99 protein-coding genes (1 of these 99 running past the window's edge) are annotated in these 115,343 nt (G+C 51.0%); 38 read left to right on the forward strand and 61 right to left on the reverse strand.

The window, feature by feature from the left end:
* Window positions 1-588: 588 nt before the first annotated feature.
* Window positions 589-2,007: a carbon starvation CstA family protein gene (locus T502_RS00020; protein WP_052358898.1), complete on the forward strand. Its 1,419-nt coding sequence runs from the start codon at window positions 589-591 to the stop codon at window positions 2,005-2,007.
* Window positions 2,008-2,124: 117 nt separating this feature from the next.
* Here T502_RS00020 and T502_RS00025 read toward each other — a convergent pair whose 3' ends face one another.
* The 3 genes from T502_RS00025 to T502_RS00035 all read right to left on the reverse strand — a co-directional run bounded on the left by T502_RS00025 (window position 2,125) and on the right by T502_RS00035 (window position 7,256).
* Window positions 2,125-3,087: a segregation/condensation protein A gene (locus tag T502_RS00025; protein WP_084172892.1), complete on the reverse strand. Its 963-nt coding sequence runs from the start codon at window positions 3,085-3,087 to the stop codon at window positions 2,125-2,127.
* Window positions 3,080-6,520 (reverse strand): chromosome segregation protein SMC, encoded by a 3,441-nt coding sequence (gene smc / locus T502_RS00030; RefSeq protein ID WP_042705076.1) that lies wholly within the window; start codon window positions 6,518-6,520, stop codon window positions 3,080-3,082. Before smc ends, T502_RS00025 begins: the two co-directional genes overlap by 8 nt.
* Window positions 6,521-6,653: 133 nt before the next feature.
* Window positions 6,654-7,256, reverse strand: coding sequence for a hypothetical protein (locus tag T502_RS00035; protein ID WP_042705077.1), 603 nt, complete (start codon window positions 7,254-7,256; stop codon window positions 6,654-6,656).
* 389 nt (window positions 7,257-7,645) lie between these two features.
* Here T502_RS00035 and glyA point away from each other — a divergent pair, with 389 nt between their 5' ends.
* The 4 genes from glyA to cofE all read left to right on the forward strand — a co-directional run bounded on the left by glyA (window position 7,646) and on the right by cofE (window position 11,709).
* Window positions 7,646-8,923: a serine hydroxymethyltransferase gene (glyA, locus tag T502_RS00040; protein ID WP_042705078.1), complete on the forward strand. Its 1,278-nt coding sequence runs from the start codon at window positions 7,646-7,648 to the stop codon at window positions 8,921-8,923.
* A 16-nt stretch (window positions 8,924-8,939) separates the two neighbouring features.
* Window positions 8,940-9,776 (forward strand): bifunctional methylenetetrahydrofolate dehydrogenase/methenyltetrahydrofolate cyclohydrolase FolD, encoded by an 837-nt coding sequence (gene folD, locus T502_RS00045; protein ID WP_042705079.1) that lies wholly within the window; start codon window positions 8,940-8,942, stop codon window positions 9,774-9,776.
* A gap of 181 nt (window positions 9,777-9,957) precedes the next feature.
* Window positions 9,958-10,770: a dihydropteroate synthase gene (folP, locus tag T502_RS00050; protein ID WP_042705080.1), complete on the forward strand. Its 813-nt coding sequence runs from the start codon at window positions 9,958-9,960 to the stop codon at window positions 10,768-10,770.
* A gap of 141 nt (window positions 10,771-10,911) precedes the next feature.
* Complete coding sequence (gene cofE, locus T502_RS00055) at window positions 10,912-11,709, forward strand: coenzyme F420-0:L-glutamate ligase (protein WP_042705081.1); 798 nt, start codon at window positions 10,912-10,914, stop codon at window positions 11,707-11,709.
* On the opposite strand, the gene cofC is transcribed toward cofE, so the two are convergent.
* A complete protein-coding gene (gene cofC / locus T502_RS00060) occupies window positions 11,656-12,306 on the reverse strand; it encodes a 2-phospho-L-lactate guanylyltransferase (RefSeq protein WP_042705082.1) in 651 nt (216 codons plus the stop codon). The genes cofE and cofC overlap by 54 nt on opposite strands.
* Window positions 12,307-12,402: 96 nt before the next feature.
* Here cofC and T502_RS09170 point away from each other — a divergent pair, with 96 nt between their 5' ends.
* Together T502_RS09170 and mntA are read left to right on the forward strand one after the other, a co-directional pair.
* The gene (locus T502_RS09170) at window positions 12,403-13,050 is read left to right on the forward strand and encodes a hypothetical protein (RefSeq protein WP_042705083.1); all 648 of its coding nucleotides are present in this window, start codon (window positions 12,403-12,405) and stop codon (window positions 13,048-13,050) included.
* A gap of 75 nt (window positions 13,051-13,125) precedes the next feature.
* Complete coding sequence (gene mntA, locus T502_RS08400) at window positions 13,126-13,968, forward strand: type VII toxin-antitoxin system MntA family adenylyltransferase antitoxin (protein ID WP_052358900.1); 843 nt, start codon at window positions 13,126-13,128, stop codon at window positions 13,966-13,968.
* Between the two features lie 189 nt (window positions 13,969-14,157).
* Here the strand turns inward: mntA and T502_RS00075 are convergent, their stop codons facing one another.
* From T502_RS00075 to T502_RS00105, 7 genes are all read right to left on the reverse strand, one after another.
* The gene (locus T502_RS00075; protein ID WP_052358901.1) at window positions 14,158-14,454 is read right to left on the reverse strand and encodes a ferredoxin-thioredoxin reductase catalytic domain-containing protein; all 297 of its coding nucleotides are present in this window, start codon (window positions 14,452-14,454) and stop codon (window positions 14,158-14,160) included.
* Window positions 14,455-14,515: 61 nt separating this feature from the next.
* A complete protein-coding gene (purQ, locus tag T502_RS00080; RefSeq protein WP_042705084.1) occupies window positions 14,516-15,220 on the reverse strand; it encodes a phosphoribosylformylglycinamidine synthase I in 705 nt (234 codons plus the stop codon).
* Window positions 15,217-15,465 carry a phosphoribosylformylglycinamidine synthase subunit PurS gene (gene purS / locus T502_RS00085; RefSeq protein WP_042705085.1) on the reverse strand — a complete coding sequence of 83 codons (249 nt, stop codon included), beginning with the start codon at window positions 15,463-15,465 and terminating at the stop codon, window positions 15,217-15,219. The genes purQ and purS overlap by 4 nt, the downstream gene beginning before the upstream one ends.
* On the reverse strand, window positions 15,465-16,190 hold the full coding sequence (gene purC, locus T502_RS00090) for a phosphoribosylaminoimidazolesuccinocarboxamide synthase (protein WP_042705086.1): 726 nt from the start codon (window positions 16,188-16,190) through the stop codon (window positions 15,465-15,467). Before purC ends, purS begins: the two co-directional genes overlap by 1 nt.
* A gap of 238 nt (window positions 16,191-16,428) precedes the next feature.
* The gene (cofG, locus tag T502_RS00095) at window positions 16,429-17,421 is read right to left on the reverse strand and encodes a 7,8-didemethyl-8-hydroxy-5-deazariboflavin synthase subunit CofG (protein WP_394296301.1); all 993 of its coding nucleotides are present in this window, start codon (window positions 17,419-17,421) and stop codon (window positions 16,429-16,431) included.
* Window positions 17,422-17,427: 6 nt separating this feature from the next.
* A complete protein-coding gene (gene fen, locus T502_RS00100; RefSeq protein ID WP_042705088.1) occupies window positions 17,428-18,432 on the reverse strand; it encodes a flap endonuclease-1 in 1,005 nt (334 codons plus the stop codon).
* A gap of 248 nt (window positions 18,433-18,680) precedes the next feature.
* A complete protein-coding gene (locus T502_RS00105; protein ID WP_042705089.1) occupies window positions 18,681-18,995 on the reverse strand; it encodes a hypothetical protein in 315 nt (104 codons plus the stop codon).
* A 279-nt stretch (window positions 18,996-19,274) separates the two neighbouring features.
* On the opposite strand from T502_RS00105, the gene T502_RS00110 reads away from it, so the two are divergent.
* Window positions 19,275-20,288: a presenilin family intramembrane aspartyl protease PSH gene (locus tag T502_RS00110; RefSeq protein ID WP_084172894.1), complete on the forward strand. Its 1,014-nt coding sequence runs from the start codon at window positions 19,275-19,277 to the stop codon at window positions 20,286-20,288.
* Here the strand turns inward: T502_RS00110 and T502_RS00115 are convergent.
* A complete protein-coding gene (locus T502_RS00115) occupies window positions 20,221-21,198 on the reverse strand; it encodes an NOG1 family protein (RefSeq protein ID WP_042705090.1) in 978 nt (325 codons plus the stop codon). The two genes, T502_RS00110 and T502_RS00115, sit on opposite strands and share 68 nt — an antisense overlap.
* Window positions 21,199-21,243: 45 nt before the next feature.
* Between T502_RS00115 and T502_RS00120 the strand changes: the two genes are divergently transcribed.
* Both T502_RS00120 and T502_RS00125 read left to right on the forward strand, forming a co-directional pair.
* Window positions 21,244-22,128, forward strand: a complete 885-nt coding sequence (locus T502_RS00120; protein ID WP_042705091.1) for a CBS domain-containing protein — start codon at window positions 21,244-21,246, stop codon at window positions 22,126-22,128.
* A 152-nt stretch (window positions 22,129-22,280) separates the two neighbouring features.
* On the forward strand, window positions 22,281-22,532 hold the full coding sequence (locus tag T502_RS00125; protein WP_042705092.1) for a PRC-barrel domain-containing protein: 252 nt from the start codon (window positions 22,281-22,283) through the stop codon (window positions 22,530-22,532).
* A 152-nt stretch (window positions 22,533-22,684) separates the two neighbouring features.
* On the opposite strand, the gene T502_RS00130 is transcribed toward T502_RS00125, so the two are convergent.
* The 5 genes from T502_RS00130 to T502_RS00150 all read right to left on the reverse strand — a co-directional run bounded on the left by T502_RS00130 (window position 22,685) and on the right by T502_RS00150 (window position 28,942).
* Window positions 22,685-23,410, reverse strand: coding sequence for a phosphoglycolate phosphatase (locus tag T502_RS00130; protein WP_052358903.1), 726 nt, complete (start codon window positions 23,408-23,410; stop codon window positions 22,685-22,687).
* Between the two features lie 18 nt (window positions 23,411-23,428).
* A complete protein-coding gene (gene radA / locus T502_RS00135) occupies window positions 23,429-24,403 on the reverse strand; it encodes a DNA repair and recombination protein RadA (RefSeq protein ID WP_042705093.1) in 975 nt (324 codons plus the stop codon).
* A gap of 168 nt (window positions 24,404-24,571) precedes the next feature.
* The gene (locus tag T502_RS00140; RefSeq protein ID WP_042705094.1) at window positions 24,572-26,251 is read right to left on the reverse strand and encodes a hypothetical protein; all 1,680 of its coding nucleotides are present in this window, start codon (window positions 26,249-26,251) and stop codon (window positions 24,572-24,574) included.
* A 247-nt stretch (window positions 26,252-26,498) separates the two neighbouring features.
* Window positions 26,499-27,794 carry a diaminopimelate decarboxylase gene (gene lysA / locus T502_RS00145; RefSeq protein ID WP_042705095.1) on the reverse strand — a complete coding sequence of 432 codons (1,296 nt, stop codon included), beginning with the start codon at window positions 27,792-27,794 and terminating at the stop codon, window positions 26,499-26,501.
* Entirely contained in the window at window positions 27,791-28,942 is a 1,152-nt protein-coding gene (locus tag T502_RS00150; protein ID WP_042705096.1) for an LL-diaminopimelate aminotransferase, read from the reverse strand. The genes lysA and T502_RS00150 overlap by 4 nt, the downstream gene beginning before the upstream one ends.
* Before the next feature lie 237 nt (window positions 28,943-29,179).
* Here T502_RS00150 and T502_RS00155 point away from each other — a divergent pair, with 237 nt between their 5' ends.
* Complete coding sequence (locus tag T502_RS00155; protein WP_157197424.1) at window positions 29,180-29,542, forward strand: DUF1894 domain-containing protein; 363 nt, start codon at window positions 29,180-29,182, stop codon at window positions 29,540-29,542.
* A 26-nt stretch (window positions 29,543-29,568) separates the two neighbouring features.
* On the forward strand, window positions 29,569-30,402 hold the full coding sequence (gene fdhD, locus T502_RS00160) for a formate dehydrogenase accessory sulfurtransferase FdhD (protein ID WP_052358905.1): 834 nt from the start codon (window positions 29,569-29,571) through the stop codon (window positions 30,400-30,402).
* An 86-nt stretch (window positions 30,403-30,488) separates the two neighbouring features.
* On the opposite strand, the gene T502_RS00165 is transcribed toward fdhD, so the two are convergent.
* Window positions 30,489-33,350, reverse strand: coding sequence for a DUF3656 domain-containing U32 family peptidase (locus T502_RS00165; protein ID WP_052358907.1), 2,862 nt, complete (start codon window positions 33,348-33,350; stop codon window positions 30,489-30,491).
* Between the two features lie 536 nt (window positions 33,351-33,886).
* On the opposite strand from T502_RS00165, the gene T502_RS00170 reads away from it, so the two are divergent.
* Window positions 33,887-37,138 carry a HEAT repeat domain-containing protein gene (locus tag T502_RS00170; protein WP_042705097.1) on the forward strand — a complete coding sequence of 1,084 codons (3,252 nt, stop codon included), beginning with the start codon at window positions 33,887-33,889 and terminating at the stop codon, window positions 37,136-37,138.
* A gap of 21 nt (window positions 37,139-37,159) precedes the next feature.
* Here the strand turns inward: T502_RS00170 and T502_RS00175 are convergent, their stop codons facing one another.
* The 3 genes from T502_RS00175 to T502_RS00185 all read right to left on the reverse strand — a co-directional run bounded on the left by T502_RS00175 (window position 37,160) and on the right by T502_RS00185 (window position 41,092).
* Complete coding sequence (locus tag T502_RS00175) at window positions 37,160-37,846, reverse strand: type 1 glutamine amidotransferase (protein ID WP_169736963.1); 687 nt, start codon at window positions 37,844-37,846, stop codon at window positions 37,160-37,162.
* Window positions 37,847-37,924: 78 nt separating this feature from the next.
* Window positions 37,925-39,658, reverse strand: coding sequence for a hypothetical protein (locus tag T502_RS09010; RefSeq protein ID WP_211248132.1), 1,734 nt, complete (start codon window positions 39,656-39,658; stop codon window positions 37,925-37,927).
* 480 nt (window positions 39,659-40,138) lie between these two features.
* The gene (locus T502_RS00185) at window positions 40,139-41,092 is read right to left on the reverse strand and encodes a methyltransferase domain-containing protein (RefSeq protein WP_042705099.1); all 954 of its coding nucleotides are present in this window, start codon (window positions 41,090-41,092) and stop codon (window positions 40,139-40,141) included.
* 132 nt (window positions 41,093-41,224) lie between these two features.
* Between T502_RS00185 and T502_RS00190 the strand changes: the two genes are divergently transcribed.
* The 3 genes from T502_RS00190 to T502_RS00200 all read left to right on the forward strand — a co-directional run bounded on the left by T502_RS00190 (window position 41,225) and on the right by T502_RS00200 (window position 44,812).
* Entirely contained in the window at window positions 41,225-42,265 is a 1,041-nt protein-coding gene (locus tag T502_RS00190; protein WP_042705100.1) for an EamA family transporter, read from the forward strand.
* A gap of 61 nt (window positions 42,266-42,326) precedes the next feature.
* Window positions 42,327-43,313: an EamA family transporter gene (locus T502_RS00195; RefSeq protein ID WP_052358909.1), complete on the forward strand. Its 987-nt coding sequence runs from the start codon at window positions 42,327-42,329 to the stop codon at window positions 43,311-43,313.
* 131 nt (window positions 43,314-43,444) lie between these two features.
* Entirely contained in the window at window positions 43,445-44,812 is a 1,368-nt protein-coding gene (locus tag T502_RS00200; protein ID WP_042705101.1) for a GntP family permease, read from the forward strand.
* Window positions 44,813-45,030: 218 nt separating this feature from the next.
* Here T502_RS00200 and dnaJ read toward each other — a convergent pair whose 3' ends face one another.
* The 3 genes from dnaJ to T502_RS00215 all read right to left on the reverse strand — a co-directional run bounded on the left by dnaJ (window position 45,031) and on the right by T502_RS00215 (window position 48,851).
* Entirely contained in the window at window positions 45,031-46,185 is a 1,155-nt protein-coding gene (gene dnaJ / locus T502_RS00205; RefSeq protein WP_042705102.1) for a molecular chaperone DnaJ, read from the reverse strand.
* Between the two features lie 134 nt (window positions 46,186-46,319).
* A complete protein-coding gene (dnaK, locus tag T502_RS00210; protein ID WP_042705103.1) occupies window positions 46,320-48,170 on the reverse strand; it encodes a molecular chaperone DnaK in 1,851 nt (616 codons plus the stop codon).
* Between the two features lie 3 nt (window positions 48,171-48,173).
* Complete coding sequence (locus tag T502_RS00215) at window positions 48,174-48,851, reverse strand: nucleotide exchange factor GrpE (RefSeq protein ID WP_084172896.1); 678 nt, start codon at window positions 48,849-48,851, stop codon at window positions 48,174-48,176.
* Window positions 48,852-49,211: 360 nt separating this feature from the next.
* Here T502_RS00215 and purH point away from each other — a divergent pair, with 360 nt between their 5' ends.
* The 3 genes from purH to dinB all read left to right on the forward strand — a co-directional run bounded on the left by purH (window position 49,212) and on the right by dinB (window position 54,336).
* Entirely contained in the window at window positions 49,212-50,708 is a 1,497-nt protein-coding gene (gene purH, locus T502_RS00220; RefSeq protein ID WP_042705104.1) for a bifunctional phosphoribosylaminoimidazolecarboxamide formyltransferase/IMP cyclohydrolase, read from the forward strand.
* Window positions 50,709-51,045: 337 nt separating this feature from the next.
* On the forward strand, window positions 51,046-52,617 hold the full coding sequence (locus T502_RS00225) for a sodium:solute symporter family protein (protein ID WP_042705105.1): 1,572 nt from the start codon (window positions 51,046-51,048) through the stop codon (window positions 52,615-52,617).
* A 285-nt stretch (window positions 52,618-52,902) separates the two neighbouring features.
* Entirely contained in the window at window positions 52,903-54,336 is a 1,434-nt protein-coding gene (gene dinB / locus T502_RS00230; RefSeq protein ID WP_245597706.1) for a DNA polymerase IV, read from the forward strand.
* A 61-nt stretch (window positions 54,337-54,397) separates the two neighbouring features.
* Here dinB and T502_RS00235 read toward each other — a convergent pair whose 3' ends face one another.
* The 7 genes from T502_RS00235 to T502_RS00265 all read right to left on the reverse strand — a co-directional run bounded on the left by T502_RS00235 (window position 54,398) and on the right by T502_RS00265 (window position 60,779).
* A complete protein-coding gene (locus T502_RS00235) occupies window positions 54,398-54,826 on the reverse strand; it encodes a dCTP deaminase (protein WP_042705106.1) in 429 nt (142 codons plus the stop codon).
* Between the two features lie 90 nt (window positions 54,827-54,916).
* On the reverse strand, window positions 54,917-56,257 hold the full coding sequence (locus T502_RS00240) for an orotidine 5'-phosphate decarboxylase / HUMPS family protein (RefSeq protein ID WP_042705107.1): 1,341 nt from the start codon (window positions 56,255-56,257) through the stop codon (window positions 54,917-54,919).
* 234 nt (window positions 56,258-56,491) lie between these two features.
* On the reverse strand, window positions 56,492-57,019 hold the full coding sequence (locus T502_RS00245; RefSeq protein WP_245597708.1) for a nitroreductase family protein: 528 nt from the start codon (window positions 57,017-57,019) through the stop codon (window positions 56,492-56,494).
* Window positions 57,020-57,175: 156 nt separating this feature from the next.
* A complete protein-coding gene (locus T502_RS00250) occupies window positions 57,176-58,390 on the reverse strand; it encodes a TraB/GumN family protein (protein WP_042705108.1) in 1,215 nt (404 codons plus the stop codon).
* Window positions 58,383-58,997, reverse strand: coding sequence for a YkgJ family cysteine cluster protein (locus tag T502_RS00255; RefSeq protein ID WP_084172898.1), 615 nt, complete (start codon window positions 58,995-58,997; stop codon window positions 58,383-58,385). The genes T502_RS00250 and T502_RS00255 overlap by 8 nt, the downstream gene beginning before the upstream one ends.
* 13 nt (window positions 58,998-59,010) lie before the next feature.
* Window positions 59,011-59,571, reverse strand: coding sequence for a GMP synthase subunit A (locus T502_RS00260; protein ID WP_042705109.1), 561 nt, complete (start codon window positions 59,569-59,571; stop codon window positions 59,011-59,013).
* 107 nt (window positions 59,572-59,678) lie between these two features.
* Window positions 59,679-60,779, reverse strand: a complete 1,101-nt coding sequence (locus T502_RS00265) for a nicotinate-nucleotide--dimethylbenzimidazole phosphoribosyltransferase (RefSeq protein ID WP_245597709.1) — start codon at window positions 60,777-60,779, stop codon at window positions 59,679-59,681.
* A 258-nt stretch (window positions 60,780-61,037) separates the two neighbouring features.
* Between T502_RS00265 and cobS the strand changes: the two genes are divergently transcribed.
* Window positions 61,038-61,943, forward strand: coding sequence for an adenosylcobinamide-GDP ribazoletransferase (gene cobS / locus T502_RS00270; protein WP_052358911.1), 906 nt, complete (start codon window positions 61,038-61,040; stop codon window positions 61,941-61,943).
* Window positions 61,944-62,086: 143 nt separating this feature from the next.
* Window positions 62,087-62,920 (forward strand): 4Fe-4S dicluster domain-containing protein, encoded by an 834-nt coding sequence (locus tag T502_RS00275; protein ID WP_245597711.1) that lies wholly within the window; start codon window positions 62,087-62,089, stop codon window positions 62,918-62,920.
* Window positions 62,921-63,100: 180 nt separating this feature from the next.
* On the opposite strand, the gene T502_RS00280 is transcribed toward T502_RS00275, so the two are convergent.
* Window positions 63,101-63,403 carry a hypothetical protein gene (locus tag T502_RS00280; RefSeq protein WP_042705111.1) on the reverse strand — a complete coding sequence of 101 codons (303 nt, stop codon included), beginning with the start codon at window positions 63,401-63,403 and terminating at the stop codon, window positions 63,101-63,103.
* Window positions 63,404-63,587: 184 nt separating this feature from the next.
* Here T502_RS00280 and tuf point away from each other — a divergent pair, with 184 nt between their 5' ends.
* The 3 genes from tuf to T502_RS00295 are packed head-to-tail and all read left to right on the forward strand — an operon-like array spanning window position 63,588 to window position 67,049.
* Complete coding sequence (gene tuf, locus T502_RS00285; RefSeq protein WP_042705112.1) at window positions 63,588-64,865, forward strand: translation elongation factor EF-1 subunit alpha; 1,278 nt, start codon at window positions 63,588-63,590, stop codon at window positions 64,863-64,865.
* 31 nt (window positions 64,866-64,896) lie between these two features.
* Window positions 64,897-65,205: a 30S ribosomal protein S10 gene (gene rpsJ, locus T502_RS00290; RefSeq protein ID WP_042705411.1), complete on the forward strand. Its 309-nt coding sequence runs from the start codon at window positions 64,897-64,899 to the stop codon at window positions 65,203-65,205.
* A gap of 14 nt (window positions 65,206-65,219) precedes the next feature.
* Window positions 65,220-67,049, forward strand: coding sequence for a flippase activity-associated protein Agl23 (locus T502_RS00295; protein ID WP_042705113.1), 1,830 nt, complete (start codon window positions 65,220-65,222; stop codon window positions 67,047-67,049).
* A 104-nt stretch (window positions 67,050-67,153) separates the two neighbouring features.
* On the opposite strand, the gene T502_RS00300 is transcribed toward T502_RS00295, so the two are convergent.
* The 8 genes from T502_RS00300 to T502_RS00335 all read right to left on the reverse strand — a co-directional run bounded on the left by T502_RS00300 (window position 67,154) and on the right by T502_RS00335 (window position 74,038).
* Complete coding sequence (locus tag T502_RS00300) at window positions 67,154-67,822, reverse strand: NDR1/HIN1-like protein (RefSeq protein ID WP_042705114.1); 669 nt, start codon at window positions 67,820-67,822, stop codon at window positions 67,154-67,156.
* A 41-nt stretch (window positions 67,823-67,863) separates the two neighbouring features.
* The gene (locus T502_RS00305) at window positions 67,864-68,613 is read right to left on the reverse strand and encodes an N-acetyltransferase (RefSeq protein ID WP_042705115.1); all 750 of its coding nucleotides are present in this window, start codon (window positions 68,611-68,613) and stop codon (window positions 67,864-67,866) included.
* Window positions 68,614-68,637: 24 nt separating this feature from the next.
* Complete coding sequence (locus T502_RS00310) at window positions 68,638-69,318, reverse strand: GyrI-like domain-containing protein (RefSeq protein ID WP_042705116.1); 681 nt, start codon at window positions 69,316-69,318, stop codon at window positions 68,638-68,640.
* A 24-nt stretch (window positions 69,319-69,342) separates the two neighbouring features.
* Window positions 69,343-69,735 (reverse strand): VOC family protein, encoded by a 393-nt coding sequence (locus T502_RS00315; protein ID WP_042705117.1) that lies wholly within the window; start codon window positions 69,733-69,735, stop codon window positions 69,343-69,345.
* 37 nt (window positions 69,736-69,772) lie between these two features.
* On the reverse strand, window positions 69,773-71,008 hold the full coding sequence (locus T502_RS00320; RefSeq protein WP_084172900.1) for an aldo/keto reductase: 1,236 nt from the start codon (window positions 71,006-71,008) through the stop codon (window positions 69,773-69,775).
* Window positions 70,963-72,159, reverse strand: coding sequence for an aldo/keto reductase (locus T502_RS00325; RefSeq protein ID WP_245597712.1), 1,197 nt, complete (start codon window positions 72,157-72,159; stop codon window positions 70,963-70,965). Before T502_RS00325 ends, T502_RS00320 begins: the two co-directional genes overlap by 46 nt.
* Window positions 72,160-72,196: 37 nt before the next feature.
* The gene (locus T502_RS00330; protein ID WP_042705118.1) at window positions 72,197-72,712 is read right to left on the reverse strand and encodes a flavodoxin family protein; all 516 of its coding nucleotides are present in this window, start codon (window positions 72,710-72,712) and stop codon (window positions 72,197-72,199) included.
* 159 nt (window positions 72,713-72,871) lie between these two features.
* Window positions 72,872-74,038: an aldo/keto reductase gene (locus tag T502_RS00335; protein ID WP_157197425.1), complete on the reverse strand. Its 1,167-nt coding sequence runs from the start codon at window positions 74,036-74,038 to the stop codon at window positions 72,872-72,874.
* 306 nt (window positions 74,039-74,344) lie between these two features.
* Between T502_RS00335 and T502_RS00340 the strand changes: the two genes are divergently transcribed.
* The gene (locus T502_RS00340; protein WP_042705119.1) at window positions 74,345-75,202 is read left to right on the forward strand and encodes a polymer-forming cytoskeletal protein; all 858 of its coding nucleotides are present in this window, start codon (window positions 74,345-74,347) and stop codon (window positions 75,200-75,202) included.
* Between the two features lie 25 nt (window positions 75,203-75,227).
* On the forward strand, window positions 75,228-76,124 hold the full coding sequence (locus T502_RS00345; protein WP_042705120.1) for a hypothetical protein: 897 nt from the start codon (window positions 75,228-75,230) through the stop codon (window positions 76,122-76,124).
* 123 nt (window positions 76,125-76,247) lie between these two features.
* Here T502_RS00345 and T502_RS00350 read toward each other — a convergent pair whose 3' ends face one another.
* Complete coding sequence (locus tag T502_RS00350; RefSeq protein ID WP_042705121.1) at window positions 76,248-78,047, reverse strand: DEAD/DEAH box helicase; 1,800 nt, start codon at window positions 78,045-78,047, stop codon at window positions 76,248-76,250.
* Between the two features lie 534 nt (window positions 78,048-78,581).
* Here T502_RS00350 and thrS point away from each other — a divergent pair.
* Complete coding sequence (thrS, locus tag T502_RS00355; protein WP_042705122.1) at window positions 78,582-80,342, forward strand: threonine--tRNA ligase; 1,761 nt, start codon at window positions 78,582-78,584, stop codon at window positions 80,340-80,342.
* Window positions 80,343-80,465: 123 nt separating this feature from the next.
* Here thrS and eno read toward each other — a convergent pair whose 3' ends face one another.
* A complete protein-coding gene (gene eno, locus T502_RS00360; RefSeq protein WP_042705123.1) occupies window positions 80,466-81,755 on the reverse strand; it encodes a phosphopyruvate hydratase in 1,290 nt (429 codons plus the stop codon).
* A gap of 134 nt (window positions 81,756-81,889) precedes the next feature.
* Here eno and T502_RS00365 point away from each other — a divergent pair, with 134 nt between their 5' ends.
* On the forward strand, window positions 81,890-84,076 hold the full coding sequence (locus tag T502_RS00365; RefSeq protein WP_042705124.1) for a clostripain-related cysteine peptidase: 2,187 nt from the start codon (window positions 81,890-81,892) through the stop codon (window positions 84,074-84,076).
* Between the two features lie 105 nt (window positions 84,077-84,181).
* On the opposite strand, the gene T502_RS00370 is transcribed toward T502_RS00365, so the two are convergent.
* Window positions 84,182-84,808, reverse strand: coding sequence for a transglutaminase-like domain-containing protein (locus T502_RS00370; protein ID WP_042705125.1), 627 nt, complete (start codon window positions 84,806-84,808; stop codon window positions 84,182-84,184).
* A gap of 188 nt (window positions 84,809-84,996) precedes the next feature.
* Here T502_RS00370 and T502_RS00375 point away from each other — a divergent pair, with 188 nt between their 5' ends.
* Both T502_RS00375 and T502_RS00380 read left to right on the forward strand, forming a co-directional pair.
* The gene (locus tag T502_RS00375) at window positions 84,997-86,370 is read left to right on the forward strand and encodes a protoporphyrinogen/coproporphyrinogen oxidase (protein ID WP_042705126.1); all 1,374 of its coding nucleotides are present in this window, start codon (window positions 84,997-84,999) and stop codon (window positions 86,368-86,370) included.
* A 53-nt stretch (window positions 86,371-86,423) separates the two neighbouring features.
* Window positions 86,424-87,392 (forward strand): DUF475 domain-containing protein, encoded by a 969-nt coding sequence (locus T502_RS00380; RefSeq protein ID WP_042705127.1) that lies wholly within the window; start codon window positions 86,424-86,426, stop codon window positions 87,390-87,392.
* An 824-nt stretch (window positions 87,393-88,216) separates the two neighbouring features.
* Here the strand turns inward: T502_RS00380 and T502_RS08405 are convergent.
* Both T502_RS08405 and T502_RS08410 read right to left on the reverse strand, forming a co-directional pair.
* On the reverse strand, window positions 88,217-88,807 hold the full coding sequence (locus T502_RS08405) for a type IV pilin N-terminal domain-containing protein (RefSeq protein ID WP_084172954.1): 591 nt from the start codon (window positions 88,805-88,807) through the stop codon (window positions 88,217-88,219).
* Between the two features lie 4 nt (window positions 88,808-88,811).
* Window positions 88,812-89,576 carry a type IV pilin N-terminal domain-containing protein gene (locus T502_RS08410; RefSeq protein WP_342665727.1) on the reverse strand — a complete coding sequence of 255 codons (765 nt, stop codon included), beginning with the start codon at window positions 89,574-89,576 and terminating at the stop codon, window positions 88,812-88,814.
* 343 nt (window positions 89,577-89,919) lie between these two features.
* Here T502_RS08410 and T502_RS00395 point away from each other — a divergent pair, with 343 nt between their 5' ends.
* Complete coding sequence (locus T502_RS00395; protein WP_042705128.1) at window positions 89,920-90,210, forward strand: type II toxin-antitoxin system mRNA interferase toxin, RelE/StbE family; 291 nt, start codon at window positions 89,920-89,922, stop codon at window positions 90,208-90,210.
* Window positions 90,211-90,214: 4 nt separating this feature from the next.
* Here the strand turns inward: T502_RS00395 and T502_RS09080 are convergent, their stop codons facing one another.
* The 12 genes from T502_RS09080 to cobN all read right to left on the reverse strand — a co-directional run bounded on the left by T502_RS09080 (window position 90,215) and on the right by cobN (window position 103,208).
* The gene (locus T502_RS09080; protein ID WP_042705129.1) at window positions 90,215-90,634 is read right to left on the reverse strand and encodes a hypothetical protein; all 420 of its coding nucleotides are present in this window, start codon (window positions 90,632-90,634) and stop codon (window positions 90,215-90,217) included.
* A gap of 46 nt (window positions 90,635-90,680) precedes the next feature.
* Window positions 90,681-91,277, reverse strand: coding sequence for a type IV pilin N-terminal domain-containing protein (locus T502_RS08415; protein WP_157197426.1), 597 nt, complete (start codon window positions 91,275-91,277; stop codon window positions 90,681-90,683).
* 2 nt (window positions 91,278-91,279) lie between these two features.
* A complete protein-coding gene (locus tag T502_RS00410; RefSeq protein ID WP_084172904.1) occupies window positions 91,280-91,972 on the reverse strand; it encodes a type IV pilin N-terminal domain-containing protein in 693 nt (230 codons plus the stop codon).
* A gap of 440 nt (window positions 91,973-92,412) precedes the next feature.
* Window positions 92,413-93,015: a type IV pilin gene (locus T502_RS08420; protein ID WP_052358923.1), complete on the reverse strand. Its 603-nt coding sequence runs from the start codon at window positions 93,013-93,015 to the stop codon at window positions 92,413-92,415.
* Window positions 93,012-93,680, reverse strand: a complete 669-nt coding sequence (locus T502_RS09015; RefSeq protein WP_042705131.1) for a type IV pilin N-terminal domain-containing protein — start codon at window positions 93,678-93,680, stop codon at window positions 93,012-93,014. Before T502_RS09015 ends, T502_RS08420 begins: the two co-directional genes overlap by 4 nt.
* Before the next feature lie 351 nt (window positions 93,681-94,031).
* Window positions 94,032-94,571 carry a type IV pilin N-terminal domain-containing protein gene (locus T502_RS08425; RefSeq protein WP_169736964.1) on the reverse strand — a complete coding sequence of 180 codons (540 nt, stop codon included), beginning with the start codon at window positions 94,569-94,571 and terminating at the stop codon, window positions 94,032-94,034.
* Between the two features lie 60 nt (window positions 94,572-94,631).
* Window positions 94,632-95,384, reverse strand: a complete 753-nt coding sequence (locus T502_RS00430; RefSeq protein WP_084172908.1) for a type IV pilin — start codon at window positions 95,382-95,384, stop codon at window positions 94,632-94,634.
* Between the two features lie 317 nt (window positions 95,385-95,701).
* On the reverse strand, window positions 95,702-96,730 hold the full coding sequence (locus tag T502_RS00435; RefSeq protein ID WP_157197427.1) for an ABC transporter substrate-binding protein: 1,029 nt from the start codon (window positions 96,728-96,730) through the stop codon (window positions 95,702-95,704).
* Between the two features lie 229 nt (window positions 96,731-96,959).
* The gene (locus T502_RS00440) at window positions 96,960-97,688 is read right to left on the reverse strand and encodes an ABC transporter permease (RefSeq protein WP_042705134.1); all 729 of its coding nucleotides are present in this window, start codon (window positions 97,686-97,688) and stop codon (window positions 96,960-96,962) included.
* A gap of 2 nt (window positions 97,689-97,690) precedes the next feature.
* Window positions 97,691-98,656: an ABC transporter ATP-binding protein gene (locus tag T502_RS00445; RefSeq protein WP_042705135.1), complete on the reverse strand. Its 966-nt coding sequence runs from the start codon at window positions 98,654-98,656 to the stop codon at window positions 97,691-97,693.
* Window positions 98,657-98,672: 16 nt separating this feature from the next.
* Window positions 98,673-99,188 (reverse strand): cysteine hydrolase family protein, encoded by a 516-nt coding sequence (locus T502_RS00450; protein WP_042705136.1) that lies wholly within the window; start codon window positions 99,186-99,188, stop codon window positions 98,673-98,675.
* Between the two features lie 93 nt (window positions 99,189-99,281).
* A complete protein-coding gene (gene cobN / locus T502_RS00455; protein WP_042705137.1) occupies window positions 99,282-103,208 on the reverse strand; it encodes a cobaltochelatase subunit CobN in 3,927 nt (1,308 codons plus the stop codon).
* Window positions 103,209-103,618: 410 nt separating this feature from the next.
* Here cobN and T502_RS08695 point away from each other — a divergent pair, with 410 nt between their 5' ends.
* The 5 genes from T502_RS08695 to T502_RS00480 all read left to right on the forward strand — a co-directional run bounded on the left by T502_RS08695 (window position 103,619) and on the right by T502_RS00480 (window position 108,388).
* Entirely contained in the window at window positions 103,619-104,809 is a 1,191-nt protein-coding gene (locus T502_RS08695) for an ATP-binding protein (protein WP_042705138.1), read from the forward strand.
* Between the two features lie 23 nt (window positions 104,810-104,832).
* Window positions 104,833-105,618, forward strand: coding sequence for a vWA domain-containing protein (locus tag T502_RS08700; RefSeq protein WP_042705139.1), 786 nt, complete (start codon window positions 104,833-104,835; stop codon window positions 105,616-105,618).
* Window positions 105,619-105,700: 82 nt separating this feature from the next.
* Window positions 105,701-106,816, forward strand: coding sequence for a FecCD family ABC transporter permease (locus tag T502_RS00470; RefSeq protein ID WP_052358928.1), 1,116 nt, complete (start codon window positions 105,701-105,703; stop codon window positions 106,814-106,816).
* On the forward strand, window positions 106,813-107,574 hold the full coding sequence (locus tag T502_RS00475) for an ABC transporter ATP-binding protein (protein ID WP_042705141.1): 762 nt from the start codon (window positions 106,813-106,815) through the stop codon (window positions 107,572-107,574). The genes T502_RS00470 and T502_RS00475 overlap by 4 nt, the downstream gene beginning before the upstream one ends.
* Window positions 107,575-107,677: 103 nt before the next feature.
* Window positions 107,678-108,388 (forward strand): glycosyltransferase, encoded by a 711-nt coding sequence (locus T502_RS00480; protein WP_042705142.1) that lies wholly within the window; start codon window positions 107,678-107,680, stop codon window positions 108,386-108,388.
* Window positions 108,389-108,572: 184 nt separating this feature from the next.
* On the opposite strand, the gene T502_RS00485 is transcribed toward T502_RS00480, so the two are convergent.
* Window positions 108,573-109,475, reverse strand: a complete 903-nt coding sequence (locus T502_RS00485; protein ID WP_042705143.1) for a pyridoxamine kinase — start codon at window positions 109,473-109,475, stop codon at window positions 108,573-108,575.
* Between the two features lie 168 nt (window positions 109,476-109,643).
* Between T502_RS00485 and T502_RS00490 the strand changes: the two genes are divergently transcribed.
* The gene (locus T502_RS00490; protein WP_042705144.1) at window positions 109,644-110,228 is read left to right on the forward strand and encodes a ferredoxin domain-containing protein; all 585 of its coding nucleotides are present in this window, start codon (window positions 109,644-109,646) and stop codon (window positions 110,226-110,228) included.
* Between the two features lie 156 nt (window positions 110,229-110,384).
* Window positions 110,385-111,455: a GHMP family kinase ATP-binding protein gene (locus tag T502_RS00495; protein WP_042705145.1), complete on the forward strand. Its 1,071-nt coding sequence runs from the start codon at window positions 110,385-110,387 to the stop codon at window positions 111,453-111,455.
* A gap of 160 nt (window positions 111,456-111,615) precedes the next feature.
* On the opposite strand, the gene glmS is transcribed toward T502_RS00495, so the two are convergent.
* The 3 genes from glmS to glmU all read right to left on the reverse strand — a co-directional run.
* Window positions 111,616-113,412 carry a glutamine--fructose-6-phosphate transaminase (isomerizing) gene (gene glmS, locus T502_RS00500; RefSeq protein ID WP_042705146.1) on the reverse strand — a complete coding sequence of 599 codons (1,797 nt, stop codon included), beginning with the start codon at window positions 113,410-113,412 and terminating at the stop codon, window positions 111,616-111,618.
* Window positions 113,413-113,448: 36 nt separating this feature from the next.
* Entirely contained in the window at window positions 113,449-114,600 is a 1,152-nt protein-coding gene (locus tag T502_RS00505) for a sugar phosphate nucleotidyltransferase (RefSeq protein ID WP_042705147.1), read from the reverse strand.
* A gap of 71 nt (window positions 114,601-114,671) precedes the next feature.
* Window positions 114,672-115,343, reverse strand: partial view of a bifunctional sugar-1-phosphate nucleotidylyltransferase/acetyltransferase gene (glmU, locus tag T502_RS00510; RefSeq protein WP_042705148.1) — the 3' portion only. The gene runs 576 nt beyond the window's last position; 672 of the gene's 1,248 nt are visible here — the last part of the coding sequence; the start codon falls outside the window, past its right edge; it ends in the stop codon at window positions 114,672-114,674.

Genomic DNA, 115,343 nt, shown 5'->3' on the forward strand with positions numbered 1-115,343 from the left:
GCAGGATCAACCAGAATTGAGTTGTTTTATCTTTTTTAGATCCGATGTGTCTCACCGGTTTTGAAGATACGTTTCACTTCGGCACACTGATTCTATCGACTTTGTTTAAATCTAAAGGAATTAGCGGTTAATAAATAAATTTCCGCATTATCAGTACCAACGTCGGAACCAACACTCCCATCCGAGCGGTTTTGGCTCCCCATCAGAAGAAATTCGAGGAAACAATATTGGACTTTATTACTAATAAAGTACGTTGTTTCCTTCTCATACAGCGGACTTTTTCTGCTCGCGGTTTTTCACCGTTTCTTTGAGCAATCCACGATATTTTTGAATTTCTGCTCTATTACGCCGCATTTCTCACGGGCGTTTCCCGCGGTTAGGGCGTAATACTTTCAGCCTTATTATGTTGGAGCGTGGCATATATAATGGTTGTCAATTGCGGATACGATACCCGATACACCCGGGACAATATGCACCGGCGCCGGATTGCAGAATCATCTGCGCGCGATACCGACGCAAGATTGAGCATGATTACAATCTGCACTTATCATCAAATATATCAGATAAGGACTCTTGATAGATACATAGATGATTCTGCTGATAGTCTGTCTGGTATGCCTTCTGCTCGGCTATCTTATATACAGTAGATTTGCCGAGAGTATGATCCTCCCGTTCAAAGATACGACTCCTGCCATCACCCACCCCGACGGCATGGACTTCGTCCCTATGTCGAAGATGAAGAATCATCTCATCGAACTGCTCAATATCGCGGGAACGGGCCCTATATTCGGCGCACTTATGGGTGCCAAATGGGGACCCATAGTCTTCATCTGGATAGTGGCAGGCACCATCCTCGGCGGCGCCGTCCATGACTATATGAGCGGCATGATGTCCACCCGCAACAACGGCAAATCCACATCCTACCTGATACGACATTACATAGGCGAGAGAGCGAGATACCCCATTCTCATACTGATCATCTTCGTCATGATCATGGTAACCGCGACCTTCGCAAGAAGCGCAAGCGACCTTCTCTCCGGCATAACGGGAATACCTACGATGATCTGGGTAGTCCTCATACTGATCTATTTCCTCATATCGACCGTCCTCCCCATCGACAAGGTAATCGGAAGAATCTATCCGGTTTTCGGCGTGCTCCTCATCCTTATGGCGGTTACCGTCATAGGCGGTCTTGTGATGGGAGGTTACACGTTCCCGACATTCGCATTTGAAAATCTCCACCCCGCAGGACTGGAATTCTTCCCCGACATGCTCATCACGGTCGCCTGCGGAGCCATCTCCGGATTCCACGCAACCCAGGCGCCTATGACCGCCAGATGCCTTAAGGACGAGAGGGACGGAAGAACGGTCTTCTACGGCGCAATGATCGTCGAAGCTGTCATAGCACTCTTCTGGGCAACCGCGGTACTGGCATTCTACGGAGGCACGGCCGCTCTGACGGATGCCCTTGGTGCCGGAGGTGCCTCGGGCGTGGTATACGACATCGCCGTCGGTGTCGCAGGTCCCGTGGGAGGTATTCTTGCTGTAATCGGAGTCATCATCTGCCCGATAACCTCGGGAGATACCGCACTCAGGTGCTCAAGGCTCATGATACAGGATGACAGGAACTATGATTCGTCGAAGATAAGGAACGGTCTCATGATCACCGTTATTCTGATGATGCCCATTATCTTCCTGTGTTCCATAGACTTCTCCGTCCTCTGGAATTACTTCTCATGGCTCAACCAGACACTGGCATGCCTCGTCCTCTGGACAGCCACGGTATTCATCATCTCCTACAGGAAGAAGGCCAAATATGCGCTCATAACGGCACTGCCTGCCGTATTCATGACTATGGTAGTATCGTCCTTCATCCTCCACTCCAATCTCGGACTGAGGCTTGATTACACAACGTCGATTGTAACGGGGCTCATCATCACGATAGCGATAACGCTCCTCTTCGTAAAATACTTCATAGTGGACAAAAGAGCATATGCGATAGATTGAACGATAGATGATAGATTAAACAACAGATTAACCGATTTTCATAAAACGCGGACAAAAAATACGATTGATGACGGGCGGGCACGGGGATACGGCAGGCGCATTGCAGACGTCTGATGTCTAATAGACGTTGCCGAGAAACTCCCCCATGCCTTCGTCGGCATCATCATCGGCATCCTCTTTTGAATCATTCTCAGAATCCCCTTCCCCCTCTTCCGCAGGCACGGTCTGCTCCGCATTCTCATCCGGCATCTCATCCGCTTTCTCACCCGACTCATCACCGGACTCATCACCCGACTTTGCTTTGGACTTTGAACGCTTGCGCGGCTTACCCGCCGCAGACTTCTTTACCGGCTCTTCGGGCACCTCATCTTTAAACATATCCTCGGTCGGCAGAGTAACGAAGATATCGCCGTAGAACTCCTCCTGATAGAGAACAAGCCTGCCGTCGAGCATGAGGAAGAGAAGCGGCAGATAGACCGAGCGCAGATCCGTATTCATATCCTCGCAGATCGCCCGCAGCGCGACCTTCTCGCCGTTTGGCGCAAGTTTGCCGTAGGAAGAGAAGACGCGGGCGGCATCATCCGCGAAATCCTCCTCATGCGCAACCGAGACCACATCCTCGGCCTCAAGGAAGAATCCCGCATCGGGACTCGACCTCCTCTGGCGGCGGCGAAACATCTTCTCCGCGGTCTTCAGCTGCTTGATAAGCTCGTAAAGAGTAACCGGGCGCTTCCTGTGATCCTTCCTCTTAATGCGCCTCTGAATCTCGCGCTCGAAACGATCAATCGGATTTGCCGAGGCCTCGTCATCCGAAAAATCGTCAAAACCCTCGCCGAACCCGCCGAAATCATCCTCTTCGGACTCGGGTGGCTCCTCGGGCTCCTCCATGAAATCGGACTTCATCCTCAGAAGGCTCGACGCAAAAAAGAGAGTTCTGCCCGAGATCTTCAGATCCAGCTTCTTCATCCTGTCGAGTTCGGACAAAAAGCGGTCGGTAACCTCGATAATATCAATATTCCAGGGATCGATAGCGCCCGACTCCGCCATCTTCAACAGGATCTCAACCGGTTCCTCATCCATTGCTCTTTACACCGGTAACATAAGTGGACTTGTCGGGTCTGATGGTAACGCCTATCATCCTGTCGGAACGATCGATGGTCGGACGCCTCAGAGAGACGCAGATGGTCTGCGCATTCGCGGACAGCTCCGCAATCATCGTCGAAACGCGCTCGACATTGGAGCCGTCCAGCATCATATCGATCTCATCGAGAGCGTAGAAAGGCGCGGGAATATACTGCTGAATCGAGAAGATAAACGCAAGCGTGGTCAGCGACTTTTCTCCGCCCGAGAGAGCCGAGAGAAGATGAACCTTCTTGTCGCGGGGCTGAACAGCAAAGGTCATGCCGCCGCTGAACGGATCGGACGGATTCTCAAGGACGAGACTGCCCTGACCCTCGGTAAGTCTGGCGAAGATCTTCCTGAAATTCTTGTCGATGGCATTGAAAGCCTCGGTAAACGTATCGAACTTCATCTTCTCGTAATGCTCGATACGCTCGAGAATATTGGCGCGCTCCTTCGAGAGAACCTCCTTCTTCTCCTTCTTCTCGGCAACGCGCTCGCTCGTCTTCTCGTATTCCTCGATGGCGAGCATATTGACGGCGCCTATTTTCTTAATCTCCTTCTCTGACTTCTCTATGCCCGCGGTTATCTCCGCAAGCGTCATATCGGTCTCGATATCGCCCGCCTGCCCGCGAAGTTCCTCAATCATGCCGGTAAGGGTCGTCTTCCTCTCGGCAAGCGAATTTGTCGCAAGTCTGAGCCTGTCGATCTCGCCGTCGATCTCGATAACGCGCTTCTCCTCGGCATACAGCCTGTCGCGTGCCTCCGACTGCTTCTTCTGAAGCGCCTTCAGCTCCTCCGAAGAACTGTCGATCTCGCTCTGAAGCTTCTTTACCTCGGCCTCGTTCGACTTAATCTCGTCGCGGGACACGACAATCTCATCGTTCGCCGACTTGATCTCGGCATCGATGCCGGCTCTCTCCCCCTTCAGTTCTTCAAGGCGGCTTACGAAGTGCTTCTTCTCCCTCTGAGCATCCTGAATCGTGAAATCCTTCTTGTTGAGCCTGCCCTGCGTGTCGTCAACCTGACCCTTAATGCGCTCGTACTGCTCGGTCAGCTCGGGAATTCCCGTATTCGCAAGCTCGCGCTTGAGTTTATCGGTCTCGGCGGTCACTTCCGCTATCTCTTTCCCGATCTTCGCGAGCTCCTCCTCGATCTCGGCAAGCCGCGTGCTTCCGGACTTAACCTCCTCGGCCATCTCTTCGCGCCTCGCGGAGATCTTCGCTTTTTCTTCGTTCAGCTCATCAATGCGGCGCGTATTCTCGTTTATCAGGAAATCGGTCTGATAAAGGGTATCGGCTATCTCTTTGCGCCTGTTCCTCTTCTTATCGCCCTCATCGGTAAGTCTTGCGACCGCACTCTCAAGCGTGCTCTGCTCCTGCGAGAGTTTTGCCATCTCGGCGCGGATATTCTCAATCTCGTTATCGGCGGAAACGCCGAACATTGCGAGATTGCGGTTCTGTGAACCGCCGGTCATCGCACCCGCCTTCTCGACGATATCGCCTGCCAGCGTGACCATTCTGTACTGACCGATCATCTTTCTGGCGGTATTCAGGTCTTTTACGACGACGGTTGTTCCGAAGATATACCTGAAGACCACATCGTAGAGCGGGTCGTAATCGAGCAGATTCACGGCATAATCTATAATGTCGCGGTTCTTAAGCGGCGGCAGCTCGGGTGCGCGCAGCTTGTTGAGCGGCAGGAAGGTCGCCCTTCCGAGAGAATTGTCCTTAAGGTATCGGATACCGTCGGCGGCGACCTGATCGCTCTCGCAGACCACGTTCTGCATCCTTCCGCCCGCCGCCGTCGAGAGAGCGACGGCATACTCCTGCGGCGCTTTTCCGAGCTGTCTTACCGTGCCGTAAACGCCGTCCATTCCGAGAATCGCCTCAAGTCCGCGCCCTCCCGGACCTCCCGACGCTCTCTGCATGGCTTCGAGATTCATGAGTTCACGCTCATACTTCCTGTACTCGGAGATTACCTTCTCAAGCGCGTTCTTGTTCTCGAAGAGCTTTGATTCGGTCTTTGACAGCTCGCCGTCCAGAAGACTCTTCTCCGCATTCAGAGACTCGACAAGTTTGCGGCTCTCGAGAAGCGAGCCCGATTTCTCATTAATCTCCTCATCAATCTTTTGAATATCCGAATCCAGTCTGCTCTTCTCTTCCGTGCGCAGACGGCTCTTCTCAATCAGAAGACCCTGTTCGTTGAGAATGCCGGACTTGACCTCTTTCTTCTCATCGAGCGCGGACATGAGATTGGTGAGTTTCTCGCGTGCGCCCTCGACACTGCTGCTCTTCTCGTCCAGCGTCTTCCTGACGTTCGTCAGATCCGCGTTAAGCGAGGCAAGTTCCATATTGAGATTGGAACGGTCTATCGAAAGATTTCTGATTTCGTCCGTCAGTTCGCCGATCTTCGTCTCCGTCCTCTTCAGATCGCCGAATAACTTGTCAATCTGGGTCTTCTTTGTCTCCTTGAGCTGTTCGAGCCTTGCGATATTCTGCTTTGCAAGGTTTATCTTACCCTTGGATTCCTCGATTGCGGCAAGAAGTGCGCGGTATTCGTCGCCGCTCTTGGCATTTATCTCGGCATCGAGGGACGAGATTTCGTTGTGCAAATTCCCGATGTTCTCTTCCGCGGCTGCTTTATCATCGTTGAGTTTGAAGAGTTTTGCCTCCTGATCCGCCTCGAGAGTGGCAATTCCGAGCAGCTCCGCCTCGCAGTCGCGGAGTTTTGCGGCGGAGAGACAGCTGTTGTAGTATTCGAGTTTGGCAGAGAGCTCCCTGTATTTTACAGCCTGCGCCTTCTCGGTCTCGAGCTCGGAGAGACGTTTCTCAAGTTCAGCGAGGAGAAGTTCCTCCCTCTCGATTCTGTCGCGGACTATGTCGAGTTCGGACAAAGACTGCTCTTTTTTCTTGTCGAACTCGGATACGCCCGCAATCTCGTCGATAATCTTGCGGCGTTCGCCGTCGCTCATCTCGATGATTCGGGTAATGTCGCCCTGCATCACGACATTGTAACCCTCGGATTTTATTCCGAATTTGGCGAGATACTCGACGACATCGCTCTGCTTGCACGGGCGGTCATTGATGTAATTGTAACTGTAATAGCCGTTTGCCGTTCTCTTTATTCTGCGGCGTATTTTGGTATTGTCCGAGAACGTGATGGATACTTCCGCGGAATTGCGGTTTGTGTTGAGATTAATGAGGTCGGTGAGTTTCTCGGCTCTCAGACCGCGTGCGCCCGAGAGCGTCAGGCAAAAAAGGATACTGTCGATTATATTGCTCTTTCCGGAACCGTTGGGCCCCGAAACTACGGTAAATCCTTCACAGAAAGGAATTTTGGTTTTTTTACCAAAAGACTTGAAATTATCGATTTCCAGTTCGGTAATATACACTTGACCGTCTTCCCCGTATCAGTTGTGCACCGGCATGGATACCGACGATGCACTGCGGCATTTTACGATTTGCGCCAAAATTAAGATATTATGGGCGAAGATCAAAACTCTCGCTCTTTTCTCGTTCCCGAGTTCAGTTGCGCCTTCTCTTGACCTCGACGGCGTCATCGTCGTCGGCGTAGATGAGCGGTCTTCTGTCAGCCTCGCGACCTCCGCTTACACGCGGCTGTCTGGCGGCGGCGCGGTGATCCGCAACAATCATGTCTTCGCCGAACTTTGCCTCGCGCTTCATGGTGCCGTCGGGCTGGATGATAAGGACCTCTTCATCCTCATCTTCGGCAGGCTTCTCCTCGACTTCCTGAACAACGGGCGCACTGCGTGCCTTCTCAGCCGACCTGCGCTCCGCCGCAACCTTAGGCGACTCGACAACAGGATATTCGCGTCCCTTCTCCGCTTTCTCGGATGATGCGGCTCTCTTCTCGGCGGGATCCTCCTCAACGGCTTTGGCAAGTTTCTGAACCCATGCCTTCAGATCGAGCATCTCGGCGGTAAGTCCGCGGACAAGCCCTTCAATCTCTTTAACCTCGCGTTCCAGCTTAACCATCCTCTCTTCGCTGACAGGATTGCTGACATTGTAGTTGTGTATATTTTCTCTTAGCATCTGAATTTCCCTTTCCTTCTCCTGAACTATATGTTCAAGATCTCTGATTTTTGCATCGGTGTTTACGGTATCCATCTATACTCCCCTTTTTAAAGATAAGCAATTACGATCTTTAATAATATTCATATGGTTAAACGTGTTTTTAATTGTTTTCAGTCTTTTTCTGCCGACCCGCTTTTTTTCACGCAAAAATACGCGGTCGGCGGACACTCCGGATACCGCACGGGGACTTCATGAGGACTGACGGGGCTGCATGAGGGGGGCATGAAGGATACATGAAGGATACATGATGAATACATGGGGGATGCCTGCGAAACCCGCTGCGAACTCTGCCGCGAACCCCGATGCGGACTGCATAAGGGAATGCATTATGGCTGTCGCAGCGGGTTGCGGGTGCAATAACACGGCACAATAACGCAGTACAATAAAATAGTATAACTTCTTAAAAGTCCAAGTTATTTGATATGTCAGATCTTGCAAAACATGATCCCGAAATCTTTGCACTTATCGAGAAAGAATACGGACGTCAGGTAAACGGTCTGGAGCTTATCGCATCCGAGAACGTAGTCAGCAAATCCGTCCTTGAAGCGGTCGGATCCATCCTCACGAACAAATACGCCGAAGGATACCCCGGAAAGCGTTACTACGGCGGCTGTGAGTTCCACGACGTCATCGAGAACCTTGCACGCGACCGTCTCTGCAAACTCTTCGGCGCCACGCACGCCAACGTCCAGGCAGTCTCGGGAAGTCAGGCAAATCAGGAAGTATATTTTGCGGTAATGCAGCCGAAAGACAGGATGATGAGCCAGGATCTGTCACAGGGAGGACACCTCTCGCACGGATCACCCGTAAACATCACGGGTAAACTCTACGAGGTCACCCACTACGGCGTCGACAAAGAGACGGAAACTCTGGACTACGCTCAGATTGCCGAACAGGCGCGTCAGATTAAACCGCAGATGATTGTCTGCGGCGCCAGCGCATACCCGAGAATCATCGACTTCAAGGCATTCAAGGAGATCGCCGAGGATGTCGGCGCATACTGCACGGCGGATATCGCACATATCGCGGGACTTGTTGCCGCAGGCGAACACCCCTCACCCGTAGGCGTCGTTGATTTCACCACGACAACGACCCACAAGACACTCCGCGGTCCACGCGGCGGTGCCATCATGACCACGGACGACGAACTCGGAGTCAAGATCGACAGGTCGGTCTTCCCCGGAACCCAGGGCGGTCCGCTCATGCATGTAATCGCAGGAAAAGCGGTCTGCTTCAAGGAGGCACTCTCGCCGGACTTCAAGGCATACGCAAAGCAGATTGTCAAAAACTCAAAGAAGATGGCGAAAGTCCTCATGGACGAAGGTTTCACCCTTGTCTCCGGCGGCACCGACAACCACCTCCTGCTCATGAACCTCTCGACCCTGAAGGATGCGACCGGCAAGCACATCACGGGTCTTGAAGCCGAGACCGTCCTCGGACAGGCGGGAATCACCGTCAACAAGAACACGATTCCGTCCGAGAAACTCAGCCCCTTCGTAACCTCGGGTCTCAGAATCGGAACACCCGCAGTAACCTCCCGCGGAATGAAAGAGGACGACATGGAAAAGATTGCGCTCTGGATCTCTCGCGTCCTCAAGGACGTCGCTAAGGACAGAAGTTCAAAGACCGAGATCAACGCGGTTAAGAAGGAAGTCACGGAATTCGCGGCTAAGTTCCCGTTATACCCCGAAGTCAACTAAGAGATATCAGGATATCATGATAATCGACGGAAAAGCAGTCTCCGAAAAGATTCTGGCGGCAGTATCAAAAGAGGTTGCGGACTCGGGTCTGACCCCCTGTCTGGCAACCGTCATCGTGGGCGACGACCCCGCATCCCAGATGTATGTGAGAATGAAGCATAAGGCATGCGACAGAGTCGGAATCAAGTCCGTGGGCGTTGTCCTTCCCGGCACTTCGACGACCGGAGAGGTCGTGAACGCGGTTGCAAAACTCAACGCCGATGACTCGGTTCACGGAATCCTCGTCCAGCTGCCGCTTCCAAACGGTATAGACACCGAGGCGGTAATCGAATCCGTCTCACCCGAGAAGGATGTCGACGGTTTCCACCCCTACAATATCGGTCAGCTCTTCAGCGGCAGACCTGAGTTTGTCCCCTGCACGCCGGGGGGCATAATGACGCTCCTTGCGGAATACAAAATCGATACCAAAGGAAAGAAGGCCGTTGTCGTCGGGCGTTCCGTGGATGTCGGAAGACCGATGGCGGCTCTGATGATAAACGCGGACGCGACCGTGACGGTCTGCCACTCCAAGACCGACAATCTTGCCGATGAGATGAGAAAGGCGGATATCCTCATAAGCGCAATCGGCAGGGCGAAGTTCGTCAAACCCGACATGGTTAAGGAAGGCGCTGTTCTCATCGATGTGGGAATAAATCAGGACGAGAACGGCAAGCTCTGCGGCGATGCCGATTTCGAAGCCGTAAAGGACAAAATAAGTGCAATCACCCCCGTGCCGGGCGGCGTCGGACCGATGACCATTGCCACCCTCATGCAGAATACCCTGAAAGCGGCACGCATTCTCTCCAAAAACTGAAATATCAGCCAAATAAAACAATACTGACAAAAAACAACAACCCATAAAATACCGACATTCTTTTTTTTCCGCCGTTCTTCGCAATCCCTCAACCCTTGCATTCAGAGGCATTCCAAAGCAATCGGGGCAATACGCGGCATTCCGATAATTTATAAAATGCGGGGCAACATAACACTAAGCCATGCGGATATGCAGAATCGGTAATTTCGAAGTCGGCGGAGACGCGCCGGTAAGGCTCATGGGAATCATAAATTGCAGCCCCGAATCTTTCTTCTCGGGGTCTTATGTGCCTGCCGGCAATATCTACGAAGAAGCATGCGGATTCATGGATGCCGGCGCGGACATGATAGATCTGGGTGCGAGGAGCACGGCGCCCAACTCGAGAGTCATTACCGAAGCCGAAGAAATTGAACGTCTGAATGCCGCATTAAACGAGCTCTCCGGAAGCGGCATCCCCGTATCCGTGGATACCATGTATCCGCGGGTTCTTGCCGAATGCATAAAGCACGATATCGACTGCATCAACGACATACACGGACTCTGCAATACCGATTACGCAAAGATTGCTGCCGACAGCGGACTGCCCGCAATACTGATGGCGACTTACAGCATCCCGGGCGACCCCGTAGGCTTTGACTCGGTTATGGGCGCACTCGAGATTGTCCTCGAGAGAGCGGAGCTCTTCGGCATCGACAACCTTATCCTCGACCCCGCCGTCGGAAAATGGACGCCGGAGCGCACCGTCGAGGACGACTGGGAACTGTGCAGACGCTTTGACGAATTTGCCGAATTCGAGAGACCGCTTCTTGCCGCAGTCTCGAGAAAGACCTTCATCGGAAGACTGCTCGACAAAAACCCCGAAGACAGACTCTTCGGAACGCTTGCGGTCACATACGACATTCTCAAGAAAGGGGCATCCATTGTCCGTGCACACGATGTCGCGGCTACACGCGACCTCATCGACGTATTCGAGAAGGTCGAGCACCGCGGATAAAAAACCTGCAAAAACTGCAAAAAAACGCAAAACCAGGAACGAAGGAAAGACAATAATCAAATTATTTTACGGTGTCTCCGAATTTCTGTTAAATTTACTCCCATCAGAATCTTTTTTCATGAGTAAATCAGATTGAATATTATGGGCAGTTCGTTTAAGGTTTTTGGAATAAAGACAAAGATTCTCGTCCCCGGCGACGACATCTCGCGGATTATCGTCGATAATGCAAAGGTGACCGAAGGTCTGGAAGGGGGCATCGCCGACGGCGACATCGTGGTCCTTGCCGAGAGCGCTCTTGCAACCGCGGAAGGCGGCATCGTGACCCTCTCGGAGATTACACCCTCGGAGAAAGCTCTTGAATACGGCGAAAAATACCGTATCGACGCCCGCCTTGCCGAGGTTGTCATCTCGGAGAGCGACAGGGTCGTGGGCGGCATCCCGGGTTTCCTTCTCTGCCTCAAGAACGGCACTCTTCTTCCCAATGCCGGCATAGACGCCTCGAATGCGCCCGCCGGAAAGGTCGTCAAACTTCCGAAAGACCCCGATGCCAGCGCGGAAAGGGTCAGAAAAGAGATTCGGCAGCTTACGGGCAGAAATATCGGCGTGCTTGTCATCGACTCCCGCACCCATGCCATGAGACTGGGGTGCAGCGGCATTGCGATAGGATGCAGCGGAATGGACGCAATAACCGACGAACGCGGCAAACGTGACTTATACGGTCACGAACTTGAGGTCACGCGCCGTGCAATCGGCGACGATATCGCCTCCGCCGCCGAACTCGTATTGGGTGAGTCAAACGAATGCACTCCCGTTGCGGTGGTCCGCGGTCTCTCGCAGTTCCTCTCCGATAACCGCGGCATAGAATCGATTGAGCCGTCGGAGTGCTTATTTATGGGAACGGCGATGAACGCCGACTCTTCCCTTTTCAATAGAGAGTAAGTAACCCAACTCCTCAAGATATTTTTTCGAGCGGCTTTTTGCGCCGCCGTGGATCAAGACTTCGGTAAGGTCTTCCTCCTCGTCGATATCGGTCGAAAGCCTGAAAGAATCGATTACCTCGACGCTCTTACCGAAACTTTCGGCGACAGCCAGATGGTCGAGGAAGCTAGCGCCGTAGAAATCGGCACGGAACTTCTGCGGGTCTTTTATGAATATCGAATTTGTTCCCCCGCCGCGTCCGGGCGCAATTGCGATATCGGCGTCTGTCGAGAGCATTTTTCTGACGGCGTCGGCGTTGAGCAGTGCGATATCGGTCATCATGAGCAGAACGGGCTCGTGAAGGGTTGAAAAATATTCGTTCAGCGCTTCGTTAAGACCAAGATCCATAACAACCGTCTCCGCGCCCGAAACCGTATACGGACGCGTCGAGAGAAGAACGGGGCTGCATCCGCCCTCGATGAGCGCACTGACAACGTCGTTGAGCATTGCGGCGGTAAACTCCTCTCTTTCGGATTCGGAGAGAAGATTGGAGAGACGTGTCTTCGGATTTACGGGTCGGAACGGTATGACTGCCTTTACTGTCGCCTTTACTGTCATTTGTATGAGATTGGTAACCGACCGATAAAAAGAATTGGAAAAAAGACTGCCCCGACCTGCGCATAATATTATCATCTCTCACTCATACCTAATGGTATGAAATCAGTCTCTCTGATAACGGCACTGGCGATTCTGGTGATCTTTACGGCCGCCGTATCCGCAGGGTGCACGCAGAATGCGCCTGCGCCGCAGGCAACCGCAACGGCGACAGCGGCAGTGCCGACAGAGAATCCGACCGCGGCACCAACAATATCAACACCTGTCCCAACCCCGACACCGACACCCGCACCGACAGTGCAGAGTACGGTCGCACCGACGCCGACGCCTGCCGCGACTTCGGCAAACGCCGGCAAAGTCATCTATGACGAGAGAAAAGGTGTTCCCATAGGAAATGTCCTTGTAATCAAATTCGACGAGAATCTGGATATACCGTTCCTGCAGAAAGGCGAGAAATACCTCTTCGAAGTTCAGTGCACAAAACCCGTGAACATTCTCTTCATGCAGATGACGGAATACGACTCGAATGTCTATACGCCGCCGAAGTGGGACTCGCTCAAGGGCGAATGGAAATATAACGGCAAGATGACGAAGCAGTTTGACAATACCCTTCAGAAGAACTTTGAGGTGACCATCCCGCGTATAGGCAAATACTGTCTCTTCATCGACGCCAGAAACACGGACAATGACGTGCTCATTGAAAAGGAATCGGTAGCGGCGGACATAAAGATCACAAGACTTGAGTAAGAACAACGGAACGAAAACCGAACGAAAACTGAACAAAATGCGGTCAATGACCGGAAATGACCGGACGGTAAAATCATGAGCGGCAGTTATGAACATCTCTCGGAATCGGCACTCTCCGAGAGGCAGAAAGAGATAGTCCGTTCCGTAACGGATTCTCTGAAGGAACTGAGCTATGTCGCGGCGGTATACCTCTTCGGTTCGTATGCGAAGAATACCCATACGCCGTATTCCGATATCGATATAGGTGTCATTCTCCACGAGCCCGCAAGCCGGTGGCAATACGAGAAGGCGGGTCAGTTTGCGTCGGATCTCATAGATGTCGAGATATTCAACCGCATGCCCGTCGAGATAAGGAATGCCATAGTCTCCGAAGGTATCCTCCTCTACTGCCGCGACGAAGAATACCTCTCCGAAATAATCAAAGAGACCGTGAGGGAATACTCGGTGGGCAGACCCTATGTCGCCGAGCAGAAAAAGGTCGCAGGCGGTCATGTCATATATGTCCCCGATAAGAAAGAGAGACTCTTATCGGCGATTGCCAAGATTAAGCAGTATTATACGGAGTATTCGGCAATAACCGCGACGGGAATACCGAAACGCGAGGATTTCATGCGGTATCACTCGGTGTCCATGATAATGTTTGCAATCATAAACATGTCCTTCAGCATCGGCGAAGAGGTGATAATGCTGCGCAAACTCCAGCATCCGAAGTCGCACCGCGATATCTTCAAGATTCTGCACCACGCGGGCATAATCTCGGAAGAATTGCGCGACGAGATGACCTCGCTCGTCTTCTACCGCAACCATTTCGCACATCAGTATTCGGCAATCGAGGAGGCTGACCTCTACTCAATCGCGGATAAGATGGACTCCGTTCTCGAATACGTGGACATAATGACCAAAGCCGGTCTAAAGTAGCCCGATAAAATGTAAAAAAACTAATCAAAACAAAAATAAAAAAAAACTCAAAAAAACTCAAAACCCAAAAAACAAAAAACTCAAAAAACTCAAAAAACTCAAAAAACAAAAAAACAATAAAAAACAAAAAAACAATAAAAAACAAAAAAAACAAAAAAACAAAAATATTTGAATTGCGCAAAGCGCCTGTTATTTCCTGAAGAATAACTGACAGTGACAGCATCCGTCTTCTTCAATCTCTTTCTCGTGGAATGCGCACGGGCAGATATTTGCCTTATCCTTCTCTTTGTCGCCGCTTCTGACTCTGCACGGGCAGTATTCCTCGCCGTATTTCGTCTTTAAGCGTGCAAGCCCCTTAAGGATTGTCTCAAGGTGTTTGGCATCGGGGTTTAAGACATAGCCCTTCTTTTCGGCATATTCGACGCAGCGTGCTCTGATATCTTCCACAAGTGCATTTAATTCGTTATTTTCCGCATTTTCCGTCATCCGCATCAACTCCTTTAGTAACTACCGGTAACAACTCCCGAAGCAGCAACTCCGGTCGTCCTTACTCCCCCTTCGATTCGAGATAATGAATCATCGAATCGAAGACCTTCATTCCGTCCGTGGAGATTAAATGCTCCTCGGATGCCCTCTCTGGATGCGGCATCATCAGAAGGACATTGTCCTTACATCCGCCGAGGACGCCGGTGATATTATCCGTGCAGCCGTTGGGGTTTGAAGCCGCATCGACATTGCCCTTTTCGTCGCAGAACTTGAAGGCAATCTTGTTCTCAGCCTCAAGCCTTGAGAGATCCTCCGGGCTTGCGATATAGCGTCCCTCTTTGTGCGCAATCGGGATCTTTATGACTTCGCCGAGTCTGAAGCGGTTTGTAAACGGCGACGTATTGTTGAGAACCTTGAGATATACCCCTTTGCAGATGAACTTGGGATACTCGTTCATGGTGAAAACGCCAGGAACAAGTTTTGCCTCGGCACCGATCTGAGCGCCGTTGCAGATACCCAGAACGAGACCGCCGGCATCGGCGTGCTTCACGACATCCGCCATAATCGGCGCTCGTGCCGCAATCGCACCCGCACGCAGATAATCGCCGTATGAGAAACCGCCGGGGAGAATTACGGCATCGTAATTCTTCTTAAGACCGTCTTTATACCAGACCAGATCGGTATCGACGCCGCAGACGTCCGATGCGACATGTAACGCATCGCGGTCGCAGTTGCTTCCTCCAAACTGAAGAACAGCAAATCTCATGCTTTTTTGACCTCAATCGTATAACTGTGGATAACAGGGTTTGCCAGAAGCCTCTCGCACATCTCGGCAGCCTTTGCCTTCGCCGCATCCGCATTCTCGGCATCGATACCGATCTCAAAGAATTTGGCGGTGTTTAAGTATTCGCTCTTCATACCGAGACTCGAAAGCGCATGCGAGATTGCCTTTGCTTCGGGGCTGAGCATCCCGCCTTTCAGCTTTATTACAACATTAACATCGAATAACATTATTTCACGTTCTCCTTCTGCCAGTTCATTATCTTCTCGACGACCTTGGCGTATGCCGTCATCACATCGCCCTTGTCAAAGCGGTAGACATCCTTATCGAAGGACTCCTTTGTGACCTTGTCCCACAGGCGCATCGAGTCCATGCTGATCTCGTCGCCGAGGATGATCTCGCCGCCGCACTTGCCGAACTCAATCTTGAAGTCCACGAAGATGAGTCCCAGTTCGTCAAAGAAGTCGTAGAGAAGTTTGTTTATCTTATGGGTAATCTCTTTAATCTCGGCAAGCTCATCGCGGGTTACAAGCCCGAGAGCGACTATGAGATCATCGTTGACCGACGGGTCACCTCTCTCGTCATCCTTGTAGTCCGTTACGATTACGGGCGGATTTAAGATCTGTCCCTCTTTGAACGGGAGTTTCTTTACGATAGAACCGGCGGCGACATTGCGCGCAATGACTTCGAGCGGGATCATATCCAGCTTCTTTACGAGCATGGTGTGATCGTCCAGCATCTTTATGAAGTGGGTCTTTACCCCGTTCTTCTCGAGATAATCGAAGAAGAATGCCGATACAGCCGCATTGTATGCACCTTTTCCGGCGAAACTGTCTTTCTTCACACCGTTGAATGCGGTCATGTCGTTTCTGAATAAAGAGATTAATTCGTCCTCTTTATCCGTTTTGTAGATTGATTTTGCCTTTCCGACGTAGATTGGTTCTCCGAGTTCCATATGTGTTCATCCCGTGTCTTTGATGATTTGCGTTTACTTTGGCGTTTGCTATTATCTATTTCTCGCGCCTGATTGATAGTAATTTTGTGTTTAAATTTTGGTTACCATTGTTAATACAGATAACCATTACCGCATGACGGACAGGGTAGGGCAGGGAGGGGGGATAGGATGGGGAAGGAAGGGGGGAAGGATACGGGCAGGCAGGGATGCAGCCGCATAACCCGAACGGGCAAATGCGTCACAGCCCGGCGTTTCTGTCCGAGATATCGCGGCTGAGCTTATCTATGAGACCCGCAAGTTTGGGATCATACCAGCCCTTGTCTATGTATTTCCTATATATGCAGAGCCGCTCGCAGAGCCTGCGGTCTTTTCCGACAATGGCGGAAAGCTCCTCTATCTCCGGCCACGGATGCTCGGGATTGACATAGTCTATTGTCACCGGCGACACCCCGCCGAGATCCGTGACGCCGCAGTCTATCAGTTCGCTTGCGTTTATCAGATTCGGCGGTATCTGAATGCTTATATCCGCGGGGAGAATCTCCCTTGCAAGCAGGATCAGATCGCGCACCTCGTCGGGACCGGGGACGGCCCACTTCTCCATCGGCGTCGAGGGTTTGGGACAGAAGTTCTGGATGATTACCTCCTGAATATGGTCGTATCGCCTGTGAACATCCCGTATCACCTCAAGGGATTCTTCCCTGTCGGCGGGCGTCTCTCCGATTCCCAGAAGAAGCCCCGTGGTAAAGGGAATGCGCAGTTTGCCGGCATTCTCCAGCATCTCTATGCGGACCTCGGGTTTTTTGCCGGCGCAGTTTCTGTGCGCGGGAATATCCGCGGTCGTCTCGAGCATAAGCCCCATGCTCGGATTAACCTCGCGGAAACGCTTCAGTTCGTCGCAGTCCAGAATGCCCGCGTTCGTATGCGGCAGAATCCCCATCTCCAATGCAGTTTTGCACATATCGTAGCAGTAATCGAGGACGGTTTCATACCCGATCTTTCGGATATGCTCCGCAAAACCCTTCTCCTCCTCGGGTCTTTCGCCGAATGTAAAGAGCGCTTCCGTGCACCCCGATGCGACGCCGAGTTTGAGCGTGTCAATGACCGCGGACTTCTCCATCACGCAGCCTTCGTGCACGGGCTCGCGGAATATGCAGTATCCGCAGTGGTTGCGGCATACATGCGTAAGCGGCAGAAAAACATTGCGCGAATAGGTTATCGTATCCATAGATATCGCAGGCTATCCGAACCACTGATCAAGGGTCTTCTGACCTTTTCCTTTATTCAGTTTCTCGAGTATTGCCTCAATCCTCGTGCGCGAGAACTCGTAGTCCTCGCAGAGATACGAGAGAATACCCTCGGTATCGGGATCTTTCCAGTTCAGTCTGTAGTCACTGCTGTACGGCGGATTTAAGAAGAATTTCATTATCTCTTCACAGTCGAGATTCGGGCAGTTCTCCTTTATTGTCTTATCGAAAGCGCCGTCGCGGACGATCTTGAGCGCCTTCTTGGGACCTATTCCCTTTATGCCGTCGTTGAAATCCGTGCCAATCAGGATACCCATCTCGATTAAGTTCTCACGCGTTATCTTAAGCCCGCTTAAGAGCTCGGAGAGCGTGATTATCTCGGGATTCACCGAGATTGTGCGCCCGTGAACCTTTCTCTTACGGCTTACCGTCATATTGCGCACGAGCCTCGGAGTGCCGAAGAGCAGAGAGTCGTAGTCCTGCGATATCGAGAAGGCGACATCGCCCTTCTGCGCCATCACCGCCGCCTGTGCCTCGCCTTCGCTGGGCGCAACAAACCACGGAATGCCCATAAGGGTCAGAAGTTTCTGCGAACTCGAAAAGGTCTCGGCGTCAAGCCGCGATGCCGAACGTGCGTATTTCGACGCCGCCTCAAGATCCCCCGCCGCGATAGCCTCTTTGTAGGATGCCGCCGCCTCATCCCTCAGCTCGCGGCGTGCCTCTATCGTGACCTGCTTCATCTCCGGCGGTTTGCCGTCGAAGATAAATATCGGGCGCATCCCGGACTCAAGGAAATTGGTGACGCGGAAGAAGAGACCCGAGAGATGCGAGGTGATTCTGCCCTGATTGTCCATAAGCGGCGTCCCGTCGGGCTGGCGTATGGTGGTCACAAACTGATACAGCGCATTGTTGCCGTCAACCGCACATGTCTTTGCAAGGTCGGCGGGTGATGCCGGTTTTTTGTAGTCCGTCAGTATTTCACGTAAAGAAACGCCCATTTTATCCCCAAAATAAGATATTTGTCAATATGTATTTGCAATAGATCTGCCAATCCGATAGTCAACCCGAACTGTCAATCCGAAATGTCAATACCATGTCGCACGCAATATTTCCGCGACTTTCGTTGCATTCTGTGCATTCTATGCATTCGGTGCATTCGGTGAATTCAGTGCTTTCAGTTCTTACGGCATTTTCGCTATTTTCGGTGCTTTCGGCACTTTCGGCTGTATCGGCGATATCGATGATATCAGCGATAGACGCGGCGCGAGAGCGTGTCTATAACTACCTCGACATCGTTTGCCATATCGTCGCATCTCTTGTTCACGCTCTGAGTTACGGCATCGAGATTTATCCTCATGGTTCTCTCGCGTGCGGCGATTGTCTTCTCCAGACTCTCGATCTTTTTGCATAACGAAAGAATGAGGCAGGCTAACGAGAGCATCATAAATCCGGTGGAAACCGCAACTATCCAGTCCTGCCAGAGCCTTACGACCATGGCAAGAGTAGAGATGACGAGGATAATTGCGAATACTATGTCCTTGCGGTTGTCATAATCATCCATGATTAAAAATACAGAGATACGCATATTAATCTAACTATTATTTTTCGCGGGGAGCCGCCCGCGGCAACACGGGCAACGGCGGGATAAAAAAATACGTAACCATAATCCGTAACCTGAAATTATCGGGGCTGACCGGAAATTATCGGAGATAAGAGGAACGTACGGAGTTGTATCCAATATTTATATAAGCCGAAATAAACAATTATTGCGCAATCAACACAGTAATAGCAGAGTAATCGGAAATAACGGGAAAATTATACAGCAGCAATCGGGGAATTAATGTCGAGTGAATCAACGCCGGATACAAAAAACTGCGCCGCGGAAGGTGCAACGGGGGGAGAAGTCGTGACCGCGGATACGCCGGCGTATGCATCAAAGAAGACCTTTAAGGATTACATCCCCTTCATTGCAATGGGGGTGATGATGATCGCGGTTCAGGCAATTGCCTTAACCATGGCACCGATAATGAACAGCGCGGGGTACACCGCATTCGAGGATCCCGATGCCTTCGAGAACACGATCTTTTTCATCGCGATTCTGCTGCTCTTTACCGCCGCAATGCTCCTGCTCATTAAATACAGGGGCAAAAAGATACTCTCGTGGATTATTGCCGGATCCATCCTTCTGGTGCTTGTATACATATTTGCGGCAATCTTCGCCCTCTTCTGCGACGCGAAACTTCTGACCGACATAGCGGCGATAGTCGTCGCTGTGCTTGCCGTAGTCTTACTCTACAAATATCCCGAATGGTATGTCATAGACATACTCGGAACGATCATATGCGCGGGAACCGCGGCAATATTTGGCATCTCCTTTGAGATAATGCCGGTTATCCTGCTCCTCGTTCTCCTTGCGGTCTACGACGCAATCTCGGTCTACAAGACAAAACACATGCTTACGCTCGCGGAGAGCATTATCAGCACAAAAGCGCCGATTCTCGTAGTTGTGCCGAAAAAAATGAATTATTCCTATATCAGAGAAGGTCTTGAGATAAAGAAGGACAAGACGGAGCGCGGCGCTTTCATGATGGGTATGGGCGACCTGATTATGCCGTCGATTCTCGTGGTCTCGGCATTTATCTTCGTTGACGCACCCGCGATTGCCTTCGGAGTCAGCCTGCCGGTGTTGACCGCAATCATAGGCTCGCTCTGCGGACTTGCGGTTCTCTTATACTTCGTTGCAAAAGGGAACGCCCAGGCGGGTCTCCCCACCCTTAACGGCGGCGTTATAATTGGTTTTCTGGTTGGTTGCGCGCTGTCAGGTTCTTGGGACTGGATGCAAGGTATTCTCTGAGAAGGGCAACGATATCGTTTACGCCCTCTCTTGTCGCCGTTGACATATTGCGGTATCCCTCAAGCCCTTTCATATCCGATTTATTGATTACAACCTCGAGAGGCACGCCTTCGGTTATCTCTTTTATGCCTTCCATGAGCTTTAACTGGTCTTCGAGCGAGTATCCGCAGCATTCGCTGGCGTCCACTATGAAAAGTATCATATCCGCGACATTCGTGATTGCCGAGAGTGCCTGCTGCTCGATATCGTTTCTCTCCTCGACGGGACGGTCAAGTATTCCCGGGGTATCGACGATCTGAATCCTGTCGCGTCCGACCTCGTGATGACCGACAATTATGCGCTTTGTCGTGAATGCGTAGCCCGCAACCTCCGATGTCGCCGAGGAAACGAGATTGATGAATGAGGATTTACCGACGTTCGGATAACCGGCAACCACGACCGTAAACTCGTCGGGTCTTATATCGGGGAGTTTTCTAAGGACATTTCTGGCTTCGTTGAGATATTTCAGGTCGTTATCGACCTGCTGGACTATCGAGGCGATTCTTGCGGTTGCCTGCTTTCTGAGCGCGTTCGTATCCGGCGCTCCCCTCATCTGCCTCGCATACATGCCGCCGACCTCCCTTACCTTCTCGCCTGCCCACTGAATTGCTCCGAGGGAGTGCTTTATCTTATCGATGCTGAAGAGCAGGTTTACGATATCGGTATAAAACGGGGAGAGTTCATCGAAATTCGGGAATTTCTGGACGCTGTCCATGAGTTTGTCATAGACCGAACTGTAGACGGAGCGGATGAAATCTTCATTGGCGAGGTCCCGGTTAGTTTTTAATTTCTTGTTTTTTGCCGCGCGCCTCAGCGACCTGTCGAGGATCTCATCGGCGGTAGGTATTGTCGGTATCTTTTCAAATTCCATGGAAAACCCATATATTATTTAGGTTTTACATACTCAAATATCCATATGGAATTATCCCTGATTCAGAAAGATATCCTGATAACCCTAATCACCCTTTATCATCAGAAATCCGCGGCAATAAAAGGGGAGGGGATTGCCGAGGTCCTTAAACGCAATCCGGGAACGGTCAGAAATCAGATGCAGGCACTCAAGGTGCTCGGACTCGTTGACGGCGTTCCGGGACCCAAAGGCGGTTATACTCCGACATCCGCGGCTTACAAGGAACTGAACCTTACCGACTACGAGAGAGAATACAGCGTTCCGATTCAGAGGAACTGCGAGCGCTGCGAGGGCGTCAATGTCGCGGAGATCGATTTTACGACCCTTTGTCACCCCGACCTCTGCCATGCGGTGATAAAGCTCATCGGCAGTGTGAAGTCCTTCGAGATAGGCGATGAGGTAACGGTGGGTCCCTCGCCCGTCAACCGTCTCCTGGTCAAAGGCGAGATCTACGGCAAAGACGAGGTTTCCCAGCAGCTTCTGATAACGATTGCCGAGATAATTTCGCTTCCGAAGAAGCAGATACGCTACTACATGAGTTCACCGGTGATAACACTGAAGCGCAACGATACCCTGCGTACCGCGATAAAACTCTTCAATGAGAAGAAGATTCACGGCGCTCCGGTCATGGATGTCGATAACGAGAAGATGGTGGGAATTATCACCTTAAGCGATCTGATACGGGGGATCGATCGCGAGCAGGCGATAGATGCGAAGGTGGAGCGCTATATGACGAACAATGTCATCATTGTATCGCCCGAGATTCACCTATATGAAGTGATCAAGCAGTTCAAAGAGCAGCAGATCGGTCGCGTCATAATTATGGAAAACGGCAAGCCCGCAGGCATTCTGACACAATCGGACATAATCAAGGTGTTTCCGGCGCTTTAAGTCCTAAACCCGTATACATATTTTTACATCTGCGCATATGCCGGAAATACGCGATATGACGCCCCGAATCGTCCATGAAATGTCTGACGCGTGAGAAAATGCGGAGATTTTTTACAAGTCCTTATATACTATAATTTACACAATCATAAAATATGAAAAGTACATTCTCCCGAAGTCTCTCAAAGAAAAAGGTCATGAGCACAGACGGAATGGTTATCGGCACAATAAGAAACATCATGGTTGATCTTGATTCCGGTCAGGTCGACAGTCTTGTTGTAAGACCCGATGCCGGATTCGACGCAACCGGTTACACGGTTGACGGCGACAGACTCATGATTCCTTTCGAGGCAGTCAGAGATATAAGAGATTATATTGTGGTTGACCGCTATCTTTCCAAGCAGTAAAAAACTGTTTAAATCCAATCAAAACCCGCATTTTTTAAACGCTGTTTTATTTGATACTATTTTGGCGTATTTTGGTGTATTTTGGCGTATTTTTGAGTGTTTTGGCGTATTTTGTTCATTTCACCCATTTCGTCCATTTAACTTTCAAAATATCATTCAAACAGCGTCGGGAAAAACTTCTTCACGCTCTCGCAAAAACCGCGCCCGTATTTCTCTTTGCTTACATATCCCGCATATCGGGCAAGCGGAGCATTGTCGGGACCTACCGATACGCCCAGACCTGCGCACTTTATCATCTCGATGTCGTTTGAGGAATCGCCGATTGCCAGAAACTCGCTTACCGGAATCGAGATCTCACGGGCGACCTCCATGAATGCCGTTCCTTTATTCAGATCGCCGGACTGGATATGGAGGGCGTAATCGGAATCGAGGATGTGAACCGGCAGGTCCTTTACCAGATCTCGGACTGTCGAAGCATCGATTGTTTTCTCAAACGCTATGTCCGCAAAACGATACTCGGGACTGTAAAGATTAAGACGGATATCGTTCGCCTCAAAGTAGTCCTTTACCCTTGAGAGTGCCGCTTTACAGGCTTCGTGATTGCCGCAGACCTGAAGTTCGCCAAGATATCCCACACGGTATACGCCGCCGTTCTCCGAGATTATGGTACCGTCCGTGCCTATCATCTTGCACAGAAAAGTCATCGCACAGACCGTGTTGCCGCTTGCAAGAACCACGGGAATGCCGCTATCGACAAGAGTTCTTATTGCGGCGACGGCTTCCAGATCGATTCTGCGCGAGATATCGGTAAGAGTGCCGTCAATGTCGCAGATAAGTGCACGCGGTGAAAAAGAGGAGGGGGGTTTTGAGATTATCATCTGTATTTATGGTTCAACTCAGACAGACTTAAGACCTGCCATTTCAACGGAGAATGCCGCCTCGCCTTCCGGCTGATCGGGACTGTCGACAAGTTTCGCCACTCTCTTTCCGCCTTTGCTCTTCCGCAGGTAAACTCTGAACTTGGATGCGTGTCCTACGATATTACCTCCGGTAGGCTTTGTCGGATCGCCGAAGAATACAGCGGGGTTTGACTGTACCTGGTTGGTGACGATGATGACCGAATTGAACTCCTTGGCGACCTTTGCCAGGTCGTACATGTATTTGTTGAGTTTCTGCTGGCGTGCGGAGAGTGTTCCGCGTCCCGCATACTCGGCACGGAAATGAGCCATCAGAGAATCGACGATTATCAGTTTCACGGGTCTGTCCGTGTCTTTGAGTTCGGCGGCAAGCTCCCTTATATTGTCGATAAGAAGCATCTGGTGATCGGATGTGAATGCTTCGGCGACATGGATGTGCTCAAGGAAGTCCTCCACCGGCGGCACCTCGCAGTCTACTTCAAGACCTTCGACCATCTGTCTGATTCTCTCGGGTCTGAATGTGTTTTCGGTATCGACGTAAATGACCGAGCCCTGAAGTCCGCCGACCTCGTAGGGCAACTGTGCGTTTACAGCCATCTGATGAGATATCTGACTTTTTCCCGAACCGAATTCGCCGTAGAACTCAATGATACTCATTGTCTCAAGTCCGCCGCCCATCAACTCGTCTAACTCGGGAACGAGCGTACTTAACTTTCGGACTTCTTTTCTCTCTTCCAAAACGGCAATGCCGGTACGGAAACCGCCGATATCAGCCATCTTTCTGGCTTCCTTGATCATCTTCTTTGCGGTAGCCTCGCCTATCTCGGCATCTTCCGCAAGATCAACATACGATGCGGTTGCAATGCTCTCAATCGTGCAGTAACCGCTGTCTCTGAGTTTATCGGCAGTTGTCGGACCGACTCCGGGTAAATCTTCTATCTCATGTTCTGACATTTCTTTAACCTCTAACGAACATTCTTACATCTTAGTTGCATCCCGTGGTATAAAGGAGTACACCGTGCGGTGCGAAAGTGATTTTTTGCGATCGGACACGGTTGCAATTCCGCGGAATAGACTCCCGAATTACGAAATAACCTACCATACTCAACAGATTAGATTTCATCACTCTGAGATGTCATCATCGAATCCGAGCTTATTCTCAAGGTTTTCAAGCCGCTTTATTACATCCGACACACCTCGTGAGACGGGATTTACCAAGACGGCGCGGATGACATGCCCCGCGATTCTTCCCGATATCCTCACCTCGCCGCATCCGGCAAATTGCGGGAGGACAGCCTCCTGTGCCTTCTCCTGCGCCACGACAGTATACCTATCCCCGCTGCCCGATTCAATAATGCATAGCCCTTCCGGAAATTCCATGATGACGCCGGAGATCTCCCCGTATCCGCCGTCGCCGTGCATGATCTTCACGCAGGAATTGCCGCCGGCATGAATCTCAAATCCCGAATCAACCGCCGCGTTTTTCAAATCGCCGCGGGTATCCGTCAGGTCCGCATTCCTGATACTGCAGTTGTAAACACGCACAATATCGCCGTTTGAAACAGGGATCTCCGCCTGCCTGCCCCAGAGAACCAGACGCGCGGAAATCCCCGATCTTTCGGAAGCATCGGAGACAATGCATCTGCGGACTCTGAAGATATTCTCCTGCCTGTAAATGTCATCGACCGCGCCGCCCGCAGATTCGGATTCCACATTCGCCGCATCCGAACCGTAACCCGCGTCACCAAAGCCCCTTCTTCTCTGCTTACGCGGCGGGCGCAGATACGAAGCGACATGCCCCGCACCCTCCACTCTCACGCTTACAGAGATCTCACCCGAATCATCGGGTAAATCCGCAAGCCTCTCAAACGGGACCTCCGCCGGTACGAAATCTTTTGAAAAGAGAATATCGTCATCGGCGGGACGGCATACGGTCACCGAGGATTCATCGCCGGCATTGAAATGCACAAACCGCGACGGTCTCCGCGTTATGCCGCAAAGTTCAACAACCGCACCCTCGCCCGCTTCCCTCAGGGTCGCCGCAACGGCGTCACCGAAGACGCGAATCCTTGCAAAACAATTCACATTGCCCGTGACCCCGGGCTCCGCTTCGGAACCGGCACCTTTCGCCGATGGGGAAACATGTCCGTCAATCACCCACACATACGCATCCGAAAAACGACGCCGCGGCGCATTCCCGATATTATCGGCACCGGGATAATCCCCATCCTCAAGCGAGAGAATCTTTACCCTAAGATTCTGCGGCCTAAGCGTCTTCATCCCCGACTTTCGGAGGCATACGTCAATTCCCTTATCCGCCTCCTGAAGATCGACGGCGATGACATTTGAAAGACCTCGGAAACGTGCCGCAACCTCAAGCACGTCGCCGACGCGGATATCCTGCGTCCCGTGAACCTTCATGTCCCGAAATACCAGAACAGCCTCCCCCGTCTCGTCGCCGACAAGCACACGCCTTAAAAGCCCGGGCGGCTCGGCATCCGGCGATTCCGTGACGAAGAGATCGTCATCCGGGTCAAGATACGAATGCGCACCCGCCTCGGAATCTCTGTCAAAACGTATGATATCGCCTTTCTCGATAACCTTACAGAAAAAAGAGCAGAGCGTGGGTCCCCTCTTCAGATCCGCGATCTTCACATGAAGGCGCCCGAGGCTTTCGGCAACCGACCTTGCCGCCTCGGTCTCGGCATCCTCATCGTTCTCCTTTTGACATACGGCACCTACTTTCGCCTCAAACTCCTCCCAGGTCAGAAGATCGTCGACAAGTGCATGGTATGCCCGCATATAAATCTGTAAGACCTGATTTGATATATCTTTGATTAATTGATAATTGATTGAGAATTAATCGAGATTGATTAAGAACCGCAGACGGCAGGAGCCTTCATAAAAAAGTGACGATACAGTGAATGATAAAGAAAACGATAAAGTGAACAACAAAGTGAACGACAAATTGACGATAAAGAAACGATGTGCTAAAAAATAAAATTGAATTTCAAGGCATATTTCAGCCTTATTTCAGCCTGTTTGAGCCTTATTTCTCATGCCACGGGAGTCTCTTCATCGTATTGACGATATCGACGACGCTCTCCCCTCTTCTCATAATGCCGTGGCGATCCTCGAAGATCATAACCTCGGGACAGCGCGGGCGGCAGTTATACTGCGAAGCCATGGAATAACCGTATGCACCCGTATCAAGAATGGCAAGGACATCTCCGCTCTCAAGCTCCGGAAGCTTCCTGTTCTCGGCGAGGATATCGCCCGTCTCACAGATCGGACCGGTAACCGTATACTCCTCGGTCTTCTCCTCATCCGCCTTGCCGACCGCAATCACATCGTGGTGCGAGCCGTACATCGCCGGTCTTATGAGCAGGTTGAAACCCGCATCCACATTGACGAACTTCTTGTGCGAGGTCTTGACCGAGTTCACTCTTGTCAGAAGAATCGTCGTGTCGCCGACGAGGTTTCTGCCGGGCTCAACCCATAACTGCGGCTTTATTCCGAGTTTCTGTATACCCGCGATAAAGACGGGCATAACCGCATCCGCATACTCCTTCGGTGTCGGAGCAACCTCTTTCTCGTGGTCGTAGGCAATACCGAGACCGCCGCCGATGTCTATGAACTTTAAGTGAACGCCCATCTTTGTGATCTCGCCCGCGACCTTCAAGAGAACCTCCATCTCCTTGACAAACGGAGTCACGTCAAGTATCTGCGAACCGATATGGCAGTGCATGCCCACGGGGTCGACGTTCTCGCACTCCAGCGCCGCTCTGTAAGCATCGACTATCTGGTCCGCGGGAATACCGAACTTGCTTGTGGCAAGACCAGTCGCAATCTTGGGGTGTGTCGGCACATCGATTGCAGGGTTGACTCTGAACGAGACCTCGACAATCCTTCCGAGTTCGCCCGCAATCTTATCCAGCTGCTTTAACTCATCGAAGGAATCCAGAGATATGCGCACGCCCTTCTCGACGGCAACCCTGAGATCGTCGTGCGTCTTCGAACTGCCGTTGAAGAGAAGCTTCTCGGGCGGGATTCCCGCAAGAAGCGCCAGATGCAGTTCTCCGGACGAGAATACGTCCGCACCCGCACCGAGTGAGGCGAATATTTTCAGGATCGAGAGATTTCCGTTCGCCTTTGCGGCGTAGAGAAGCTGAACGTCGCTATAATGGGCTTTAAGCGCATCATTGTAGCGGATAAAGTTCTGCCTGAGTTTTTCTTCGTCTGTCACATATACGGGTGTCCCGTACTCCTTTGCAAGATCGTTGCAGTCATGCATTCCGATATACAGGTGCCCTTCATGAATTGTAAGGTGTTCCGGAAGTGTCATTCGAAATTAAGCCTCCCCATGCGGTCGATTGCCTCTTTGATCCTCGACACGTCGCGGGTGATTGCGAATCTCACGTAGCCGTCTCCGTTCTTTCCGAAACCGACGCCGGGTGTCACGACAATGCCTGCTTCGTTGAGCATCTTTTCGGCAAACTTCATGCTGTCATTTACTCTCATCCATACATAAAATGTTGCTTTCGGAGTCGGCACATCGAAACCGAGGCTCTTAAGACCGCTTACTAGCACGTCGCGCCTTTCCTGATAGATCTTGCAGGAATCGGCGACACACTGCTGCGAGGATGTAAGAGCGGTTATTCCCGCCCTCTGAATTGCATTGAAAGCGCCCGAATCGATATTTGTCTTGATTCTGCCCAGTCCCGCGATGACTTCCTCACCGCCGACCGCCATTCCGAGTCTCCAGCCTGTCATATTGTAGGTCTTTGAGAGGGAGTGCATCTCCATGCCGACCTCTTTTGCGCCGTCGACCTGAAGGAAGGACGGGGCTTTGTAGCCGTCGAATGCAATCTCCGAGTAGGCATTGTCGTGGACGACGACTATATTGTTCTCTTTTGCGAACTCGACAACCTCTTCGAAGAAGGACATCGGTGCCGTTGCGGCAGTCGGGTTGTTCGGATATCCGAAGAAGAGAAGTTTTGCTTTCTTCAGGACATCCTTCGGAATTGCGTCAAGGTCCGGAAGGAAGTTGTTCTCTTCGGTGAGCGGAAGTTCGTGAAGTTTTCCCTCGGCAAAGAGCGTCGATGTCTTATATACGGGATATCCGGGGTCGGTTGCCAGAACGACGTCGCCCGGGTTGACAAATGCCTCGGGGACATGGGCAATGCCCTCTTTAGAGCCGATAAGTGCGAGGACTTCGGTCTTTGCATCGAGAGAGACATTGAATCTCCTCTTGTACCATGTCGCGACTGCCTCGCGGTATTCGAGCATACCCGTGTAGTCCGGATAGTGGTGGGTTGACGGGTCACGTGCGGCTTCACAGAGTGAGTCCACAATGTGCGACGGTGTCGGCAGATCGGGATCTCCGACGCCCAGATCAATTATATCAATGCCCTGTGCTCTCTTCTCGGATTTCAGTTTGTCAATCTGAGCAAAGAGATATGGCGGAAGATTGTCAAGACGCTTTGCATACATGTTACCTACATGTTGTATCTGCTATCAGATAATCTTAAGGATTATATTCAGGTAGAAATAATCTTCCGCCATAACCGAAGACCGTTTCAGTAGTCCCCGTTGCAATAGTCGCCGTCGCCGCACGTTCTGCGGATATATCCGATAATCCCTATTCATCACAAAAATCCCCATTCATCCGGAAAATCGTGATGTAAGCATACAAAAATACATAAACGTAAGTGTCAATCTCTAAGTATTATGAAAAAAGAGATTCCGAATAAAGACAGCCCCCTGTTAAAAGACAAGAACGGCGATTTTATCCAGAACCGTTGCGTTAATAAACTGCGTGCCGAGGTTTTAAAGGAGAAGACCACGCAGGAGGATGCACTGGAATATCTCAAGAAGAATACTGCCGAGATATACGAGCTCCACGAAGGATTCCAGCTGAAAGGCATTGCGATTTTGGGAGTGCCGCCCGTATATCTTGGACTTAAAATAAAGAAGAAGGAGATTGTCTTCTACTTCCACAAGCCGTGTTTCGGCATATATCTCATGAAAATAAAGGCTACCGACGATGATTTCGCATACATCAGAGCGAACAGCAAATTAGTTAAGTTCTGAAGTTTCCCAATACTATTGGGAACTTCATGACAGACGAAAATTATGCCGGTGCCGCGGAATTCATCGACGCGGTCAAAGTCACCGGCGGCAAATCGGAAAATATCGAAGACCTGACCGCTTTGGAGGATCAGGTCACTGTTCTTTTAAACGGCGTTACGGTCACCTCTCAGGTGGCAACAAGCAGCAATCTGGACGAACTGGGCGCGGGTTACGTCATCACCGAAGGTCTGTGTAAGGATGTCAAATCCGTGCACACCGACGGAAATACAAACACGGTTTACGTCACCTCCGATTCCGTGACAGAAAATTTCAGAAAGATTCAGAACAAGACGGCGGCGACTCAGACGGGCACATCGGGGGGTGTCGAATACGCAGACGCGGCGACCGCTTCAAAGAGAAAGGCAATTGCGACCGTCAAAGCGCCGCATGTAATCGAATCCGATATTGCGATAGGTATCGATGACATATACCGTGCGACCAAGGAGATTATCTCGGATCTCTGGGTGAAGACCGGCGGCGTTCACTGCTCGGTTCTGTTCCGCGAAGGCGGAGAGATTGTCGCGGTCATGACCGATGTCGGCAGGCACAACACGGTCGACAAGGTCGTCGGAAGTGCAATCTTAAACGGCATTGACCTGAATAAGTGCTTCCTCGGATGCACGGGACGCCAGCCCTACGGCATGGTCAAAAAATGCATGAATGCGGGAATTCCTATTATCATATCAAAAGCCGCATCCACTGCCGACGGCATAAGACTTGCAAGGGAGTCGGGCATTACCCTCATCTGTTTTGCCAGAGGAGAGCGCTTTACCGTATATTCCAATCCGCAGAGAGTTCGCGGAGTGAAGACGGATCAATAAATCAGTGTCAATATAATCAGTGAACAATTACCGTAACTTTTTTTCTTTTTTGGATTTTTTGAATTTTTTTGGCTTTTTTGCATTATTTACACGCCGCGTCTGAAATGTCCTTCGGTAATGCCGCCCTGAGATATCTTTGCGACCCTCTTCTTCAGGTCATCGAGTTCGTTCTCCAAAGCCATGCCCGACCCCCTTCCAGACCAATCGCCGTCAGATACGGCACGAAGACCTTCCTTATAGGCTTTTACGACCGCAGACGCGTAATCGTATGTCTTGTGCCTGCCGTCAACCGATAAGGTGTCAAGACCCATATCGCAGAGTTCTGGCAGGGAATCGATTAGGCAGGTCTCGACAGCATTGAAGATATGAGTTCTGCCGCAGGCGTCAACATATATCGGGAAGTCGCGGTCGCGCTCATCGAGCAGAGAATAGGTCTTCTTCGGATCGTAAGTCCCGTAGTCCGAAAGCCCCGATAAGGGCAGATTGTTCTCGGTGACCATGAGTTCGACGGCGCCGTTAACGAGATACTCGGTCTCGACCTTCCCGCGAAGTTCGGGGGGGATTCTGCCGATAAGATCGCGGATATTTTCGGCGGACGCCTCCGGCGATATGACGGCGCCGCAGAAGAGGTCGGATATCTGCGCAAGGCTCAGCGAATTGTAGATGTTCATGCCGCTTCCGCCGTAGATACGGGCATACGGCGCAACCCTGCGTATCGCGGCAGCACTGCCGTAACTCTCGACAATTATCCCGCAGACGCCGAGACCGAGAACTTTCTCCACAAGCGGCAACGCGGCGGAGATATACGCGTCATCCGCAATCCGCGGCCATTTCCAGATTAGTTCGCAGCCGCGTTCCTTACATGTCTCCGCCGCCGACGAAAGTGTCTCAAGTATTCCTTCCTCAAACGCCGGATTTACAGAGCCGTCTTTGAGAACGGGCGCAACGTCACATTCGCAGTATATCCTGTCGCATCCCGAATCGGCGGCGGCTCTGACGCATTCGGGACTGTCGGCATAGAATGCGAGTTTCGGTCTCCGCACCGGCACATCATATCTTACGAAATTGCTCAGGAACCGCGAATAATTTTCGCGGGCGGCATCCAGAGAGGCTTCGTCGGGCAGATACGACCCGATTACCGCCCTGTCTGCGGACTTGAGGAAATTGCGCCTGAGTTCGTTGAGCAGGCTCATGGGGAGAAATAGATTGCCGGAATATTCCGCCTTGAAAGAGCGCATCTCATACTGCGTGCCGCCGCATTTTGCAAAGACTTTCTTCAGATCATCGGTCAGCACGGGCTTATTCTGCGCATCCGCCATCTCGGTGTCCGAGGTATAAACGGTCTCGTATTTTACGCCCTTTATCGCGAAACTGCCGCTGACGACAGGCGTTCTGCCGTTTTTGCCCCCGAGTTTAAAGGAGATATCCATGGGAATCTTCCGGTACACGCCGCCGTCGCGGGCTTTTATCTCTCCGGCAAGGTCATCGAGACTGCCGCGATTCGTGATGAAGACCCGATCGCCGCGTCCGAGCCGGCACTTGGTCCTGAAACGGAGTTCGCCGTTTCGTATCTCATACGGCTTTCTTAGGAAGAAACCGTCATCCGAGCCGTGCTTCCTGCGTATTGTAAGACCGTCGCCGTTGCGCGGCTTTGTATCGCCCGTCAGCCTTACAACCCCGCTCTCATACCGCGGGTCGTAATCCGTGACCGTGCCTATGAATATTCCGCGGTTTGCGGGTCGGTCATAGGACATGAGAGCCGCATTTTTGTCGCCGCCGACATAACCCGAGGTAAAACGCCGGTTGAAGGCTATCAGAAGGTTCTCTCTGTCCTCTTTCGAGACGCCGTCGACCGTATCACCCGAGTTGCCCGCGGGAGAGTTTTCCGCGACCGCATCAAGCGCCCTTCTGTATATTGAAGTGACAATCGCGACATACTCCGGCGATTTCATGCGTCCCTCAATCTTAAGGGATGCGATATCAAGCCGTGCCATGCTCCCGAGGTTGTCGCAGGAGCAGAGATCGCGCGGAGAAAGAAGATATGCGCCTTTCGTCCGGCATCTCACCGAAGATGCGGAGTCAATCTTTCCGTATCCGTCGACCGTGCTCTCCCGCAACTCATAGGCTTTCCTGCACGGCTGTGCGCACATTCCGCGGTTTCCGCTCCTGCCGCCGAGAAGCGACGAGAAGAGGCACTGACCCGAGTAGCAGTAGCAGAGAGCGCCGTGGACGAAGACCTCGAGTTCGGGCGGATTCTTAAGCGGCGTCTCCGAATAGGGATCGGCTGCATCTTTGAGAGCGGCGTTAATCGCGCCAATCTCATCATACGAGAGTTCGCGGGCAAGCACGATTCTACGGATATTCATACTGCCGGCTTTGAGCGCACCCGCCGTGCTGTTTATCGTCATCTGCGTGGATGCATGCAAAACAAGGTCGGGGAAGCACTCGTTTGCCGCTTTCAGAAGCCCCAGGTCCTGAACAAGCACGGCATCGGCGCCGATTGAGTAGTAATACATCATCTCGGAGAGGGCGCGGGGCATCTCTTCATCGGAGATAAGGGTGTTTAAGGTGATATAAACGCGAACGCCGCGGGTGTGGCAGTATTCCACGGCGTCTTTGAGCTCGTCCTCGTTGAAATTTGCGGCAAAACGTCTTGCGCCGAAGTTGCGACCGGAGAGATATACGGCATCGGCACCTGCGCAGACTGCCGCGTGAAGAGCCTCGGGGCTTCCCGCCGGCGCAAGAAGTTCGGGGATGCGTATCTTTGCGCCTTTACCTTCGGCTCCGCTCTTCGCCCCTACCGCTGTCGACGATGCCGAACCCGAAGATCGCGAAGATATCGAAGATCCCGAAGACGCAGATTTAACGGATTTAACGGATTTATTAACTTTTTTCCCACGAGAGTTTTTCCCGCCGTGACTGCCGCCCATGCCGATCATACCGCTCATATTACACCTGCCAACCGTATTACCAAATTATTATCAGATTATTATCAAATTACTATCAAAGTATTATCAGATTATTATCAAATAACTATCAAAGTATTATCAGATTATTCCCAAATTATTATCGTATTATTGTCAATTATTATCCGATTGTATTCCGATTATTATCAAAATTCATTACGGATCATATTACGGATCATATAAATGCTCACTGATCAATGTCACGGACTGCCGCAGGCTTGAGCGGACACGCGGATCATAAACAGGCAATAAGCCCGTTGCAGCCTTAACGTCCGAATCCGACGACTAAACAGAGACTTACAAAAAGAGTGAATCCGTGCTTAAATAAAGCGCTTTATTTGTTATAATGCATAATAATTATACGAACGCGGTTAAAATATTCAAAAACCGCAAAACCGAAAAATAACAGGAACATGCCGTAATCGGCATATAATATCGGCAAAATAGCCAATACAGATATAGGGCGTGCGGCGCCGCAGGAATTTACGTAAAAACACCCCGGGGAACTTGACTGCCATATGGCACTATTTGAGAGAAAAAAAGCACCAAAAGAGTCCGACTCAGACGACGGCGGCGAGATAGGCTCACTTATCAAACTGCTTTCGTCCAAGAACTGGGAGGAACGCGGTAATGCCGCAATACGCCTCTCGGAGATAGGTCAACCGGCAGTAGTGCACCTCTTAAAAGCGCTGGATTCCGAAAATTCTCTCATACAGACCGGCGCCGCCGAGGTCCTCGGAACATTCGGAGAGGCGGCACTCCCCACTCTTTTAAAAGTAGTCTTCTTCGGAAAAGAACGTGCACGCGACGGTGCGGCAAGAGCGGTCGGTCAGAACGGCGCGGCTGCGATACCGCAGCTCAAGGAAGCCCTGGGCAATAAAGAGAGTGCCTCGGTGAGAAGCGGCGCCGTACTATGTCTTGGCTATATGGGTTACATGAGTCAGGATGTCGAAGGAATGCTCGTCGAAGCCCTCCGCGACAGCAACTCGAACGTGCGCATTCAGGCGGCAAAATCCCTTGAGAACATAAACTGGATACCAAAGACCAAGACGCAGAGGGCGCAGTTCTTCCTCGCAAAAGGCGACTACAACTCGCTTGCGAAACTCGGAAAGGATGCCCTGCCCGCGATACAGTCCGAAGTCCTCTCCGGCTCGACCGAGACAAAGAAGAAGATTGCCGAAATTCTCCCCAAAATCGCGGCAGAAGAATCCCTCTATGTCCTCTTAAAACTCATCGAGGACTCGGATGCGCAGGTCAGGCAGAAGACCGTTGCCGCAATGAGCGAGGCAAGCGACAGAAGACTCATCCCTTATATCATAAAATCGCTCGACGACGAGGACTCATACGTCAGGATGGAGGCTGCATGGTCTCTCGACAGAAAAGGCTGGAAACCGTCTAACAACGATGAAAAAGCCAAATACCTGATGATCAAGGAGAAGTGGACCGAACTTCTCCAGATGCGCGATGCTGCAGTCCCCATCCTCATCGCCTCACTCAAGGACAAGAATCCGGGTATCAGGCTCAAATCGACCGAAGTTCTTCGTGCAATGGGCAATGTCGGCTACGCTGCCATCAACGAAGCACTCAAGAGCGAGGATCCCGCGCTGAAAGCCGGCGCCATGGAAGCGGTTGCGGTCATCAAGAAGAAGAATGCCGCCGCAGCCAAGGCACAATCCGAGAAGAAGAAAGCCCAGACCCCCGACGAAGAGGTCGAAGAGCAGTTAAAGCGCCACAAAGAGGAGATGAAAGCCCGCAACGGCAATTCCAAGACCGAGGAACAGTGGGCCAAGATAATGCGCAAGAACGGTCTCGACGAGGACAGAATCGCAAGATTCTCCAAAGCCCTCTCGGACGAGAACGAGATCATGCGTGCCGCCGCCGTCGAGAACCTGAAGGCAACCGGCAACTGCGGTATCGAGTGTATGATCATTCTCCTTGCCGACCCGAAGAATAATGTGAGAATCGCGGCTATCGAGTCTCTCGGCGATCTGAGGGCGAAGCGTGCCGCAAAATACCTTGTCAAACTCATAAAGGACAAGAACGAGAATGTCAGAATGGCATGCGTCCATTCTCTCGGTCAGATGCACGATCCCGAGACTCTCGGAAGCATAGTCGGAAGGCTCTTCGATCCGAATGCCGCCGTGAGGAACAAAGCCATCGAGACCGTCGCCAAGTTCGGATCGGAGGCGCTGCCGCATCTCAAGGAGCATCTCTCGATTCAGGATATGGCAGTCCGCATCATTGCCATCAGGACAATCTCGAAGATCAGTCACCCCGATTCGATTGCCCTCTGTATCAGGATGCTCAACGATACGGAATACGATGTAAGGCAGTGTGCCGAGGCGGCTCTTCTGGCACTTGCAGATACGCAGTTCAACCCGCTCGTTGATTATGCGTTCAAGATATCCAAGCGCGGCAAGACTCTCGAGAAGACGGGTATTATCGCCGTGCTTGCGCAGATAAAGGACAGCAGGGCACAGCAGGCGATAGCGTTCTTCCTGCAGGACTCCGAGGAGAAGGTCGTCGATTACGCCAAGAAATGCCTGCAGGGTCAGCAGCAGGAAGAGTTTACCCCCGAACTTCTGAAGAATCTCGAGGAGCAGGCACATGCGGCAATGCGCACGCGCAGCGAGGCAAAGCCGACCGCGACCGCGAAGACGGGAACGGCAAAGCCTGCGGATCAGGCGGAGCATACAGGAAAGGCGGATACGCCGGTCGCGACAGGCGAGGTGCCCGCGGCATCTGCGGAAACGGCGACAACAGCGGCAGCCGCGGACGCGGATGTTACGGCCCGGGTGTCTGCGCCCGTATCCGCGCCTGTATCGGCTCCAAAGCCCGAAGAAGAAGGGTTAACGCCGGAGGAGGAAGCCGCCGCCGTGGCAAGAGATCTAAAGAGCACGGACAGCGCCGTTCAGATGAAAGCCGCAGAGAAGGTCTTTATGATGGGCGACATCATTATTCCGCCGCTCATAGAGGCTCTCAACGACGAGAATCCCGAGACCAGGACTTTCATCGCCGAGATACTTATCGGTCTGGGCGATACCGCGATTCAGGGGCTTGTAAAGGCGCTCGAGAACCCCGAGCCCGCAATCCGCATGACCGCGGCGCAGAGCCTCGGAAAGATTCCCGACGAGGTCACGATAACGGCTCTCTGCGGCGTTCTCGAGAATGACCACAACTCGCTCGTAAGGACGGTTGCCGCTGAATCTCTGGGATTCATGGGCGACAAGCGTGCCCTCAATCCCCTTATCGCGGCTTCCAAAGAGAACGACAAGGCTCTGAAATCGGCGGCTCTGAGGTCGCTCGGATACATCAACGACGAGCAGGCGATTCCGACACTCATAGAGACCCTCAAGAATGCCGATCCCGAGATTGTCAAGATTGCCACCGCCGCTCTCACGCAGTACGGTTACGAGGCGACAAAAGCCCTTGAACAGGCTCTCAAGACCGAAACGGGACTTGCAAGAGAGAAGATCACCTATGCTCTCGACGAACTCGGCTGGGTTCCCGAGACCGAGGACGCGATCTCGTATTACTTCATCGCAAGAAAGCAGTGGACGGAGCTTGAGGAGATCGGCGAGGCGGCTATTCCCGCACTGCAGTCGGCAATCGCGGATTCAAGCATAGAGGTAAAGATCTCTGCCATGAACACGATAGCAAACATAGGCGGCGATCAGGCAGCCGCGGCTCTGGAGAGCATTATAGAGAGTTCCTCGGACGAAACCGAGAAGACTCTCGCAAAAACCATGCTCAAAAAGATCAAAAAATAATCGCAGGAAAGAGGAAAGCGGTCAGGCACGGGTCAGGACTTCCTCAAAGTAGTCCATGATATCGGATACGAGTTTTGTCGACGCCGCCATGTATTTTGTATCGGTTACTTCCTTAAGAGTCTGAATATACCTGCCCGTTTTCGTAATCGGCTCATCCTCAATGAGACTCTCGAGTGTCGGCGTTATCATCTCGGGGTGATTCTGAAGGGCAAGGACTCTGTCGCCGTATGAGAATCCCTGATTTTTGCAGGCTTCGTTTGTCAGCAGATGGACGGCGCCGCGGGGTATCTCAAACGTATCGCCGTGCCACTCGAAAGTAACGAATTCCTTCTTAAAGAGGCGGTCAAACGGGCTGTCCGCGGCGGACTGCGTCTTATACACCCTGTGCCAGCCGATCTCCTCATCGGCATTTCTCGTGACCTTTCCCCCCAAGACTACCGATATGAGCTGACCGCCGAGGCAGATACCGAGCACCCCTTTGCCTGCGGCGACGGCTTCGCCGATGAACTTCTTCTCCGGCGTCAGGAACGGGTATTTATCGTCTTCATAGACGTTCATGGACCCGCCGAGGACGGCAAGAAGATCATATGAGTCATGACCAGGGAGAGCGTTTACCCGCGGATCGTCGAGGTAGAGATGACTCTCGGCGTATTTCCAGCCTTTTTCCTCCGCAAGCCCTCTTATGCATCCCGTATCTTCGCTTGCCATATGCAAAAGCGCATGAATCCTCATTATTGTCCTCCAATCACATTTTGAACGGCTTATTCATTAATTCCGCCGATATCCTCAGCTTCGGGCGGCATACGCCTTCATTCTGCCTGCGGATCGCGGTCTTGAACGATGTCCGCGATGTCCCGGCATGCCTTCGGAGTTATCGGAACTCACGGGTTTCCCCGAATGCCCGTTATTTACGGCGTTGCCGTTGCCTTCGGCGTGCTTTTTAGCCTTGCCCCACACCTTCGGAGAAGTGCCCGCGCCCTCACCCGCTCCGACCGAGGCAACACCCGACTGTGCACTCACGGGAGCGCCGCTCCGACCGCTCTGATTTTCATGATCTCCGCGATTTTCCCGCTTCGATTTACCGGTTCTCCTGCGGGGTTTAGACTGCGGCATTTTTCCGGGCTTGCCGTTTTTGCCGTTTTTACCGATATTGCCGTTTCTGACGGCTTTGCTTCTGCCGGATTTGCCCCCGCGTTCGGGATAATCCCCACCGTTATTACAACCCCTGCCGCCAGTATTCTGATTATTACGGGAATTCTCCGCCGCATTATCCGTCACTTCGGAGATACCCGACTGCCTCTCTTTACTCTCGGCACTGTCTTTACCGCCTTTAAGGTCTTTCGAGGCTTCGTTTCTGCCCTTCTTAGGTGTCTCGGCGGCGCAGTCGAGGAAGACCTCGGCGTATCTGCCGGCAACGTCGCTTCCCAGAGTGGGTCTGAGACTCTCGAGCCAGAGGTAAAATCCCGTCATCTGCGGCGTTCTCTTGCTCTCGACCTTGAGTTCGCCGGACTTCTTGCGGACGATCTTTAAGTATTCGTTCTTCTTCTTAGACCGCAGGTAGATTACAGGCTCATACTCGGGGATATCGACCGCGAGAACCATCTTCGAGAACTCGTTTTTCATATCGTCATAGACATACTTCTTCGAGTTCATGGTATAGGTGCGGTTATGCATGAGCGACCTGATTGCGGCTGGGTAGAGTGCGCCGAAGAGCACTTTCTTCGAGACCGGCGGTATCTCGTCGGGTCTTGCCATCTCCTCTTTTCCGCCGTCGTTCATCATTATCTCCAGAGTGCGGTCGCGCTTCATGTCATGGAGCTTTTTGTAATCGAACGGGCGTTTTATCGGAATCTTCTCTATTCCGATTAGGCGGCTGTTATCCACGGGCTTTCGCGGAACGCCGTGAATGCTGTCCCTGTGCAGAACGTTCTTGAGCTCCTCGCAGGTCGGCGTTACGATAAGGGTGCTCTCGGTCTCCCTCATAAGCCTCTTCATTATCGACGACCGCGATATGTCGACGGAGGAGAAAAGAACGAACGGGACGACCGCCTGCGCGTAGAGGTAACTGAGGAGCTTTTTCTTGTAGTGGACCTCGGCTTCCATGTCCTTTAAGTCGGAGGCGGAGGTGACAATCTCGCAGAAGCAGATTCTGTCCATGTAGTCGACGAAGACGATATCGAATTCGGCGATGTCCTGACCGTTGCCGCGGATATTGATGTCGCCGCGGTTTGAATAGAATATGCCGTTCTGACCGAGTTTTATCTCAATCGGCGGGAACGGGGCATCCGCACCTTTTCTGACGACATACTTGACCTTGCCCGTGGTCTCGGTGAGTTCGAGGAGCATCTCGTATATGAGCGACTCGTACCATCTGCCTTCCGCGGCTCTCATCTGAGAGAGTTCGGGCGAGAACAGCTGTGTCTTCTCGAGCTTCTTCAGATGGCGGATTGCACGCCTTGCAATGGTCTTGTCGGGCTTCTTCCTGTAAAAGTTGGCATTAAGCCAGTTCAGCATTTCCATGTAATTGTCCTTTTTGCGTTATTTTTGCGTTATTTACGCCGCTTTCGCTCTTTGCATCGCTGTCGGCTTTGAGCGGATTTCAGTGCGTATTTCCGAGCGAATTTCCAAGCGTATCCGAATTTTCGGCAGACCTTCCATTCCGGAGATTTTAACCCGAATTATTCGGATTATTCAGACCGGAATGAATTCGGGGTTATGAATTCGTTTGAAATGATTTGAGTTGAAATGATTTCGGTTTAAAAAGTGAGACTGCGGCGATGGGGACTGCGGGAACGGTGAATACGATGATAGCGGTCGATTATCTCAGACAATCTAGGACAAACGCCTTCAATCGCCAATCATCGCATATCCCGACAGTTATTGCAGATATTGCAGATATTGCAGACATTACAGGTTGCCGGTATCGCAGGTTGCATGTATTGCAGACATTGCAGAAATTACAGACATCACATTTGCGGGATTCCGCAGGAATTCGCCGGATTATTCCAGGACCATTATCCTGCGGGTCAGACTCTTATGCACTCTCTGTTCATGATACTGAACTATCGTAAAGTGCCGTTTTGCAATCTCGCGTATATCGATATGGGTAACAACAACGGCACGCCTGCCTTTTTTGAGCACCCGTCGCATCTCACTCAATGAATCATTATAAAGCGCGTTCATTGATTCCGCTTTTATACAGACCGACTGACCGTACGGAAGATCCGTGGCTATAGTGTCTACAGAACAGTCTGTTATAGGAAGTTTGGTTGAATCAACCTTTAATACCTCGGTCTGCGGGAGGTTGGAAAGACAGCCTTTCAGCATCGCAATGTCCATATCCGTGCCCACCGTGCGCATGTTGAGCATAAGCCCTTCGAGCAGTATGCCGCCCGTTCCGCAAAACGGGTCCAATAAGAGGTCGTTTTCCTTTCCCTGCGCAATGTTTACAAGGGTGCGTGCAAGTATGGGCATCATGACGCCCGGGTGGAAAAACGCTCTGCGCATCGGATTTCGATATTCGTAGCTTCCTCGGTCGATTTTATAGAGGACAACACCGAAATAGCAGGTCGTTCCCGAGAAGATCGCGCGGTACTCCCGCTGCGGATTCTTAAGCGAGACCGTTCCTTTGATATGCGCCCCCATGCACCTCTCAAGATCGAGCTGAGATTCGGGTATGGTTGTATCCTGTATTTTTTTGACCCGGCATGCGAACGGAAGGTCGGATGTTATGGCAAGCGAATCGAGCATCTCCTTGAATCTGCCCGCATCCGCGGGGCACTGCCCCAGATAAGAGATTACGCAGTGCGTCATTGCAAGGCGCCCCGCCGCGTTCTCATCATCGCATTCGACGACGGCGACCTGCATCCCTTTCTCGATAATTCTGCCGATACACTCCGCTTCGGCGAAGGGGAGGGTCGGGTGTTCTCCCGAGAGTTCCAGAATCAGTTTCATGTCTGCCCTAATTAGTTGGTTCTTCGAGTGCTAAAAGTGATAGCATGCGCATGCCTCCGGCAGCGCCGCCGACCATGAATGATTGGATTTTTTATCGCCCGCGACCTATACCTATAGAGAGCAATTACCAAGATGAAACCCAACCGTGCTTTATTTCCAATCCTCGTTTTTCTCGGCGGCTGCAGCTACGGACCGTCGTCATCGGTAATCAAACTGGGATACGCGGACGGTTTCACACCACTGACATTTCTCTTTGCAGAGTATTTCACCGGTCTTTTTCTGCTCTTGCTTATTGCCGCCGTCCTGATTGCATATACATACTTCAGGCACGGCAGAACGGATATCTGGAACATGTATATGCCTGCGGAGCGTGAATCGTCCGCACGGAGCGGGCAGGCACACGAAGCCGCAGCGACCGAACAGGCACCGGAAAAGACGTCGACGAAACCACGCGGGGACGGTATTCTGCGCATGTTCGCATGCGGTCTCTCGCTTGCCCTTGTCAGCACATGCTACATAGTCTCCCTGAATATGATCTCGGCGTCGCTTGCCGTTCTTCTGCTCTTCCAGTTCACATGGATGGGCGTAATCCTTGAAGCCGTCATAAAACGTCGGTCTCCGTCGCGAAACGCCTGCATATCGATAATTATCCTGATTTCCGGAACCGTCCTGGCATCGGGAATCCTCGGCGGCGTCGGCAGCATGGACCCGATAGGCGTCATATTCGGTCTGGGATCGGCGTTCTTCTACACGATTAACATGTATCTCCTCGGCGATTCGAAGACCGAGATGCATCCGTTCTTCAAGAGCCTGACCACGCTTCTCTTTGCATGCGTTGCCGTGGGCTTCATATTCGGACCCATGCTCATCGGAAGCGGCGGCGTGGACGAACTTCTCAACCCTTCGCTGATTCCGTATGCCCTGATGCTCGGAATAATCGGCTGTGCCCTGCCCGTATCCCTCTTCTCGATAGGGATGCAGAGGCTGCCGCTCGGGTTTGCGACAACGCTCAGTTCCTCGGAGCTTCCGGCGTCGATAATCTGTGCGGTTCTGATAATCAACGAGACCGTTATGTGGTATCAGTGGATCGGCATAGTGATCCTGCTCTACGGCATCTCGTATCGCTATATGTTCGTAAAGGGTCGGAAAAAACCCGTTATTCCTTTCTCATGAAGGACATGAAAAACGCGGATTCATGAGGGGTCGGGTTGAAAATTAAGTATAAGTTGATAGTATGAATTACAGCCGTGCATTATTCCCCCTGCTCGTCTTTATCGGGGGTATCAGTTTCGGTCCGCTGTCACCGTTCGTGAAGATAGCGTATACCGAAGGTTATTCATCCGTCTCAATGATATTCGCGCAGTACGGCGGCGGCTGGCTCTGTCTCTTCATACTTGTCGCGATTTTCACGCTCTGCAGAATACTGACCGGGAAAAAGAACGGCATAAATGACGGCGCATCTCAAAGATCTCAACCATCTCAAGCATCTCAACCCTCTCAAACGTCGGTTAAGACACGTTTGAAGGATTGTCTGCTCATATTTGCCTGCGGTCTCTCGATTGCCCTGTGCAGTTCCTGCAATATCTTTGCGCTGAACACCATCTCCGTCTCGCTTGCCGTTCTTCTGCTCTTTCAGTTCATCTGGATGGGCGTCATCATACAGTGCATAGTAAAGCGGTCGCTGCCGTCAAAGGAGACCTTAATCTCGGTGCTCCTGCTCGTTATCGGAACGGTTCTCGCCTCCGGTGTGCTTATAGCAGGTACCGGATTCGAATTAATCGGCGTCCTTTTCGGTCTCGGGTCGGCGCTTTTCTTTGCGATATACGTCTTCTTAATCGGACATGTCGCGGTTAAGATTCACCCGGTATATCGGAGTTTTCTCGTGATGAGCATGGCGCTTCTCTCAATCCTTGCAATCTTCGGCTTATCGCTTGCGGAGAATGCGGCGCAGATAGATACGGGTCTTTTCAGGTACGCAATGATAATCGGTCTCTTCGGATGCGCAATCCCGATGTTCTTCTTTGCAATAGGCACACCGAAGATTCCCACGGGTGCGGCAACAATCCTCAGCTCCTCGGAACTGCCCGCAACCATCATCTGTGCCGTCATCATCATTCACGAATCCGTAACGGCATTTCAGTGGGTCGGCGTGGGTCTTGTATTTCTGGGAATCGCATATCCCTATCTTGCCGCGGCATTAAAGGAAAAATACGGAAAATAAGGAAAAAGCGTAAAGGTCTGAAGGGAAGCATAACATCGTAAGCGGACACGGATAACGGCAGACGGATTTTCGGACGCCGATATCTTTACACGCAACGATACATTAATTTGATTTCGTTCAGATTGTAATTCATGGACGCTGTTGCTATTTTGATAATTACTCTGGTGTTCATTACCGTTCTTGCTTTCTCACGAAAAGTGCCCATATTTCTGACTCTGTTTTCGGGAGCCGTTCTTATGGGTCTTCTTGCGGGATTCGGATACGAGCAGGTCATTAATTGGACGATAAAAGGAATAGGCAGTACCTTCACCGGATTTGCCGTGGTAATACTCTCCGGAATTGTCATAGTAAGACTGCTTTACGACCAGGGTCTTCTGGATATAATAATCTCGGGATTGAGTTTCGGCACAAAAGATCGCGGCATTAACGCAGGTATTCTCGGTTACATACTTGCGATTCCGACGACGTGCTGCATGACCACTTACATGATGCTTGCCCCCGCAATGAAAAAGGATGGGGACATAAACCCGAAATCAAACCGACCTCTGTATCTCCTTGCGGTCGGCAGTATCATCTCATATGTCCTGATTTTTCCGACACCGGTTACGATGCCGATCCTGACTTCTCTTGCGCCCGATTATTCGATCTTTAATCTGGACGCAATAACAATCCCTATCTCGTTGGGTGTTCTTGTAATCATAATGCTGCTCTTCCGCTTCCTTTACCGCAGTACAAAAGAGACCGGCGAAGAAAAAGGCGGGGATAACGGCGCGAATAAAGTCGGAGATGCGGGCGGAGACATTAACGCGGAACCTGTCGAATCCGCGGAGCCCGTAAAGACCGAAAAGATTTCACTCAATCTCAAACTGCGGGCATGGGCTCCGTTTATCGCAATGATTGTGACGATGCTGGCGGGATTTTTCATCTTCCATCTGTCCCACATAATCATCATGCAAACCATAATGCTCGCGGGACTGATAACCGCCCTTGCGCTTGCTCCTGCCGATATCAGAATGAAAAGCTTCTCGGAAGGTGCCAAATTTGCGGGTCTGATACTCTTTGATCTCTGTGCAGCGGGTGCGATCGGAAGGGTAATCAGAGAATCGGGTCTTGCGAGCGGCATTACGGATTCGATGATCCCCGTACTTCCCGACATTATGATTCCCTTCATAGTCACCGCGATATTTGCAATCGCACAGGGATCCAGAGTAACGACCGCGGTCATAGCCTCGGAGATAATTGCAGCCTCCGGACTTGCGGCAACAATTCATCCTATTCCGATGATACTTATGATAGCGGCGGGAACCTGCTTTGTTGTTTTCTTTACGGATCCGTACTTCTGGCTTGTGCAGAAAACAACGGGCGATGACATAAAGACGGTGCTGAAGAACTATACACTGCCGCTTGCTGTCGCGGCTGTCATCATATTTGTTGTCGCACTTCTGCTTACGGCATTTTTCTTCCCGTATGTCGAAGACGCGGCTCTGCTTATGGGATAACGCTTCATGAACGATAACTGAAAAAATATACACTTTTTTTTCGAAATAAAGAGATGCAGATATTAATAGATGCAGAAATTAAGTGATGGAGATATTAAGTGATGCAGAAATTAAGTGATGAAGATATAAAGAGATAAGAAAAATAAAGAGATAAGAAAAATAAAGAGATAAGAAAAATAAAGAGATAAGAAAAATAAAGAGATAAGAAAAAAAGAAGATTACTTCTTCTTTTTATCGTTCTTGCCTCCGAAGACATCCTTGAAGAATCCCGTCTTTTTGCCCGACTCCGACTTTTTGCCGGATTCTATCTCAAGAAGTCTGCCGTAGAGCTGTTTTTCCTCTTCGTTAAGATTCTTCGGAATCTCAACCTTTACCCTGACCAACATATCACCGGGTCTGCCTCTTCTCTTGACACCCTCGCCCGCAATCTTAAGAGCGGTGCCGTGCTGAACACCGGCGGGTATCTTGAGCTCGACATCGCGGCCGTCAATCGTCTGGATATCAACCTTGGTTCCGATAGCCGCGCCTGCCGCCGAGATGGCGACCGTCGTCTCGAGATCGTCGCCGATACGTCTGAAGTTCGGGTCGGGCAGGACCTCAATCTCGATATAGAGGTCGCCGTTGGGCGCGCCGGGGTCTCCCGCCTCGCCGTAACCCTCCATCCTCAGACGCATGCCGGTATCGACACCGGCGGGTATCGCAACGCTGATGGTCCTCTTGACCCTCGAATGTCCAGTGCCGCCGCAGGTCTTACAGCGCTCTTCGGGTATCTTTCCGCGACCGCCGCACTGCGAACAGGTGACCATGCTGACGAAATTGCCGAACGGCGTCTTGCTCTCGCGTTTTTCCTGACCCGTGCCGCCGCAGCGCGGACATGTGCGTGTCTTCTTGGTCGTGCTTCCCGTACCGTCACAGTCGGGACACGGCTCGGTATGCATCACATCGACATCGCGCGATGTTCCCAGCGCCGCATCCTTAAGAGAGATGGTAAGGCGCATGAGCAGATCCGCGCCTGCCTGAGGACCTCTCGGACCGCGTCTCTGTCCGCCGCCGCCGAAGAAGGCATCGAAGATATCCCCGAATCCGCCGAAATCGGCACTGAAACCCGCACCGTTGAAACCGCCGCCGCTGTACTGCCCTTTGGAAGCGTTGGTGAAGGTCTCGTGACCCATGCGGTCGTACTGCGCACGTTTCTGACTGTCGGAAAGGACGCTGTAAGCCTCGTTTATCTCCTTGAACTTCTCTTCGGCGCCCTCTTCCTTGCAGATATCGGGGTGATATTTTTTGGTCAGGGTGCGGTAAGCCTTCTTAATCTCCTGTTCTGTAGCCGTTTTCGGAACATTAAGGACATCGTAATAGTTTTTCGCACCCATATTATCGCCTGTAGATTATCGTATTTTATTCGCCCCTAACCCTTATAAAATGGATTAAAGTTTTAATCGACGGGATTGACATAACCAATCCGCGATTAATCTGTATTTTGTGATTTACCGGATCGCAAAGGATCTCAGTTCTTGTCGTCCTTGACCTTGAAGTCGGCATCGACAACGGTGTCGTCGGACTTCTTGTCTTCGGCACCTGCGCCGCCTTCTTTTGCCTTGTTTGCCTCGGCTTCCGCTGCGGCTTTCTGATACATCTTTGTGGATGCCGCAAAGACGGCTTCCTGAAGTTCCTCGACGTCCTTCTTGATTGCATCTATGTCGGTGCCCTCGACGGACTTCTTGACCTTCTCGACGCCGGCTTCAATCTTTGAGACATCGTCGGCTTCGAGCTTGTCCTTGCCTTCCTTGAGGAGTTTTTCGGCGGCGAATATCGAGTTGTCGGCGTTGTTTCTGATCTCAATCTCTTCGCGCTTCTTCTTATCCGCCTCTTCGAAGTCCTTGGACTTCTTGATCATCTCTTCGATCTCTTTCTCGGAAAGTCTCTTGTCGCCGGAGATTGTGATTGCCTGGCTGTTGCCCGTGCCCAGATCTTTTGCCGAGACATTGATGATGCCGTTAGCATCGATATCGAATGTGACCTCGATCTGCGGGATTCCGCGCGGCGCCGGCGGGATGCCTGTCAGCTGGAACTTGCCGAGCGTGAAGTTATCGGCGGCAAGCGCACGTTCACCCTGAACGACGTGAATCTCGACGCTGGTCTGGTTGTCGGCCGCGGTCGTGAAGATCTGACTCTTCTTTGTCGGGATTGTGGTGTTTCTCTCGATGAGTTTTGTTGCGATACCGCCCATTGTCTCGATTGAGAGTGTAAGCGGGGTTACATCCAGAAGGACTACGTCCTTTGCTTCTCCGGTCAGGACACCGCCCTGAATCGAAGCACCGACTGCGACACATTCATCGGGGTTGATTCCCTTGTCGGGCTCTTTTCCGAGGAGTGCACGGACTCTCTCCTGAACGAGCGGGACACGTGTCGAACCGCCGACAAGGAGGACGTGGTCGATATCGGATGCCGTAAGACCCGCATCTTCGAGTGCCTGCTTTACGGGTCCGATTGTCCTGTCGACTAAAGGACCGATGAGCTGCTCGAACTTTGCGCGTGTAAGGTCGATATCGAGGAACTTCGGACCTGTTGCGTCGGTTGTGATGTAAGGCAGGTTGATGTTTGTCTTCTGAACGGTCGAGAGTTCCATCTTTGCGTTCTCGGATGCGTCGCGGATACGCTGCATTGCCATCTTGTCTTTCGAGAGGTCGATGCCTTCCTTCTTCTTGAATTCTTCGACGATGTAGTCGGTGATTGTCTTATCGAAGTCGTCGCCGCCGAGGTGGTTATCTCCCGCGGTCGCCTGAACCTCGAACACGCCGTCGCCGAGTGTCAGGATTGAGACATCGAAGGTGCCGCCGCCGAGATCGAATACCAGTACGGTCTTGTCCTCTTCCTTGTCGATACCGTATGCGAGCGCACTTGCGGTAGGCTCGTTGATGATACGCATGACCTCGAGACCCGCAATCTTACCTGCATCCTTTGTTGCGTTCCTCTGAGCGTCGTTGAAGTATGCCGGGACGGTGATGACTGCCTTCTTGATCTCTTCGCCGAGGTAGGCTTCGGCGTCGACCTTTAACTTCTGAAGGATCATTGCGGAGATCTCCTGCGGCGTGAACTTCTTGCCGTCGATCTCCACGGTCTCGCTTGTTCCCATCTTTCTCTTGATTGAGATGATTGTTCTCTCGGGGTTTGTTACCGCCTGACGTTTTGCGACGTTGCCGATAAGGCGCTCACCCTCCTTTGAGAAAGCCACTACCGACGGAGTTGTTCTTCCGCCTTCCGCATTCGGAATTACAACCGGCTTTCCGCCTTCCATGATAGACATACATGAGTTTGTAGTTCCGAGATCAATACCTAAAATTTTGTTTGATGCCATGTTTTATTCCTCCTTTCCTTTGGATACCGCGACTTTTGCACATCTGAGGACTTTGTCGCCGATGGTGTAGCCGCGAATCAGTTCATCTATTATGATTCCCTCTTTCTCATCAGACGGGACATATGCTATTGCTTCGTGTTTGTTCGGATCGAACTGTGCGTTTTTTGACTCAATTGGGGAGATTGAATGGTTTTCCAGAATTTTTGCGAGAACTTTCTGAATCTGCACAACACCTTCACGCAATGCCTTCTCATCTGCCGCAAGTGCACGGTCGATGTTGTCGACGACGTCCAGAACCTCGATTGCGAAGTTTTCGGTGGCACGTGCTGCACGTTCTCCCGATTCTTTCGCACTGCGTTTTCTGAAGTTGTCGAAATCGGCGGCAAGGCGAAGGTATTTGTCCTTGTATTCATCTACCTGAGCTTGCAGTTCTTCCTCGCGGGTGGGCTTCCTGCCTGCTTCGGATGCCTCCGAGGCTTTATCGGCTGCGTTGACTGCATCGGCTGCATTGACCTTATCAGCACCGTTTGCCGCCTCCTTTTCTGCCTTTGTTTCCGTGTTGCCGGCAGAACCGGCGGTTTTATCCGCGTCAGACTGTTTGCCGCTGTTGCCGGATGTCTCCGCGGAGTTCTTCTTCAGTAACTCTTCGGCTTCATCCTTCTCCGACGTTTTCTGATTCATCTCATTTCTCCAATTGTTAACCGTGATTGTTGTGTGATCTTTAGTTCTGCCATAATACATGGTCTGGAGTTCTATATATATGTTTTGATGCTTATGTTTGCAGTTCTATATAATGATTGTTTTACGATCCCGCACCGCGTTTACAAATATATCAGCCCCGTTTCGCATAAACGGCGCACATATTCCCGCAATATCAGCCCGACCCCTCCGCCGTCGGATGCCGTTTCGCATACCCGTAAGTCAGCCCGAATAATACGGGCGCGTCTGCGAAGCACAAACCCGGCACACACCCGCATAAGTCACACCGTGATACTGCAATCTGCACATTTTATGCGGACAGAAACCAAATGAAAATGTACAATGAAGTATGCACTCCTATCGGTCTGGGATAAGACCGGCATAGTTGAATTTGCACAGTTTCTGGTCTCCAAAGGATACTCCCTGCTAAGTTCCGGCGGAACGGCAAAAGCGATAGCACAGGCGGGTATTCCCGTGACCGAGGTCTCGGACTACACGGGCGCTCCCGAGATGATGGACGGACGCGTGAAGACGCTCCATCCCAAGATCCACGGCGGACTGCTCGGAAGACGCGGTATCGACGACAAAGTCATGGCAGAGCGCGGCATTGAGTGTATAGACATTCTCGCCGTCAACCTCTACCCCTTCGAAGAGATGTCGAAGAAGAACCTGCCGTTAAACGAGCTCATTGAGTATGTCGATATCGGCGGTCCCGCCATGATTCGTGCGGCGGCAAAGAACTTCAAGGATGTCGCCGTCGTCATCGACCCCGCAGACTACACGGGCATCATGTATAAGATAAACAACGGCGGTCTTTCCGAGAAGGACAGACTCGTGCTTGCAAGAAAGGTCTTTGCAAGAATGTCGGCATACGACGGCGCCATCTCGAACTACCTCTACGGACTCGACAACGAACTCCCCGAGGTCTACTCAGTGCAGTTTAAGAACGGCAGAAAACTCCGCTACGGTGAAAATCCGCACCAGAAAGCCGCGGTCTACGGCACTACGGGTATTGCGGGGCAGATTCCCCTTCAGGGCAAGGAGATGTCGTATAACAACTATCTCGATGTCGATGCCGCCGTAGGTCTCCTGAGAGAGTTCGACGAGACCGCCGCCGTTATCGTAAAGCACAACAACCCCTGCGGCGTTGCCCTCGGAGATACTCTTCTTGCGGCATACCTCAGAGCACGCGATGTCGACCCCATCTCCGCATACGGCGGAATCGTGGCGCTCAACCGCGAGGTCGGCGAGGATGTCGCGAAGGAACTGGCATCGACCTTCATCGAGGTCGTAATCGCGCCCTCATACACCGAGAAAGCCCGCGAGATTATGAAGGTCAAGGAGAACATGCGTGTTCTTATTCTCCCCGAGGAGAAGCCCGTCGAGTCGCTGCGCACGATAGACGGCGGCGCTCTCGTTCAGATTACGCCAAAGGAGATTCACGAGGAGTGGAAGGTCGTCTCCGAGCGCGAGCCTACAGCTGCCGAGGTCGCCGGCATGAAACTTGCCATGAAGATCTGCAAGCACACGAAGAGCAATGCGATTGTCTACGCAAACGAGAGGTCTGCGCTGGCAATAGGCGCAGGTCAGATGAACCGCGTCAACTCCGCTCAGATTGCCGCGCTTAAGGCAAAAGAGACTAACAACTCGCTCAAAGGCTCGGTTGTCGCATCCGATGCGTTCCTGCCGTTTGCGGATACTCTCGAAGCCGCGGTTGCCGCCGGTGCAACGGCACTTCTTCAGCCGGGAGGATCCATCCGCGATGCCGAGGTTATCGAGTGCGCAAACAAAAACAACGTCGCAATGGTCTTTACCGGCGTGCGCTATTTCAGACACTGAAAACCGGAAGATCAGACAGATCAAATCAATCGGATAACCGATAAAAATAACAAAAAAATCGAAATACAAATCAAAAATAAATCAAAAAAAAAAACTAAAAACAAAATCAAAATCAAAATCAAAATCAAAAAAAATCCAACTTTTTTCGGTCCGTCTTCCTCGTGTTTTTCCTTATCCGAACTGCCTGTAAATAGATCGTGTTATATGTTAGCACGGCACACGATAATAACGATATGTTTGGATTACCTGTTGAGACAATTCTTGCAGTGGGTGCGGGAATTGCGATATTGACAATATTTCTCATAGTATGGGGTCTGAGATTCAGGGAGCTTGAGATATGAATTTCGATCCGCTTACAGTAGGAGTATTAATCGTTTACGCAGCCGTTCTTATCTATATCGGAAGCAGAACATCAAAGAAAGTTCAGAACTCCGAAGACTATATCCTTGCGGGGCGCTCGCTGGGATTCTGGCTCTTTACGATTCTGATGGTCGCATCGGTCTGCAGCGGCATGACGCTTCTCGGCGTATCGGCGTTCGGATACACCTCGGGATGGCCGGGTATCTGGGAACAACTCGCGGTTCCGTTCGCGGCATCGTTCGCAATCGTCTTCTTCGGCGCAAAGCTCTACTATATCGGCAAAAAGTCGGGCTATATGACGGTCGAAGACTATTTTGCACACAGATTCGAGAGCCCGCGCGGCATGAGAGCGCTCTCCGCCGTCGCCGGTATTGTTGTTTCACTTATCTATCTTGTCGGACAGTATACCGCAATCAGTATCGTTCTTGTCTGGCTCTTTGACATCGATCACAATGTTGCGCTGATAATCGCGGCGATAATCATCACCATGTATACGGTTATCGGCGGCATGTATGCGGTCTCGTGGACCTCGCTCGTTCAGGGCGGTCTTCTGATTCTGGGCGTTCTTATCATGGCGCCGCTTGTGATTATGAAAGCCGGCGGACTCACCCATATCAATGAAGTCATTGCCGGAATCGATCCCAATCTGGTCGAGCCTTTCTTCCCGTCGGCATACGCATCCTATGCTTACTGCACGCCGGAGTTCCTGTTTTCGTTTGTCATCATGCTCACGGTAGGTCTTGCCTGTGCGCCGCATGTCGTCAACAACGTTCTCGCGGTTAAGGATCAGAAATACTTCAAGTGGGTGCCGCTGGCGGCGTTCCTCATATATCTCGTCGTCATGCTCCTTGTGAAGACCACGGGATTTGCGGTCAGAACACTCGTCGAGGAAGGCTCTCTTGTGCTGCCCGCCGCCGTCAACTCGCAGGATTACGCATTCATGTACGGTGTCGAGTTCGCGTCGCCGAGCGTCTTCATCTGGGCATTCTTTGCCGTTATCGTCCTCTCCGCCGTCATGTCGACGACGGACAGGCTGATGCTTACCATAGGCACCATGTTCTCGTGGGATATCTACAAGAACATCATAAATCCGAAAGCCAACGACAGCGAGGTCTTGAGGCTGAGCAAGATCTGCGTCGTTATCGTCGCTGTTGTCTCGATTGCGCTTGCGATTAACCCGCCCGAGATGCTTGCCTTCCTTATCTGGATGGCAATCGGCGTCATGCTCTCGACGTTTGCGGTCCCGTTCCTTGCCGGTCTTTACTGGAGAGGTGCGACAACAAAGGGCGCAATCGCTTCGGTCATTGTCGGTCTTGTAAGCAGCGGAATCTTCGGTTACTACTATCAGTATGTCGCCAAACTGCCCATGCACTTCTCGATATACTCACTTGCATGTGCGGCGATTGCGATGGTTGTCGTAAGTCTGCTGACAAAGAAGAACTCCGAGAAGGTCCTCGACGAGACATTCACGGGATTCTTCATCCAGCCGAAGAGTCTTCCGCTTAAGAAGAAGACGGAACAGCCGGCAAAGGAACAAACTGAAAACTGAAGACAATAATTTCCTTTTTTTTACCGCACTTTCCGTATTTCCCGAATATCATTCACGGATACCATTCCCCGATACCATTCTCTGACATCACTTTGAAATCACCATCACTCACACAATAATACAACAGCCAATCACACAATCACGCGATCAAACAATAACACGATCACAAAATCACGCAATCACTTTCACGGTGCAGAGGCTTTTCTTATATACTAATCCGACATACCGTTGAAGTATCGATGACCTGTGCGAACGGGATTGAACGGTATAAACGATATAAATGGTATGACAGGCATGAACGGGGCGGATGAGACCGCCGGGGCAACCGACCCGCAGTCGAGAATTATACTTCATATCGACATGGACAGTTTTTTTGCGTCGGTGGAGATGCGCGAGAATTTCGAGCTGCGCGGAAAACCTGTCATCATCGGCGCCGATCCGCGCAACGGAAGCGGACGCGGGGTCGTGAGCACATGCTCCTATGAAGCCAGAAAATACGGAGTTCACTCTGCAATGCCGGTTTCAAAGGCATATATGCTCTGCCCGCAGGGGATTTTTCTGCCGGTGAACATGCCGCTCTACCGTGAGGTCTCGCACAATGTGATGGAGATTCTTCGCGAATACTCGGATAAGTTCGAGCAGGTGAGCATAGACGAGGCGTATCTGGACGTCAGTCATCTCGGGAGCTTTGCCGCCGCGGAAATTCTTGCGGAGGAGATTCAGCGCCGCATCAAGAGCCATGAGCGGCTGACATGCTCGGTCGGCGTCGGCAAATCGAAGGTTGTCGCAAAGATAGCCTCGGACTTCAGGAAACCCGCGGGCATTACGATTGTCCCCGCCGAAAAGAGCGAGGAGTTCCTGCGACCTCTTCCGATAGGCAAGGTGCCGGGCATAGGGAAGAAGAGTCAGAAGGTGCTCACGGATGCGGGAATCGTGACGGTCGGCGATCTGCTCGATTTCGATGTCCAGAAGTTAATCTCGATTCTCGGACGGCATGCCGCGGATCTGAAGGAGTTCGCCGCCGGCAACGACTCCCGCGAGGTCGAGGAGAGGGACGGGCAGAAATCCGTGGGACGCGAACGGACATACCAGGAAGATACAAAGGATATGACGAAGATCCTCGAGACCGTCGGCTTTATCTGCACCGAGGTGCACAGGGTCATCAGTTCAAACGCGCTTTTATTCAGGACGGTTACGGTCAAGATACGCTATACCGGCTTTATCACAAAGACGCGGAGTGTCACGCTGCCGCGAAGCACAAACGACGTTGATCTCATGTATGAGACGGCGGTGGCTCTGATAAATGCCAATCTCGACAGGGAAAAGGCGGTGCGGCTCATAGGAGTCTATGTATCCAATTTCGACTCTCTTAAGGGACGGCAGACGAAGATCCCCGACTGGCTGGAGCATTTTGAGAGGGTCTTCGGGGAGAGAGAAGTTTTCGAAACGGCGGATACGACCAGGATGTCCGAATCCGCCCCTGCCGCCCGCACCGTGCATAAACCCGCATCCTATCAGGCGGGGATTGTCGCGGACTTCAGGGAGGAATACCTGAGCGGCATCCCGGACATCTCCGACGGTAGCGGTTCGGATTCTTCTGATTCTTTGGATTCGTTGGAGTCTTCGTATTCTCCCGATTCGGTCGGCAATTCGGTCGGAAATACGGAAAACGGCGGGAAGAAGAGATCGCATAAAACGCGGTTGCAGAACTGGTTTTAGGTATCCTAATCGGCTTGCGGAAAAGGATAAAGGGAAAAGAGAAAACGAAAAAAGGAATTGTTCAGTTTCTTGCGCCGACTGCGCCCACGCTGTCCTGATAGCGTCCGTTGTAGAGGGTTTTGCCGTCCGTGACCTCGTGCATAATTGCCTGCACGCAGCGCTCGCCTTTCTTCAGGAGATAATCTTCGGGTCCCATATTGACAAGGCAAAGCGTCAGATTTCCGCGAAATCCGGGGTCAACGTAGCCGCCGCCGATGAGGATGCCCCTTCTTCCGAACGAGGATCTGCACATGAGAGTCGCGGCAACATCCCCGGGAAGCCCTATCTTTTCCATCGAATGAACAAGGGTAACCTCGCCTTTCTTCAGGAGATAGTCTTCGCCGGCTCTTAAGTCATAGGATGCCGGCTGCTGGGATTCCTCGCTGTACGGCTCGAGGATGATATTGCCGCTCTTTATTCGCGCCTGAATGTTTTCCTTTGAAAGAATCATACAGATATCTTATATCGCCGACAAAATAGGTCTTTTTAATTTGAAAAAGGGATTTAGGTTCTGCCCCAGATTCTGCCCCGGATTCTGCCCTTAGTTCTGCCTCTTCTCCCACTTGTAAAGCTCGAGAAGGTCGGAAAGCGTGCCGCCGGACTTTATCTCCGCTCTTATCCGCACCTCGTTTCTGTGAATCTCGAGGGCACGCCTTGCAACCTCGTAGGCACGCTCCTTCGGGACGACGACAACTCCCGACTCGTCGGCAACGATCCAGTCGCCGTTTCTCACGCTCTGCCCGCAACAGTTTATCTCCGCGCCGATTTCGCCGAATCCTTTCGGCTCCCCCGCATTCGGACAGACGCCCTTCGCAAACATCGCAACGCCGGTCTCTTTTATGCCGTCGATGTCCCTTACGGCGCCGTCTATGACCACTCCGACAACCCCTTTCGAGACGCAGCTCCATGTCGCAAGCTCACCCCACGGCGCCGCGTCGATCCTGCCGCCGTTGTCTATCACTATAATCTCGCCCTTCTTTGCCTTATCTATGGCTTCTACGGGTTTTGCCCAGTCGCCGGCAATGGTCCTCACGACAAGGGCTTTGCCCGCGACCTTAACATTGCCGCAGTACGAGACAAGACCGCTCATTGCGCCCTTTCTGTGCATGGCGTCGGTGACGTTGGGCGCCGAAACCTGCATGAATATCTCATAGATCTCTTCGTCGGCATCCTTCCGCGACGTATTTGCCGCCTTTGACGTTTTTGCCGTCTTTGACACGGCATTATCCGAAAGCGTGCCGTAAGCCGCAACCGCCGACTTCTTTATCTCTGCCGCCGCCGCTCTCACATCTGCCGCCTTCGTGATACTTCCGCCGACGAGAAGTATCGAAGCGCCGGCTATTACAGCCTCGCCCGCCGAGACTGCGTCCAGACCCCCAGCGGCGCCGATCGGGAGATTTACCTTCCCCGCAATCTCCCTCAGAAGCGAGAGTGTGTCCATGCCCTTCATCTGCTGATCGATGCCGACATGAGCAATCAGGATATCCACCCCCATCTTCTCGAGCTCAAGGGAGCGTTCAAGCGGATTTCGGACATTGAGGAGGTCGGCGGCAATTTTGACGCCGTAGAGGTTGCCGGCTCTCACCGCTTCCTCGATGACGGAGTTGTCCGAGGATGCGAGAACGCAGACGATGTCCGCGCCCGCCTTTGCCGCCATCTCCACTTCAAGCGTTCCCGTATCGGCTATTTTCATATCGGCAACTATTGTATTGTCCGGAAATTCGCTCTTGAGAGTCCTGACCGCGTTCATCCCCTCACTTTTTATAAGCGGCGTTCCTACCTCAATCCAGTCGGCACCGCCCGAAACAGCCTCTTTTCCAATCTGCACGGCTCTCTTTAATTCGGTTAGGTCGAGTGCCGCCTGAAGTATGGGTCCTGACATTTGTTATGATAGATTCAATTCTATATCCTTTAAACTTGTCTATCACACCTTCGGCAATTGACGTATCCGCGGATGCGGCACGATTTTCCGAATGATTCGGAATATAAAAAAGTCAAAAACAGTCTATGAATAGTCTATGAATAATCTAAAAACAGTCAAAAAAACAGATACGGATTTTTGAATCCGTCCTTCAATTATTCTTGGTTACCGTTACTTACTCTGCTTTGCCTTCACTTACTCTTCCTTGTATTCTTCCATGAAGTAGATCTCGTCAAGCTCCTTCTTTGACGGGACCGTGACTTCGGCGGGGTAGCCTGCCGGAATTAGCGAGACAAGTGTGTATGCATCGGGGACGTTGAGAAGTTTCTGCACCTCGGGTGCATGGGGCATCTTGTCGCCCGCAACCCAGCAGGTGCCGACGCCGAAGGACTGCAATGCCATGATAATCTGCATGGTGGCGGCGGAACCGTCCTCAACGTAGAACTTGTGATCCTTCTTCGCGAAGACCGCGAAACAGACGGCGGCTTCTTTGATGAATTTGCCTGTCTGAACCAACTCGCCGAGTTTTGCAAGGCGCTCTTTCTCCCTGACAACGCCAATAAGCCAAGGCTGGACGTTTCTTGCCGTCGGCGCAAGCCTTGCGGCTTCGAGCGTGCTCATGATGATATGCTCTTCAACGGGTGTGTCTTTGTATTTTCGGATGCTCCTTCTTCCTTTGATGATGGTCAGTCCGAGATTTATCGTTCCTGTATGCTCTGACATAGTAATATCTCTGTATGTATGTGAAAAAAAGTTTTTGACTGAGGGAATGCACGGGTTGAAAAGGAGCGGTAAAAGAGGGAGGATAAGTGGGAGGGAGGCGGGAGTGGAAGTTGAATCGGGGTAAGGATCGGGGTATGGAACAAAATTCTGCGGAGTTCAGCGGAACAGACCGCTTATCCACGCGACGAGATTGTTGAATCCGTCCACGAAGACAACGGTCGGGTCTATTCCGAGAATCGGGAATATGAAGATGAAATACGCAAATGTTCCGAGCATACTGCCGACGTTTGCAAGCGCCGCCACGAATATAACCTTAAACATCGGCACCTGCCTCATATCCGAGAAAGACTCGGCATCGATTATCTTCTGAAGATCGGAAGCCTTCGGTTTCCTGACTTTTGCCTCGGTTACCGCCGCAAACCAGCCTGCCGCGAGGAAGGGGTTGAGTGATGTCAGCCACGATACGCAGAATGCCGTCAGAGCCGAGAGCGGATGACCGCCGGCAATCAGGGTAAAACCTGCGGCAAGCACGCCGTTTATGATGACCCAGTAGACTACGGCGCCGAGAAGAACGTCCACGCCGACACCCGAGAAACCTATGAGCAGGAGTATGAAGGCGAACATTGCGATGATGACGCCGCCGATAATCAGTTTCCAGTTATGAGTCTTCTGCTGCGCAGTAAGGGACTCAAACGGCGGCAGAGTCTCGGGTTTTTCAAAGTAGCGCTGAATTCCTTTCATATGCCCCGCGCCAACGATTCCCAGAACTTTCTCGTGTCTCTGCGAAAGTCTCAGAAGCGAATGCGCAAGGTAGGCATCGCGTTCGTCTATGAGGGCATAGGCACCGTTGGGCGAGAATTTGTGAAACTCATCGATAGCCATCTCGATGAGGTCTTTGTCCTTTGTCAGAGCCTCGATGTCAATCTTATCCTCTTCGTCGTCGCCCTTGCCGCTGATTATCGTTCCCATGAGGGCGTATATCAGCCGCAGCTTCTCAAGGACGGTCATGCCTCTCCAGAAACGCGAGAGCGTGATTCTTATGTCGCGGTCGGCGAGTGCGACGGGTATCTGTCGGGATTCGGCTTCGTTTATAGCCGCAAGCATCTCGGCACCGGGTTCAATGCCGACATCCATGCCTATCTTTCGCTGAATATAGGCAAGCATCCACTGCACGAGCGTCTCGTTGAAGTTGCCGCCCTTGATGATGTCGTCCATCTCGGGAGGTTTGCCCTCCTTCTTTATCGCCGCAAACCGACCGCGGTCGAGCTCAACCGCGACGACGTCCGGCTCAAACTCTTCGATTGCACGCTTTACTTCATCGATACTGTTCTGTGAAACGTGAGCCGTTCCAACGAGTCTTATCTCAGACAATTTCTTTTACTCCCTCACTGTCGATAACGCATCTTTTTATGCCGGATTCACGGATTTTCTGAAGGCTTATCTTTGTGTAAACCGATTTTATCTTCATAAATTCCGTGTCTTCGTTTATTTTGCGGGATATCAGATCGTCAGCCTGAATACCCGCTTCTTCATCGGTAATTTTGTTGCCGTAGCAGAGGCATTCGGATTTAATCAGGTTTGTTTCCGTGCAGCCGCATTCCGCGACGGCGTCGGCAAGCATGAGCGGATAAGTCCTGCAGATCCACGGTCTGTGCTCATAGATCGTGCAGCGGTTATCCGCACCCTGAAAGACGCAGGATCTTTTGCCTTCCGGATGCCTTCGGATGCACCAGTCGAATGTATACGAGACGCCGTCTTCTTCCAGAAGGTCGGGATACGGCTCGGCAACCTCGTCCCACGAAAGCCCCGTTGCCGCCATTATCTCCCGCACTTCCGGTGCGCTCATTATTATCAGATTCGAGTCGGCGGTGTTCATTCGGCAGCACTCCCCGCACATGCCGCACGAAAAACCCGTCTCTTTCAGAGCCGCAATAAGTTCCTTTCTGAAATCAGAACTTTCATCCGATCCTTCGGTCATTGCAATGCCTTGCTTACAGATTTTCGCGTGTTATCCTGTCGAAATTCTCGAAGACGAGTTTGCCGTTCTGCGTATGCGCCACTTCGGGATGCCACTGAACGCCGTAGATGTGCTCCTCCTCATTTGCAATCGCTTCCACGGGGCAGATATCGGATTTTGCAAGGAGTTTGAAGCCTTCGGGGATCTTCTTGACCTCATCGGCATGAGACGCCCAGACAGGAATATTCGAGTCATAGCCGCTTAAGATTCCCGAGTTGTCAATAACTTCGACGTCGACGCCTCCGAATCCGCCCATGGTTCCGGGAGCGACGGTACCGTTCCTGCGGGTCGCGATTATGTGAAGACCGAGGCATATTCCGAGGACGGGGAGCCCGAGGTCCACATACTCGAATCCGTATCCGGCGCGTTCGAGCGTCGGACCGCCGCCGAGGATAATTCCTCTGCATTCGTCGCGGACGGTCTCGGGCGGAGTGTCGTTCTTAATCATCTCGGCTTCGATATCGAGGTCGCGAAGCATCCTTTTTATCAGGTGGTTCGTCTGCCCGTAATTATTGACAATGTATATGGGACGCATTTTGTGTACATATGGATTTTTTATGATATTATATTTGGTTAAAGCGGTAGTAGGGACTGCCGCGGATCCGCCGCGGATCCGAGATCCGATATCCCGCAAAGCGGACTTCAGAACGTATGCGACATGGCATTGTTCATGAAATCGCGGATTGCCGTCCTTATTTCTTCCTCCGAGTATCCGAGAAGGTGTGCGAGGAGTATGGAGCCACCGAATATTGTGCCTTCCTTGACCTCGCCTTTACAGTATCTCTCAAGCGGCGGTATGCCGATATTCTCGAAGTGCGAGTCGACAAAGATGCATTTTGCGCCTATCTGACGTATTCCGTCCTCGATGGCGGCGGATTTGTCGTCGCGGACATACTTCGTCGTGATGAAGGGCGGCATCTCGTCGCCGATTGCCTTTATTAATGCACAGACCGCAAGCATCTGAGTGCCGCCGGAGAGCACGACGTTTCCTACGCTGCCGCGTTTTTTGTTGGCTTCCCGAAATCCTCTCACAATGCCGCAGACGACCGGCATCATGGGGTCGCCGGCATACTTCATGACCTCGAAGGCATCCTTCGTGTCTATGCCGGAGTCGCGGATTCGCTTCAGGACGGCGTTACAGATCTCCTCCTTAAGTGCCGTGGGGCTCACGGGGAAACTGCTGGATGCGCTTGCGTTATAGCCCAGCGCTTTCATGACGCAGAGCGCGGTTGTGGTGCCACCGGGGACGCATTCGCCGAGGATGAGCAGGTCGGCGTATGTGCCCCACTGAGTGCCTACTTTGACGCCGCGCCTGTAGAGAAGCCGAGGGTCTTTCAGTGCGAAATCATGACGCGGGTCCTGCCCGACCTCGCCGTAAACGTCGGTGCAGACAAAGTCGGGGCGGTGCACAAGTCCCGCATTGACGACGACCGGCTCTATTCCGCACATTCCGAAGAGTGCGTGGACGACGACCGCGGGGGATACACATCCGAGAGGGCTTACGGGGACGTCTTTTCCCTCCCCGGTGCCGGAGAGAATCAGCCTCGCGTCAAGGTTCGGTGTAAAGAGAGTGTCCTCGGGGGTTGCTCCCGCAGCCGATACGCCTTTGACCGCCGATAACATCGAGTTTCCTATCACCATCGCCGCCATCGGCTTTGTGAATTCCATATCTATCGGCTCCGAGAACATTGAGGTTCCCGCGCTGCCGTCCCGGAAATTATTGTGCTTTTTGCCATCCGCCATTTATCTCACCGCATTTACGCCGAATACGTCCGTGCCCTTAAATAATCCATCGGCAACTTCGGCAGTTCTGCCGTAGTAAGAATCTGTTTTATCCGATATAATTTTATGAGTTTGAACGCCGATTATGAAAGATCAATTGTTGTTTCGGCAATTGATCTTGTGTTTTTCCGCATTTTACAATAAAATTGAATAAATGCGAGATACAGAATATCTGTCAGAAACATCTGCGTGATTGTCGTGAGATAACGGCGGGAGAACATGGCTGAAGAGAAAGTAAAGGCGGAAGTAAAGGAAAATCCCGATGCGGAAAGTGCGGGTGCGGACGTGTGCGGCGGCGAAGATAAAAGGGTAGCCGTAGCTTCGCCGGCTTCGGCTTCACCTGCGGGAAAGATATCCTTCATCACCTCGATAATCGCCGTATTCCAGTTCTTTACGATTCTGCCGCTCGGCACCTGCCGTGACTATGAGGCATTTCCGCGCCGTCTTTATCTCTCGCCGCTTGCGGGCTGGCTCGTCGGAGCGGCGGGCGGCGCCGTCTTTCTGCTATTCATGCACCTTAACATGCGGATATTTGCGGCAGCGGCGGCAGTGGCGACGATAATGGTGCTCTACGGATTCAACCACTTCGACGGCGTTCTCGATCTCGGCGACGGGCTTATGGCGCACACGAGCCGCGAAAAACGAATCAAAGCGCTTACCGATCAGAACATAGGCGCGGGCGGCACGGCATGCGGAATGTTTCTCATTCTGCTTACGGTCGCCGCCGTAGTCTCCATCCCTGCGGAATCGGTCTTATTCGCGCTGATAATTGCGGAAGTCGCGGCAAAATACGTGCAGGTGCTCTTTCTGGTATTCGGCAGACCTCTTCGTGAGGGCATGTTCTCTTACCTGCATTCGTTTGCCAAACGCCGTTTTGCAGTCTATGCGCTGATATTATGTCTGCCGCTCCTTCTGCTCCCGATTGCACCCGCGGCATATATCGGGGCGGCGCTCGGGGCGCTCCTTGTCTTCTTCGTGCTTAAAGGTCTCTCGTATAGGCTGTTCGGCGGCGTTAACGGCGACATTACGGGGGCGGCGAACGAACTTACAAGACTTGCGGTATTGACGATTATTGCCGCAATCGCGGGACTGCCCGCCGGAATCGGCGGCATACTCATAATTTAGACCGCAACAGCAATTGCCTCAATTGCCGCAATTGGCACAATCAGCACAATTACCGCGATTACAACTATTATCAGGTCACATTAACAGGTCTTTTATAGACACAAAACCTCTTTTTATCTATGATCGAAGATCCCGGTATGCATATGAAGGGTGGAATCATCACCCAGAAAAATAAGGATTACTGCACAATAAGAACCCGAATGCCGGCGGGCATACTCTCAATAGAAAAAATGCGCGGACTTGCCGCGATTGCCGAAAAATACGGTCAGACCGAGGTGCATCTGACAACACGCCAGACCATAGAGATACCCCATATCCACCACACAAAACTCGAAGCAATCGAGGCGGATCTCCTGAAGAACGGCACCCCCGTAGGCTCAGAGAGAGACGAGATCGTAAACATCGTCGCATGTCCGGGTACGGACAGGTGCAAATTCGCAAACATTGACACGATAAGTCTGGCAATGAAACTCGACGAGAAGCTCTTCGGCAAGGAGATGCCGACAAAACTGAGAATCTCGATATCGGGCTGTCCGTATGCCTGCACAAGCCCCATCCTGAACGAGATAGGCATCACGGGGCGCAAAAAACCCCTAAGAACTCCGGGGCTCTGCACAGGCTGCGGTCACTGCACGGAATACTGCCGCGAATCGGCAATCGAGGTCAGGAACGGCGCGGCAGTGGTCAATGACGCCAAGTGTTTCCAGTGCGGCGTCTGTATCGAGTCCTGCCCGTTCAAACTTATAGGAATCGAGACGCAGGGCTACAGGATAACGGTCGGCGGCAGACGCGGCAGGCATCCGAAACTCGGACGCGAACTCGTCGAGGTCGAAACCGAGGATGAGGTCGTCGAGATTATAGAGAAACTCTCATACTGGATATACCGCCGTGCATGGTCGGGCAGACTCCTCTCCGACCAGCTCGACGACATTCAGTTCGAGAAGTTCAAGGAAGAGATTCTCTCCTCCAGAAACTGAAAACCGAGAATATGAGAATCTGAAAATATGAGAATATAAGATACTGAAAATAAGAAAAATTGATTGAAATTACAATATTCTTTTTTTATTCCGCTTTGTGATTCTGTTTCAGATTTTGCTTTGCATTTTGTTTGTTTTGTGATACTGTATTTATCGGATTTTATCCATCATGCATTGAATTTATCGGTCATACATTGAGGTATAACCCGCGCCCTCGTCATCCTCGCAGAGAATCGCCGAACCGTCGCGGATGAGGGTGTTAAACATCATCGCAGCGTTCATCAATTCTTCATCGGGCGTGTTTCCGCGCCTTATTCCCTCGATCTTCTCTTTCTGGGGTGTCGGGAAGACACGCTTGCCTACCTTTACGCCGTTGCAGAATTTACAGTAAGCGCATCGGCTGTACACCGAAACCTCCTTTTCTGCGCACTTTACGGTCACTTTGTCCTTCACGGGATCTCTTATCAGTTCTAACGTCTTCATTAAAAAAAGATGTACAGCCAATATTATAAGTGTTTGCCTCTTTTACCGCGGTGTTTTGCCGACGCACCGGATCACGGGCACACAACGAAATGTTTTATACCACTGATTTCCATATATAAGATACTCGTATCTATGCGATCAGGCGTACTTCGTCTGTCGTTAGTTGATATATTGAGGTTTGATTATGGCAAACGAGAAGCCACACATGAATCTGGCTGTGATCGGTCACATCGATCACGGAAAGTCCACAACAGTAGGACGCTTATTATTTGAGACCGGTGCTGTGCCCGCGCACATCATTGAGAACTACCGTAAAGAAGCCGCCGAGAAAGGAAAGGCATCCTTCGAGTTCGCATGGGTTATGGATAACCTGAAGGAAGAGCGTGAGCGCGGTATCACAATCGATATTGCACACAAGAGATTCGATACCGATAAGTACTACTTCACGGTTGTAGACTGTCCGGGTCACCGCGACTTCATCAAGAACATGATCACCGGTGCATCACAGGCTGATGCTGCACTCCTCGTCGTCGCTGCAACCGACGGTCCGATGGAGCAGACAAAAGAGCACGTCTTCCTTTCAAAGACACTCGGTATCAACCAGCTCATCATCGGTATCAACAAGATTGATGCAGTCAACTACGACCAGAAGAAATACGACGAAGTCAAGCAGAAAGTCTCGGACCTCATCAAGATGGTCGGATTCAACCCGGCAAACATCCCGTTCATCCCGATGTCCTCATTCAACGGTGACAACATCGCAAAGAAGTCCGACAAGACCCCGTGGTACTCAGGACCCACACTTCTTGACGCACTCAACCAGCTTACAACACCCGACCTTCCGACATCACTTCCGTTCAGACTTCCTGTTCAGGATGTCTACTCAATCTCGGGTATCGGAACCGTTCCTGTAGGACGTGTCGAGACCGGTATCATGAAGAAGGGTATGAAAGTCGCTTTCATGCCGGCTAACAAGGATGGAGAGGTCAAGTCCATTGAGATGCACCACGAAGAGCACCCCGAGGCACTTCCGGGTGACAACGTCGGATTCAACGTCCGCGGTATCAACAAGGGCGACATCAGACGCGGAGATGTCTGCGGTCCTGTAGAGCAGCCGCCTTCAGTTGCAGAGGAATTCACTGCACAGATCGTCGTTCTCCAGCACCCCAGCGCAATCACGGTCGGATACACACCCGTATTCCACTGCCACACTGCACAGATTGCATGTACATTCGTCGAACTTCAGAAGAAGCTTGACCCGCGTACAGGTGCGGTCAAGGAAGAGAACCCGACATTCCTCAAGGCAGGAGATGCAGCAATCGTCAAGTTCCGCCCGGTTCAGCCGATGGTTATCGAGAACTTCAAAGAGATTCCGCAGCTCGGAAGATTCGCTATCCGTGATATGGGTTCAACAATTGCCGCAGGTATGTGTCTGAGCATCACACAGAAACAGATGAGATAATTACCTCAACAATATTTTTTTGGTGACCAAAATGCAGAAAGCCCGTATTCGTCTGTCCGGTACAGATTTCGCAAAAGTTGAGATGGTCTGCGACCGCATTAAGGAGATCGCAGAACGCACAGGTGTTAACCTTGCAGGACCTGTTCCGCTCCCGACAAAGAGAATGGTTGTCCCTATCAGAAAGAGTCCTGATGGAGAAGGTACGGCTACCTGGGACCGCTGGCAGATGCGTGTCCACAAGAGACTAATTGATCTTGATGCAGACGAACGTGCACTCAGACAACTGATGCGCATTCAGGTTCCAAAGGACATCGGCATTGAGATAGTTCTCGAAAACTAAGTGGGAGGCGGCAATTGAGAGCCGCAAATTTCTCCTCTCAATTTAAACAATTTGGCAGTTTTTTTACTGTTGAGAGGACTTTACTTATTCTGTTCGCGGTTGCACTGCTTCTGCGGTTTCTGTTTCTCGATCTTAAACTGATGCACCATGATGAGACCATTCATGCGTGGTTCTCGGTTAATCTGTTAAATAACGGTATTTTTTCCTATCATTACGATCCGACCTATCACGGTCCGTTCCTGTATTACGTGACCGCGGGTATGTTCGGTCTCTTCGGCGCGGGCGACGTTGTCGGGCGCATTATTCCTTCGCTTCTGGGGTCGCTGACAGTTCTGCTGGTTTATCCGATCTACAGACTCGGATATCTTGACAGGTGGCAGACCGTCGTCGCCGCAATCTTCCTCACAATATCGACGAGCTTCGTCTATTTCTCAAGATTCCTGCGCAACGATATCTTCCTGATATTCTTTACGATGATTCTGCTCATCGGCATTCTGTATTATCTCGAGAGAAAGGAGTCGAAATATATCTTCATGGCTTCGGCTGCGGCGGGACTTGCGATGTCATGCAAGGAGAACATGCCTATTGTCCTCGGAATCTTCGGTCTGTATCTCTTCTGGCTTGTCTACAGCGGAAAGGTTTCGCTGCCGAAATCATGGATTCGCGACTTTGTCCTCGGCGCCGTGATTATGTGCGGCATTATGGCTGTATTTTACAGTTCGTTCGGGGCAAACACGGTTATGCTCATCGAGGGTCCGTTCAATGCGATTGAGCACTGGGCTTCGATGCACGATTCGCAGAGGCTCGGGGGTCCGTTCTACTTCTACATCATTCTGCTCCTGCTCTATGAACTGCCGATTCTCGTCCTCGGCGTTCTCGGGCTTTTCGGGTTCTTCCTGCATAAAGAGAATAAGGAAACCGGAGATCCGCGGCAGTCGGGCTGCGAAGGTGTTAACGCCGTTAACGGGGACGGAGCGGTCGGAGAGGTCGGGGCAATCGACGCGGTCAACGCCGAGGATCTCTTTGAAGACACCGCACCCCGGGCACCGGCGCAGGCGACGGATGCGAATAATGCGAATAATGCCGCATCAAACCTGCCGTCGTTCTTCGAGAGGATTCTGAATATTCTCAGAGAAGGCAATATCGGCGTCACGGTGCCGATTATCGACAAAAAACGCGAGTTTACGCGGTTCTGCATCTTCTGGATGCTGTTTTCGCTCATAGTCTACGCATATCTGGGAGAGAAGGTGCCCTGGCTTCTGCTTCATCAGCTTCTGCCGATGATCTTCGTCGCGGTCTACGACCTCTCAAAGATAAAAGCGGTTATCGTGGGCATCGGCATCGTCTTCTTTGCCGCCATGGTGCTTCATACGTCATTTACGACCGGCGACATCGCCGATCCGATTGTGCAGGTGCAGAATTCCGAGGAACTCCGCGAGGTATTTCCGTATATGGATAATACAACCAAGATAGCCGTCTCGAACTATGTCCGCTGGCCTTTCGTCTGGTATTACCAGGGCGATTATCCGAAGAGGATATCGTATTACTCGGATCCGGGCTATAACAAGGATATCGGTCCCGAAAATTACGATCTGATTATCGTGCACGACGGCGAAAAAGTGGACAGTATCGAAGGATTCGAGAAGCACACGTACAAGAAGTGCTACTGGATTGATGTCAATACTCTGATTCAGAGCTACGGCAAACCGATTGATATCTTCAACGCGAATGACCGCGCTCTTCTTGTTGAGGACTTAAAGCGGGTTATTCACTATTACTTCACAAGAGATGCGGGTCTGGGAAGTATCAATATCGATGTCTTCGTGAAGAAAGACAGGGCATAATTATTTTTTTACCCTTTATTTTTCAACTTGATTTTTCATTTTTCACAATTGCGCTGAAAAAAAGAGATTTTCAAAAGATTATCGGCTCGAAAGTTCGGATAATCTCACTTCTGAATATAATCCTGAATTTTCGTCATGATTCCGCTTAAGAGTCCGCCCTGCGAGTTATCGCCGTTATCGTCCGCATTGCCGGCGTTATTGCCGCCTGTCATTGCGAATATCATGCTGAGAACACTTTTGAAAGTACCCGCAATCTGATCTTTCATCGTATTCTCGATGAGGTAATTCTCGTCCACGGGGACATGTGTCTTAAAGATGAAGACTTCGGCGTCAAAACCGCCTTTTGCCGTGATATTGAAGGTATCTTCGGTTGTCGCCGCCATTACGAGCGGAAGCATCTGAGTGTTCTTGAAAGTGACGGGTACCGGAATCGAGGTGTTGCCGTTGGCATCAACCGTGAACTTATCGTCATGGACATTGCCGATATTGTAGGATTCACCCTTATAGTTCCATAGCAGGTCGATATCCAGATTGGTTACCGTGGCGCCGACGGGGTTTTTGTTCCCGACAATCACATTGACCGTTAACGTAGTCTCCTGCAGGGTAATATCCGACAAAGCGACGCTCTCAACGGTTACCGTCGGCGTGCTGAAGAACATGTCCTTGCAGAGAAATACTCCGATAACTGCACAGACGATTATAGCCGCGACAACGCCGACTGCAATCAAAGTCTGCTGCTTCTTTTTTGCTTCTTCATCGGTAGAGATTTGCATAATAATATCTCCGCAGGCAAAAATATTAACCTATCCGCACCCTACTGTCCCTTCACCAGCTTCAGAAACTTTTTGTCGTTCATCTGTTCGTTAGTGACGTATTTGCCGTCGCAAAACAGTGCATAGTTCGTAATCGGCGTCGGTGCATTGCGTGCCGCGTCTTTTGAATCAAGCTTTATCGCCCGAAACGCAATGCCGTTTGCTTTTGCGGTCTCCTCAAGAACAGGCACGTATTTAGCGTTAAACGGGCACTGATTCGTATAATATAGGACATATCCGCTGTCGGCGATATGCGGGTGCTTTGCGCAATCTTTGAACGCCGGCACAGTTACTCCGTCCTCAAAAGGCAGATACCACAGTTGTATGCCGTTATCGGACTCGTCGCCGACGGCAAAACCCTTATGCTTAAGGTATTTCGGATCGGCAAGGAAGGGCTTTTTCTTAGCGGCGGAGAGGATACAAAGCCCCTTCTTTCCCTTTTCTTTGCTGTCGCGGATGCACTCCGCGAGAAGATCGTTTGAGTATCCGTGCCCCTTGAACGAGCCCGAAACCCAGAGGCAGTCGATGTACATGTAGCCCTCCGCGATTATCGGGACCCATGCGTTCTCCGCCGGGATGTATTCGATGAAGCACTTGCCGCGCTCTGCGCTCTTTAAGAAGACGAGCCCGTCGGCGAATCTCTCCTTAAGCCATGCCTTCTTCGACGAAACCTGCACGTCCTTATTGTTGGAGATGGCACAGCAGATATGCTCGTCGTCGATATTTTCCTTTGTAACGCGAATATATTCCATTTTAAACACCGTCTCAGTCCCGTCTCAGTCCGACTTCGTCTTTATCGGATGGCGGATAACGGTCTTCAGCTTTTCGGGCGCAACACGCCTTGCATCCGAGAGATAGATCTCATGGTGCCGCCTCGTCTCCGAGAGATCGTTCTCGTATCCGTTCTCTTCCAGATACTTATCCATAAGGGCGACCGTGGCAGGCTCGTCGTCGAAACTGCCGATGTGCATGCACTGCACGCAGAGCCCTTCGTCAATCGTGAGGAACTCGACCCGCGAAAAATCCTGCTTCTTCTTTTCGGTCGCTTCCTTCACGGCAAAACGAAAGTCCTCCTCCTTAACGAAGTCGGGAAGTCTTATGACCGATATCCAACGGAAGTTCTCCTTGTGCGCATAATCGATGCCGTCAACGCTGTTATTGCCGTTGCCGTCGTCGCTGTTAACGCCGTCAACACCTTCCTGCCACCAGAAACCCTCGAGCGGCGGCACGACATAATCGAAATAGCCCTCGATCTTACGATTGCCCTTTTTGCTCATCTTGATTGTGTAGGCAATGCCGTATAAAAGCCCGATTGACTGTTTATACTCGCCGTCTTCGGCGTTCGGGTCCCCGCTTCCGCGTACGGCAATATAGTTCATTGGCGGAATCGTAACAATCGAAGGCTTTGCCTTCGGCATGTAAAACTCTTTGTATTCTTTCTTATAATCGAACGGCATTTACTAACTCTTTTTCACTCTTTTTCACTCTTTATTAAACGAACCTATCTCTATCAGGTTGCCCTCGGGGTCCGCAATATAGCAGGTTCTCTGCCCCCACGGCTCGGTCGTCGGCGGCATTATGCCTTTCGCACCTGCCGCGGTCACATCCGCGTAGGCTTTGTCTACCGCCGCATAGTTATCCACGCTTAAAGCAATCTCATAATGCCCGTTGACTCCTTTGCAATAGGAAAATTTACTGCCGGTAAGCTCTTCGAGATCGGTCTTTCGATAAAGCAGAAAAAGTGTGCCGTCCTTTTCAAGAAAAACATTGGTGGTTTCATCGTCCTCTGTTATACCGAAGCCGAGCACATCCCTGTAAAAGCGCACCATGACCCCCATATCGTCGACCATGATGCCGAATCCGTCCAATTTCATAATATATGTTTCGTGCCGCCGAAGAATAACAATGCCGCTATTTCTTCGACGGAAACGTCGGATTCTTCTCGAAGATCTCGGTCACATCCTTCAAAAGTTCGGGAATCAGAAGGTGCTGCGGGCAGGCATCCGCACACTGACCGCACTGCGTGCAGTCCGAGGCTTTTCCGCGCAATCTTGTCAGCGCAAGATAATAGTAATACTGACTCGAAGATGCCGAAGGGCTCGTCGGACTGTCGCTCTTTGCGCTGTTGTAAAGCGCCATGTAATCGGCAACCGGAATATTGCAGGGACAGCCCTCTTCGCAGTATCTGCATGCCGTGCAGGGAACGGCGGTATTATCGCGGATTATCTTCACGACTTTGTCGAGTATCGCAAGTTCTTCCTGGTTCAGCGGCTTTAAATCCGCAAAGAGTGCCGTATTCTCCTCCACCTGAGCGACCGCGTTCATCCCCGAAAAGACAGTCTCGACACCCTCCAGACCCGCAGCGAAACGAAGCCCCCACGATGCCGGTGATGCCTCGGGGTCATAAGCCCGCATCAGATCCTCGGCTTCTTTGGGAATCCGCACAAGATTGCCGCCCTTAAGCGGCTCCATGACCAGAATCTTAACGCCGTGCCTTTTTGCCGTCTCGTAACATCTCTTCGCCCGAGTGCCGAGATCTTCCCAGTCGATATAATTTATCTGCAAAAGAACAAAATCCACGGGATGCTTTGTCAGAATTTCGTCGAGGACCTCGGGGGAATCGTGGAAGGAGAAACCGAATTCGCGGATAAGCCCCGCATCCTTCTTTGCCTTCAGAAATCCGAACGCGTCGAACTCCTCGGCTTTTTTCAGGTTTGACGCATTGATATTGTGAAGAAGGTAGCTGTCGAAGTATTCGACGCCGCAGTTTCGGAGCTGCTCTGCAAATATCCTCTCGAGATCTTCGCGGGAATTGAAGAGATGCATGGGCATCTTCGTGGAAAGCTCATACCTGCTCCTCTCATACCTCGAGGTAAGACAGCGCCGCAGGGCAGTCTCGGCGTGAAAATCGTGATACGTATATGCGGTGTCAAACCGCACGTAACCCGCCTCAAGGAATAGATCGACGAGCCTGCTGAGCAGATCGTAATCGATTGAATCGACAGCGTGCTTATCGAAGAGCGGAAGCCTCAGAGTTCCGAAACCGAGATTGGTCCTGCCCACTTTGCCGCCGCCTTTAACCGTCCTAATCGTATCCACCGTCAGAACCAGTCGACTTCGAAGGTCTCCGCGACATCCTTCAGCCATTTCGTGATCTCGATATGCTGCGGGCAGGCATCCTCACACTCACCGCACTCAACACATTCGGAGGCTTTCGGATATTTCTCGCCGAGATTCTGATAATAGACCATCTGCGGCGAAAATCCGGGGACGTTTGCACGCTTCTCCGCATTGTAAAGCGTGAAGTAGAGCGGAATCGGAATCCCGTTCGGGCAGGCGTGGACACAGTACTGACAGTTGGTGCAGGGAATCACAACAGCCTTTCTTATAATCGCGGCAGCTTCTCCGACTATCCCGAGTTCCTCCGCGTTCAGCGGTCTGAAATCCTTCATGGTCTTCAGGTTGTCCTTCATCTGTTCGACATTCGAGACACCCGAAAGAACGGTCATCACATTATTCTGCGAAGCCGCGAAACGAAGCGCCCATGAAGCCGTGGAGGCATTCGGATCGTGGTTTTTAAAGAGTTTTTCGGCATCTGCGGGGATGTTTATCAGATTGCCGCCTTTGACAGGCTCCATCACGATAACGGGCTTATTGTATTTTGCGCAGACCTCGAGACTTCTCTTTGAATCTATGCCCTCATCTTCCCAGTCGAGATAATTCAGCTGAATCTGAACGAACTCAATCTCGGGATACCTTTTCAGAACGCTTTCAAGAAATTCCGAGTTGTCATGGCAGGAGATGCCGATCCTCTTAATCTTCCCTTCGGCTTTCTTCCGTGCAATGAACTTCATGCTGCCCAGTTCCTTCTCGAGCGACTCAAAGAGCCTGCCGAGATTGTGGAGCATGTAGTAGTCGAAGTATTCGACGCCGCACTTTTTCAGCTGTTCGTCAAAGATTCTCTCCTGATCCTCCTTTGTGTGGATCATCATCATCGGCATCTTGGATGCGATTGTGAAACTCCCGCGGGGATAGCGGTCGACAAGCGCCTCCTTCAGTGCCGATTCGGACTTGAACTCATTGTACATGTAGGCGGTGTCAAAATAGGTGAAACCCGCCTGCATGAAGAGATCGACCATCGCCTTGAACTCGTCCATATCCACGCTGCCCTGATCCTCCGCATCCGTAAGCGGAAGACGCATACAGCCGAATCCGTAGATCTTCTTCGGATCCTTCTTCACGGGATCCGTCTTCATATGATCTTTGTTCATCGGATTCACGGTAACCGATTCCGTCATAATATCCCTGCCTGCACCCGTTCTGCAACCGAAGGCTTCAGACGCCGCGTGCGAATTCTTTGATCTCGGCAAGCTTCTTCTCGGACTTGTTCTCGCTTCCGTGTGCCGTTATGATTCCCATATCTTTCTTGCCGAGATAGCCCATCATTGCCTTATACTGTGCTATTGCCCCGTCGTATACGCCAGGAGATTCCGAACTTAAGAGCATGGCACTCTTCTTGATGTTTTCCATGCCGCCTAAAGCGTAGAATCTGTCGATTGTGCACTGAAGCTGTCCGCTCATCGTGAAGTAGTATATGGGTGCCGCAAGGACAAGCATATCGGCTTTTTTGAGCTCGGCGGTAACCTCCGCCATGTCGTCTTTCTGTGCGCAGACGCCGTTTCCTTTGGTGTGGCAGTGCTCACAGGCTATGCATCCCGCAATCTTCATCCTTCCGACATTCATGACGGTTACGCTGTTTCCCGCAGACTCCGCTCCTTCTTTGAATGCCTCAACCATTGCCGCCGTGTTTCCGTTCTTACGGGGGCTTCCGTTTAATACCAGTATATTCATGTGAAACACCTGTGATTACCGTTATGCCGCGGTAAACAATTTAGTCTTTATCCGCAGGTTTAATTATCTTTCGGATATTGCATACCGCCCGTAACTCAGAAAACAGCGGATAAAATAAGAAAATAGAGTATTATGTTATTGCTTTTTCGGTATGCTCGGTTATGCTTTTTTTACGTCGCCAAAGTATCTGCCGACCGCTTCAAGCTGCTTGGGAATGTCTATGCCCTGAGGGCAGGATTCGAGACATTCTCCGCAGTTAAGGCAGTTTGATGCCGCTCCGCAGCCGTTGGATTCTGCGCCGAGCATGGAATGGTAATAGAAGTTTGCCGTGTCGTAGTCGTCGAAGAGGAATGAATTGTTGTAATACGTGAAACAGGACGGGATATCTACGCCGTTGGGGCAGGGGAGACAGTATCCGCAGTTTGAACAGCCGATCTTCATGCGTTTCCTGAGTTCGCCGGCAACCTTGCCTATGAGCTCAAGTTCCTTATAGGTCATCGACGATGCCGCGGTCTCGGAGGCGGTCTTAAGATTGGCTTCGACCTGCTCCATTGTGTTCATTCCCGAGAGGACGACAGTAACCTCGGGATGATTCAGGACCCATCTGTAGCCCCAGTCGGCAGGCGATCTCGAGGCATGGCTCTCTTTGAATATGCCGGCGATATCCGCGGGCATCCTGTCGGCAAGGTGACCGCCGCGGAGGGGCATCATGACGGAGACGCCGATACCCTTCTTTGCGGCATACTCCAGACCCTTCGAGCCCGCCTGAAACTTCTCGTCGAGGTAATTATACTGAATCTGACAGAGATCCCAGTCATACGAGTCGATTATCTTCTTAAAGAGCTCAAAAGTTCCGTGGAACGAGAAGCCGACATACCTGATTCTGCCGCGGCTCTTCTCCGCCGCCAGAAAGTCGAGGACGCCGAGATTGAAGAGCTTCTCCCAGCGCGATTCCGAGAGTGCAATCAGCATATAGTAATCTATTCTGTCCGTGTTTAGCCTTTTCAGCTGCTCGTCGAGTATTTTTTCCATGTCTTCGGTCTTTTCGACATGCCACGACGGAAGTTTTGTCGCCAGAAATACCTTGTCCCTGTATCCGCCCGCAAGAGCGCGTCCGAGAAAAGTCTCGCTTTCTCCGAAGTGATAGTCATATGCCGTGTCTATGTAGTTTACGCCCGCATCTATCAGTTTATGAACTATCTCCGATGCGGATTCCTCATTTATGCTGCCGTCGGCGTTTAGCGGCAGACGCATTGCACCGAAACCCAGTGCGGAAAATTTGTCCCCTGTCTTTGGGTTGATTCTGTAAAGCATATCCGACTTCACCTTTTTTGATCCCGTGATCCTGAAATATCAAGGATTTATGCAAAATTTTTTGCGTATCACTCAGCAAAAATTTCACGGAAACATGCCGCAAATATTCGGCATGATATGACAAATAAGTATGCATTCACAAAGTTAATTCGGCATAATAACCTGCAAATATACGCCGAAGTTCAAACAAAACAACTGAAAAATTTTAACAAAAATCATTACATATGGAATTAATATAATGTTTATCTGAGATTTCGGCACCGGCGGGCAGAGGCGGCGGCAGATAACGCCGGAGAAATCAGGGGGATATCTTAAATCATGGAGAAAACGGAAGAATGGCTCTGGCAGTGTTCGATACCGGACAATGCCGAACTTCAGGAGCATATACTGAAGACGGAGTCTACCGTGATCATCGGCGAAAAATGCCGCATAGATTACGGTCTTTACGGCTCGGAGATTATCGTCAGCGAATTCTGTCAGATCAACGGAAACATTCACGCCGAAGACGATCTCCGCATAGATAACTGGACCGTGGTGACAGGCGACGTCACGAGCGACGGCAACGCATATCTCGGCGAGGGCGTTAAGATAAACGGCAGACTCCTTGTGGCAGGCGACCTCGACCTTGGCGACAATGTCGCAATCAGCGGCGGATTTGAGGCAAAGGGCTGGATTTCCATCCGAAATCCGATGCCGGTCATCGCCTATATCATGCTCTATCTCGTTACCCTTCTCGGTATCGACAAGGAAGAGGACATAAACGCAATGTTCCAGAAACTCTTCTCCGAAGACGAAGAAGACGAATCGCAGAAGATGCCGCTCATAATCCCCCCCAACTCCACGCTGAACATGGAGATCTTTACCGTGCCGACCGCGATGAAGATAGGCAGCGGCTGCCGCCTCCACGGAAACATCCGCGCCTTATCGGCGACCGTCGGCGATAAAAACACGATATTCGGCAGTGTTTCCGCGGACAAGGACATCATGGTCGGAGAGTCCACGGTCATCCACGGCGCCGTCAATTCCTCGGACGGTGTCGTTGCCGTAGCAAGAAAAGCCCATATACTCGGCGATCTCCGCTGCGAGAGCCTCATGCTCGATGAAGAGGCAAGACTCGACGGCACAATCAGGGCGCCTGGCGGCGTCAAGATTCTGAGAGCGGAAGCCAAAAAATAATTATCCCCCATTTTCGGAGTTCAATATGACCCTTGCTGATATTTTCGAGATTAACGACCCCATCTGTATAGAACCTGCCATCATGGACTGCGCCGATTCGGAATACACGCGGTTCCTGCTCGACGGCGATTACAGCGCCGCGAAACTGCTGGTTGACGAGAACGAAGACCCGATTGCGGCGGCGTTCCTCGAGGAGGGCGGCTGGACCGTGACCTCGTTCGTATTCCGACCGTTCTCGGTCGAAGTCCTTGAGAGAATCGAGGCTCTCGACGGCGATATCTATCAGGAAGAGCGCTCGAATTATCTTGCGGCACTCCGCGAATACTACTGCGGGGAGATTGTCAGGGAGTTTCCCGACGTCATCGAGGACAACCGCGAAGGGCGCTACGAGATGATTGAGAGCCTCTTTAAATCGCTCAATCTGATACCCGGAAGTGAAATAATGGAAGGAAACGAGGGAACTGGCGCAGGTGACGGCACAAGAAACGGTGCCGCAAAACCGACGGCGATTGACTTCTGCTGCGGTTCCGGGGTTGCCACCTCGGTCCTCCGCGACTTCGGTTACGAAACGCTCTCGTTCGACTACGATGCCGCGCTTATCTCCTGCGGCATTCAGCGAAAGAGGCTGGAACCGTCCCGTGCCATGTGCCTCGACGGCACGAGAGCCTCGGATTTCTGCCCGAAATGCAATCTTGGAATAGGTCTGATGCTCGGCGATATCACGAATTTCAACGCCGATATGTGGGAGGATATCATATACGAACTCTTTGAGCTCTCGGAAAAGACCGTGATCTCGACCGCAACCAAACCCGAGATAGAGAGGGTTGCGGGCTGGTGCAGTGATGCGGGACGCAGATATAAGATAATCGAGAATGACCGCGACCCCATCTACGATTCATGGGTCTGCGTAAGCGAAGAGTAAAAGCAGCCAAAGGCAGCCCTGCGGCGCCGATAATTCAAAAAAAATATATTTTTTATTTGATTTTTGATCTTTTGTTTTTTGTTTTTTGTTGTTTGTTTTTTTTGTTTTTTTGTATTTTATTTTTTATCTGCGGTCGTTCTTCCTTGCCGGCTCGAACGAGATCTCGTATCCGCGGATTGTGCTCTCGTTCATGATTCTGTGAACATCCTGAGCCAGATCCATCGGAATCTCGACAAACGAGAAGTCGTTTAAGATACTGATTGCGCCTATGTTCTTACCCGCAATGTGAGCCTCGCCCGCGATGGCGCCGACGATATCCTTGGGCTTTACGCCCTGTGATTTGCCGACATTGATGAAGAATCTGACCATGCCCGGCTCCGCTCCCGTATCCTCGAACTCGCGGCGCAGGTTGCGGTTTCTGCCGGCATCATGCCTGCGGTCGCCCCTCTCCCTTCTCTCATCTCTGCCGAATCTCTCGAATTTCTCCGATCTCTCATCGCGGTCAAAGCGGTTTTTGCCGTTTTTGCGCCTTGAGTCGTGACCGTAATCCTCGGAATCTCCGGCATAATCGTATGATGCGTACGATGTCTGCACCGCGGATGCCGACGCCGGCATCGAACCGCCGCTTCTTCCGTCGCCTTCGACCTGAACCTTTATGAGCGCCGCGGCAATATCCGTCAGGGCGAAATCCTCGTCCATGAGTTTCTCGACCGGCGCTATGTATGCCGTCAGATCGCTGTCGCGCATGACGCCGCGAAGTTTATCGAGGAATCTGTCAATGCGGCAGTTCTCCACGTCTTTTATGCTCGGCGGCGGCACGCGTCTGATCTTTGCCTTCGCAAGCTTCTGGATCATGCGCAGTTTTGCGGTCTCACGCGGACCGACAAAGGTGTATGCACGTCCCGTTTTGCCCGCACGTCCCGTACGTCCGATTCTGTGAATGTAATACTCGGCATCCTGCGGAACGTCGTAGTTGTAGACCGTGTCGATATCGTCGACATCTATGCCCCTTGCCGCGACATCGGTTGCGATGAGCATATCGAGCGAACCCGACCTGAATTTGTTCATGACGCGGTCGCGTGAGGACTGGTTCATGTCGCCGTGAAGTCCCTCGGCGAAATAACCGCGGGAATGAAGCAGGGACGAGATCTCGTCGACACGCTTCTTCGTGTTGCAGAAGATCATCGAGAGACCGCCGTTTATGTCGATAAGGCGGCAGAGAATGTCCAGTTTGTCCTTTTCGCGTGCCTCGATATAGAGCTGTTCAATCGAGGGCACGGTAAGCACGGTCGGAGTGAGTGCCAGAAATTCGGGATCGGTCTGGAACTCCTTCGAGATTCTGAGAATGGGTTTGGGCATCGTCGCCGAGAAAAGAATGGTCTGGCGCTCATCGGGGGCATACTCCAGAATCTCCTCGAGATCTTCCTTGAATCCCATATCGAGCATCTGATCGGCTTCGTCGAGGACGATTGTGCTGATATTGTTCAGCGTCAGCGTCCGCCTCCTGAGGTGATCCATCACCCTTCCCGGGGTGCCGACGACGATGTGAATGCCGCGTTTAAGCGCCGAAATCTGCCTCTCTATGTCCTGTCCGCCGTAGATGGGGAGGACTCTTATGTCGTCGCGGTATTTCAGGAGCCTGTTGAACTCTTCGGCAATCTGAATAGTAAGCTCGCGTGTCGGCGAGAGGACCATTGCCTGAACATGGCGCTCTTCCGCGTTTATCTTCTCAATTACCGGAATCGCGAACGCCGCCGTCTTTCCGGTTCCCGTCTGTGCCTGACCCGTTACGTCGCGGCCGTTCATGATTAAAGGAATCGCAAGCTGCTGAATCGGGGTCGGCTCCTCAAAGCCCATGTCTTCAACAGCCCTGAGTATTTCGTCCGAAATATTCAGCTCGGTGAATTTCAAAAATGTATCCATTTACTTATTATACGTCGTCCGAACTATAAGACAGTTGGCAAAGGAGAAAATAATGGCATATTGTTTTTCAATCGGCAAAAGGGTGCGTAAATCGGGAGTGCATGCGGGCTGACCCGCGGACCGGCATTCGGACAGAGATGAGGTCGCCGAAAATAAATCCCGAATCAGCCGTATTTGCATTTAGGGATCATGAAAAACCGTGAGTCTTTATGCGCCGTATTACGCGGGCGCCTGCTGGAGTGTTCGCGAAAACCGCACCGTTTCGCGAATATTTCCTACACGATAGGAAACGGGGGTGCGGCTCATTTTTAATACCCGCGCCCGTCACGCTATCGCCGGAAATACCGCGGGCAATCGCGGACAAACGCATACAATCCGATTCAATCCCATCTAATTCCGTTCAATCCCTTGCAATCACACCCAATTCCGTGCAATACCGTGCAATCCCATATATCGAAATAACTATACTGTCATAAGAAAAAATAATGAGAATAATTTGCATTATTAAGAAGAATCAATTCAAGGAATGAAACAATGAAAGTAATTTACAGCGACGGCAAAACCGGAGAATGTCCCAAAGAGGATGAACTGCATGTAATACGTCATACTGCGGCACATATTCTTGCACAGGCAGTAAAGCGCTTATATCCGACGGCATCATTTGCATACGGACCCGCGACAGAGAAAGGATTCTACTACGACATTGACTTGGGCGACGCAAAACTTTCAGAGACAGACCTTGAAACGATAGAAACAGAGATGCGCAAAGTAATCAAGGAGAATCTTCAGATTAAACCTTTCATACTTCCGCGCGAAGAAGCCCTCAAACTGATGAAAGAGCGCAACGAGCCGTATAAGGTGGAGCATATCGCCGATCTTGCCGAGAACGAACCCATCAGCTTCTATCAGCAGGGCGAATATATCGATATGTGCACCGGTCCGCATCTGACCTATACGGGCACACTGAAGGCGTTCAAACTCACCTATATCTCGGGTGCATACTGGAAGAACGACTGCAAAAACAAGATGCTCACGAGGATCAACGGTACCGCGTTTGCGACCGCAAAAGAACTCGACGAATTCATAAAACTTCAGGAAGAGGCGGAAAGACGCGACCACAGGAAGATAGGCAAGGACATGCAGCTATTCATGTTCTCCGACGAAGGTCCGGGTTTCCCGTTCTTCCTCCCCAACGGCATGACAATCAAGAACTCGCTCCTCGAATACTGGCGCGAGATTCACCGCCAGAACGGATATCAGGAGATTTCAACGCCGCTTATCATGAACCGCCGCCTCTGGGAGACCAGCGGTCACTGGGATCACTACAAGGACAATATGTATGCGACCGAGATCGATGACGAGCCGTACTGTATCAAGCCGATGAACTGCCCCGGCGCCGTCATGGTCTATTCCACACAGCCGCACAGTTACCGCGAGCTTCCGATTCGTCTGGCAGAGATCGGTACCGTGCACCGCCACGAACTGAGAGGTACTCTCCACGGTCTCTTCCGTGTCCGCTGCTTCACACAGGATGATGCACACCTCTTCATGAGAAAAGACCAGATCGCCGAGACGATTACCGATGTCGTGAGAATCATCAACGAGGTCTACACGAAATTCGGATTCGAATACTACCTTGAGCTCTCGACCCGTCCCGAGGACAGCATGGGAAGCGACGAGGACTGGGAAGCGGCAACCAACGGTCTTAAGGATGCTCTCAATAAGATGAATCTGCCCTACACCATAAACGAGGGTGACGGCGCTTTCTACGGCCCGAAGATCGATTTCCACCTGAAAGACTGTCTCGGACGCACATGGCAGTGCGGAACCATCCAGCTCGATTTCCAGATGCCGCTCAACTTCGACCTGACCTATGTCGACGAGAACGACGACAGACAGCACCCGATTATGATCCACCGCGTCTGCTTCGGCTCAATCGAGCGTTTCATCGGTATTCTCACCGAGCATTATGCGGGTAAGTTCCCCGTCTGGCTTTCGCCGGTGCAGGCGAAGGTGCTTCTGGTCTCCAAGAAGAGCGAGGAGTATGCGGGCTACATCTACAAGATGCTTAAGGACGCAAATATCCGCTGCGAACTCGACAACCGCAACGAGAAGATCGGATATATGATAAGACAGGCGCAATATACCGAGCGCGTGCCCTACATGATTATCATAGGCGAGAAAGAGCTTGAGAATCAGAATATCTCGATACGCACCCGCGACAGCAAGACGGTTTCAATGTCGCCGGAAGAGTTCCTCGAGAAGATCACGACCGAGATTCGCGACAGAGTCTGAAAAAGACCGGATTTTTCCTTCTTTTTTGGCAATTTGAATTTTAACTTTTAATGAAATTATTTCCGAAAAAATGATTTTTTGTATTTTTGAATTTGATTACCTTATCTTATGAACGTCAGAACGTTATCTTATAAACGCACTGCGTCCCGCATACTTTGCGGATGCGCCCATCTCTTCTTCGATTCTTAAGAGCTGGTTGTATTTCTCGACACGCTCGCCGCGTGCGGGTGCGCCGGTCTTGATCTGACCCGTGCCCATCGCAACCGACATATCGGCAATGAAGGAATCGACGGTCTCGCCGCTTCTGTGGGAGATCATTGCGCCCCAGTTGTTCTTCTGCGCAAGGCGGATGGCATCGACGGTCTCGCTCACGCTTCCGATCTGATTCAGCTTGATAAGAACGGCATTCGCGACACCCTTCTCGATACCCAGTTCCATCCTCTTTACATTCGTCACAAAGAGGTCGTCGCCCACAAGCTGCACCTTTGAGCCGATGGCGTCGGTGAGCTTCTTCCAGCCTTCCCAGTCGTCCTCGGCAAGTCCGTCCTCGATGGAAACAATCGGATACTTCTCGCAGAGTCCCTTATAGAACTCCACCATCTCGTCCGAGGTCAGCTTTCTGCCTTCGGTTCTGAGGTTATAGACGCCGTCCTCGTAGATCTCGCTGGACGCGGGGTCAAGGACAATGCCGATGTCTTTGCCGGGTTCGTAGCCCGCCCTCTTTATTGCCTCGACTATGAGCTTAAGCGGCTCCTCGTTCGACGGCACCTGCGGAGCAAATCCGCCTTCGTCGCCGACGCCGGTGGAGTGTCCCTTCTCTTTGAGCAGCGCCTTCAGTGCCTGATAGACCTCCGCACCCCATCTGAGAGCCTCGCGGAAACTCGGAGCGCCGTAAGGGGCAATCATGAACTCCTGAAGATCCGCACCCTGCCAGTTGGCGTGTGCACCGCCGTTCATGATATTCATGCACGGAACCGGCAAAGTCGGCTGCGCACCAGAGAATTCGCATAAATATTTCCACAGCGGCAGTCCCTTTGCCTGCGCCGCACTGCGTGCAACCGCCATCGAGACGGTAAGGATCGCATTTGCCCCGAGCTTGCCCTTGTTCTCCGTGCCGTCGGCGGCGATCATCGCGGCATCGATATCTCTCTGTTTCAGTGCGTCCATGCCGGCGATCTTCTTCGCAATCGCGTTGTTGACGCCGAAAACCGCTTTTGTAACGCCCTTGCCGCCGAAACGCTTCTTGTCGCCGTCGCGAAGCTCAACCGCTTCATGAACGCCCGTCGAGGCACCCGACGGACATGCCGCTCTTCCGAATGCCCCCGATGAGAGATAAACGTCAGCCTCTACAGTCGGATTTCCTCTCGAATCGAGGATCTCTCTTCCGATTATCTTCGTTATTGATGTATTCATGGAAAAACCGTCCTTTAAATTACCGATATATGATTTACTCAGTTACTCTGATACCCTCTATTATTGAACAGGTATAACAAAAAAACTTGCCACTTTCACAAGGTATTATATAAGGCAGGATTAATGAATTTTTCATGAACATATCATCTGAGAGCGGAAAGAAAATAAGCGGAATAATGCTTTTTCTTTCCGCCGCAGTCTTACTGAGCGCCGCCGTATCCCCAGTGGCGGCAGCCGATCAGAAATACATCGTAATGTATATCGTCGGCTCGGACCTTGAGAGTTACAGTTATGCAGCAACCGATAACCTCAACGACCTTCTTACGAACTGGAAAGATACACAGGGCGACTTACTTGTCTTCTACGGCGGATCCAACAAGATCGGCTGGAAGGATTCCATAGCCGTGGCAAACATGCAGAATCTCGCGGTCGACATTGCCGACGGAGAAATCGGTACGGATGACGGCTACAGCGAAACAAAGAATGTACTTTTCAGAATAAACAAAGAGATCTCAAGTGCCGACGCTCTGACCGAGTGTCTGCGCTATGCGGACAAATATGCCGCCGATAACGGTCTTACCGAAGCCGACCGCTACATAATATTCTGGGATCACGGCGGAGGATACTCGGGATTCGGCATCGACGAGAACACCGGCAAAGAATTAGAGATAAAAGATATCTCCGATGCCTTTGCCGCGTCGGGAACACGCCCCTACAATATTCTGGCTTTCGATGCCTGCCTCATGGGATCAATCGAGGTTGCCGATAAACTGAATCCGTATGCAAACTACATGGTGGCATCCGAGGAACTTGTCGCGGGAATGGGATATGACTATGCGGCAATCGGACGCGCACTGAATCTCAAACCCTCCATAACGGACGAAGAGATGGGCAGGATAATCTCCGATGCCTATGTGAAACAGGACGATTATCAGATGACAATGTCTCTGGTGCGTATGCAGAAGACAAAAGATCTCGTATCCGCGATTGAAAATCTGGGCAGGGAGTTATACGCCGTTGTCGACGACTACGAGTCGCTTCAGGCAATCGGATATATCTACACCAATACGCAGGGCTTCGGCACGTACAACGCCGACCCCTCCGAGATTATCGCGATGGACGTATACGAATTCGCAAAAATGCTGACGGAATACAGCGACGGCAGTCTTAAGGATGCAGCGCAGAACGTAATCTCGGCAGTCGACGGATTCGTGATTTACGCCACGGATGACGGGTATTTCTCATCGGCAAAAGGTGTTTCCGTTGCGATACCTTCCGAAGGATTTTCCGATATACCCAGAAACTGGATCGACCTCGGCGGCTCAAACTGGTATTCGTACATGAACAAATACTATACTCTCGCAGGAACCGACAGCGTGCCCCACGCCGCCTATACGGACGATGATTCCGGTGATTATTATGACAATGCGGATTCCGGGGATTATGCAGATTATGATGAATATTATGATGATTATTATGACTCACGTGCAGCCGGTTCAAAGAGTGTCACGTTTACCGACACTTACGGATCGTATGACGCGGTCTGCGATTACATCTACCTTGACGGCGACAGATACATAAGAATCGGTCAGGTGCCGCTCGAAGAGAAGATGAAGAATCAGACCGACGGCAAATACAGCGATGTCTGGACATCGGTTCCCAGCGGTTCCTACTCGATACCGGAATGGGACTGCAGATGGTTTGTTCTTCAGTCCGAAGGCAATGCGCCGATAACGGTCAGCATGGAATACGGAGGTACCTACACGGACAATGACAACAAGCCCGTGTATATGTATTACATCTTCGGCAACCTCACACGCGTCGTTAAGGGAAGTCCCGTCACAAAGCCGTCATACATTACGGTAATCACGGATCCTTCGACTATGAAAGTAAAGGACATCTCGGTCAGTTCCATCGAGAACAATGGCGGCAAATTCGATTACTGGGGTAACGGCAGTATCCTGAAAGGCGACGTTTTCACACCAAAGATCACGGTCTATGACCCGATGACGAACAGTGTCAGCGAAATCATCTCCGATAAGTCATATACCTTCGGCGATAATCCCCTCAATGCCCTGACAGTGGTCAAACTGGACGCCGATAAATGTACCTGGCTTACCGAAGTCATATACTGGATGAAAGGTCAGTCATACTTCTTTGAGCCGGAAGGCGCCTCATCCGCGGCAAATGCCACGAATGCCCGGACAAACCAGACAACCCAGACAGCCACTCCCAAACCGACAACGTCACCGATGATGCCGATTCTCTCCGTAATCGCATCTGTCGGTGCAATGGCATATGTCGTGCATAAAAAATACTGAAATCCGTCGGTCAAAGACAAAAAAACAAGGACAAAAAACAAAGATATAAATCAAATACATAATAAAAACAAAATTTTCTTTTTTTTATAATACTTTGGAACGATTTCAAAACGTATGCTCGATATCGGGCTTTTCATCCAAATAATCGGGAATATTATTGAAAATATCCTCACGTGTCTTTGCATTTTCAAGCATCAGCATTGTAGCGTGCTGGGGTCGTGCATGGATGCCGTTCCAGAAATATTCGTCGTATTGCGGACGCGGAATAAACGCAAAAACAGGTCGGTCGGGAGAGAACTCCGCATTGATTCCGTCCTTATTCACGCCTGTGTCAAGGAATACCCATCTGCCGTTTACAAAGGCGGCATTGAAGCAATGAACGCAGTAACCTTCGGAATCGTCGTCGGCAAGGGTTATGCGCTCAAAGCAAAAACCTGAAGGTATCTTCACATAGCGCAGAAATGCCGCCAGAAGTATGGATTTGGTATGACAGATTCCCCTGCCCTTCGTAAGAACGTCGGAAGCTTTTACGGTTATGATGTCTTCGCCGGTATCAAAGATATGCAATATCTCATCGCGGACAAAGTTAAAAGCCGCTTCTGTTCTAGCGACATCGGATGAGAGTCCCGAAAAAAGATCCCCTGCCTTTTTCGCAATCACGGGGGAGTCATAATCGACGTATTCGTCGGCGGCAAGAAAATCGGTTGAAGGATGAGTCGTATTGAAAGGCATACTAAAACTATGAATTCCGAAGATATATGATGTTTCATCGGATGTGAACGAAAACACAGTCCATAAAAACACCCGAATATCATACAATGAAAACATCATAAAAACATCATAATAACACATCATTAAAACACATCATAAAAACCGAACCGAAACCGAGATTATTTGTAATTACAATCCTACATAATATTGTGAAAATTGCAGTACTTGGCGGCGGTCTCACCGGAATTGCGCTTGCAAACACCCTTACCCTCAGGGGACATGACGTTACCGTCCTCGAAAAAGAGGCGAATACGGGCGGACTCTGTCGCTCCGAGACCAAAGACGGATTTACTTTTGATATCGGCGGCTCGCATATTATTTTCAGCCGCGACAAAGAGGTCAACGACTTTCTCTGCGACGTGCTCACGGAGAACAAAGACAAACGAAAGCGAAATACGAAGATCTTTTTTAAAGGCGCACACGTGAAGTATCCCTTCGAAAACGGGCTGCACGACCTTCCCCCCGAAGACAGATTCTTCTGCATAAACGAGTTCGTGAAGAATCTGATTGCGCTCGAAAAAGGCGAGCTCAAAAAACCGGAAAACTTCAGGGAATGGATATATTACACATTCGGCAGGGGAATCGCGGAATCCTACATGGTTCCCTACAACGAGAAGATCTGGAACTATAAGACCGAAGATATGTCGCTTCACTGGGTCGACGGAAGAATCCCGCGTCCGCCGGTGGAGGACATCATCAAATCCGCAATCGGCATCGAGACCGAAGGATACACGCACCAGTCCGTCTTCACCTACCCGATTCACGGCGGAATCGAGGCAATGGTCAATGCTCTCAAAGAGCCTGTCAAAGATAAGATAATCACGGACTGCGAGGTTACGGGTGTCGTCCGCAACGGCAACCAAGGCGGGGGCAAAGTGAGTAACGGAGGCAACGCCGGTTTCGTCGTAAAGACCTCGAAAGGCGATTTCACCGCCGATAAGGTAATCTCCACACTGCCGCCGACCGTACTTCTCTCATGCCTTAAGAATGCGGGCGCAAACGTGCCCAAAGACGCCGCCTCCGCCTGCGAAAACCTCAGGTACAACTCGATTGCCTGCATCGGCATCGGCGTTAAAGGCGGCGTCGGCGACATCTCGTGGATGTATATCCCGCAGACCGATATCGGTGCGTTCAACCGCATCTCATTCCCGTCGAACTTCTCGACCGCGGTTGCGCCCAAGGGCTGTTCGTCCGTCCTTGCGGAGATTACCTACAATGACGGCGATAAAATCTCGAAGATGAGAGACGAGGAACTTGTCGATGAGGTTGTCCGCGGACTGATTAAGATGAATGTCGTCAAATCGCGTGACGATGTCGTATTCACCTCCGTACACCGCTACGAGTATGCATACGTCGTATACGACCTCGAATATCTGAAAAACGTCAAAATAATGAGGGAATATTTCGAGTCGCAGGGTATCGACCTCGTCGGCAGATTCTCGGAGTTTGAGTATCTCAACATGGACGGCTGCATAAGACATGTTCTGGATTATGCCGCAAATATAGGCAACGCGAAGAAATAAAGACTCAAGCGGAGAATTTATTTGATCGGGACGATTAAGGCAGGTTATCGGCGATGGACATAATTTCGGGCATATTGATTATTATAGGTCTTGCGGCATTCGAGACCGTCGCAAGCATAGACAATGCCATCATCAACGCCGATATCCTATCGACAATGCGGGAATGGGCACGCCGCTGGTTCCTGACATGGGGTATTTTAATCGCCGTCTTCGTCATCCGCGGTCTTCTGCCGTGGCTGATTATCTGGTTTTCAACCCCTTCCTTAGGTCCTATAGGGGCTATAACCGTCACGTTTTCCGGCGACCCGATAGCTTCCGCGGCAATCGAACACAGTGCCCCCTACCTTCTGCTTGCCGGAGGAATATTCCTCGTTTATCTCTTCCTACACTGGCTTATGGCGGAGAAAAAGAACTGCATTGTCCCCGGCGAACTTGCGATGTCAAAGCATGCGCCGTGGTTCTACGCGGTCGCGGGCATTGTCCTATTCGCGGTCGTATTCAATGCCGTCAGCGTCGACCCCTACCTTTGTCTTGCGGCAGTCGGCGGCTCGGCACTCTTCTTTATAATGCAGGGTTTCAGACTTTTCGCCGATTCCAAATCCGCGGAACTGAGTCAGACCTGCAATATCGCGGAAGAACACGACGATGCCGGCAGACTCCACAAAGCCGATATCAGCAAACTCATGCTCCTTGAGGTCATAGACGCCACTTTCTCCATTGACGGCGTCATCGGTGCATTCGCGTTTACAATCTCCGTTCCGCTCATTCTCATCGGAAACGGTCTGGGTGCGGTCGTGGTAAGGGAGCTTACGGTCAGAAATATAGAGAATATCAGGAAATATGCCTACCTCAAGAACGGCGCCATGTACTCGATATTCATACTCGGCATCATCATGTGCGCCGAAGGTTTCGGAGTTGAGATTCCGACACTCGTGGCGCCGCTGTGCACCATTACAATAGTTGCCGTATTCTTCTATCTGTCGATAAGAAGGATAAAGAAAGGCATCGCGGATAAGTGCTGAAACATTATCATTTTTTATTTGCGGGCATTATTCCGCGGCAACGCATCGTATCCATGCGAATTGCGCAGACGGAATTGTATATGGAATCGTATGCGAAACCTCATGAATACCGTATTAAAATCGCATGCAGAATTTTGCCATGCCCGAAGCGGATGTGGAAAGCTGTGGAAAGCCATGAAAGCAGAGTAATGGAAATACTGCTTCGGGCAGGGCAAAACGGGCAAAAATTGCCGAAAAACATTTTAAATGCCCCGTCCGATACTGCCGTAGATATTGCCTGCGGGGACATATAAGTCGGCATCGGTTCCGTCAAGGGCATTTTCCGGATTTTTTATCATGGATATGAAAATCAATCGGTCAATTATTTTTTCATCGCAATTGTAGGATTTTGTTAGATTTGTGTTAGATTTGTGTTAGATATTTGTTTGAATTTTCGCTTGGTTTTCGTTCTGGTTCTGTCTTAGGTCTTCTTTCAGATTTTTGTTCGGTTTTAGCATGGGTCTTTGCACAATACTTTAAGGCGGTATCCTTCCGGCATTCGGATAATCGCGAACAGAAAAAACGCCCTCGTCTTCTGCCGTGACAAAAGATTCGGGCACTTCATTCCTGCCCATCGGTCTGCCGATATCCTAATTTTTCCGTCGGGATACGACCTTATGTCAGTATGGTATGATCCGGTTCTTATTCAGGCGATTAGCCTTGCGGATATGTTCTGTCTTTGTCGTGTTTGTTGTTTGGATTGATTTGTGTAATTTGTGTTTGCGTGTGTGTTTCTGATTTTTTATGTGTGTTCTTTCCGGAGCTTTTCAACTGTTTTTCAGCCGTTACGGCGCAATTACAACTTCGGTCTTTGCGAATGTCCTGCCGTCTTTATCGGCGAATTCCAGCCAGAATGTCTTTCCGATATTTGCAACGGAGTCAATTCCATACGTGGCACTTGCGCCGGGCTGCATGAATTCCTTCGCATTATACGGAGCTTCAATAAATGCGTTGTCTCCCGGTGAGAAACTCTTTACTCCGGAATAACCTCCATCTCTGAGCCATGCATTGGCAGTACCTGCTGTTGAACCGGATGGGTCGCCGCGCTTATTGACAATGGTCGTTGCATTCTGTGCCCAGACCATATGTTGGGCATCACCGAATGTATCTCCGAGTCTGACAAGAACGACAGTATCCAGAGTACCTATGGCATCTCCGCCCTGATGACTGATGGTAAGACCGTCGGTCTGACTGTAGGTTGCTTTCAATGATACCTGAGGTGCTTTACTTGTTGATTCGGTAAGTCCGCCGGCAAAAGCACTGACAACCGCTGCGATGATGATGGTCACCACAAGCATGAGCATTACACCGACAACGGGCGAGACCGCCTCATTGCTGAGTCCGTTCTTTTTGTTATTGACAGATAATCTCTTCATGATTTTATCCCTCCACTGCGACATCTTTCTCAAACAGTACTGTGCCTGTCGGAATGTGCGTCAGTTTGACATTGACCTTGTCACCGGGCATAAGATGGTACCATTCTTCTCCGAGAATCGCCTGGACACCATCAACATCTCTGCTGAACTCATATGCACTACCGTTTGTGTATGAATAATGCGTACCTGCACTTACTCCGTATCCACCGTAAGCTGCACTCCAGCCGTACGGTGAATTGTGCATTGTTGTTCCTGCAAGCAGGGTGTAATTTCCGTAATACTGAGTTTTGGCATAGTCTCCTGAAGCTTTCCAGTCGTCAACGTGAGCGCCGAATCCTAACGGAGAGTGATATTTGTTAGCACCGTCTTTGTAATGCGTGTTAAGCTTCGCATCATCACCAATAACGGGTCCCGTAATCACCTCACCGCCGGAAGTTCCGTCGGAAGCCTTCCAGGATGTTGTTAACTTTATGTCTTTTGTCGGAATCGCCTCGCTTACTGCCAGTACCTGAAGGTTAAAACCGCTACCGCCCCATGTACCGTCATTGACGATCTTGCACTCGAATGTTCCCGTAGGAGCTTTCTGCTGATTGCTTGCCATTCCCCCTGCAAAAGCGCTGACAACGGCTGCGATGATGATTGTCACCACAAGCATAAGCATAACTCCAACCACAGGAGATACTGCTTCGGTGTTCTTTCGCATATTTTCTTTCATTCTACTAAATACCTCAAAACTCCACAAAACCGGCGCACAAACAATTGCATACATTTTTAATTCTTTGAGTGAGTTAAAAGCATACGAATATAATTTGTGTAACAGTTCTTATGAAGCAACTATACATTATGTAGTCCATAGTAATTAAAATTTTACTTTTCGTAATACTGAAACGTGCTTGAACGGCATCGGAGATGTTGCCAAACCCGGGAAGCGCGGATGAAAAAATGCCGTGGACGTACAAAAAAAAAAGGAAAATTACTGAGTATGAGGAATATTGCCAAAAGAGCGACAGGAAAAATTATCGATTATGGCCTAAGCGCGGCATAATTGAAACAGATTGAATCATTTCATAAATACTATTTATCAAAATAACGATATGTGAAAAAGATAAACTATGACAGATACACAAATATCAATTGATGCTATCAGGTATCTGCAAAAAAATAAGATCTATAGTGATGAAATAAAGCAAAAGATCAGAAAATGTCTCGGAGAATATCTTTTAATATCCATAAATGAATGCGATAAACATGAACTGAAAGGACATTTAAAAGGATTCTGGAGACTTCACGTAGGACGCCATCATGTTGTCATCTATAAAATTATGGGAAAGAAACCTGACAGATATGCACAAATCTATTTAATTATGTCCGAGGAAAAATATCACAATTGGTTGAATTCTTAAAAAGCTATATTCCATATTTTTTCTCGGCTTCATCCAACGAACAAAACGTACCTTTTTCAATTCTCTTAAGTTCCTCTAATGCTTTACTATTATATTGGACAGGCTTAAGCTCTCGCAAAATCGTCTTTGATATGGATTCGCGACCTATACGACGGGAGAGCAACTCTTTATAAGCGGCATCGGACATCTCTACGGTTTTCATAATTATCTCTTGGGCATGAAAAGAGATAACCTTTCTGTCCGAATAATCGGCGCGAAATGCCCGAACCGATAAAAATGACAATTTCAAGACAATTATGGTAAAAGAAGCGGGTCTTATCCGCCTGCGCATTGATGCAACCGGCGGATATATACCGTCTTCTTCTTTGTCATGTCTTCTCTTTTCCAATGATTGAATTAATTTGTTCGGCAGTTCACAGATCATGATCCGTGCATTCTTGCCGAACTTTTTGCCGGTTATCAGACAACTATCACGGCGCAATTATAACTCTGGTCCTTGCAAACGTCGTTCCGGAAGTATCGCAGAATTCCAGCAGAAACTCCTTTCCGAGATTGGCTTTATTATCGAATGAATACTTATTATCGGACTTTAATCCGTTCTGAAGATATTCCCCCGTATTTTGCTTAGCCTTATCGGGCACGACATATGCCGTGTCGCCTGCCGCGAAACTCACCACTCCCGCAGAACCGGTTTTAGTGAGCCACGGAACCGTTTTTGTAAGTTCACCGCGTTTATTGACGATGCTGCACGGATCAATCTTCCATGACATATGCTCTGCATCGCCGAAAGAATTTGAGAGACGGACAATAACGACCGTATCCAAAGTTCCTATGACATCTCCGCCCATGTGCGTAACGGCAAGACCCTCGGTCTGGCTGTAAGTGGCTTTAATCGCGACATTGGATGCTTTGGTTCCCCCATCGGGAAGTCCGCCGACGAAGCCGCTGACCAGTGCGGCGAGAATGAGCGTCACCGAAAGCATGAGCATTACACCGACAACCGGCGATGCCGCTTCGGTCCCGATATCGAACCCGCTCTTTTCAGCGGTTACGGATAATCTCTTCATGATCATGCCTCCACCGTGACAGTCTTCTCAAACAGCATCGTACCCGTCGGGATATGCACAAGTTTGACATTGACCCTGTCGCCGGGTCTCAAATTGTTCCAGTCGCGTCCGAGAACGGCACGCATCGGATCCGTGTATCCCCCGCTGCTGTATTGACCGGTATGATAGTATTCATAACGTGTCTGCGGAGTCACCCCGTATCCTCCCGTAGTGGTATTCGCACCGCACGGCGAAGCATAAAGGGTTGTTCCCGCAAACAGCGAATAGTTTCCGTAAAACTGATCGACTTTGTACGGCTCCGAAGGATCCCAATCGATATTCGGACCGTATCCTAACGGCACATGGTATTTAAAGCCCCAGTAATAACAATTGGTTGTTTTACCGGGCGGTCCCGTAGTCACTACGGTATCGGCTGACCCGTCCGAAGCTCTCCACGATGTGATCAACTTTACATCCTTTGTCGGAATTGGCTCACTGACCGCCAGAACATTGATTGTAAAACCGCTGTTATCCCACGTGCCCCCGTTGACGATTTTACATTCAAATGTTCCCGAAGGTGCTTTCTGAGCCGGCATTACCGTCCCCCCCGCATACGCGCTGACCAAAGCGGCGAGGATGACGGTCACCGAGAGCATAAGCATTACCCCCACCACCGGAGATACTGCATCAGTATTCTTTCGCATACTTTTTTTCATTAAATAAATCCCTCAAACTCCACAAACCGAGGGCAAATTAACTCATACTTTTCTGATCATACCCCCCGGCATCATTAGCAATTCCAATATGATACGTATAACAGTTAACATGTGGATAATTATAATTAAAATATTTATAATTATTAATAGTTTGCATAGTAATTATAATTATTAATAAATATAATACAAACTGTGAAAATACAAGACAAAAATATCACAATATAAGCATCCAGCAGGAAAATGTCTGAAACTGATTGAAGATTATTGAAGAGCATTGAGGATGGGATGAAGGGGGCTGAAGATGAGTGAAGTGGGTGAATATTATTGAAGGGGTGAAGATGAGTGAAGGTGGCGGAGAGGACTGAGATGTTTGAAGACGATTTTATCGGCAGCTACCGACCTTCGCGGAAAAACCCCGGGACTGCACCCGCGGGACTGCCTTACTTTACTATCGTAGTCTTGGTCTTTGCGAGAGTGGTTCCCTTTTTATCGACAATTTCCACCCAGAATTCCTTTCCGATATTATATCGACTCTGAATGGAATACGGGTTCCTGTTAGGATTATTCACATCAAAGACATCATGACCTGCCGGCATCTCGTTGCGCTTGACATATGCCGTATCGCCGGGCGCAAAAACATACACTCCCTGAGAACCGTCGTTTTTGAGCCATGCAGTGTCACCGCCCGATCCCTTAGAGTTTCCCGGAAAACGCTTTGAAGTAATCATACGGTGATCGATCGTCCATGTCATATGCTCGTAATCACCGAAAGTATCGGGGAGTCTTATCAGAATGTCAATATTGGCAGTCTCCAGAGGATCGCCGCCCAGATTGGTGACGGCAAGACCGTCGGTCTGGCTGTAAGTGGCTCTGATTCCCAAATTCGAGACCTTATGACTTGTGTCCATCATTCCGCCGGAAAGGCTGGTAACAACGGTAGCGATGATTATAACCACAACAAGCATGAGCATTACACCGACAACCGGCGAGACCGCTTCGGTTTTGCCATTGAATCCGCTCTTTTTATCATTCGGGATTTTCATATTTTCTCCTCCACAACGACATCTTTATCGAACAGTACCTTACCTGAAGGGATATATGTTAGTCTTACATTCACCCTGTCGCCGACTCTCAAATGATTCCAGTCCCGTCCGAGAATCGCACGCATGGGATCCTGTGAATCCACGGAATATTCATAGCGCTGCGTTACTCCGTAACCCTCGCCCGAAGCGCCGATTGGCATCGCATAAAGTGTTCTTCCCGCAACCAGCGCATAGTTTCCGTAAAACTGGCTCACATTGTACAGCTCTGAAGGGATACGGTCAATATCGGGACCGTATCCCAAAGGAACATTGTATTTATAGCCGTCATACTGACAGTTCTCCTTTCCTTTTTCCGCCGGTCCCTTTGTATCCACGTTATCCGTCGTTCCGTCCGAAGCTATCCATGATACGGTCAGCTTCACGTCTTTCGTGGGAATCGACTCACTGACCGAGATGACATCGAGCGCAAAGGCACTGTTCTCCCACGTACCCCCGTTGGAAATTTTACAGTTAAACGATCCCGAAGGTGCATTCTGGGTAGTGACCGCCATCCCGCCGGCATAAATACTGAGAACGGCGGCGATGACTACGGTAACCACAATCATCAGCATTACCCCCACAACAGGAGAGACTGCATCGCTGTTCTTTGACATTCCTTTTCTCATCCGCAATCTGTCCCTAAATGTTCCTTAAACTTTAAACTTCACAAAACCGGGGTGATATCACTGATCTTTGCATATCAAACCGTCTTACCAGAACCGGGAAAATGCATATTCATACAGTGACACGAACCGACTATCATTTTTGAAAGTCATTTCCCTTAATATTTATCATATAACGCAATAAAACTGTTGAACAATTCAATAAAAATTGCAAATGATTCTGCGGAACTCACGGGAACAGAGCCGATTCGGCATTGAAATCAAAAACAATAATGTTTTGACCGTATCCGTCGGTGCCGGCGGCTTCATCATTCCCTATTTGTTCCGTATGATCCAGCAAGATCATTTAGGATATTACTTCGTAATTACGGCTCTGGTCTTTGCAAATACCATTCCCGATCTGTCGCTCAATTCTACCCAGAATTCCTTTCCGACATTGGATTCATTATTGACCGAGAACGTATTTGCGGATTCCATACCGTTCTGCATATATACGGGCGCGACATATGCCGCGTCGCCTGCCTCAAAGCTGTTTTTTCCGGAAGAACCCGAATTCGTGTACCAGGCATAACTGCTGCCTGCCTCCTGACCGCGCTTGGTGACGACGTCATACGGATCAATCGTCCACGAAAGGTGTTCGTTATCGCCGAAAGTGTCCGTGAGTCTGGTTATAATAACCGTATTCGAAGTTCCCACGGGACTTCCTCCCATATTGGTGATGGTAAGACCGTTGGTCTGGCTGTAAGTGGCTTTAAGTGCTACATTGGATGTTTTGTAAGTCGTATCCGGAAGTCCGCCGGCAAATCCGCTGACGATGGCTGCGGTAATGATTGTCACCACAAGCATGAGCATTACCCCCACCACAGGAGAAACCGCTTCGTTTCCGATATTCAATCTGCTGCTCTTTTTATTACAAGCTTCTTTATTTTTAACGGATACTCTTTTCATGTATTATCATTCCACAATTACATCTTTTTCAAAAAGAACGGAACCTGTCGGCATATAAGTCAGCCTTACGTTTACGGTGTCTCCGGGCCTCAGATTATACCACTTGGATCCGAGAATGCCGCCCATCTCGTCGGTCTTAATGGTTTTGGGATCATATTTATTGCCTTTAGTGTATTCGTAACGCTTATCCTGCGCTATACCGTATCCTCCCGTAGTCGCATCCTTACCGTAAGGCTTGGCGACAAGCGTAGTTCCCGCGGTCAGCAGGTAGTTACCGTAATTCTGTTCGTTAATTGTTACCTTGGTAAAGTCGGCAGTGGTATTCTGAACACCCGGTCCGTATCCTAACGGAGACTGGAGTTTTTTCACAGTACCGTAATGATCAATATAACTGTTACCGTCATTCGAGTACTTGCCTTCGAGTTGGTGCTGAAGACCTATGGTTGCTACAGTGTCACTGATTCTTTCAGTGGGTTTGTCTTTGTTTGTAGTTACCCACGATGTGGTCAGCTTGACGTCTTTTGTCTGAATAGGTTCACTGACGGACAGAACACTGAGCGAAAAACCGCTGTTGCTCCATGAACCGTCATTGCTTATTTTACAGTCAAAAGATCCCGTAGGCACTTTCTGAGTAGTAACAATCATTCCGCTTGAATACGCGCTTACAACGGCGGCAATGATGACGGTCACCACAAGCATCAACATTACCCCGACAACAGGAGATACCGCATCCGTATTCTTCAGGAAACTTTTACTCATTCTTGAAAATCCTCAATACCTCACGGGAATGCGGAACACCAACCGTATATTATGATCATACCCCTATGTCACCGAATATACAATTATATTTGTAGTACATTCACATGAAGCAGTTCTATATTTGTTACTTATTGTAAATAATACTTTACACATACCTTTTCAAAAATATTTCGCGAGTGATGCTGAGGAGTGAATATTTGTGAAAATTATCATAGTGTGCAACGGATTTGAGATGCATAATGCATTGAATAAAAAAATAATATTTCCCCAATTCACCCCGTGAATTTTCGAAATGCATTTATACGGGACATCATGCCTCAGAACTTCGGATATACCGTGTTTTCGACGGGCAGATTCAGCGAATAGCGCTTATTGTAATCTTTGAGCATATCCTCAACCGAGAGATCTTTGAACTCGTCGGGATAGAGCATCTTCGCAAACGAAGCCGCACCCGCAAAGCATCTCGGACCGTAGGTGATTCCCGAATCAATCAGCCAAAGCCTGTTGTCTGCAATCGCCTTAATACCGGAGAATCCCGTTCGCGATGTTATCGCATTGTATCTGTTCTCCGCATCCGCCATATTGGCATGGGTTGCCACCTTGATATAGACCGGCGGGTTCTGATCGATGATCCATTCCGGCGATACCTTCATCGAGGAGGACGTATCCTCTTCCTGAATTATGTTGACGCCGTCGACGATATTCAGAAGCAGATCCATTCCCGATCCTACTCCCTGGGCGGAATAATCCGTATAGCCCTCGCAGAAGACACGCGGGTGTTCCGACGAGATATTGCTGATACGCGAAGAAAGCGTGTCCATTACGCCCTCGTAATACTTGCAGAAGGCTTCGGCTTCTTCGGTATTGCCGACCAGCTTACCGAGTTCCCTTACGTCCTGACACATGGTCGTAGGCTTATAGCAGTCGATATAGACTATGGGGATATTGGCGGCTTTTATCGCATCGGCATTGTTCGGCTTCGAACTTGAATACGCGATTACGACATCTGGAGAGAGTGAGATTATCGTCTCCAGATCGGGCACATTCCACTTTCCCGTGTCCGCGGCATTCGGAAACATAGGTCCTATGTATTCATTGGAAAGGATACTGTCGGCAGCGCCGACGACCTTATCGGCGGCACCGAGGATCTGAAGCATCTCGCCCGCATTCGAGCTTAAGATTACGATTCTCTCGGCGGTATGCGGCAGATTCACATAGGTTCCGTCGGACTGCATGACGGTAATGCCCTCGTTCTGAGGGGGTGCCGTTGTGCATCCCGCAATCATGACCGCTCCGAGAATCAGAAGGACGGCGCAGAACAGAGTAAGGACCCTTTTTGCGCTCAATTTGCCGGCGTTATTTTTATTTTCGTTCAATTCATCGATTCGTATTCTTTTACCTATCAAAACGATCACCCATATATTTACAGTCTAAATTTTCAGTCAATCTTTTCTGTCTATCGTATCAGTCGACATTGCCGATCTGCATTTTTTGCCTGCACGTTCACAATCGTGACAGCGAATTATTCGGTTAAAATATTATATTATTATAATTTAGTCATAACTTTTTTTGAATTTATCTTACGGTTATCTTTCTGAAGATGACCACGCTTATCAGAACCATGACAAACGAAGCGGATAAGAGAAACGCCATCTCGAAAACGGGGAATGTTCCCGCACCGACCGAGCGCACGGCATCTATCGCATAACTTATCGGATTCAGGTGAGCGCAGACATTCAGCCAGTCGGGCATCTCCGAATAGGGCATGAGGGCACTCGACGTGAAGAAGAGCGGCATCGAGATAAACGTGGATACCGCCGCATAGGTGTCGTGCTCTCCAATGTAAAGCGCAATCGTGGTTCCGAACGACGATATGAGAATGCCGAAGAGGAAGAGTATCAGATAAGTTATCGGATAGACATAAATCGGCTGAATCGTGGCGCCGATGAGTATCGCAATCAGAAGTATGATCGTCGTCTGAATCAGACCGCGGGAGGTGATGAAGAGAATCTTGCCGAAGAGTATGCTCTCACGCGGCGACGGCATTGCAAGGAACTTGTTCAGATATCCGAGAATCTTATCGAACATAAGACTCGAACCGCCGGAAAGTCCTGCGGAGAGCATGGTAAGCACCAGAATACCGGGGGTTATGAAATCCAGATAATTGTCCGTGAACCTTGTCGGCAGCGCAAGACCCACGAAGATGAGCCATGCGGCAGGCATCGCAAGGGTTGAGACCACGTTTAAAGGCGCTCTTATCCAGCGGAGAAGATCGCGTTGCGCATAATAGAAAACTCTGTACATCCCTACCTCCTCGTCATTAGATTCCTGAATTGCCTGTCGTCAAACGGGATATTGTCGCCGCGGTCGTCGCCGCAGGACTGCATATAGACATCCTCGAGATTGGGCTCGCGAACCGAGGAATATATGACGTGCGACTTCTCCGCCTCGAAGGCGGCGGTAAGCTCGGGCAGGACATTGCTTCCCTTGTCCGCCGAGAATATGAAACCGGACTCGTTCGTCTCGATAAAGGTCACACCTTCGGGGAGTGACTGCGGCAGGTTGCCGTCCGACTTGACCGTGATAATCTCCTTCTTAAGATCGGCTTTCAAAAACGCCGGCGCACCCTCTTTTATCAGCTTTCCGCGGCGGATGATGCCCACCTTATTGCAGTAGCGTTCCGCCTCCTCCATCTGATGCGTCGTGACCAGAATGGTCATTCCCGACTTCTTAAGCTTGGTAATATGCTCCCAGATAGTCCTTCTGGACGCTACGTCAAGCCCGATTGTCGGCTCGTCCAGAAACAGAACCTGAGGCTGGTGAACAAGGGCCTGAGCGAGCTCGAGACGCCGTTTCATGCCGCCGGAATAGGTCTTTGTCATGGAATCGGCACGGTCGGTGAGGTTGACGACTTCAAGGGCATCCGCGACAATCCGTTTCCTCTCCGCCTTGTCCCGAATGCCGTAGAGCTTTGCGAAAAGGTCGACATTCTCGCGTCCCGTGAGCCTTATGTCCACCGCCATATCCTGCGGCACATAGCTGATACAGCTACGCACCTGCGACTTTTCCTTCGCGATATCGTATCCGCAGACCTCGGCGGACCCGGAAGTCGCGCTGAGAAGCGTGGTCAGCATCCGCACCGTCGTTGTCTTTCCCGAACCGTTGGGTCCCAAAAGACCGTAGATCTCATTCTCCGCTTTAAGCGTCAGACTGTCCACGGCACAGAGACTGCCGTAGTTCTTTGTAAGAGCGTTCGTTATTATTCCGTCCATTAAACATCAATTCCGATTACTTTATTCCGGAATCGCCTCCGCCGCCGATATAATCGGCCAACTGCTTTACCTCGCAACCCTTCGCCGCGTAATAGGCAAACATCTCATCCAGTTTACCCGTGTCGTAGCTTGTAACGCAGTCCGAGATCACGTGCACCTTATAGCCCGCCTTAGACATGTTGAAGCACGTGGACTTGACACATGCCGTGGCGTCGGCGCCGGCGACATAAAACTCGCTGATTCCGTTATTTTCGATAAATTCCACAAAACTTTCGCTTGTGAGCGCATTGGACTTTGACTTCACGAAAATGTTGTCCGAGACAATCTTCAGTTCGGGAACAAGTTCTTCGCCGCGGGTGCCGGGCTTGAATGTCCTTGTTCCTGCCGAGAGGTTATTGTGTTTTATATAGACCACATGCATCTTTTCAGACGCAGCCCAATCGACCGCTGTATTGATGCGATCGACAATCGCCCTGTAATTTTTGGTGATGTCATTCTGAATGTCGATTACGACCAGTGCAATGTTTCTCATGATACCTCCTTTACATATCACATTATCCGTTTATCATTCCGCAATAATCAAAGAACCTTAGAACCTTCAAAGAACCGCGATATCACGGAAACATCATCTCCGATTATGCACCTTTTTCATGACCTCCGCTATCGAATCGCCCCAGCCCTCGACCTCGTCGGCGGTAATCACGTCGACACTGCCGCCCTGGAAAGTGCCGTCGCCCGCCTTGTCTTCAAGCCATGACTCGATCTCGAGGTAGTTTTCCTTAAGATCCTCGATTGTCTGCGGATTGGGCTTCCACAGCCCCCTGCTCTCCGCCTCCAGAAGCCTGCGCGATATCTCTTCGAGGGCATAGGGATTGTTCTCTTCAAAGAACTCCCTCATCTCGTCGTCGTTCACGAAAGTATCGGCAATATCGTCGAATATGCTGTCGTCGACCTCCTGCGTCGCGGCTTCCCAGCCGTAAACGCGGCTGACACGCTTCATGATATCGGAGGCGCCCTTATAACCGTGCTCTTTCATGCCGTCAATCCACTTCGGATTGAGGAGTTTTGTCCTGACCACCCTTCTTACCTCATCGGCAAGAGTCCTTACGCTGACATATTCCGGCTCGCGCGTATCGCCGTAATACGCCTTCACGGGTTTCTGCGAGAGGTATCTTGCCGCCGCCGTAAGTCCGCCCTGATTTCCGTAGTAGCAGCAGCATCCGAGGAGATCGTGCTCATCCGAGACCACCTTGTTGAATGTGACGTTGACGGTCTCGAGATTCGAGGCAAACTGCTCATATGTCTCTTTTCCGTTTCTGGCGCCGCCGTATGCGTAGCCGTTGACGGCGATGAAGATCTCGGCAAGGTCCTTCTCGGTCTTCCACGCGCCCGCAAGTATTGCCAGATTCACGCCCGAAGTATATGCGCCCGGGCGTGCACTGAAGATTCTCGAGGTCGCCTCCGTAAATTCAACCCCTTTGCCCACCTTTTCGGCGACATGCTTCTTTACGTAGTTTATCTCATCCGGCTCGTCGAGGACGGATACGGCGGCAATCGCACTGTCGACGAGGTTGACGGCACCCATGAAATTATCCCGGAGAATGCCCGAGATGCGGATTGTCACATCAATCCTCGGATGTACAAGTTTATCGGTCGGAACTACCTCGAAGGACTTCACCTGTCCGCCGCTGTTCCAGACGGGGACGACTCCGAGAAGCGAGAATATCTCCGCCATCATCTCGCCGTCGGCGGTCATGATATCGCTGCACATCCAGTAGAACGCCACATTCTCGGGATATTTGCCCTCTTCGTCCAGATATTTGTCGAGCAGGGCATCGGCAAGTCTCTCGCCGACGCGCCATGCCGAGGTCGTCGGCACCTTTGTCGGATCGAGGGAGTAGAAGTTTCTGCCGCTTGGGAGAACGTCGACGCGTCCGCGAATGACGAGTCCCGAGGGTCCCGGCGGGATATAGCCGCCGTTAAGCCCGTTCATAAGGGAATCCATCTCTTTTGAATCGAGAATGCGCCGGTTTATATCCGCAATCTTTCCCATTGCATCCTTCAGGCTCGCGACAATCCTCCCGTTCAGCTCCGAAGGGTTTTTTCCGAGCGCGTTGAGGATATCCTCGCAGGTCGCGCCCGCAAGCGTCATCTTTACGACCGTGACCGATTTATTGTAGAGATACTCGATTAGAGCGCCGTTGGAGAGCGAATATCTAAGATTGAACGCCGACGGGTCTTTCTTTAATTCGTCATAAGAAAGCCCGAATACGGCGGCAACGGTATCCCTCAGCGAGAGCGGGGCGTCACCGGAGGCAACGCCGTCGGAATACATCAGAATCGATGTTATCATGTCGGCTTTTCTGTCGCCCTGCGGCAGTTCTCCGAAGACGTGCATGCCCGAATCTATCTTTGTGTTGCGGATGAGGGTCAGGGCTTCGTGACAGATTCTGACCGCGTCCTCAATCGGCGTCTCATGGGTAATATTCAGATTCTTGAATTTGTCGGCAGAGACCACCTCGAGTATCATGTGATGCAGGGCATGGGCACGTGCGGGGTCGGTCTTTGCCGTCTCGTACTGGTTTAAGAGATTGTCAAGTTTCTCGTATTCTCCGTAGAGCGAGGAGACCGACATCGCCGTCTGCATATGCCCGATAAGCGTGGCATTGACACGTCTCTTGGCAATCGTGCCTTCGGGCGGATTGTCGGTATTGTAGATATAGAGGAGAGGCTTTCGTCCCGAGAGAATCGCCGGATAACACTCATCCGAGAGTGCGGTTCCTTTTCCGGGCAGGAATTCGAGATTTCCGTGAGTTCCGACATGAATAAAGACGTCGGTATTGTAGATGCTCTCGAAATAATGGTATGCCGCCATATACTGGTGTGTCGGCGGGCAGTCGGGATTGTGGAGAATCTTGCAGACCGAGCCGTCGCACTGCGCACCGAAACAGCCGCGTTTGGGCTGAACGGCGACGATTGCGTTTCCGAACCGAAGTCCGGTTATCAGGATGTCGCCGTCCAGCACCATGCCTTCGCCGGGGGGCTCCCCCCAGATCTCCTTCACCCTCTTTTGAACCGGCTCCTTGAGCGACGAGAAGAATTTCATGTATTCTTCGGTGCTCATCCGGTACAAGGCGCCGCCGCATCTGACAATCTCGGACTTGGTAGTCCAGCGGAACTCCGAGATTGCCTTCTTCTCTAGGAAGAGGTCCATAAGTTCCTTGGCCGAGGCGGGAACTTCGACGTTGTAGCCCGCATTCTTCATGCATGCGAGGATGTTTACCACGCTTCTTGCCGCGTCCAGATGCGCCGCCGAACCGATATTTGCCTCGACGCTTGCGCAGGGGTTGTTGTTCAGGATGAATACGACCTTCTTATCGCCGTTCTTCTTCTCCGCCAGTTTTATCCAGTTGAGAACGCGGTCGGCGATCTTCTTCGAATGGCTCGGAATTACGGTTCTCTCGTAGTCGTTGTTACGGTTTTCTCTTGCCGCTCCGAGCATTATCGGCTCAATCAGAGCCTCAAACTCGGGCATGGCAATCGCCCACGAGACATCGGTGGTAAGTCCGTTGGACTCCTTCCAGTCCTCGATATTCGTGTAATAAGAGATAATCGGCTGAAAAACAGGGATGTTCAGGGATTTCAGGAGAGAGACGCCGGTGTTGAGCTGTTCCGTATTGCTTGTTCTGTCGTCCTTTCCGATAAGGAATGTTGTCAGTTTGACCACGGCGGAGATCTTCGGGGCATCGTTGAGGAAGTAATACTTGCGTATGACCTCGGCGATGTTGAGCGATCCCTGATTGTCGTCATGCACCGAATTTGTGAAGACGGGAATTGTCTTAAGTCCCAGATCTTCGAGATCTTTTATGATTGTTGTCTCAATTTCGCAGTTCTGCGAGAGCCACGCGGCACGCGACATGATAACGCCGACATACTTCTCCGACTTTCCCGCGGTCTGACTGCCGGAAGAATCCGAATTATCAGAAGAAACCGAATTATCCGAATTGCTCGAAGAGCCGTTATCCGCCCCGACAGCCCTTCTCTCCGCGAAATATCCTTCATACCAGTTCAGAAACTCGGGCAGGGACTCGAATATCGTATTCCCTGCCTGCGGGTGTGCGATTCCCTGAAATGCGATCTCAATCGGCGGCAGAATCTCGTATTTTTTATCGCCGAAATGACCGTCCAGATATATCAGAAGTCTTCTGAAGTTTTCGTAACTGTTGCTTGTAAGATAACGGTAGGTATCAATCGCAATCTGCTTGTCGGTCGAGGTCAGCCCCCAGTAAGACGCATCGTAACCGACGCAGATTACGGGTTTTTTATCCCGAATATCCTTAAAACTCGCGCAAAGCTCCTCCCAAAAACTGTGTGTGGTGCGGTTGAACAGAATTACGTCCGCATCCGCGGATTTGTTGAGAATCTCCTCGATAAGTTCGCGGTTTTCCTCGATTATTCTGTTCGCATATGCCGATACCTCGACCCCGACCTCATCTGCCGCCCGTTTAAGCAGCGGTATATATGCATCCCACATTACGGCAACAAGTTTCATACTTTATCTTCAGTATTACAAATTTAATAATTGTATTATTTAGTGATATCATTTTGAATTTATTCCATAGCAGTACAGAGCGGGACTTGCAGATTTTCCCGCGACGAAGAACAGAAATATGAAGGCGTAAACGGGCAAATACTACCGTTAAAACTCTATATCGTTGCCATTACGCCATAATTCCGGCAAGATCCCTCTCATCGATCCGGTATTACGAAAATTAAATACATAATACTAAATAGCAATGACAGTAATTAGTTAATACACCTTAAACTGTTAGGATAAAGCCGTCGTGAACCGAAAACAAAGCAAAAAGCCCCGTTAACACCGTTAACGCGGCTCTGAAATATCGGGGTTATTCGGGGGAGATCACGGAGGATATCCCGACATATATCTGCGCAGAGGAAAGCATGTCAAAGACACACAATCGTCAAATCTATCCATTTTCAGCAATCGTCGGTCAGGACATAATGAAAACGGCATTGATACTGAACGCTATAAATCCGTCAATCGGCGGCGTTCTTATCAAAGGAGAGAGAGGCACGGCGAAATCTACGGCCGTACGTTCTCTTGCGGCGCTTCTTCCCGAGAATAAAGTCGTTCTCGGCTGCACCTTCGGCTGCGATCCAGAAAAACCCGAGGATTTCTGCGAGGAATGCAGGAAAAACCTCATAAATCTCCGTACCGCCGAGAGAAAGATGACCGTCGTCGAATTGCCCGTCTCCGCGACCGAGGACATGGTCGTGGGCAGTCTTGACATATCCTCCGCCATCAAGGAAGGCGAGAAGAAGTTCGAGCCCGGAATTCTTGCGGCGGCGCACAGGAACATCCTCTACGTGGACGAAGTAAATCTCTTAAACGACCATATCGTCGACCTTCTCCTCGATGTCGCGGCTATGGGGCTTAATATAATCGAACGCGAAGGCGTCTCGTATACCCACCCGTCGTCATTCATCCTCGTCGGCACCATGAATCCCGAAGAAGGCGACCTGCGCCCGCAGTTGCTCGACAGATTCGGTCTCTGCGCAGTTATCGAGGGTATTGCCGATGCTGACACACGCCTTGAGATCATAAAACGGAGAATGGATTTCGAGAACGACCCGAAGGGATTCACGGCGAAATGGGCGGCAGCGGACAAGAAGATAGCCGATAAGATACTCGCGGCAAAAGATCTCCTCCCCGACGTCGTCATCCCCGACGATATGCTCCGTATCGCCGTCCAGATATGCACGGATGCCGGTGTCGACGGTCATCGCGGCGACATTACGCTTGTCAAGACCGCCAAGACCCTCTGCGCCTACAAACTGCGCACCGAGGTCACCGAAGACGATATAAAAGAGGCGGCAAAACTTGTTCTGGCGCACAGGATGAGAAAAACGCCGTTCTCGAACGAGCAGTATGACGACAAGAAGATAGACGAGTCGATTGAGAAGGCCAAGAATCACAATAAATCCGAACAGAAGGAGAACGATTCGGAGACGACGCGGAAGGAAACACAGAACGAGCCGCAGGACAACGCCGGCGAACAGAAACAGAGCAGCGGCAGCGGCTCGGACAGTTCCGAGACGAAACTCTTCAAGGCATCGGACCCTTTCGCGTAAAATCTTCAGCATTGACTCCCGAGTTGAAGATTGACAGCATAGTAAGGGAGGGAAGCGGCAGGCGAAGCGTTACCCGAAGTTCCTCGGGAAGATATGTGGGCAGCAGAATACCGCAGGGCAAGCCCAAAACAATCGCCATGGATGCCACGATTCGTGCCGCGGCCAGAAACGGAACGTCGCGGGCATCATCGGCGGGCGGCTCATCCGCGAATTCGGATACGGACTATAACACGGCATTGCGTATAGTCCTCTCCGACGTTCGCGAGAAGGTAATGGAGCGGAGAAGCGAGAACAGCATACTCTTCATAGTGGACGCAAGCGGGAGCATGGGCGCACAAAAACGCATGTCCGCGGTAAAAGGCGCAATCCTCTCCCTGCTCATCGACGCTTATCAGAAACGGGACAAGATAGGGCTGATTACCTTCCGCGCAAAGAGCGCGAAGGTCATACTCCCGCTTACCTCGGATATCGCGATGGCGCAGGAGTACATGAAAAAGATTGAGATCGGGGGCAAGACGCCTCTTGCCGAAGGTCTGAAGAAAGGTTTGGAGACCATCTCCGCCGAGATGATGAAGAATCGCCTGACGAAACCGCTTCTGATTCTGGTCTCGGACGGCAGGGGAAACGTGAGTCTCTCGGACAAAAACCCGCTCTCCGAGAGTTTTTCGATGGCGGCGATGATTAAAGAGGCAAAGATACCCGCCCTTGTCCTCGACTCCGAAGAAGGCTTTGTCGCCCTCGGCTACGCCAGAAAACTTGCCGATGCCATGGGCGCAAAATACATGAAACTCAGCGAACTTGCGGGATAATTGAATTGCAGGATGATTGAACAGCGGGATAATCGAACATTAATGACATCATTAAATGACATCGAATAATCAGGGGAAAAATATGGCAGAAGAAACGAGCATAAACACCGCATACGCAAAGATGCACGGTCAGAAGATCGCCGTAATCGCGGTTACGATCGTACTTCTGATACTCGCGATGATCTTTGCCGCCGCCAGCGGAAGCGTATACATCCCGCCTTCCGATATAATCTCCGTGCTGCTCAACTCCGTCATCCCCGGAATCTCCGACAATGCCGTCAACGAAAACACCGCGATGATCCTCTTCAATCTGAGACTGCCGCGTATCTTCCTTGCGGCACTCGCCGGCGTCTGTCTGGCTCTTGCCGGTGCGGTCATGCAGGCACTCCTCAGAAATCCCCTCGTTAGCCCGTTCACGCTCGGACTTTCCTCCGCGGCATCGTTCGGCGCGGCATTCATGATTGTCCTCGGACCAATTGTCCTGGGCTCGCTCTATAAGAGCACGGCATATCTCTTCGGATATACCTTGAGCATGAACAGCGTCCTGATGATATTCAGCGCCTTCGTCTTCGGCTGGATGAGCGTCTCGATAATCTATCTGCTCTCGCATTCCAGAAGCGCTTCGCAGTCGATAATCATCCTCTCGGGTGTCGTCATCGGATACATCTTCCAGGCGGGACTTCTGGCAATGCAGTATATCTCCAGCGACGAGTCGCTCCGCGACATCATCATCTGGCTCATGGGCGGCATGTGGGGCGCAAGCTGGCAGGCGGTCATCATCCTCTTCCCGATTACGCTTGCCTGCTTCATCATAATGGAGATGAGGTCCTGGAAACTGAACACACTCTCGGCAGGCGACGACGTTGCCAAAAATCTCGGCATCAACGTCGCAAGATTCAGAATCCAGGGTCTCTTAATCGTCAGTTTCGGCGCCTCGGCATGTCTGGCGTTTACGGGTGTCATCGGTTTCGTGGGGCTCATGGCGCCGCATATCTGCCGCATGATAATCGGCAACGACAACCGATATCTGATACCCTGTGCCGCCGCCGCGGGCGCACTCATTCTGGTGGTCTCGGATACGCTGGCACGCATTGTCCTTGCCCCGATTGAGCTGCCGGTCGGCATCATCATGTATCTCATAGGCGGAGTATTCTTCATATATCTCATAGTCAAGGGACGGGGGGCGGGACTCGAATGAAGATAGACGTAATGAATCTGGTTCACAACTACAGCACTTACAAGGTCCTGAAGGACGTCAGTTTCAGTGTAGATTCGGGCGAGGTAGTCTCGCTCCTCGGTCCCAACGGCTGCGGAAAATCTACGACGATAAAGATTATCTCCAGCCTTTTCAAGCCCGTATCGGGCAAAATCAAGATCGACGGGAGATCCATCGACGAGATAGACCCTGTCGACAGGGCGAAACTTATCGGCTATGTGCCGCAGTATTTCACCTACAGCAGTTATACGACGGTTCTCGAGACAGTTCTCATCGGCAGAACGCCGTATATGAGCTGGTCGGTGAGCGACGAAGACCTTGCCGCCGTAGATTACGCACTCCGCTCCATGAACATACGCGATCTTGCGGAGCGGCAGATAAACGAACTCTCGGGCGGGCAGCGCCAGCGGGTCTTCATTGCCCGTGCAATCGCACAGAAACCCGTATTTTACCTCTTTGACGAGCCTACAAGCTCCCTTGATCTGCGCTATCAGATAGATACCCTCACGACAATGAGAGATATTATCCGCAGGGACAATTCGGGCATGATTGTCGCACTCCACGACCTGAATCTGGCTTTACGCTACACGGATAAAGTAGTCCTCATATCAAACGGCGAGGTCTATGACGCGGGCAGACCTGCCGACGTTCTGACTCCCAAGGCAATCTTCGAGGTCTATGGGGTTAAAGCCGAAATTATCGAGAACGATAAGGGGCGCTTCGTTCTGGCATACGAATGACGGATTGAACGACGGCGGGCCCTGCAGCGCCGACAGCGTCCATAGCGCCCGCAGCGGGAATTCCAAATATATATTGCGGTCAAAAGCCAACTATTCTGTATAAATGGTTCATAGAATATCTGTTGTCATACCCACTTTCAATGAAGAGGATAATATTACCGCCTGCCTGACCTCGCTCTGCAATCAGACAATTCCGCGAAGCGATTACGAGCTTATCGTCGTCGACGGCGGCTCGAAGGATAAAACACGCGAACTTGCCGAGAAACTCGCCGATACCGTCATTATTCAGACGAGCAAGCGTGTCGGCGGCGCAAGAAACGACGGCGCAAAACTTGCGGACGCGAAAATCCTTGCAACAACCGATGCCGACTGCATAATCCCGCCGGAGTGGCTCGAAACCGTTCTGGCTTCGTTCGAAAAGAACGATAAAATCGTCCAGCTCTACGGCACCGTCACCCCGCTCGAACCCGGGGTCAAGTTCAAATTCTATCTCTGGCTTGCAAATCAGTTCTCGAGGCTCGGATACTATACCCATACGCTCTACTACACGCTCGGCTGCAACACGGCATTCGTAAAAGAGGCATATGACTCGATAGGCGGCTACAAGTGCATAGATGCCGGCGACGACCTCGAGATTGCGCAGCGCATGCGAAAGATCGGCAAGGTCAAATTCAACCCGAAGATGACGGTGAAGTTCTCGATGCGCCGATATGTCAAGTTCGGCACCCTGAAATCGCTCTATATCTGGCTCTATATCGTCCTCAAAGGCGGCAAGTCCGACAAATACTCGTATACGGGCAAGACATACAAGTGAAAAGCGAAAGAAGTGAAAGCCGGCGGATATACTCAAAATTCATAATCCAATCCCAATCTTACACAAATACTGCTTTTTTGACAAAATTAAATCATTAAAACAATAAATCAATCAAAACATTAAATCAATAAAAACATTAAATCAATAAAAACAGGTTAAAACGATAAAAAAATGATTTTGCCGGTTATTTCACCAGCTCGTAACTGCTCATGACAACGGGGCTTCGGAGCGTGTCCAGAACGCGTTCGAGAAGAATTCCCTCGCGCGGGTGTATCCTGTAACCGAATGTGGCGCGGATTGCAAGCGTCGTGAACTGCACCGCCCTGTCGAGAGCAAGCGGAAGGCTGTCGCCCTTAAGGATACTGCCGACGAGCACGCTCGTAAACGAATCGCCGGTACCCGGGTAATGTGCGGGGATATAGTCGCAGGATACCTTCCAGACACGTTCGTCGCTGCGGTCATAGGCAAGGACCGAAGTCCTGCCCGAAAGACGACCTTCTTCTTTCGGCGACGGCACACTCGTCACCACGACAATGCCGGGACCCATGTCCGCAAGCCGCGGCAGCCAGTCCATCACGGTCTGCTCGTCGATATTCTTTGAATACGGCTCATCGAGGAGGAATGCCGCTTCGGTGACGTTTGGCGTTATGATATCGGCAATACCCACAAAACTCCTCATCCGCGTCACCATCTCGTCGGTAATAGGACCGTAGGTCTTTCCGTCGTCGCCCATAACGGGGTCTATGACAACAAGTGTGTCGTTCCTCCTGACCGACTCGACGAAATCCGTGACAATGTCCATCTGCTGCGGCGATCCCAGAAAACCGCTGTAGACGGCGTCGAACGTAAGCCCCATGGACGTCCAGTGGGAGACGCAATCCCGCATGAAATCCGTCATATCGACAATGCAGTAATCCTTGAAGCCCGTCGTATGTGTCGAGAGGACGGCGGTCGGAATCGGGCATGCCTGAACCTCCATCGAAGACAATATGGGGATTGCGACGGTAAGCGACGCGCGACCGAAACCCGAGAGATCGTTTATCGCCGCCACCCGCGGCACTGCAGTACGAACTACCTTCTTTACCATGATATATGAATCCCGCTTATACTCGCATCGTTATTATTCAATGTTCACAGTATTGAAATCTTTCACGCCGGGCACGACCTTTGCGCACCAGAAGCCTGCGGAACTACTGCGGAACTGATGCGGAACAATAAACCAAACTTTATTAAAAATCAGTGCCCATCATCATATATGCAGGACGAAAACGATGCAATTTACGAAGGTGTGCTTACCGTGGCAAAACTCATGGCCGTAGCGGCACGCACGGCACCCAAGGCAAAGGGCAGCGACGTTATTGTCATTCGGACTGTATACGGCAACGATCTGAAGATTCTCGCGGATTCCATGAGAAAATTCGGAGAGATGCACAAACTCGGCTTTTTCAGCCGCGACGCAAACAATGTCGAAAATTCCGACTGCTGTCTCGTAATCGGGGCAAAAGCGGACGCAAGTCTTGGACTCAACTGCGGCGCATGCGGATATAAGAGCTGTGCGGCAATGGGGAAAGAGCAGAAGAGGAATCTCGAATCAACAAACAATTCGGAGAGCGACTCGGCATTTGTCGGACCGAACTGCGCCGTAAGGGCGGCGGATCTGGGAATTGCGTTGGGTTCGGCGGCTAAGACCGCGGCGATGCACAATGTCGATAACAGGATAATGTATTCGGCAGGCGTCGGAGCACTGAAACTCGGTTGGCTGGATGGGTGTACCACGGCGTATGCGATTCCACTGTCAGCCTCAGGTAAGAACTTATATTTTGACAGGAAACGGGACTGAAAAGACCATTTCCGTGCGGAATTAAGATAAGGACACCTGAGGATTACTCCGAAAACGTTATTCGTAAACGTGATTCCGAAAACGTGCGTTACCGCGTCAGAATATTACTGCGTCAAAATTAAGTTCTGTTTTCATTGATTTCATTAAGGTATAAACATGGCTAAGATGATGATCCGCGGCGGAGACCTGGATCTTGTGGAATATGATTTTTCACCGTTTTCCATCGGCGAAAACATAAAAACCTGCGGCATGGAGGAGAGAACTTACAAAATAGAGCCAAAGCCCGGGAAACATACCGTAAAAGTGCCTGCCAGAGTGCATCTCTGCGTTCTCGACATGAACAGATTTTCACCGAGCCGTCCCGGAGGCGGCGGTATCGGGTTTGCGATACAGCTCTACACGACCGCGGTCGTGGAATGCACGGATAAGGAGACGACGGTAGACTATTCGCGGGTGCCGATTATCATGCACTTTGTCGAGGTCATAAAGAAGGTCACGGGCTACAAAGGCGGCTTTAAGATCTGCATCCGTGACCATGAAAAAGAGCATGTCGGTCTCGGATCTACGGGTTCGGCACTGACCGCGGTCGGAAACGCCATGAGTGCGGCGCTCGGAAACCCGCTTTCCGTTGAGGACATAAGACTTCTCGTCGGCTACAACTACGTCGAGGAGACGACCGACGGCAGGATCATCGGCGGATTCGAGACCGGCGTCGGACCTGCGGCAATCACCTACGGCGGCATGTCGGTCATGGGCGACGAGCTCTCTCTCGTCCACAACTCAAAGTTCGCGGAAGGCAGGAATGTCTATATCCTGATTCCGCCGGTGACCGTGAGTGCCGCAGGCGAGTCCGAGTTCAATGTTCTGATGAATCGGGCAAGGGTGCTGGATTACCGTGACCGCGAACTCAAGGCGTATATGGTGATGATGGACCTGATTCCCGCCCTCAAGCGCGACGATCTGGTTAAAATCGGCAATATCATCTGGGAATTCGATTTCAGAGGCTCGAAGCGTGCCGAAGTCGAGCACAATTCGTTCTCCATCTACAAATTCATGAGCATGATTCGCGAGGAGGGTATCGAGTTCGTCGGCATGAGCTCGGTCGGACCTTCGATTGCGGTCATCACGGAGAAATCCCCCGACGAGATGCGAAAGATAACGGAAAAACTCGGTCTTGAGACGGCAATCGAGACAAAAGTGGACAATAAGGGTATCTGCTTCCTTTGAGCAGAACCGATTCCCGAAAATATCCCGATTTTAATTATGGCGAATTCGCCATAATTAGAATAAATTTTTGAGGTCATAATTTGTGACCTCAAAACATGAACGGCACTCATCGCCGAAATTGAAAATAACCCTCTTAAAAACCGTAAAATCTGACGAGATATCAGATTACGGTTACGCTTTTTGCGAGATTTCTGGGCTTGTCGACATCCCTTCCCAGAAGAACCGCGGTATTGTAGGCAATCATCTGAAGGATTATAGTTGCGGAGATGACCTCGCAGATATTCTTAGATCTCGGAAGCGGTATGAAGATATCCGCTATCTCCTTAAGATCCGCATCGCCGCCGCTGCCGATGGCGATTACGGGAGCACCGCGGGCTTTCATCTCTTTTATGTTCGAGATCATGACGGGATATGCGTCGTCCTTAGTGCAGACCGCAACCACGGGCGTCTTCGGCGTCAGAAGGGAGAAAGGACCGTGCTTAAGTTCGCCCGCCGCACAGCCTTCGGCGTGAATATAGGTGATCTCCTTCATCTTGAGCGCACCCTCAAGAGATATCGGATAGTAGACGCCGCGTCCCACATAGAAGATGTTCTCGGCATCTTTGCAGACCGCGGATGCATCAGCGGGGTCAAAGAGCAGGGTCTCTTCGAGAACGGGGTATATCTCAAAGAGTTCCTTCTCGAAGATGCCCTTTCCTATAATGGATACAATCCTTAAGAGAACGGCGCACTGCGCTATGAAGGACTTCGTCGCCGCCACGCTGATTTCGGGACCCGCACGGGTATAGAGGACATAATCGGCGATACGCGTGACACTGCTTCCGAGGACGTTTGTAACCGCAAATACGGGACAGCCGTTTGCCTTCGCATGCCGCAGCGCCGCAAGGGTATCGGCGGTCTCGCCGGACTGCGTGACCGCAATCACAACCGTGCCCTTCGCCGTCGTGAAATTCAGAAACTCCGAGGCAATTTCTACGCGAACCGGAATCTTGCAGTATTTCTCCATAAGATAGCGGAATATCAGACCCGCATGATACGAACTGCCGCAGGCGACCACCGTAATCGAGGATGCCTTCTTCAGCACCGAAACCGCGCCGTCATCGATCTTCTGCCTGAACGAGTTGACAAAGACCGCGGGCTGCTCGAAGATCTCCTTCTCCATGAAGTATTCGTACCCGCCCTTCTTTGCGGATTCGACGTCCCAGTCGACGGTCTTTACATCGCGCTCCACGGTCTTTGCGGACGGGTAGCCGAATAAGCGGATGCCGTCCGGCATCAGATACGCATAATCGTTGTCCTCAAGGAAGAGGATCTTCTGGGTATGCTCAAGTATCGGGGTCATATCCGAGGATGCAAAGAGTTCGTCGTCGCCGATGCCCAGAACGAGCGGGCTGAAGCGCTTTATCGCAATAAGACCGTTAAAGCCGCGGATGAGAATCAGCAGCGCAAACGAACCCTCAAGAGTATCCATGAGATTCTTCACAGCGAAATCGACCTTTTCGATACCCGAGAGACCTTTCTCAGCCGCGGCATTGCGGAATTTCTCGAGAAGATGCGCAATGACCTCGGTATCCGTCTCGGATTTGAAAACGTGTCCCTCCGCGATGAGAGTCTTCTTAAGCTCGGCATAATTCTCTATGATGCCGTTGTGAACGACCGCGATATCCCCCGTGCAGTCGGTATGCGGATGCGCATTAACGTCACTCGGAACGCCGTGGGTTGCCCAGCGCGTATGGCCTATACCTATATTGCCGCAGGCAAGGGACACGTCGCTTCCGGCATCCGAGATTCTGCCCTGCTTCTTGACGACGGTAAGTTTGCCGCCGCCGTCAGTAGCGGTGCCGTCCGCCACAGCGAGCCCGAACGAGTCATATCCGCGGTATTCGAGGCACTTAAGCCCTTCGACAATGATGGGCGCGGCATTGCGCTCTCCGACATAACCTACTATCCCGCACATTTTACGATATCCTTCTCACTGATGCTTACCCGCAGATTACTTGACAATACTTCCGTCCGGCAGAAAACCCTCGATGATTCTGCCGTTCTCAACCGCGGACGAGTTTCCGATGACACAGTGCTTAAGCACGGTAAAAGGCGCAACCGTCGAGTTGTCGCCGACAACCGAGCCGAAGAATGCCTTAAAGAAATGCCCGTCTACCTCCACCGCCGAATATGAAGGCTCGACCGCGACATTGGAGCCTAGTTTTGCCCCTTTTGCGATGACGCTGTCGGTAATGCGGCAATGCGAGCCGACCGAGGAGTCGTCCATAAGAATGGAGTTCTCCACATAGGTGAACGGCTCGACACGAACCCTTGAGCCGATTGAGGTTCCCGGCATTATGCAGGTATGCGGTCCGATATAGGAATTCTCGCCGATGACGACGTCGCCCGAGACGACCGCATAGGGACTGATCACGGTTCCGATGCCGATTGAGACATGACCTGTTATCGACGCCGATTTACTGACATTTCCCGATATCGATGGCTTTACCATCTCAAGAGCCATGCGGTTCATCTTGAGCAGATCCCATGCATATATCGCATCATGCCAGCGGTTTGCGGGCACGGCTCTTATCGGTCTGCCGTTCTTCGCCATATCCGTGATGATATCGGGGATCATGCAGGTCGCCGGATAGTTGAAAATATCGGGAGTGAGCGAGAAACAGCCCGTGCTCACCGTCATACTCTCGGCAAGAGCGGGCTTTTCGGAAATACCTTTCACCATTCCGCCCGAAACCGAGACAACGCCGTAGTTTGAGGGATACGGGTGCTCGGCGGTAAGCATGGCGTTTCTCTCCGCCTTAAGGCGCGAGAGCGACTCGGAATCTATGTAGTTGTCCCCTGGAATAAGGAGGAAATCGCCTTTTATCAGGTCTTTTGCGCACCGCAAAGCATCGAAAACGCCGAGCTGCTTCTTCTGAACGACGACGGAGACGCCGGTATCGAGGTCGTTGAGATATCTTATGACCTGCTCTTTTCTGTATCCGGCAACGACGATTATGTCGTTAATGCCGCATTTTTCGACCGATTCTATGACATAGTCCAGAATCGGACGGTTTGCGACCGGAATCATTACTTTCGGCTGCGAATGCGTCAGCGGTCTTACCCTCTGACCTTCGCCGCCCGCGAGAATTACTGCCTGCATTTTTTACCTCCGTGTGTATCTCCGTATATCTCAGTGTGTATCTCAGTTCCTATATGCGTTTTATCTCCGATTTATCTCCCGAGTACGGTATCATCGTTTATCTTTCCCGAAAGGTAAGAGTTCGGCGCCGCTTTGACGCGGCTGCCTATCCAGCTTCCGGCATTTACCGAGCAGTTTATGCCGAACTGCACGTCGTCGCCGATAACCGCGCCGAACTTTCTCCTTTTGGTATCTCTGCCGTCACAGCGGATATCTCTTCTGTCGTGGCGGAGATTGGCTACCTTTGTGCCCGCACCGAAGTTACAGCCCGAACCGATTACGCTGTCGCCGACATAGTTGAAATGCGGAATTTTGGTGCCTTTCATGACTATGCTGTTCTTTATCTCGACGCTGTGACCTATATGGCAGTTGTCGCCGACCGAGGTGCAGCCCCTGATATATGCATGCGGACCTATGTCGCAGTCTTTTCCGATTATGCAGTCGCCCTCGATATAGGTGCCTGATTTGATAACGCTGCCTTCTCCGAGGATGACATTGCCGTGTATGTATACGCCGTCCTCAATCGTTCCTTTGATGAAATCGGAGGCACTGGCGGAGGTGACGCCGTCCCCGCCGGCGGTCTTCGCAAAAATCGCCTTTGTCATCTTCTCGTTTGCGTCGAGGAGATTCCACGGCTCGCCGATATCAAACCATGACGAGAGCGTAAAGTGAGAGAGCATTCCTTTTTCCGCATACTGCATAAG

It is taken from the genome of Methanomicrobium mobile BP, assembly GCF_000711215.1.
GTDB lineage: Archaea > Halobacteriota > Methanomicrobia > Methanomicrobiales > Methanomicrobiaceae > Methanomicrobium > Methanomicrobium mobile.

Bases quoted from the DNA above. Each gene is read 5' to 3' on its own strand.
- T502_RS00020 (WP_052358898.1), top strand. From the start codon at position 589: ATGATTCTGCTGATAGTCTGTCTGGTATGCCTTCTGCTCGGCTATCTT.
- T502_RS00025 (WP_084172892.1), bottom strand. From the start codon at position 3,087: ATGGATGAGGAACCGGTTGAGATCCTGTTGAAGATGGCGGAGTCGGGC.
- T502_RS00035 (WP_042705077.1), bottom strand. From the start codon at position 7,256: ATGGATACCGTAAACACCGATGCAAAAATCAGAGATCTTGAACATATA.
- glyA (WP_042705078.1), top strand. From the start codon at position 7,646: ATGTCAGATCTTGCAAAACATGATCCCGAAATCTTTGCACTTATCGAG.
- folD (WP_042705079.1), top strand. From the start codon at position 8,940: ATGATAATCGACGGAAAAGCAGTCTCCGAAAAGATTCTGGCGGCAGTA.
- folP (WP_042705080.1), top strand. From the start codon at position 9,958: ATGCGGATATGCAGAATCGGTAATTTCGAAGTCGGCGGAGACGCGCCG.
- cofE (WP_042705081.1), top strand. From the start codon at position 10,912: ATGGGCAGTTCGTTTAAGGTTTTTGGAATAAAGACAAAGATTCTCGTC.
- cofC (WP_042705082.1), bottom strand. From the start codon at position 12,306: ATGACAGTAAAGGCGACAGTAAAGGCAGTCATACCGTTCCGACCCGTA.
- T502_RS09170 (WP_042705083.1), top strand. From the start codon at position 12,403: ATGAAATCAGTCTCTCTGATAACGGCACTGGCGATTCTGGTGATCTTT.
- mntA (WP_052358900.1), top strand. From the start codon at position 13,126: ATGAGCGGCAGTTATGAACATCTCTCGGAATCGGCACTCTCCGAGAGG.
- T502_RS00075 (WP_052358901.1), bottom strand. From the start codon at position 14,454: ATGACGGAAAATGCGGAAAATAACGAATTAAATGCACTTGTGGAAGAT.
- purQ (WP_042705084.1), bottom strand. From the start codon at position 15,220: ATGAGATTTGCTGTTCTTCAGTTTGGAGGAAGCAACTGCGACCGCGAT.
- purS (WP_042705085.1), bottom strand. From the start codon at position 15,465: ATGTTATTCGATGTTAATGTTGTAATAAAGCTGAAAGGCGGGATGCTC.
- purC (WP_042705086.1), bottom strand. From the start codon at position 16,190: ATGGAACTCGGAGAACCAATCTACGTCGGAAAGGCAAAATCAATCTAC.
- fen (WP_042705088.1), bottom strand. From the start codon at position 18,432: ATGGGCGTTTCTTTACGTGAAATACTGACGGACTACAAAAAACCGGCA.
- T502_RS00105 (WP_042705089.1), bottom strand. From the start codon at position 18,995: ATGGATGATTATGACAACCGCAAGGACATAGTATTCGCAATTATCCTC.
- T502_RS00110 (WP_084172894.1), top strand. From the start codon at position 19,275: ATGTCGAGTGAATCAACGCCGGATACAAAAAACTGCGCCGCGGAAGGT.
- T502_RS00115 (WP_042705090.1), bottom strand. From the start codon at position 21,198: ATGGAATTTGAAAAGATACCGACAATACCTACCGCCGATGAGATCCTC.
- T502_RS00120 (WP_042705091.1), top strand. From the start codon at position 21,244: ATGGAATTATCCCTGATTCAGAAAGATATCCTGATAACCCTAATCACC.
- T502_RS00125 (WP_042705092.1), top strand. From the start codon at position 22,281: ATGAAAAGTACATTCTCCCGAAGTCTCTCAAAGAAAAAGGTCATGAGC.
- T502_RS00130 (WP_052358903.1), bottom strand. From the start codon at position 23,410: ATGATAATCTCAAAACCCCCCTCCTCTTTTTCACCGCGTGCACTTATC.
- radA (WP_042705093.1), bottom strand. From the start codon at position 24,403: ATGTCAGAACATGAGATAGAAGATTTACCCGGAGTCGGTCCGACAACT.
- T502_RS00140 (WP_042705094.1), bottom strand. From the start codon at position 26,251: ATGCGGGCATACCATGCACTTGTCGACGATCTTCTGACCTGGGAGGAG.
- lysA (WP_042705095.1), bottom strand. From the start codon at position 27,794: ATGACACTTCCGGAACACCTTACAATTCATGAAGGGCACCTGTATATC.
- T502_RS00150 (WP_042705096.1), bottom strand. From the start codon at position 28,942: ATGTATGCAAAGCGTCTTGACAATCTTCCGCCATATCTCTTTGCTCAG.
- T502_RS00155 (WP_157197424.1), top strand. From the start codon at position 29,180: ATGAAAAAAGAGATTCCGAATAAAGACAGCCCCCTGTTAAAAGACAAG.
- fdhD (WP_052358905.1), top strand. From the start codon at position 29,569: ATGACAGACGAAAATTATGCCGGTGCCGCGGAATTCATCGACGCGGTC.
- T502_RS00165 (WP_052358907.1), bottom strand. From the start codon at position 33,350: ATGAGCGGTATGATCGGCATGGGCGGCAGTCACGGCGGGAAAAACTCT.
- T502_RS00170 (WP_042705097.1), top strand. From the start codon at position 33,887: ATGGCACTATTTGAGAGAAAAAAAGCACCAAAAGAGTCCGACTCAGAC.
- T502_RS00175 (WP_169736963.1), bottom strand. From the start codon at position 37,846: ATGGCAAGCGAAGATACGGGATGCATAAGAGGGCTTGCGGAGGAAAAA.
- T502_RS09010 (WP_211248132.1), bottom strand. From the start codon at position 39,658: ATGGAAATGCTGAACTGGCTTAATGCCAACTTTTACAGGAAGAAGCCC.
- T502_RS00185 (WP_042705099.1), bottom strand. From the start codon at position 41,092: ATGAAACTGATTCTGGAACTCTCGGGAGAACACCCGACCCTCCCCTTC.
- T502_RS00190 (WP_042705100.1), top strand. From the start codon at position 41,225: ATGAAACCCAACCGTGCTTTATTTCCAATCCTCGTTTTTCTCGGCGGC.
- T502_RS00195 (WP_052358909.1), top strand. From the start codon at position 42,327: ATGAATTACAGCCGTGCATTATTCCCCCTGCTCGTCTTTATCGGGGGT.
- T502_RS00200 (WP_042705101.1), top strand. From the start codon at position 43,445: ATGGACGCTGTTGCTATTTTGATAATTACTCTGGTGTTCATTACCGTT.
- dnaJ (WP_042705102.1), bottom strand. From the start codon at position 46,185: ATGGGTGCGAAAAACTATTACGATGTCCTTAATGTTCCGAAAACGGCT.
- dnaK (WP_042705103.1), bottom strand. From the start codon at position 48,170: ATGGCATCAAACAAAATTTTAGGTATTGATCTCGGAACTACAAACTCA.
- T502_RS00215 (WP_084172896.1), bottom strand. From the start codon at position 48,851: ATGAATCAGAAAACGTCGGAGAAGGATGAAGCCGAAGAGTTACTGAAG.
- purH (WP_042705104.1), top strand. From the start codon at position 49,212: ATGAAGTATGCACTCCTATCGGTCTGGGATAAGACCGGCATAGTTGAA.
- T502_RS00225 (WP_042705105.1), top strand. From the start codon at position 51,046: ATGAATTTCGATCCGCTTACAGTAGGAGTATTAATCGTTTACGCAGCC.
- dinB (WP_245597706.1), top strand. From the start codon at position 52,903: ATGACAGGCATGAACGGGGCGGATGAGACCGCCGGGGCAACCGACCCG.
- T502_RS00235 (WP_042705106.1), bottom strand. From the start codon at position 54,826: ATGATTCTTTCAAAGGAAAACATTCAGGCGCGAATAAAGAGCGGCAAT.
- T502_RS00240 (WP_042705107.1), bottom strand. From the start codon at position 56,257: ATGTCAGGACCCATACTTCAGGCGGCACTCGACCTAACCGAATTAAAG.
- T502_RS00245 (WP_245597708.1), bottom strand. From the start codon at position 57,019: ATGTCAGAGCATACAGGAACGATAAATCTCGGACTGACCATCATCAAA.
- T502_RS00255 (WP_084172898.1), bottom strand. From the start codon at position 58,997: ATGACCGAAGGATCGGATGAAAGTTCTGATTTCAGAAAGGAACTTATT.
- T502_RS00260 (WP_042705109.1), bottom strand. From the start codon at position 59,571: ATGCGTCCCATATACATTGTCAATAATTACGGGCAGACGAACCACCTG.
- T502_RS00265 (WP_245597709.1), bottom strand. From the start codon at position 60,779: ATGGCGGATGGCAAAAAGCACAATAATTTCCGGGACGGCAGCGCGGGA.
- cobS (WP_052358911.1), top strand. From the start codon at position 61,038: ATGGCTGAAGAGAAAGTAAAGGCGGAAGTAAAGGAAAATCCCGATGCG.
- T502_RS00275 (WP_245597711.1), top strand. From the start codon at position 62,087: ATGAAGGGTGGAATCATCACCCAGAAAAATAAGGATTACTGCACAATA.
- T502_RS00280 (WP_042705111.1), bottom strand. From the start codon at position 63,403: ATGAAGACGTTAGAACTGATAAGAGATCCCGTGAAGGACAAAGTGACC.
- tuf (WP_042705112.1), top strand. From the start codon at position 63,588: ATGGCAAACGAGAAGCCACACATGAATCTGGCTGTGATCGGTCACATC.
- rpsJ (WP_042705411.1), top strand. From the start codon at position 64,897: ATGCAGAAAGCCCGTATTCGTCTGTCCGGTACAGATTTCGCAAAAGTT.
- T502_RS00300 (WP_042705114.1), bottom strand. From the start codon at position 67,822: ATGCAAATCTCTACCGATGAAGAAGCAAAAAAGAAGCAGCAGACTTTG.
- T502_RS00305 (WP_042705115.1), bottom strand. From the start codon at position 68,613: ATGGAATATATTCGCGTTACAAAGGAAAATATCGACGACGAGCATATC.
- T502_RS00310 (WP_042705116.1), bottom strand. From the start codon at position 69,318: ATGCCGTTCGATTATAAGAAAGAATACAAAGAGTTTTACATGCCGAAG.
- T502_RS00315 (WP_042705117.1), bottom strand. From the start codon at position 69,735: ATGAAATTGGACGGATTCGGCATCATGGTCGACGATATGGGGGTCATG.
- T502_RS00320 (WP_084172900.1), bottom strand. From the start codon at position 71,008: ATGGCTGAAGGATGTCGCGGAGACCTTCGAAGTCGACTGGTTCTGACG.
- T502_RS00325 (WP_245597712.1), bottom strand. From the start codon at position 72,159: ATGACGGAATCGGTTACCGTGAATCCGATGAACAAAGATCATATGAAG.
- T502_RS00330 (WP_042705118.1), bottom strand. From the start codon at position 72,712: ATGAATATACTGGTATTAAACGGAAGCCCCCGTAAGAACGGAAACACG.
- T502_RS00340 (WP_042705119.1), top strand. From the start codon at position 74,345: ATGGAGAAAACGGAAGAATGGCTCTGGCAGTGTTCGATACCGGACAAT.
- T502_RS00345 (WP_042705120.1), top strand. From the start codon at position 75,228: ATGACCCTTGCTGATATTTTCGAGATTAACGACCCCATCTGTATAGAA.
- T502_RS00350 (WP_042705121.1), bottom strand. From the start codon at position 78,047: ATGGATACATTTTTGAAATTCACCGAGCTGAATATTTCGGACGAAATA.
- thrS (WP_042705122.1), top strand. From the start codon at position 78,582: ATGAAAGTAATTTACAGCGACGGCAAAACCGGAGAATGTCCCAAAGAG.
- eno (WP_042705123.1), bottom strand. From the start codon at position 81,755: ATGAATACATCAATAACGAAGATAATCGGAAGAGAGATCCTCGATTCG.
- T502_RS00365 (WP_042705124.1), top strand. From the start codon at position 81,890: ATGAACATATCATCTGAGAGCGGAAAGAAAATAAGCGGAATAATGCTT.
- T502_RS00370 (WP_042705125.1), bottom strand. From the start codon at position 84,808: ATGCCTTTCAATACGACTCATCCTTCAACCGATTTTCTTGCCGCCGAC.
- T502_RS00380 (WP_042705127.1), top strand. From the start codon at position 86,424: ATGGACATAATTTCGGGCATATTGATTATTATAGGTCTTGCGGCATTC.
- T502_RS08405 (WP_084172954.1), bottom strand. From the start codon at position 88,807: ATGAAGAGATTATCTGTCAATAACAAAAAGAACGGACTCAGCAATGAG.
- T502_RS08410 (WP_342665727.1), bottom strand. From the start codon at position 89,576: ATGTATGCAATTGTTTGTGCGCCGGTTTTGTGGAGTTTTGAGGTATTT.
- T502_RS00395 (WP_042705128.1), top strand. From the start codon at position 89,920: ATGACAGATACACAAATATCAATTGATGCTATCAGGTATCTGCAAAAA.
- T502_RS09080 (WP_042705129.1), bottom strand. From the start codon at position 90,634: ATGATCTGTGAACTGCCGAACAAATTAATTCAATCATTGGAAAAGAGA.
- T502_RS08415 (WP_157197426.1), bottom strand. From the start codon at position 91,277: ATGAAGAGATTATCCGTAACCGCTGAAAAGAGCGGGTTCGATATCGGG.
- T502_RS00410 (WP_084172904.1), bottom strand. From the start codon at position 91,972: ATGAAAAAAAGTATGCGAAAGAATACTGATGCAGTATCTCCGGTGGTG.
- T502_RS08420 (WP_052358923.1), bottom strand. From the start codon at position 93,015: ATGAAAATCCCGAATGATAAAAAGAGCGGATTCAATGGCAAAACCGAA.
- T502_RS09015 (WP_042705131.1), bottom strand. From the start codon at position 93,680: ATGAGAAAAGGAATGTCAAAGAACAGCGATGCAGTCTCTCCTGTTGTG.
- T502_RS00430 (WP_084172908.1), bottom strand. From the start codon at position 95,384: ATGAGTAAAAGTTTCCTGAAGAATACGGATGCGGTATCTCCTGTTGTC.
- T502_RS00440 (WP_042705134.1), bottom strand. From the start codon at position 97,688: ATGTACAGAGTTTTCTATTATGCGCAACGCGATCTTCTCCGCTGGATA.
- T502_RS00445 (WP_042705135.1), bottom strand. From the start codon at position 98,656: ATGGACGGAATAATAACGAACGCTCTTACAAAGAACTACGGCAGTCTC.
- T502_RS00450 (WP_042705136.1), bottom strand. From the start codon at position 99,188: ATGAGAAACATTGCACTGGTCGTAATCGACATTCAGAATGACATCACC.
- cobN (WP_042705137.1), bottom strand. From the start codon at position 103,208: ATGAAACTTGTTGCCGTAATGTGGGATGCATATATACCGCTGCTTAAA.
- T502_RS08695 (WP_042705138.1), top strand. From the start codon at position 103,619: ATGTCAAAGACACACAATCGTCAAATCTATCCATTTTCAGCAATCGTC.
- T502_RS00470 (WP_052358928.1), top strand. From the start codon at position 105,701: ATGGCAGAAGAAACGAGCATAAACACCGCATACGCAAAGATGCACGGT.
- T502_RS00475 (WP_042705141.1), top strand. From the start codon at position 106,813: ATGAAGATAGACGTAATGAATCTGGTTCACAACTACAGCACTTACAAG.
- T502_RS00480 (WP_042705142.1), top strand. From the start codon at position 107,678: ATGGTTCATAGAATATCTGTTGTCATACCCACTTTCAATGAAGAGGAT.
- T502_RS00485 (WP_042705143.1), bottom strand. From the start codon at position 109,475: ATGGTAAAGAAGGTAGTTCGTACTGCAGTGCCGCGGGTGGCGGCGATA.
- T502_RS00490 (WP_042705144.1), top strand. From the start codon at position 109,644: ATGCAGGACGAAAACGATGCAATTTACGAAGGTGTGCTTACCGTGGCA.
- T502_RS00495 (WP_042705145.1), top strand. From the start codon at position 110,385: ATGGCTAAGATGATGATCCGCGGCGGAGACCTGGATCTTGTGGAATAT.
- glmS (WP_042705146.1), bottom strand. From the start codon at position 113,412: ATGTGCGGGATAGTAGGTTATGTCGGAGAGCGCAATGCCGCGCCCATC.
- T502_RS00505 (WP_042705147.1), bottom strand. From the start codon at position 114,600: ATGCAGGCAGTAATTCTCGCGGGCGGCGAAGGTCAGAGGGTAAGACCG.